The following is a 115,343-nucleotide window of genomic DNA, read 5'->3' on the forward strand; positions in this document are numbered from 1 at the left end:
CGCATGTGGGAGTGACGGAGCCCCATACTGGCCGAGTGGAGACCTATGGCTGGGTATCGGCCGTGCCGTTCGGAATCGTCGCGCTGTTCTTCCTCCGCCGCGCCACCGGCGACCGGCCTGTGCATGGCAAGCACGGGAAGATCTCCTCCGGCGCCCTCGCGCTCGTGTTCACCGGCGTGGCCCTCAACTCTCTCGTCGGGGCCATGGACGAAAAGCACGGCGCCGCGGGAGTGGCACTGACCCTGCTGGGCCTCGCCTGCCTCATGACGGCGATCGCGGTGTGGGTGTGGCAGGGCTGGCGGGAAGGCGCCCCCGGCTCTGCCCGACGCGCCCGGCTCCGCACGTCGGCGAGCCACAGCAACAGTCACAGCTCGAAGATCTGAGGATTTCGGTCGTCCAGGAGCCAGTAGCAGAATCTCGAGACGCGGCGGATCCGGGCCACCGGGACGGGCTTGGCGGAGCCATGGTGACGGAATGCGAAACCCCACCCGCATGGCCACTCATCGAGAACCCCGCACCGCCACTCGAGAACCCGCACCGCCACGCAGCACCGACAAATCACCGGAAAAGGGGTGAGTTTAGGCGCAGAGTCACCTGGCATCCCGCAAGACAGAAGGATTTTGGGCATCGAAACGACCAAAATCGTTCACTCTTGCGACTCGCCAAACCGGGCCGCCGGGTTGAGCTTGGTGCTCTCGAAGTACGGGCACCTGATGCCGGACAGCGAGGGCCGGACCCGCAAGGCCGTGGACTCCGCATGGTCTCGCGTACCGGTCGTGAAACACGATCAACCTCGCCCCGCCGCCACCTGCGGAAGCGACCCCGAATCAGACGTTGAAGCGGAAGTCGACGATGTCGCCGTCGGCCATCACGTAGTCCTTGCCCTCCATCCGGACCCGGCCGGCGGCGCGGGCCGCGGCCATGGAGCCGGCGGACATGAGGTCGTCATAGGACACGATCTCGGCCTTGATGAAACCGCGCTGGAAGTCGCTGTGGATCGCGCCGGCGGCCTCCGGAGCCGTGTCACCGGCCTTGATGGTCCAGGCCCGTGACTCCTTCGGCCCGGCCGTGAGGAAGGTCTGCAGCCCGAGAGTGTGGAAGCCGATCCGGGCGAGCTGCGCCAGCCCGCTCTCCTCCTGCCCGAGCGACGCCAGCAGCTCGGTGGCGTCCTCCTCGGGCAGCTCGATCAGCTCGGCCTCGACCTTCGCGCAGAGGATCACCGCGTCGGCCGGGGCCACCAGGTCGGCGAGCTCCTTGTGCCGGCCCGGGTCGGCCAGGACGTCCTCGTCGACGTTGAAGACGTAGAGGAACGGCTTCGCCGTCAGCAGGAACAACTCGCGCAGCTCGGCCCGGTCGATCGATGGCTCGCTCGACAGCGGGCGGCCCGCGTCGAGGACCTCCTGGGCCGCCTTCATCGCCGCCAGCAGGGGCTGCTTCGAGCGATCCAGGCGGACTTCCTTCTCCAGCTTCGGCAGCCGGGCGCCGATCGTCTGCAGGTCGGCCAGCACCAGCTCGGTGTTGATCGTCTCGATGTCGGACGCCGGGTCGACGTTCCCCTCGACATGGACCACATCGGGATCCGAGAAGACCCGGACGACCTGGCAGACAGCATCCGACTCGCGGATGTTGGCCAGAAAGCGGTTCCCCAGCCCCTGCCCCTCCGACGCGCCCCTGACCAGGCCGGCGATGTCGACGAAGCTCACCGTGGCGGGGACGACCCGCGCGCTGGAGAACATCTCGCCCAGCTTCGCGAGCCGCGAGTCCGGGACGCCGACGACACCCACATTGGGCTCGATCGTCGCGAACGGGTAGTTGGCCGCCAGGACCTCGTTACGGGTCAGGGCGTTGAACAGCGTGGACTTACCCACGTTGGGCAGCCCGACGATGCCGATCGACAGACCCATGGGCAAGGAGTCTACGGGTGATCGGGGAGCCCGGGCTCCGCAGGGCGTGCCGGTGCCGGACCGGGGGCTGGCGCACACCCGGCAACCGGCACCATCGGATCATCAGCACCAGGAGGATCCCCGCACTGTCCGCAGCCTGACAGTCATCGTTCGGTCACCTCCGCCGCAGGGCCCCCACCCGCTCGGGACAACCGCCCCGCCGGCCCGGAAACCGCCGCACTCCAGGCGAACCAAGGGCCGTGACCACGGCGGACGCGTCCACTCGACCCGGAGTCGACCATGCACCGGGGCGGCGCTGCGCCACGCATATTGGTAGCGCATCGTGCATAAAGGTATGCCCAAAGTGCGGCGACCAAGACGCGCTGGCTAGTCTGACTATCGCCCTGACGCAGCCGCAAACTTGGGGCGGTACGTTGCCCTGGTGAGTACGCCGCCCCACCGGCAGCCCGCCGGACCGCCCGGCAGGTCCGGGCGCGGCCGCGTGCCCGATGACGGCTACCCGTACAACCAACGTGAACGGGTCGGATCACCACCTCCGGCCACGGTTGTCACCGGAACCCGCCGAGGTCTGTCCGCGTTCGGCGCAGCATTGCTCGTCATCGTCGTGGGCGCTGTCGGCGCGATCATCGACTCGCTGCTCTTCGACAATCTTCGGTTTGTCTTCGGTGTCCTCTTCGTGGCCGCATGCGTCCTGGCCGTGGTGCGAGTCCACGTCGACGACCTGATCGGCGTCGTCATCATGCCGCCGCTCGCCTACGCGGTGATCACGATCATCGTCGGCTATGTCAACCCGGCCGCGGAAGGCGGGAGCAGCGGGCTGAAGGACCGGGCGATCAACGTCGGGTACGAGATGATCCTGCACGCTCCGGTCCTGCTCGCGGCAGTCATCCTTGTCGCCGTCCTCGCGGCCCTCCGCGGGCGGCGGGTGCAGGTGGCCCGGCGCGAGCGGCAGCGTTCCCTGGCCCAGTCCGCGGCGGCCCGCCGGCGCCGGCCCATCTGACACCGCCCACGGCCCACCAGGCCGTGATCCGATCACATCCGCTGACCTGATCCGGTCCGCGCCGGACGGATGAACGACGGGCGCTCGCCACGAGGTACCGCGACACGGAGCCCTGCCGCACGAGGCCCTGACCGCACGAGGCTCTGGCCGCATCCGGCCACGAGACTCTGCCGCATCCGGCGCAGCCGCTGGTCGTGCCGCAGCCGCCGGTCGTGCCGCGGCTGCGTTCCGGGACACGGCGCCCGGAAGGTCCAGGCGTGCAGGCGGCGACCCACGACACACACCAAGGCGCCAGAAGACGCATTCATCCACATTGTTCACGGGTTAGCACTCATGGGCTTTCCTCAGGCCAGCAAGGGCACCCACCACCAATAGGCACCCGAGGGTCATCAGCGCAACAGCGGAACCGGCAGGGCCGTGGGGTACTGTTACCCCGTGGCCACCTACACGCCGAATTTCCGGGATCGCGTTCCGCGCTCCTGGTGGCGGCAGTGTCGGTGCGGCCATCTGGACGATTCGCACCGGCATTACCGTCCGGGGAGTGACTGCGGCAAATGCGTATGCCCGCGGTTCACCCGCCTGCAACGCCGTGCCGCCCGGGCGGTCGCGCCACCGCCCTAGGGCGGTGGCGTTGGCGGTGTGCTGAGGGCAGCGGCGCGGCGTCCGCATCCTGCTGTCACACCGCCGGCCGCCACGCCGAGCTCTGACCACGTCGAGGTGGAGATGTCGGCCCGCCGGCCCACTCGTGGGCTTGGCGGGCTACACAGCACACGCCGGCGTCGCGACGGCGAGGCCTTTCAGCCGGCCACGCCCGCACGCCCATATCGAATCCCCAAGAACTAGATGATTGAAATTCTTTCAATGGCGACAGGCGTGCGCTTCACCTTGCCCACAAGCAACAAGGAACCGCCCATCAGCGGAGCCGCGCCGCTGACCATTCATTTTCAGCTCACCTCTTGACACAGATCTCCCTACCGTAACGGCACCGCTACTCGCGGCAATAGCCCATGCTAGATTCCGCTGGACGCCGACCGGTTACTTTCCGCGATATGGCCGACCCGTGAAGGCGGTCGGCCCGGGGACCGCTGGAGGGGCGATAGTGTCTTCCCCGCAATCCGTCACGACTACCAAGCACAAAGAATTCAAGGAAGGCCCGGAGAGAACCGAGACGGCGCGTTCCGCGCCGACGAACACCACCCGGGCACGCGGACGAGGCGGCCCACCCAACCGGCCGCGCCCCGTCCCGATCCTGCGCTACGACGTTGCCGCCGATCCGGCCGGGCACGCCCCGCGCAGATCAACCGTCACACCGGCGGTCTTCGCCCGCCACCGCCGCATGATCCAGCGAGCCCGTCGCCACTTCATGACCGTCACCGAGTACTGCTCGGCGCTGCGGTCGGCCGACGCTCCGCCGGACGCGATCGTCGTGACCTTCGACGGGGATCGGGCCGAGACGTTCGTGGCAGCCCGCGAGCTGGCCGAGCGGGGGCACGCGGCCACCGTCTTCGTGACCACGTCCCGGCTGGGGGCACCCGGCATGCTCAGCGAGGCCGACATCCGCCGTCTGCATGAACTGGGCGTCGAGATCGGTGCGAGCGGTCACAGCGGGCGGCGCCTCGACGGCCTGCACCGCTCGGACGTGACCGCGGAGATCACGTTGTCCCGGCGGCGGCTGGCCGCGATCACCGGCGAGGAACCGCGGTCCTTCGCCTATCCGCGCGGTGGGTGGGATCCCCCGGCCCGCCAGCTGGTCATCGCCGCCGGCTACAGCGCTGCCTGCGCTGTGGGCGAGGCGCTGTCCCATCCGGGCGACGATCCGTTCGCGCTCACCCGCCTGACCGTCGGCGGTGGCCTCACCGACCACCGGGTTCGTGCCTGGCTCGACGGCATCGGCCGCACGCTGCCTCGCACGTTCCTCTCCGGGTCGAGGCTGCGGCTCGTCCAGCCCGGGCTCGGGGTCCGCGTGCCGACCCGCGTCAGTGGCGTGTACCACCCCCTGTTCGCGCCACGAGCTCCCCGGGCAACGCAGCTTCCACCGGCTGACCGGCCCGGGCACCCGCAGCGGTGACGACGCCGGCGGTCGGGCGGCGCGGGTTCCGGAGCACCCGGCGGGCCCGCGGCGCTGAGCTGGTCGGGAGCACCGACTGGGCCTGGCCCGCCGCGTGGACCGGAAGCAGCGACTGGCCGGACCTGGCGGGCAACCCGTCGCGGTCCGGCCCCGGGCCGCTGGCCAGGCGAAGCGGCCTTTCACAGCGGCCCGATCGATCCCGACGGCTCAGGTGGCTCAGGGCACCGCGCCGGGTCGCGGGGGTCGCGGGGGTCGCGCGGGCAGTCGCGGCCAGCCGCCGCCTGGGCACCGCCGCCCAGTCGGCGGGCCTGCTGCTGGCCGGGGTCTTCTGGTGCTTCGCCGCCCACCGCATGCCGGCATCAGTGCTCGCCGCCGATGCCACCGTCGCCCTGTGCCTGTGGGCCATCGTCCAGGTGGCACGGGCGGCCGTGGGCGACACCGGCCCGAGCGGTCAGCTGCGGGCGGGCGGGCTGGCCATGCTGATGGCCGTCGCGCTCACCGAGGGCGGCGGCTGGTTGATCTCGGACCTCGACTTCCTCCGGACGAAGCCCGGCTTCCTCATCCTCGTGCCGCTGGCCGCGGCCAGCGGGGCGTTGTGGCCCGGTCACCTGGGCGGGCAGCGGTCCCGAAAGCTTCCCGATCCGGGCCGCCATGCACTGATGGAGCCCGGACTGCTCATGGGACCTGGTGGGATCGGCGCGGTCGCGGTCGGGCTCATCCGGACCGGCACGCTCGTCGCGCTCGTCGCGACCGCGGTCGGGCAGGTGCACCTGGCACTGCTCGCGTGGCTGGCACCGGTAGCGCTGGCCGCCGGTCCGCGGTGTGGATGGCTGCTCTGGCACGCAACCACCGGGCCAGCGGCCGCCCCGGGACCACGCCCCACCCCACGCGGCCCGGTCCCGGTCCCGGTCCCGAGCGGGCACCCGCGGATTCCCAGGCAACGGGTTCCCGAGCGACAGGCCATCAGGCACCAGGTCCGCGGGCACCAGGTCCGCGGGCAGGGGGTCCGTGGGCAGGGGGTCCGTGGGCGAGAGGTGGCCGGGCAACGGTTCACCGGCGGCCAGCCGGCGACAGGAACGACCGCAACGGGGCGGGTGCTGTGGCCCGCGGTGGCGACCGGACTGGCCGCCATTCTGTTGAGCCAGCAGGCGGACGCGGCCTGCGCCTCCTTCGCCCTGGCCGCCTTCGCCGTCGCCGCGGCGGCCGGGCCGGTCGGCGACCGCGGGCCGGCTGTCCTGCCGGCTGTGGCTGTCGCCCTGGTCGCCGCACCGGCGCTCTGGGCCTCGTTCGGCCCCGGCTATCCGACCGAGGGCACCGCCACGCTGCGGCTGCTCCTGCTCACCCTTGCGATCGACGCGCTGCCCGCGGTTCGGGCCACCGCCACCCGGCCGGTGATCCACCGGGCGGGCACGCTGACCGGCCTACTCGCGCTGGCCGCCCTGCTCCCGCTGGCGTCCCCGGGCCACGAAGCCGAGGGATACGCCCTGGCGCTCCTGGTCGGGCGCACGGTTGCCGCGCTGTCAGCTGTCGGCTGGGCCTACCTGGTCGACAGCCATCCGGTTGGTCACCAAGGAGACACGGCGAACTACCTGCCGTAGCTTCGTAAGGGTGGACAAGCAGCCGGTCACGCGGGTCCTCGTCATCGAGCAGGGGGCGGGGCTCTGGGAATCCCAGCGTTTCGTCCTTCGGATGGCGCCGTTGCTGGAGCGGCGCGGCGTCGAGCAGATCCTGGCCACTCCGCCCGGCAGCCCGGCCGCGGCCGCCTGGCAGGCCGCGGGTCGGGAACACGCCACGCTTCCGGGGCCATTGAGCCGAACTCTGCGCCATCCGGACCGACCCCGCGACCGCGCTCTGACCGCCCGGGAGACCGGGCGGACCGTGGCCACCGCTGCCCGCGCCGCACAGCTCGCGCGGCGCCTCGACGTTGACGTCCTGCAGGCCAACAGCCACTGGTCCCACCTGGCCGCCGTCCTGGCTGCGGCCGCGTGCCGACGACCGGCCCTTCTCGTCCTCCATGAGGAGAACGACCCGGATCTGGTCGGTCGGCTACGAGGGGCGGTGGTGCGCGCCGCCGCCGGGTCCGTGGCGGTCAGCGACGCGGTCGCGTCCTCCCTGCCACCCTGGGCGGCCGGGAGGACTGTGGTCGTCCGCAGCGGTGTCGACACCGACCGGCTGCGCCCCGGTCCGGTGGACCCCGCGGTGCGGGCGAGCCTGTCCACCGACCCGACGGCGCCGTTGGTCCTGGTCGTGTCCCGGCTCGACCAGCGTTCGGGAATCAACGCGGTGATCCGCGCCGTGGCCGCGCTCCCCCAGCACCTGGCGTCGACCCGGCTGGCTGTCGCGGGCGCGCCCAGCACGGATCCGAGTTCACCGACCTCGCCTCGGCGGCTGGGTGCTGAGCTGCTCGACGGCCGTGTGGTCTTTCTGGGGCCCCGGACCGACGTCGGCGACCTGCTGCGGGCCAGTGACGTCCTGGTTCTCACGTCCAGCCTCGAAGGGCTTCCGCGCTGTGTGCTGGAGGCGCAGGCCTGCGGACGGCCCGTGGTCTGCTTCCCGTCAACGGGAGTGCCGGAGATCGTGACCGACCAGGCCACCGGGCTGATCGCCCGCCCGGACGACATCGCCGACCTCAGCGACAAGATCGCCCAGGTGCTCGACAACGGCACGCTCGCCGACCTGCTACGAGCCCGGGCCCGAGCCAACGTCGTCGCCCAGCACACCCTCGCCGCCCAGGCCGACTCGCTGACCGGGATTCTCGTCGGCCTCACCAGCCAGGCCGGTTTCCGGCACCGACGCCCGCGCGGCCACAGCCGCGCCTCAGCGCCACGACGTCAAAACCGCCACCAGCCCGCGGCGGGACTGCAGTAGCAGCAGCCAGGCAATTCGTGATCGGCGGGTGAGACGAGCCGGTCGAGGAGCCAGGTCAGGCCGGCCGGGCGAGGCTGTGCAGGGGCACCGGGGCGGGCCGCGGTGCACGGCGTGCGGCGCCGCGGCTGATGGCGCCGGTCGCCGTCGGCGAGACGGGAACCTCGTCGCGCCCCGGTGCCGTCCCCAGGACCAGGTCGGCGACCGGGCTCGTCACGCCGAGCCAGTACCCCTCGTTGCGGTAGTGGTGCAGGCGATGCCCGCGCCACACCCGCCGGTAGTAGCGGCTCGACGGCCGGATCGAGGTGTGGATCAGGAAATGCGTCCAGTCGTAGGCCAACGCGCCGAGGCCCAGGCAGACCGCCACCGTCCCGGCGGTCGGCGGGGCCAGCGCCGCGACCGCCACCGCCGCTGCCGCGCCGGCCGTCACCTCCCGCGGACGCAGGAACATCGTGTCCAGGTTGGCGGGGTCACGGTGATGCTGCTCGTGGCCGTAGCCGGCCAACTGGTAGCCGATCGAACCCAGCGCCCCGCCCGGCCGGGCGTGCAGCAGGCACCGATGAACCGCCCACTCGACGAACGGCTGCGCGCCCAGGCAGGCCGCCGCGGTGACGGCATCGCGCCGGCGCAGCGGGCCGCGCACGTACCTGACCGCCGCGACGGCGCCGACGGCACCCAGCAGCACCGGTGGGCGTGGATGCGCCAGGAACCGCCGCAGCGCCTCGGGCAACGTCGTCACGTCGGCCGCGCTCCCGTGCGGGCCGGGACGGTCGAGACGGGTCACCGCGCGGCGCACCGCGGCGGCGCCGGGTACACCGGGTAGCCGCCGGCCCGCCGCCGCGGGCGGGACGAACCGGGCGAGTGCCAGCTCAGCCATGGCGACTCATCAGAACGGAACGGTCGAGTAGGCCTGCAGCTTGGTCAGCTGGTGCTGGCTGTCGACCCGCCGGATGGTGCCGGAGCGGGACCGCATGACCAGCGACGAGGTGCTCGCGCCACCCGGGCGGTAGCGCACACCCGCGAGCAGCTCGCCGTCGGTGATTCCGGTCGCCACGAAGAAGACGTTCTCGCTGCTGACCAGGTCACGGGTGTGCAGGACCCGGCCCGGGTCGTGGCCGGCGGCGACGACCTTCGCCCGTTCGGCGTCGTCCCGCGGCCACAGGCGGCCCTGGATCACGCCCCCGACACACGTCACCGCGCAGGCCGCGATGATCCCCTCCGGGGTGCCGCCGATCCCCAGCAGCAGGTCGACGCCGGTGTCCTCGGTGGCGGCCATGACCGCGCCGGCCACGTCACCATCCGAGATGAGCTTCACCCGGGCGCCCGCTGCCCGGATCTTGTCCACGAGTTCGGTGTGCCGCGGGCGGTCGAGCACCACGACCGTCACGTCGCGCGGCAGGATGCCCTTCGCCTTCGCGACCGCGCGAATGTTGTCCTCCACCGGGGCATCGATGTCGACGACGCTGGCCGCCTCCGGCCCGGTGACGAGCTTCTCCATGTAGAAGCAGGCGCTGGCGTCGTACATCGAGCCGCGCTCGCTGACCGCCATCACCGAAACCGCGTTGTTCATGCCCTTGGAGGTCAGGGTCGTGCCGTCCACCGGGTCGACGGCGACATCACATTCCGGCCCCTCGCCGGAACCCACCTCCTCGCCGTTGTACAGCATGGGGGCCTCGTCCTTCTCCCCCTCGCCGATCACGACGACGCCGCGCATCGACACCGTCCCGACGAGCCGGCGCATGGCGTCGACAGCGGCCTGGTCGGCGCCGTTCTTGTCACCGCGCCCGACCCAGCGGGCAGCGGCCAGCGCGGCGGCCTCGGTCACCCGGACCAGCTCCAGTGCCAGGTTTCGGTCTGGCGCCTGGCCTTCGACGGCGAGGGATACAGGTACGGAAGCGGTCTCGGCAGCCACGTGATGGAGCGTAGTTCGCCGCCGCCCCGCGTGCCGCCGAGAGTTGCCTGGCTCCCATCACCACCGACGGCACGTCACCGTCACGCTCCGGTGCGGCACCCTGGTCAGCCGGACGGGTCCGGCCCGCTCAGAGGCCCGACGCCAGTGGCACGGCCCATCCATGGATCTTGGTCGGCCGCCCCGGCAAGGGATCACAGAGCGGCGACGGAGCCGCCAGAAAAAATCTTCGGAGGCCGCGCAACCTTCGGTGGACGACCCGCGTCAAACAGGTTGATACGGGTGGCCGTCACGCGGAGGGGGCGTGACGGCCACCCGCGGTCGTTTCTGGTCAATCCGCGTTTCGGGGGTGCCCCCGGAGCCGCGTGGGCCGCGGGCCGCGGGGGGGCGCCGCGGCCCACGCCGGGTTGCGGCAGGCACCGGGCCACCCGCAGAGGCACAGCGCCACCGGCACGCGCCAGGCCACGTCAGTCACCGGCCACGTCAGTCACCGGCTGCGGCAGTCACCGGCTGCGGCAGACGCCCCGGTGGGTCAGGCCGCGCCCGAGACCGCGTTGACGTCGATCGGGCGCAGCGCGGCGGCGACGGTCGCCAGATCGGCCTGTTCCGCCCCACCTGGGCCGCCGCCGTCGTCGACGATCGACGTCACGCCGCCGGTGTCAACCCGGGTCAGCGCCAGGTGGCCGTCACTGTCACGCCGTTCGTCCCAGGTCTGGCCGGCGACGTCCACCGAGCCCGTGATGGGGCGGTCGCCGAGGATGGCCTGCACCGCGTCGGGGGCGTTGCTCTGCAGGAACCGAGCGAAGGTCCGGTCATCCGGCCGGTCCACGACATAGCCGATGGTGATCCGGGTGTTGTCCCCGTCACTGGTTCCGCCGGAGGGCAGCGTCACCCGGACGGTGGTGGGCTTGAAGACCTCCGGCAGACCCGCCGGCGCCGAGGCAGGGTACGGCGCCTGGCGCGCGTACGCGCTGAGCGTGGCCTCGATGTCCTCGACCACGGCGACGTCGGGTTCGTCGTCGCCGTGCGGCATCACGAAGACGAAGAAGACGGCGACCCCCGCCAGCACCACCGCGAGCGACAGCACCATGTCCCGAATTGTTTCCTGACCGCGTTGACGCGCCACGCCCTCAATCTTCCAGTTCCGACCGCCGGACCGGCGCGACCAGAGCTGACCGCGCCGGGGGCCGTCACCTGCAACCCCGCCACCTGACCCTACGGCCCGACCCGCCCCTGCCACCTCCGCCGGATCCACCCAACGTGTTACAGCCGGCACCGCCCCGGAGCCGCCACACGAGAACTCGCGCCGGCGCGCTCCGCGCGACCGCACGGAGGTCACGGTCGGAGAGGGTCACATCACCCGGAGGCACCCGACTGGCACGCTACGCTTGCACTGGGGAATCGGGTCTGGATCCAGATCAGCCGGGGTCAGATCAGCCGGGGTCAAGTCACGGAGGTGCGTCGTGACCGCAGAGAGCGTCCCGCCCGCCTGGATGCACCAGCAGATCACCGCTGAGCTGTACGACTCGCTTTCCGAGGAGCAGGCCCAGGGCATCGAGATCGTGGACGGGATGGTCGTCATGGTCCCGAGCGCGTCCCTCCAGCACAACCGGCTCGCCAAGAAGGTGGCTGTCGCGTTGGAGGCCGCCGGGGCGCCTGAGTGGTTCGCCGATCTCGACTTCGATGTTCGGCTTCACGACGTGCCGCTCACCGTCCGCCGGCCCGACATCGTCGTGTACCGAGCGAGCGCGGTCGGTGCCGCGCCGATGCGCCCGGAGCACATCCTGCTGGTGGGTGAGGTCGTGTCGCCGGGCTCGGAAACCACCGACCGCGTCTTCAAGCCGGAGCAGTACGCAGGGGCCGGCATCCCGTTCTACTGGCGGATCGAGCAGTCCGCGGCCGGTGTCCCACTCGTCCACACCTACCTGCTCGATCTGGCCGCGCGGACCTACCGGGTTGGCGATGTTCACGCGGGCGTGGTCGAAGCCGCCGCGCCCTTCCCCGTGAAGATCGACCTCACCCGGCCGTAGCAGCAGCATGGCCACCCAGTTCGAGTTCTGACGAGCGGCACCGTCTGACGAGCGGAACCGGGAGGTCAGGCGGCTCCGGCCCTCGCCGGGGCCTTCACGCCGGCCCGAGCGGGTTCGCCGCGAGTCGGGACCGGGCGCCGTCCAGCAGGCGCTGACACAGCGACGCGAGCTCCTCGCCGCGCTCCCAGAGTGTCAGCGACTCCTCCAACGAGCACCCGCCGGCCTCCAGCCTGCGGACCACTTCCTCCAGCTCCGCGCGCGCCGCCTCGTAGGTGACCTCGGAACCATCCTCGTGCGACGCACGCGCGGTGGGCCGGCCGGCGCCGGGCTGACCGGCATCGGCCGCGCCCGCTGTCGGCGTCGGTTCAAGATCAGTCATCGTGGTCTCCATGTCCCTGCCCCGTGCCGGCGGATCCCCCGCTGGTTGTCTGGGTACTCACACCGCCTACGCCGACCACGCGCGCCCGCGTGGCCTCCGCGTCATCCACAGCGGCGGCATCCGGATCGACGTCATCCACAGTGGCGGGTGCGGCGGCGACGGCCGGTGTGGCGGCCACGCTGGCGGCGAAGGTACCGCCCGCGACCCTCACCACCAGCCGCTCGCCGCCGGTCACCTCGGCCGGTGACCGGACGACGAGGCCGTCGGCCCGCTGGACCAGGGCGTAGCCGCGGTCCAGCGTCGCGGCCGGCGACAGCGCGCGCATCCGGGCCGCGGCGTGTGCCAGGTCACGCTCGGCGACCTCCACCGCGTGCAGAACGCAGCGTCGCGACCGCGAGCGCAGGGTTTCGACTGCCTGCTCCCGGTGCTCGATCTCGCGCAGCGGCGCCGCCAGCACGGGACGACCCCGCAGGTCGGCGAGGCGGCGGGCCTCGATGTCGAGCCGGTGGGTGAGAACGCGGCGGGCCCGCCCACGCAGCGCGTCCACTCCGGCGGCCTGCTCGGCGACGTCGGGGACCACCCGCTTGGCCGCGTCCGTCGGGGTGGAGGCCCGGACATCGGCCACGAAGTCGAGCAGAGGTGTGTCCTGCTCGTGTCCGATTGCCGACACCACCGGTGTCCGGGCCGCGACAACGGCACGAAGGAGGGCCTCGTCCGAGAACGGTAGAAGATCTTCCAGGGAGCCGCCGCCGCGGGCGATGACGATCACCTCGACGGCGCCGTCGGCGTCCAGTTCGGCCAGTGCGTCGATGATCTGGCTCACCGCCAGCGGCCCCTGGACGGCCACCTCGCGTAGCTCGATGCGCACGGCCGGCCACCGGCGGCGCGCGTTCTCGACGACGTCCCGCTCGGCCGCGGATGCACGGCCGGTAATCAGCCCGACGACTCCGGGCAGGAACGGCGGCCGCTTCTTGCGGCTCGCCGCGAACAGCCCCTCGGCCGCCAGCGTCGCCTTCAGCCGCTCCAGGCGGGCCAGCAGGGCGCCCGCACCGAGTGGCCGAATCTCCGTGACCGCAAGGGCCAACGTGCCCCTACCCGCATGGAAGGACGGCTTGGCCCACACCACGACCCGGGCACCGTCGACCAGCCCCGGACCGACCGCGTCGCACACCGCGCGGGGGCAGGTGACCCGCAGGGAGACGTCCGCCACGGAGTCACGCAGAGTCATGAAAACGGTCCCCATGCCGGGCCGGCGGGAGATCTCCGTGACCTGACCTTCAACCCAGACCCGCCCCAACCGGGAGATCCAGTCACCCATCGCCCGGGAGATCGTCCGCACCGGGAGCGGTTCGTCGGGCGTCGACGTCAGGGCCATCCACGCACCGTACGACCCACCGGGCCCGCAAGGTCATCATGGCTCGGACGATGTTCGCATCCGGTGATGCTCCGCTCGGCGGCCCTTGGCGCCGAGCGGCACCCGCGTAGACTGCTGCGACATGGGGCGGGTCCTGTTGGCCAAGCCGCGCGGCTACTGCGCGGGTGTCGATCGCGCGGTCCAGACCGTCGAGAAGGCACTCGATCTGTACGGGTCGCCGGTGTATGTACGCAAGCAGATCGTGCACAACGCCCACGTCGTCAAGACGCTGGAAGCTAAGGGCGCGATCTTCGTTGAAGAGACCGACGAGGTGCCGGTAGGCGCCACGGTGGTGTTCTCGGCGCACGGCGTGGCACCGACGGTCCACGAGGAGGCAGCCTCGCGTCAGCTCCGCACCATCGACGCGACGTGCCCCCTTGTCACCAAGGTGCACTCCGAGGCTCGCCGGTTCGCCAAGGAGGATCTTGACATCCTCCTGATCGGTCATGAGGGCCACGAGGAGGTGGTGGGCACCACTGGCCAGGCGCCGGACCGCATTCATCTCGTGGACGGTCCGGAGGACGCGGCTGCGGTGAAGGTCCGGGACCCGAAGCGGGTCGCGTTCCTCTCGCAGACGACACTGTCCGTCGACGAGACCATGACCACGGTGAACGCTCTGCGCGAGCGCTTCCCGCATCTGCAGGGTCCACCGAACTCCGACATCTGCTATGCCACCCAGAACCGTCAGGTGGCAGTCAAGGAGATCGCCGAGAAGGTCGACCTCCTGATCGTCGTCGGCTCGCCGAACTCGTCGAACTCGGTCCGGCTCGTCGAGGTCGCCCTGGACGCGGGGGCACCGAAGTCCTTCCTGGTGGACGACTCCACCGAGGTGGACGAGAGCTGGCTCGACGACGTCGAGACGGTCGGGGTGACGAGCGGGGCGTCGGTGCCCGAGGAGCTGGTCACGGGCGTCATGGCGTGGCTGGCGGAGCGCGGGTTCAACGACGTCGAGGAGGTCACCTCCGCCGACGAGCACCTGCTGTTCGCTCTCCCGCCGGAGCTCCGGCGGGACATCCGGGCCAAGGAGCGGGCCGCGGGCTGAGGCCCGCAGTAACCCGAAGCCCACACGGGCCGAGGGATATCCCGAACCGGCGCTCGGAGCATCGGTTCGAAACTTCGCGCCGGGTTCGGCGCGACCGCACAAGTCGTTGCGGTCGCGCCGAACCCGGCGCCTCTCTTTTGCGGGCCCGACGCCCACGAACGTGCCACCAGTCCCACCGGCGCGGCCGGCGCGGCACGCTGCACCGCCGGGCATGACCACGCTGCGCCGCCGGGTGTGGCGGGGCACCGTCCGGCCTGCCCAGCGCCCCGTACGGCGGGTGTGACGAGCATCCGCCATGACCTCGGCCCCGGCGACGGAAGCTCCTCATGTCCTAGGGTCGGCAGTGAGCCTTCTCCATCTCACGGTCCACGGCCGGGGGCTGCCGCAGGTACGGGTCGACGACGGAAAAGGCTCACTAGCTGGCCAGCGCCGCGGATGTCCTTCGCGGGTGGTCGCGCCGGCGACCGGCCAGGTCAATGTTGACGACATCTCGGGAGATCGGCGCATGAGCGAGCAGGAATACCGCATCGAGCACGACAGCATGGGTGACGTGCGGGTGCCGGCCTCGGCGAAATGGCGTGCGCAGACGCAGCGGGCAGTCGAGAACTTCCCCGTCTCCGGCCAGCGGATCTCCCGCGCCCACATCGCGGCGCTCGCCCGGATCAAGGCGGCGGCCGCGACCGTGAACGCCAAGCTCGGAGTACTCGACGGCGACGTGGCCGCGGCGATCACCGAAGCCGCCGGCGAGGTGGCCCGCGGTGACTGGGACGACCAGTTCCCGCTCGACGTCTTCCAGACCGGCAGCGGCACCTCCTCCAACATGAACACCAACGAGGTCCTGGCGTCGCTCGCCTCGGACCGGCTCGGGCGCCCCGTCCACCCGAACGACCACGTGAACGCCTCGCAGTCGTCCAACGACGTCTTCCCGTCGTCGATCCACGTGGCAGCCACGCAGGGCATCGTGCACGAGCTGGTTCCCGCGCTCGACCACCTCGCGGTCTCGCTGGAGCGCAAGGCGGAGGCGTTCGCCGGCGTGGTCAAGTCCGGGCGCACCCACCTGATGGACGCGACCCCGGTGACCCTCGGCCAGGAGTTCGGCGGCTACGCGGCGGCGGTCCGCCTCGGCATCGAGCGGCTGAACGCCGCGCTGCCCCGGGTCGGCGAGCTCCCACTGGGCGGCACCGCGGTCGGCACCGGAATCAACACGCCGCCCGGCTTCTCCGCCGCGGTCATCGCGGAGCTCGCGGCGACGACGGGGCTGCCGCTGACCGAGGCCCGTAACCACTTCGAGGCGCAGGCCTCGCGGGACGGGCTCGTCGAGGCGTCCGGTGTGCTGCGGGTGATCGCGATCTCGCTTTACAAGATCTCGAACGACCTGCGCTGGGCCTCCTCGGGCCCGCGGGCCGGGCTGGGCGAGATCCGGCTGCCCGACCTGCAGCCCGGTTCGTCGATCATGCCGGGCAAGGTCAACCCGGTCATCCCGGAGGCGGTCTGCCAGGTGGTCGCGCAGGTCGTCGGCAACGACGCCGCGGTGGCCTTCGGCGGCTCGGCAGGCAACTTCGAGCTGAACGTGATGCTGCCGGTCATCGCGCGCAACGTGCTGGAGTCGATCCACATCCTGTCGACGATCAGCCGGCTGTTCGCGGACCGGTGCATCGACGGCATCGCGGCGGACGAGGAGCGCTGCCGGCGGTACGCCGAGTCCTCGCCGTCGATCGTGACGCCGCTGAACAAGTACATCGGCTACGAGGAGGCCGCGAAGGTCGCCAAGCAGTCCCTGGCGGAGGAGAAGACCATCCGCGAGGTCGTGCTGGAGCGCGGCTACATCCAGGCGGGCAAGCTGTCCGAGGCCGAGCTCGACGCGGCCCTCGACGTGCTGTCGATGACGCACCCGTGAGGCATCTGTAGCCCGGGCTCGGGTGGACCCGGCTCCCTGGACCACCAGGCGAGCCGGGTCCCTCATGCCGTACCCGCCCCCCTGACGGTTCGGCACCCCGCCGCGGAAGCCGTGGAAGACCCCCCAGCCAGCCTCCACGACTCCCGCGACCCCCTGCGACAGGTCCAACGAGGCACCGGAACTTTCGTTACGGCCCCCGCGCCAGGAATTTTCCACGGGGCATCGCAGCCCGGTGGGCCGCCGCCGCTGCAGGTGCGCAGGCCGGCTGCCCCGCAGCCGCAGCCGCAGCCGTGGCCGTGGCAGCCGCAGCCGTAGCTGCCGCGCAGCCGGGAGCCAGCAGCCGGGGCACTCACCCGGGTGGGCACCAGCGGACCAACCGCATCCACCTTGTGGCTGTATGTGTCCATCGACACGGACGTCCGACCCGGCGTCGCAGATGTGACGATGCGAGGAAGTGACCGGGAAAAAGACGTAACAACACCGAGTAGTGGGTGTTCCCGGTCGATCTGGCGGATAGCCTCGGCGTGACACGATAAATGACAGGGGGAAACGACGTGCATGAGGTCGATGTCCTTGTCATCGGTTCCGGGCCCGGCGGGCAGAAGGCCGCCATCGCCGCGGCCAAGCTCGGGCGCAGCGTCGCGGTCGTCGACAAGCGGGACATGATCGGCGGCGTCTGCATCAACACGGGCACCATCCCGTCCAAGACCCTGCGCGAAGCGGTCATGTACCTGACCGGGCTGGCTCAGCGCGAGGTGTACGGGCAGAGCTACCGACTCAAGGACGAGATCACCGTCTCGGACCTCTCCGCGCGGACGCAGCATGTGATCGGCCGTGAGATCGATGTGATCCGCAGTCAGCTCACCCGCAACCGGGTCCAGGTCCTCTCGGGTCTCGCGACCTTCATCGACCCCCACACCGTCAGCGTCCGCAGCCCGGGCGGGGTCGAGGAGCGGCAGGTCCGCGCAACGAAGATCATCATTGCGACCGGGACGAGGCCGGCGCGGCCCGACTCGGTCGACTTCGACGGCCGCACGGTCGTCGACAGCGACCAGATCCTCGATCTCGACCGCATTCCCGGCTCGATGGTCGTGGTCGGCGCAGGTGTGATCGGCATCGAGTACGCCTCGATGTTCGCCGCCCTGGGCACCAAGGTCACGGTGGTCGAGCGGCGCGACCGGATGCTCGACTTCTGCGACCTTGAGATCATCGAGGCGCTGAAGTACCAGCTGCGTGATCTCGCGGTGACCTTTCGGTTCCGGGAATCCGTGGTGTCCGTCGAGCGCCACAACGGCGGCACGCTCACCCTGCTGGAAAGCGGCAAGAAGATCCCGGCCGACACGGTCATGTACTCCGCCGGCCGGCAGGGCCTCACCGAGGTTCTCCAGCTGCGCAACGCCGGGCTCTCCGCGGACAACCGCGGCCGCATCCTGGTCGGCCCGGACTTCCGGACCGAGGTCGACCACATCTACGCGGTCGGTGACGTCATCGGCTTCCCGGCCCTGGCGGCGACGTCCATGGAGCAGGGCCGGCTCGCCGCCTACGCGGCCTGCGGCGAGCCGACCACCGGGATGCGGGCCGAGCTGATGCCGATCGGCATCTACACGATCCCCGAGATCTCCTACGTGGGGAGCACCGAGGACGAGCTGACCGAACGTGCGGTGCCGTTCGAGGTGGGCATCGCCCGATACCGCGAGCTCGCCCGCGGCGCGATCCTCGGCGACTCCTACGGGATGCTGAAGCTCCTGGTCAGCCCGGAGGACGGCCGGCTGCTTGGGATCCACGTGTTCGGTACGCACGCCACCGAGCTGGTCCACATCGGGCAGGCCGTGATGGGGTGCGGCGGGACGGTCAACTACCTCGTCGACACCGTGTTCAACTACCCGACCCTCGCGGAGTCGTACAAGGTCGCGGCGCTCGACGCGATGAACAAGATGCGGGCGGTGGCTCGCATCTCGGGGCGGTAGCCGGCCCGTCGGCCGCCTGCCGCCGGTTCAGCGGCAGGCGGCCGGGAGCGGAAGGATGTCCGCGAGGATCTCGTGGCGGTGCTGTCTGCGGTGCGCGGCGGGGCTGTCGTAGACGACGAGCACGGCATGCCGCCCGAAGCCGGCGGGATCCGGCATCAGCGTGATGCCCTCGGCGTGGTCCACACCGTCGCCGTAGGGGACGTCGAGCACCTTCTCGATCGCCCCGTCACGCACCACGACGGACGTCTCGGCCCGCGCGGCGCCGCGCCAGGCGTGGATCCGGACGGGGCCGTCGAGGTCCATCGTCGGGCCGGCCAGGAGCAGGAGATCCTCGCCGTCCGCCATCAGGTCGCGCACACCGAGGCCGCCGAGGTCGAGGAAGTGCTTGCGATAGACGGCACCGTCGTCGAACGGGGCGAGCACCAGGTTCTGGCCGTCGGCCCCGGCGGCCCTCAGCTCCAGGACGACCGCCCAGCCGCGCAGCACCGGACCCCGCAGCCCCAGGTAGATCCGCTCGCCGACGACGGCAAGGCCTTCGATGTCCAGGCCGTTGTCCTTGCTCGGGATCCGTAGGAAGGGGCCCAGGTGCGGGTCCTCCCGCAGCTCGCGGGTGAGCCGGGTGCTCTTGCTCAGGCCCAGGGCGGCCGCGGTCAGCATCTCGCCGGGGTGGGCCGGGTCCGGCGCCGATGCGACCAGCACCGGCCCGTCCGGTGTACTCATGACCGGAATTCGTCCGACGATATGACGGTTGCCGTTGTTGCTGATCTTGGCGAGCCGGGCGAGGGCGGCTTCGGTGGCGTGGTCCGCCCGTACTCTCTTGCGGGTTCTGGCATGCGATCCGGTGAACCACAGGTACCCGCCGGCGAGATCCAGGCCCTCGATGTCGATCTCCGGCACGACACCGTCCTCGTCGGCCGGCTCGGGCAGCGGCAGGAAGTCGCCGACCGGGAAGCTCACGTGCTCCTCGAAGGCATCGCCGGCCGCGGCGAGGGTGACGCGCTCGATCGTCACGGTCTCGTCGCCGCCGAGCCACAGGTGCCGCCCGTCGGAGCGCACCGTTGACAGCGACTCCGCAATGTCGATCACCAGGTGATCGTCGACGAATCGGATCGGAATCGTGTCCACTGAGCCTCCGTCAGACGCGGGAGCGGGCCGCCTCCGACCTGAGTTTGTCACCCAGCTTGCCTCGCACGTCGGCGATGCTCACCCACCGCCGGGAGCTCTGCCGGGAGGCGGGCTGTTCCAGAGCTCCGTCGGCGGCACGCAGCAGGAATGTGGCCTCGTAGTGAACATGTTCCGGCTCGTCCCGGGTCGGCACCGCATCGACGGGGTGCGGCGTGACATCGACCGGCAGCACGCTTGCCGGGATCAGCCCGTTCGCCTCGACCTCGGCCTGGGCCGCCAGGTGGCGCAGCGCGGCGCCGAGCAGCGACTGGTCCGCCCCGTCGACGTGACCACCGGGCAGCTTCCAGGACCTCCCGCCGGCTCTGGTGTGCAGCACCCGGCCGTCGGCGGAGACGAGGGCCACACTGCAGGTCACATGGGCCGGGGTGGTGGTGGCAGTGACGATCGGCGGCCCGTGCAACGCCAGCACGATCAAGGAGCGCAGCAGGTCACGCTCCTGCGGATTCGCCTCGATGTACTTCAGAGCCATACCGATCACCGCGTTGTTCGTGACCGTCACAAAAGGAACGTACAGCCACAAGACACCCCGGATGACGGCGCATCGCCGGGGCGCACCCGCGGATCCGTCCACGCGCAGCCGCCGCCACCACGCGCCAACAATGAGCGCACATCAGGACATATCGGAGCAAAAAGCGATGACCGACCGGCCTGCCGATCAGTGACCCTTTTCCATTTCCGCGACCCACGGTCAGGGGCGCCACAGATCCAGTCGGCGACGGAAAGGGCGCGGCCCCGACCGCGCGCCCCCCGATGCCGCCGATGCCGACCGGAGGCCACTGAATGCCGTGAGTGGTCGCATTGGTGACAGGCCGGGAGAAGCCACGACGATGCCCCGTTAGGGTGTCCTTCGGCCGATCTTGTGCACAGCGGGCCGCGCCGACAGGTCGCGGCCAACACCACGTGCCGATCGTGAGAGGGGGCGACCGGGCATGCACCACTTCACCCGCACCCGGGTCCGGCGAGTCGTCGGGCCCGTGGACGGCGATGGATCGGGCGACCGGACCACGGAGCGGGGCCGCCGCGGCACCCGGCTGCTCGCCGCGGGAGCTGCCGCTGCCGCCGCCGTCGCGCTCGCCGGCTGTGGCGGCGGCGACGGCCTCGACGACCTACCCACTCCGTCGGTGCCGGCCTCGCTGCCCGACGGCGCGCCGTCCGGCCTGCCCACGGCCCTGCCGACCGGCCTGGCCTCGCTGCTGCCGTCCGGCATCCCGACGGGAGTCCCGACGTCGCTGCCCGGCGTCGGCACCGTGGACACCGCGACCGGGGCGGACGCGCTGAAGGGCACGAACGTCCCGCCGGGCTTCCCGGTCCCACCCAAGGCCACGGTCGAGGTCGGGGCCACCGCCGGCAGCCACTCCACGGTGACGATGCGGGGCGTGGACCAGGACGAGGTCCGCACGTTCTACCGCCAGGCACTGCCGGCCGCCGGTTATGAGATCACCTCGGACACCGAGGTCCGTGGCATCGCCAACACGATGGCTTTCAAGGGGCATGGGGTGACCGGCACCATCGCGGCCGCCTCTCTCGGCTCCGCGAACACGATCACTGTTCTCTTCGAGAAGCAGTAACCGAACCAGCCGCTCGGCCGCTCGGCCGACTGGCCGACTGGCCGACTGGCCGGCCGCGACCAGCCGAGCTGGCCACCGCGCGGCCGGCTGGCGGATCAGCTGGCCGATCGGTCAGCCGCGGCCGGCTGGTCACCCGGCTGGCCGTTCATCCGGTCCACGGGTGGCCCGGCGGCCCGGCCCGTGGGCCGGGTGGCGAGGGCTCGAGGTGACGGCAGGTCGAAGTGCTCACGGATCTCCGCCTGCACCTCCAGCACCGATCGCCGGGCATCCACGACGGCGACATGCTCCTTGCGCTGGAAGATGTCCATCACCGGCCGGGTCTTCGCGTGGTACTCCGAGAGCCGGACGGCCAACGCCTCCGGGTTGTCGTCGGAGCGGGTCACCAGCGCTCCCCCGCAGACGTCACAGGTGTCCTCGACCTGCGGGCGGCTCGCGATCAGGTTGTAGTCGAGCCCGCACCGTGAGCACAGCCGGCGCGCCAGCACCCGGCGAACGACCTCCTCGTCGGGGAGGTCGAGGTAGATGACCCCGTCTATGTCGTAGCTCTCCAGGAAGAACTCGGCCTGCCGGGCGTTGCGCGGAAAGCCGTCGATGATGAACCCGTAGTTCCAGTCATGCTCGGTCAGTCGCGCCCGGACCACCGACTCGACGAGGTCGTCGCCCACCAGGTGCCCGCTGGCCACGATCCGCCTGACCTGCGCACCGATCTTCGTATGGTGCTGCACGTTCCAGCGGAAGACATCGCCGACGCTGATGTGCACCAGGTCGAGCTCGTCCGCCATCAGCTTCGCCTGGGTGCCCTTGCCGCTTCCCTGGACACCCATGATCACAAACTTGCGCACGGTGCCTCCCAGCGTGCTCGACGGCGCTGTCCCCAGGCACGCACCCCTGGAGGAATGATGCCGGACGCGCTTGCGCGACCGCGTGATCGGCGGGCACGTTCGGTTGGGTATCCGGCCGCCCGGCGACGCGACGTCCGCCACCCTCCCAGCGGCTGCCGCCGGCCGCCATCGGCGCACGCCATCACCGGGGGCCGGGGGTACCCGGATGGCCGCCCCCACCCAGGTGCCCCCGGGGGTGACAGGCCGATGACATCGGCCTGACTACTGGGAGTGCGCGGGACCGTACCGCGTAACGGTGCCTACCAGGACGACAGCTCCCATCGTGGGGAGCCGGCTGCGACCGAGGGCAACGTACCCGTCAGGATGGAGGCGCGCGGGATTGCGCGACGATTCGGGACGAGTGGGACATGGCCGCGGCCGCGGTGGGGACTCCCGGATCACACGGAGGGGAATCGGGTGTCTGGGCAACTTCGCCGGCTGTTCGGTGGCGGCCTGGCCGTCGCCATGCTTGCCGTCACATTCGCGGCCTGCGGTTCCGACGACAAGGACGCCGCCCCGCCGGCCGAGGTCGTGCTTGAACGCGCAGCCGAGACGACCGTCCCGTTCAGCGTCGCGACCGCCGGCGAGGTCGTGCTGGATATCACCACCGAGGCGCCCGGGGTCTCCTGGGGAACCGTCGGCTCCGAGTCCGCGGTCGTCTCCATGTTCGTGGACGGCAACTACACGACGGACCTGGTGATCCCCGCATCGTTCGCGATCAGGCGCAGTCTGGCGCTGGGCAGTCTCACCGCCGGTGAGCACGCACTGCGCCTGCAGTTCGCCGCGGACCGCTCGCCCCAGGGCTCCACCCAGGCCAAGCTGTCCAAGTTCGCCTTCCGGACGATCACCCCCGGTGACTCCCACTACGCCGCGGCCCGCAACGCCCCGGTGCTGTACGGGCGCACGACACCGAACCCGGCGCTGCTCGCGGGCACACCCGCGACCGGCCCCTACCAGAACGCGCTGACCGACTCGCCGCTCGTCGCCTTCTACTCGGCGGCGGAGACAGCGATCTCCGGGCACCGGCTGCTGACCTACTCCATGATCTGGAGCAATGAGGACGGCGGGACGTCGACGCCCGCGCTGATGGCCCAGTGGGGACGCACCACGGACATCGAGTGGACCTACCGGGTCGAGGTCGACGCCGCGGGCAACGCCGTGCCCGGCAGTGCGACCGTGCAGGGCCCCGACCACGTGGACACGCCGTTCACGGGCAAGGTCGAGGGCACCCATCCGGTGCTGCAGACCTGCACGCTGAACAACAACATCTGCAACCAGACGGACGGGCAGATGCGGTTCTCCCTCGCCGTCGGCGACCCGCTCGACCCGGTCAACCAGGCCCGCGAACACGTCATGGACGAGAACCCGTGGACGTACTGGGTGATGGCCCAGGAGGTCAACCGCGAGGGCAAGGTCACCGAGGCGCCCGAGGCGTCGTCCACCGAGCAGATCGCCGACCCGCGCACCTACCTGTACCTGGTTCTCCGTAAGACCACCAGCAAGCCGAACACCGACAACGCCTGGATCGGGGTCTCGGTCGGGGTGCGGCTGTCCGGCAACCCGACCACCTTCCGGTCGAACCAGGTGTACCCCGCGTGGTCCCTTGAGCAGGACTCTCCCGCCCAGACCGCGATCGCGCTCCCGCCGGGAACGGTCGCCGAGGACATCGCCTCCATCCAGGCGACCCGGGTCGTCGGCAAGGGCTACGACACCGGTGCCAGCGTCCAGATCGACTCCATCGAGCAGGCGTTCTTCCTCGACCCGGACGGGCTGCCGCAGGAGTCCTTCCTGTTCACTCCGGCGAAGGCGACCCTGACCGCGGGATCCCCGACCGCCACGCTGTTCCGCCGTACGGGCGGCGCCTCCTGACGCCGGGCGTCCCTATCGCCCGCACTGCAGCGCACGCAGCAGGTCGGCCTCGCCGAAGGCGGTGAGGCCGCCGCCGCGTGGACCGGGATCGGCCGGATCGAGCCGGCCCCACAGCGCGAGCAGGACGGGCCCGGCAGGTCCGCGCAGCGCCGCGTCACCCTTCGCATGCTCGGTCGTCACCGCCGCGGCCGGGCCGGCGAACCGCACCAGCCACTCACCGGGGATGTCGGTGAGGTGGACGTGGGCCGTGCCCTCGCCAGGGGGCGAGATCCCGACCACCCGGGCCGCCGGCAACAGCAACGTCAGCACCTCGTCGACCGCGTCCGCGGCCTGCTCGGGCACGAACTCGGGAGGCTCACCGAAGGCGCTGGCCGCGTCCCAGGCGTGCACGAGGGTCTCGTTGGCCAGCCGGCGCGGCCAGAAGGAGGCGAGACCGGGGGTGATGTGGGCGGTGAACGTCCAGGCCGGCGTGGCCGGATCGACGTCCCGCATGGCGGCCAGGACGTCCGCTACGGCCTTGCGGTAGTAGGCCGTGAGCTCGGTGTCGTCTCGTGGCGGCGCCGGCACCCGCTCGGGTTCCGCGGTCGTGCCCCGTGGGAGGTGCCTCGCGGTGACGGTGTACAGCCTGCTGACATGGGAAACCAGCCGGCGGCAGTCCCAGCCGGGGCAGCCGGGGACGGCGGCGTTCAGATCACGCAGCGCCGAGTCGAGCAGGGCGTCCGCATGGGATTCCAGCCTCGCCAGGTAATCCATTGCACGGAGTCTCGCAGCATCCGCCGCCGCAGTCGCGGACTGTCACCCGCCCGAGGCCGGCTGGACAGTCTGCGCGGGCTGCCCCAGGTCGGCCGCGAGCCTGGTCCAGGTGCCGTCCGCGGTGTCGAGCGCCGCGGTCGTCCGCCCCAGCAGGGAGGTGACCGACTCCTTCGTGCCGTCGAACAGGTTGCCGCAGACCGCCGCCGCGCTGGTGTAGGCGGCGGCGCCATCCGACCAGGCCTGGTGCGCGGCCTGGGCGGGCGCGGCCGTCACCGCCGCCGCCCGCTGTGCCGCCTCCCCGAGGGTGACGCACGCCGGCTGCAACGAAAGCCCGTCGTTGGCAGTGATGAAGGCCCGGACGTCCGTGGCCGCCCTGGCGATGGCGGCACGTTCGGTGGCCGTCGACTCGTACCAGGCATCGAGCTCGGCACTGACGTCGACGGTCGGCGGTGCCGCCGCGCCGGTTTCGGCACCGACGCTGGTCTCATCGCCGACCAGGAGCCAGACCGCGACGACGGCGACGACGCCGATCGCGGCGAGCACCGTCAGGCCGGTTCTCCGCTCCTGGCGGCTGAGCTGGTCCCACGTCCGGAAATCGCTACCGCGTGTGCGGTAGCCGATACCACTTGCATGGAGGTCGTAACTACGGCGAGCCAACTTTTTCTCCCACGCGCCGAGGTGTGCAGGCACAAGACAGACGCGCAGGCAGCCGCGGACGTTGCGGACCCCTCCAAGCGCCCGACCGCGAAGCCTGTCGTACCCAACCCCTACCGTAGTCGCACACAGGAACAACGCGGGCACCAGTACACACACGGAACACCGGGCGAGAACACACCGGAAACGGGGGAAGTGAACATGCGGTTGAAGGACCTCCCCGTCCATGAAAGGCCACGTGAACGGGTGCTTGCGCGCGGCGTCGAGGCGTTGGCCGATCGTGAGCTGCTCGCGATCCTCCTGGGCTCCGGCACTCCCGGAAGCGATGCCGTGGAGCTCGCCGCCCGGCTCATCGCCCGGCACGGCGGCCTCCACGACCTGTCCCGGGCCGACCCGCAGGAGCTGACCTGCCAGCCGGGGGTCGGGCCGGCCAAGGCGGCGCGGATCTGCGCCGCCTTCCACCTCGGCCAGCGGGCCCGCGCACCGGGCGGGGCGGTGGCGGCGGTAGGCAGCACCGCCGCCCTGGCCGCCGCGGCGGCACCGCTGCTGCGCGGTCTGCGCGGCGAGCGCGTCGTCGTGGTCGTGTGCGACGGCAACGGCGCGGTGCTGCGGGCCAGCCCGCTCAGCCAGGGGACGTCCACGGCCAGTGCGCTGAGTGTCCGTGAGCTGCTCACGCAGGTGCTGCGCTGCGGCGGCTCCGCCTTCGGCCTGGCCCACAACCACCCGGGCGGCAACCCGGAGCCGAGCCTCGCCGACCGCCAGGTGACCCACCGGATCCAGGAGGCAGCCGAGGTGCTCGGCCTGCGATTCCTCGACCATGTGATCATCACGGACGAGACCTGGCGCCGGGTCGAGCCCACCGCCGGGTCATGAGGCGCATCCGGCCGCGCGCCGGAAGATCACCAGTTGGGAGGTCCGCGCGTGGCTCACGACCACTGCGTGTTCTGCGCGATCACGCGGGGCGAGGTTGAGGCAAGCCTGGTTTACGAGGACGACGACATCGTGGCCTTCACCAACCACGCGCCCGTGACTCCAGGCCACCTTCTGGTCGTACCACGCAGGCACGCCACCGGGCTGGAGGACCTGACCGATGAGGACGGCGCCCGGGTGTGGAGGGTCGCACACCTCCTAGGACGGGCATTGCGCCGTTCCCCACTGCGCTGCGAAGGCGTCAACTTCTTCCTCGCCGACGGCGAGGCCGCCTTTCAGGAGGTGTTCCACGTGCACCTCCATGTCTTTCCGCGCTTCGCCGGCGACACCTTCCGGATAAGTGCCGACTGGCGGATCCGCCCACGGGCGGAGCTCGACGACTCCGCGGCCGCCGTCCGCGCCGGCCTGGCCGCACTGGCACCCAAGCCGTACCCCTGAGTAACTGAGCGTAGGCCGGGCCGGCGCCCGGGCAGGGCCAGCCCCGGCCGGCCAGCACCTGAGGTGAGCCTGGCCTGCCCGGCAGCGGCGGCAGGCTCGATGCGGGTTACCGAACCGCCGTATCCGACCACGCGGATACGGCGGCCCCCGCGACTGCCTCGGGTCAGGACAGCTTGATCCAGTAGCTGCCACACACCCGCAGATAAGGAACGCTCTTGACGACCTGGCGGACCTTTCCGAGCCAGATCTCGGTTGTGGTCACCGTCTTGTACAGCGCCGAGATCGGCGCCGTTCCCGTGACCAGGAGCCCGTTCGCACGGAACTGACCGCGGTAGACGCCGTCGAACCAGAAGTTCACGTTGGTCACACCGCCGACGATCACTCCGCGGAACTGTGCGGAGTGCCGACGGTCGACCCCCAGGTAGCTGGCGGTCGAAGAGACGGGCAACTGGCGATCCGTGCAGGTGGTGGTGGCCGCCGCCGCGGTCCCCTGCCCGAAGCCAAGGGTCGCCACGACCGCCGCGACGACAAGCGCCATTGCCGCCACCCGCGTGGGCAGCTGTCGAACAACAAACATTGAGTTTCCCCCTGCGCACGCCGCTTTCGAGACCCATCCCCCGATGGGTCCATTCGGCCTGCTCGCGCAGAGAGTACCAATACGGACAGTCAGCCCCTCGGCGCACCAGCATGTCGACGCCGACGAAGACCATCGGCGCCGGACGCAGTCAGCGCTGGTCGGCCAGTGATTCCGTCGGGCCGGTGGACGCGACGCCTACCGGGCAGGACAGGCCGGTGCCGCCGAGGCCGCAGTAGCCGTGCGGGTTCTTGCTGCCCGAGAGGTACTGCTGGTGGTACTCCTCGGCGTAGTAGAACGGCCCGGCCGGGGCGATCTCGGTGGTGATCTGCGGGTAGCCGGCGGCGTCGAGCACACGCTGGAAGGCGTCCCTGCTGGCGAGCGCGGCGGTGGCCTGCTCGTCGCTGGTCGTGTAGATCGCCGAACGGTACTGGGTGCCCACGTCGTTGCCCTGGCGCATGCCCTGCGTCGGGTCGTGGCTCTCCCAGAACACACGCAGCAACTCGTCGTAGCCGACCTTCGCCGGGTCGTAGACGACGAGCACCGCCTCGGTGTGACCGGTGAGCCCGGAGCAGGTCTCCTCGTAGGTCGGGTTCGGCGTGTGGCCGCCCGCGTAGCCGACCGCGGTCGTGTACACACCGGGGACCTGCCAGAACTTCCGCTCGGCACCCCAGAAACAGCCGAGCCCGAACACCGCCGTCTGCAGGCCCGCGGGGAAGGGGCCGAGCAGGGACGTCCCGAGAACGGTGTGGCGGCCAGGGTTGGTGAGGATCGGTGCGGCGCGGCCGGGCAGCGCCTGCTCGGCCGTCGGGATGGTCGTCTTGTGGCGACCGAAGAACATCACGAACCACCTCCGTGCTTCCACCCACACAACCACGGCGACGCGTCAGTAGTTCCCGCCTGGAGCGCTCCCGGTGGGTGCCGAGGTCCGGCCTCGTCGCCTGCCACTACCAGCGACGAGGCCATCGCGGTGCGCCGTTCGCGCGGTTAGGCCAAACTGGGCAAGTTCGGCCGTTCTGGTCGACTCAGAGGACGAGGTCCTCAAGCATGGTCGTCACCAGCGCGGCGATCGGCGAGCGCTCGGAACGGGTGAGGGTGACGTGCGCGAACAGGGGGTGGCCCTTGAGTGTCTCGATCACCGAGGCGACTCCGTCGTGCCGACCCACCCGCAGGTTGTCACGTTGCGCGACGTCGTGGGTGAGCACGACCCGCGAGCCCTGGCCGAGCCGGGACAGCACGGTCAGCAGCACGCCGCGCTCCAGCGACTGGGCCTCGTCCACGATGACGAAGGCGTCGTGCAGCGAGCGGCCGCGGATGTGCGTGAGCGGGAGGACCTCCAGCATGCCCCGGTCGACGATCTCCTCGATGACCTCGGGCGACACGAGCGCGCCGAGGGTGTCGAAGACGGCCTGCGCCCAGGGCGCCATCTTCTCGTTCTCGCTGCCGGGCAGGTAGCCGAGATCCTGGCCGCCGACGGCGTAGAGCGGGCGGAAGACGACGACCCGGCGGTGCAGGCGGCGTTCCATGACCGCCTCCAGGCCGGCGCAAAGCGCCAGCGCGGACTTGCCCGTTCCGGCCCGGCCCCCCAGGGAGACGATGCCGACCTCGTTGTCGAGCAGGAGGTCGAGGGCGACCCGCTGCTCGGCGGAACGGCCGTGCAGGCCGAAGGCGTCCCGATCACCGCGCACGATCTGGATGGACTTGTCGGCGGTGACCCGGCCGAGCGCGGAGGCGCTCCCGCCCGTCGTGGTCAGCACCAGCCCGGTGTGGCAGGGCAGGTCGGCCGCCTCGGGGATCTCCACCAGCTCCTTGGCGTAGAGCCGGTCCAGATCGTCCTGGCTGACCATGAGCTCCGCCATCCCGCTCCAGCCACTGTCCACCGGCGACAGCGCCTGGTACTCCTCGGCGGCGAGCCCGACAACGGACGCCTTCACCCGCAGCGGGAGATCCTTCGTGACCAGCACGACGTCGGCGCCTTCGCCGGCGAGGTTGAGGGCCACGGAGAGGATCCGGGAGTCGTTGTCGTCCACGCGGAACCCCGGTGGAAGCACGGACGAGTCGGTGTGGTTAAGTTCGACCCGTAGTGTTCCCCCGGATTCCAACGGCAGCGGCTGATCCAGCCGGCCGTGCCGGATCCGGAGGTCGTCCAGGATGCGCAGGGCCTCCCGGGCGAACCAACCCAGCTCCGGGTGGTTCCGCTTGGCTTCCAGCTCCCCTATGACGACAAGGGGGAGCACGACATTGTGCTCCGCGAACCGCAGCAGCGCGCCAGGATCAGAGAGCAGCACGCTTGTGTCGACGACATGCGTTCGTGGCACACGCCCACCCGCCTACTCGGAGGTATCCGGGACCGGGCCCCCTGGCAGAGGCCGGGTACCGGCCTCCTGGCGTTGTCGCATTTGCGGCACCGAGGGGCCTCCCGAGTGGCCGACCCGATGCCGGCCACGACTTGAGACGCTAGGGCTCTCACGTTAGCCGTCACCCCGCAAGATGGCGACCAACTTCTTACAACACGCTTCGCTTGTCTTTGTGTGCCCTTCGTGGTCTATGCTCGGCGATGGCCGGGTACCAGTCACCTTCTGCGGCTAATCTCACGGTACGAAACCGACTGGTTCTTCTCAGATGCGGTAGTCGCGAGGATCCGGGCGTCACTCTCCGGTGAGATTCCTGCCACCCCGCAACCGGGAACCTCCGCGGGCACGCCTGGGCGGCCCGGGAACGAGTCGACTGGTTCGAGGGCTCCGTCGCATTCCACGGGCGCCACGGGCCAGGTCCGGCCTTGGTCCCGGCCCCTCCGACGGCACGGCGACACCATGTTCAGACCGCGGGGTCGCGGCCCGGCCGCGGACGGCCCAGGCCGGGACCGCGCCCGGACCGGCTCTCGGCGGCCGGTCATCCGCATGCGACCGGCCGGCCGCCTGGAAGCCGAGGCCACCGGCACGCACAAAGACGGACCGGCGCCCACGAAATGATCGTGGGCGCCGGTCCGTCGAATGTTTCGGTGTGATCTCCGTGTGGTGACGCGGGCGCCGGTCCGCGAGCCGGCGTCTCAGAGCCGCGTCAGCCGGCCTCGGCCCGGGCCGGCCGGCCAGCCGGGGAGCCCGGCCAGCCAGCTACCCGGCCCGCGCGGCCGTCAGCCGTTGAGACGCTTGATCAGCGCCTCGTGCTCGGCCCACAGCTCCTCCGGCAGTCGGTCACCGAAGGTGTTGTAGTGCTCGGGGATCAGCTCGGCTTCCTGCCGCCACACTTCGGTGTCGACCGTCAGCAGCGTCTCCAGGTCCTCCGCGGAGACGTCGAGGCCGTCGGTCGGCAGCTCGCCCGGCGCGGGCAGGATGCCCAGCGGCGTCTCCACACCCTTCGCGGCGCCGTCGAGACGGCTCGCGATCCAGGCCAGCACGCGGCTGTTCTCGCCGAACCCTGGCCACAGGTAGCGCCCCTCGGGGCTCTTCCGGAACCAGTTGACGTAGTAGATCCGCGGCAGCTTGTCCGCGTCGGAGCTCTTGCCGATCTTCAGCCAGTGCGCGAAGTAGTCGGCCATGTTGTAGCCGCAGAAGGGCAGCATGGCGAACGGGTCACGCCGCAGCTTCCCGATCGCGCCCGCCTGGGCCGCCGTGGTCTCCGACGCGACGATCGAGCCGAAGAAGACTCCGCGCTGCCAGTCCGGCGCCTCGGTCACCAGCGGAACCGCCGTCGCGCGGCGCCCGCCGAACAGGATCGCCGAGATCGGGACACCGGACGGGTCCTCCCACTCCGGCGCCATCGTCGGGCACTGGCTGGCCGGCACGGTGAACCGGGCGTTCGGGTGCGCCGCCGGCTCGGCCGACTCGGGGGTCCAGTCCCGGCCCTTCCAGTCGATCAGGTGCGCGGGCTTGTCCGGGGTGAGGCCCTCCCACCAGACGTCGCCGTCGTCGGTGCGGGCGACGTTCGTGAAGACCGCGTTGCCCCACAGCGTCTTGACGGCGTTGGGGTTGGTCTCCTCACCAGTACCCGGTGCGACGCCGAACAGGCCTGCCTCCGGGTTCACGGCGTAGAGGCGGCCGTCCTCGCCGAAGCGCATCCAGGCGATGTCGTCACCGACGGTCTCGGCCTTCCAGCCGGGCAGCGTCGGGATCAGCATGGCGAGGTTGGTCTTGCCGCACGCCGACGGGAAGGCGGCGGCCACGAAGTGGACCTTCCCCTCGGGCGAGGTCAGCTTGAGGATCAGCATGTGCTCGGCGAGCCACCCCTGGTCACGAGCCATGACCGAGGCGATACGCAGTGCGTAGCACTTCTTGCCGAGCAGGGCGTTGCCGCCGTACCCCGACCCGTAGGACCAGATCTCGCGGCTCTCCGGGAAGTGGGTGATGTACTTGGTCGAATTACACGGCCACGGGACGTCGGCCTGACCCGGCTCCAGCGGTGCGCCCAGTGAATGCACCGCAGGGACGAAGAAACCATCCTCGCCGAGCTGCTCCAGAGCCGGCGCACCCATACGGGTCATCGTGCGCATGGAGATGACCACATACGGCGAGTCGGTGATTTCGACACCAAGAGCGGAAATATGGGATCCGAGTGGGCCCATGCAGAAGGGGACGACATACATCGTCCGCCCGCGCATGCACCCGGCGAAAAGCTCACCCAGCTTCGTGCGCATTTCCGCCGGGTCCAACCAGTTATTGGTCGGGCCGGCGTCCTCGGCCTTTTCTGAACAGATGTAGGTCCGGTCTTCCACCCGCGCGACGTCGCTCGGATCCGACGCAGCGTAGAAGCTGTTCGGGCGTTTGTCGTCGGCAAGCCGGACCAGGGTGCCCTTCTCGATGAGGAGCGTTGTCAGTCGATCGAACTCGGACTCCGAGCCGTCGCACCATTCAATACGGTCCGGCTGGGTGAGTTCGGCGATCTCACGCACCCAGGCGATCAACCTGGCGTGCTTGGTGGGGGCGGCATCCAGCCCGGGAATCTGTGCCGCAGTCGTCACAGCTCACACCTCCGGTCGAGTTGACCTGTCGCGTTCTCGTCCCGTGTGCGAGTGCCCTCAGTCAGGTGCCTCGTTCGCACCCGAACACCACCAGACACCCAGGTACAAACATGCGGGAAACGGGGCAGTTCGAGGCCGCGTTCAGGATCATTAGACTGTACCGCGCTTTCGGTGCAGAGTCGCGCGGTAGGCAGTACGCGGAAACGTAGGATCCATCACGATCCGGAGCGAACCGACCGACGCCGAGCCACTCCGCTTCGTGACCTGGATGCGGACCGGATATCGTGCTGTGCCGTGGCCTCCCTCGCTCGGCAGACCCTGAGCATCGACGACACAGCCCGGAACGCACATCCACGTGACCTGGTGCGACCACGCATGCGGGGCTGGCTACACGCCGGAGCATTCCCCGTGAGCCTCGCACTAGGCGTCATTGCGGTGGCACTCGCGACCACGCTGAGGGCCCGCCTGGGGATGACCGTTTACGCGCTGAGCATTGCAGCGCTGTTCGGAACCAGTGCCCTCTATCACCGAAAAATGTGGTCGACCTCACGCGCTCGCGAGCTCATGAAGCGCCTCGACCACTCCATGATCTTTGTCTTCATCGCCGGCACCTACACGCCATTCGCACTCATCGCCATGCCCCCGCACACAGCCCGCATCGTGCTGGGCGTGGTGTGGGGCGGCGCGGCGCTGGGTGTCGCGCTGCGCATGCTCTGGCTGCACTCTCCGCGCTTCCTGATCGTGCCGCTCTACATCGCGCTCGGCTGGGTGGCCGTCTTCGTCATCCCCGAGCTGATGCATCAGGCCGGGGTGGCCGCGACGGTGCTGCTCCTGGTGGGCGGCGCCTGCTACAGCCTCGGCGCCCTGGTGTACGCATCGCGACGACCCAACCCCGCACCGAGCACGTTCGGCTACCACGAGGTGTTCCATGCGTTCACGCTCGTCGCCGCCTGTTGCCACTACATCGCGCTGATGATCGCAATGCTCGGCTAGCAGGGACCGGGAAGCGACGGTCACCGGCTCCGGAGTCACCCGTTCCGGAGCCGCCCGAGGCCACCGAGGCCACCGAGGCCACCCGCTTCAGGTGCCCCGCACGGCGCTGCGCCCCACGGCGGGTGACGCGAGCGTGCCGTTGCGCGACCGGGCCCGCGTCGATCCGGTTACCGGCTCGCGGCGTTCCGGTTACCGGGCCACGGCGATCCAGTGACAACACCGGGGCGATCCGATGACAGATCCGGGGCATTCCGGTGACAGCGGGGGCACATCGCCGCGCCTTTGACAAGACGTCGAAACGCACAGATCACAAGGCTCTCGCCGACCTGCCCACATCCACACGATGCCACTCTCGGTGACGACGAGCCGGTCCGGGGCGAGGCGCCAGAAGCAGGCCGGGAAACCCATTCACCGGACTTCACCCGACACCGGGTAGAGCACCCGGCGGACAGCCGGTTTCGCCTTGCCGACCGGCTCCCTGCCGGCGGGAAGAATCGGCCGCATCCGCGGGGAGCGACTAAATTCCCGGACCTTCGGCCCGGATCTGCTCGACCTTTTCCATCGCTTCTCGCAGGCGGGCCAGCCACGCATCCGCGTTCTCCCCCACCAGCCGGACGCACCAGGCAAGGGCCTCACTACGGCTGCGCGCAACACCTGAATCCACCAGCGTGTCCAGGACCTGCCGTTCCGGCTGGCGAAGCCGGGTCATCACCGGGACGGACAGGGCTGTGAACAGCTCGGTCGCGCCGCCGAACGAGACACCCCAGGCCACCTTGCGCCCGAACCGCTGCTCAGCCTCCCGTGCCAGCACGATCCGGCCGTCCCTCGTCTCCTCGCGGAAGCGCCGGATCCAGCCGGCCGCCTCGGCCGCGGCGGCGGGCCCGCTCGTGGCCGCATCAGACCCCGCGGCAGACTCCGCGGCCGACCCACCCGGGGCTGAACCGGCCGGGTCAGGCTGCACCAGCGCGCCGACAACCGTGATCTCGTCCCGGTCGATCGTCACCCGGGGCGGCCCGGTGAACCAGCCCGCGGGAACCCTGGCTGCGAACCACGCGGCGATCTCGTCCGCGGGAACGGGTTCGTCCCGTTCGGCTCCCCGCCCAGGCCCTCGCCCTCGAAGACCGGCCATGACAGTCCCCTCCACTGAGCCTTTGAGTGAGCCTTTGAGCCTTCTCCATCGTCGACCCGGGCCGGCGGCATCCCTGACCGTGCGAAGTTGAGATGGCGAAGGCTCACTGCTCCGACGACCTCACTGCTCCGACGACGCACCGGCCGGGCTGGAACGCGACCCCATCCATGATTACACGCTTACAGCATTATGCGCACGCGTGGAGTCGTCGGAAACCAGCCGGCCTCGGTGCGGCGTCCAAGCTGATCGACGAGCGGCCGGCAGGCCGGGATCAGGTGGGGAGCCGGACGCCGAGCTTGGCCCGGACCTCCTCGGCGGTGGTCACCGGCAGCTCGCAGACGAAGTCACGGCACACGTACACAGCCGGATCGGCGCGCCCGGCGGTGAGCGGACCAGCGGTGACGACGACAGCGCCGGGTGCGGTGCCGAGCCGTGCCAGCCGCTCCAGGTCCGGACGACCGACCACCGCGACCTCGGCCGGGCCGGCCAGGACCGCCTCGGCCACCGCGCCAGCCCAGCCCGCGTACCGGGCGTCCTTGGCAAGCAGTGGCATCGCCAGCCCGACCGTCGCGACCGCCGCGTCGCGGTGCTCGGCCGAGCCGGTCAGCGCGGCGAAGGTCAGCAACGCGCCGGCCACGGCGGCCTGCCCGGACGGTGTCGCCGAGTCGGACGACTCCCGCGGCCGCCGCAGCAGTGCCTCGGCGTCGTCCGCGGTGTCGAAGAAACCGCCGTCCGGGGCCGCGAACCGCGCGCGCACCACATCCAGCAGCTCACCGGCGAGCGTGAGCCACCGCGGGTCGGCGGTGACCTGGTGCAGCGCGAGGTACCCGTCGGCGACGCACCCGTAGTCCTCCAGCACGCCGGCGTTCGGCCCCCGGCGGCCGTCGCGGCTGGTCCGCCACAGCCGGCCGTCGTGCAGGTGGACGTCCCGCAGCAGCTCGGCGGCCCGGGTGGCGGCGGCGATCCAGGCCGGCTCGGCCAGCAGCGCGCCCGCCTCGGCGAGCGCCGCGATCGCCAGCCCGTTCCAGGCGGCCACGATCTTGTCGTCGCGGGCGGGCTGCGGCCGGCGCGACCGCGCCGCGGCGAGCGCCGCCCGGACCCGGGCGAACCGGGCCGGGTCGTCCGGGTCCGCGGGCAGCATCAGCACGGAGGTGCCGTGCTCGAAGGTCCCGGCCTCGGTGACACCGAGAACCCCGGCCGCCCAGGCGCCGTCCTGGGGACCGAGGACGTCGGCGAGCTGGGCGGGCGTCCAGGAATAGCTGGCGCCCTCCTCCGGGTGCGCGTTCGGCTGCCCGGCGGGCACCGCGTCGGCGTCCAGCGCGGACGCGAAGCCGCCCTCGGGCGTCCGCAGGTCGGTGAGCAGGAACTCGGCTGTCTCCCGCACCACCCGCTCGGCCAGCGGCGAGCCGGTGGCCCGCCACAGGTGCAGGTAGACGCGCAGCAACTGGGCGTTGTCGTAGAGCATCTTCTCGAAGTGCGGGACGGTCCAGGTGGCGTCGACGCTGTACCGGGCGAAGCCGCCCGCGAGCTGGTCGTAGATACCGCCGCGGGCCATCCGCTCGCAGGTCACACGCACCATCTCGAGCGCCTTGTCGTCGCCGGTGCGGGCCCAGTGCCGGAGCAGGAGCTCGGCGACCATGGACGGCGGGAACTTCGGCTTCGGGCCGAACCCGCCGTGGCGCGCGTCGAAGCGGCCGGCGAGCCCGGCGACCGCGCCGTCGAGCAGCTCGGCGCTGAGCTGGGGACCGCCGTCCCCACCGGCGGTGCCGCCGGGCAGCGCGACGACCTCCGCCAGCCGGCGGGCGATGTCCGCCCCGGCTTCCTCGATCTCCTCCCGGCGCTGGGTCCAGGCGTCCGCGACCGCCGTCATCACCTGCGGGAAGGACGTCTGGCCCTGGCGCGGGCGGGGTGGGAAGTAGGTGCCGGCGAAGAAGGGCTCGGCCGCCGGGGTGAGGAACACCGTCATCGGCCAGCCGCCGTGACCGGTGAGGGCGACCGTCACATCCATGTAGACCGAGTCGACGTCGGGACGCTCCTCCCGGTCGACCTTGATGTTGACGAAGTGCTCGTTCATGTACGCGGCGATCTGCGCGTCCTCGAACGACTCGTGGGCCATGACATGGCACCAGTGGCAGGACGCATAGCCGACCGAGAGCAGCACCGGCACGCCACGGGCCTTGGCCTCGGCGAACGCCTCGGGCCCCCACGGCCACCAGTCGACCGGGTTGTCCGCGTGCTGCAGAAGGTAGGGGGAAGTCTGCTCCGCGAGCTTGTTGGGCACCGCACCACCATGCCATCGCGGCGGCCCGATCCCCCGCCGGAGCCTGCCGAGTCCGCCTCAGCGGCCGCCTGGCGGACAGCTCCCCGGAGCTTCGCGCAGCGCGGCAGCCGCGGCCTCGACATGGTGGCGGACCGGCCCGAACGAGATCAGCCCGCTGCCGCCGCCGGCCGACTCGCCCACGGCGGCGGCGAGTTCGTCACGGGCGCGGCGCAGGACCTGATGCTCGCCGACCGCCGCCGCTGCCCGGGCCAGGACGCACCACAGCGCTTCCTGGAGGTGGTCGTGGGGTGGGCGCGGGGCCGCGGCGAGGGCGTTGCGGGCCTGGTCGTGAGCGCCCTGGGCCGCCAGCCGGAGCGGGTTCAGCCACGGTCCGTAGGGGCCGACGTCCACGGCGGCGAGCTCGCCACGCACCGGCAGGCCCTCGCCACGCAGCACGGGGACGAGCGCGACCAGGGCGTCGGCGCCTGCGGCGAGGCCGGGCATCCCGCTGGTCGCGGTGGCCGCGAGGGCGTGGTCGTAGAGCGGTCGAGCCCGGTCCCAGCCGTGTTCCTCGCAGGTTCGCAAGGCGCGGAACCAGACGGTGAAGACACCGGCCAGCGGGCGTTCGTGCCGGTGCGCGAGCCGATCCACCGCGTCGGCCTCGGCACCGGCGGCGTCCAGGTCGCCGAGCGCGGCCAGGGCCTGGAGGCGGACGAGCCGGCCGAGGATCTCGTGGCTCGCCACGCCGTGGTCGACGGCGAGACCGGTCAGTTCGACGCCGATGGCGGCACGCCGGGCGGCCCCGCCGCACGGGCCGAACGCCTGCATGAAGGCACCGTTGAGGGCGAACGCCAGCACCGACGGGTCCCCCTGGGCCCGGGCCAGGCGGACCGCTTCGTCCGCGGCGCGCTCGGCGCGCAGCCGCCACGGCTCATCCGCCGGAGCCGCCACGGCGAGCGGCAGCGGCCGGTCCGCGGCGGCATCGCCGCGGGACTCCACCGCGACGACCGAAAGCAGCCGCGCGCGGAGCACCGGCGGCCCCTCCGGGACACCGGCGGCGGCCCGGGCCGCCGCACGGACCAGCGCGCCCGACGCGGCCGGGTCATCCGCCCTGGTCCACACGGCAGGGACGTCGTAGGAGGCGATCACCTGAGCCGCCAGCACCGGATCGCCGGTCGCCTCGGCCGCCGCGACCACCTCACCGCGCTGGGCACGCGCCTCCGCCAGCCCGGCCGCGCCGGTGACGGCGAGATCACGCACCAGGCCGGCCGCGGCGTGTAGCCGGGCCCGCGAGCGTGCGGGTACCGACCGGTCCCAGGCGGCTGCCGTCCGGTCCCACACGCTGTCGGCGATGCCGGCGCCCGCGGTGGTCCGCGCCGCACCGGGGGCGGACCGGCCGGCGGCGATCCGAGCTTCGGCGCGGGCGAGGGCGGGAGACGGACCCGCCCCGGCGGGCCGAACGACGAAACCGTGGGCACGGCGCAGGGCGGCAAGGGCGTCGCCGGGGCGGCCGGCGCGGTCCAGGGCGGTGGCCAGCAGCACCCAGGCGTCCTCCCGTCCGGGATGGGCGGTGGCGTGGGCCTCCAGGTCGGGCAGTGCGTCGCGGGCGCGGCCCGTCGCCACGAGCGCGTCGGCGCGCTGCTCGACCGCTCGCAGCCGCAGCTCCGTCAGCCGGGTGCGCTCGGCAACGCACCAGGAGGCGTGCGCGAAGTCGGCGAGGGCGGGCCCTCGCCACAGGCCGAGCGCCTCGTCCCACAGCGCGACGGCGTTCAGTGGCGCCGCCGCCGCGGCGCGGGCCGCGGTGGCCTCGAAGCAGCAGACGTCGACGGCGTCGCGGTCCGCGCGCAGGACGTAGCCCGGGCCCTGCGTGGCCAGCAGCCGCGAGGCGGTGCGCGGCGGACGGTCCGGTTCGAGCGCGCGGCGCAGCGCGGCGACGAACGTGCGCACCGCGGCGACCGCGGCGGCCGGGGGCTCACCGTCCCACAGGTCGGCGACCAGCCGGTCAATCGGAACCACCCGGTTGCGGGCTACCAGCAGCCGGGCCAGCACCTCCCGATGGCGGGGCGCGCCGAGGGCGACCGGCTCGCCGGCCGGCCGCCAGGCGGCCACCGGTCCCAGCAGGCCGAACCGCAGGTCCTCCACCTCGGAATCCTCCGCCCGGCGGCCGGTCCGGCGCAGCCGTCGGGGTACCGGCTCGAAGGCCGCGCCGACACTCATCGATCGCTCATTCGGGGCTCGCAGCATGGGCCTCGCCTCGGGCACCGGGCCGTCCGGCCCCGCCCACGAGTACCAGGAGCAGCCAGTGCACCCTCTGAGCATTCCCGGATTCGACGTCCACCGTGTGCGGGTCGACGACGGGGTCACCCTGGAGGCCGAGGTCGGCGGGTCCGGCCCGCCCGTCGTGCTGCTGCACGGCTTCCCGCAGACCCGGCTCATGTGGCGGCACGTGGCCGCCGACCTTGCCGCCGACCACACCGTCATCTGCCCCGACCTGCGCGGCTACGGGGCGAGCGACAAGCCCGCCGAGACCGGGCCCGAGGTCTACTCCAAGCGGACCATGGCCCGGGACGTCGTCCGTCTGGCCACCGAGCTGGGGCATGAGCGATTCATCCTGGCCGGCCACGACCGTGGCGCGCTGGTGGCGTTCAGGGCGGCCCTGGACCACCCGGAGGCGGTGACCCGCGTGCTCCTCCTCGACATCCTCGCGACCCTCGACATGTGGGACGCGATGCACGGCGTGTCCGCCGCGGTGGGCTTCCACCTCTATCTGATGGCCCAGGCGCCGGGCCTGCCCGAGACGATGATCCGGTCAAGTGCCGACGCGTTCTTCGGCTACTTCCTCGACGTCTGGGCGAACGCCCCGGGCGCCGTCCCGGCTGCCGTCCGCCGCCACTACCTCGACTCCAGCGCTCGCGCCGTTCCGTCCATCGTCGCCGACTACCGGGCCTCGGCGCAGATCGACGTGGCCCACGACAGCGCCGACCGCGAGGCCGCGAACCGGCTCGCCATGCCCGTCACCGTGCTCCAGCAGGACTGGGGCGCGGCCCTCGGCTACCACGCCGAAGGGCTGTGGCGGGCCTGGGCACCCGACCTGCGCCACCGCACGGTCAGCTGCGGGCACTTCATGGCCGAAGAGGACCCGAAGCTCGTCGCCGCCGAGATCCGCGCCCTCGCCAGCCGCTGACCCGGCCCGCCGGGAAGTGCGGGCAGGCCCGCGGCCACGCCTGTGCATCGGGCGCCGGTGGCCGCGGGCCCGAGGTCGGGGTCGGGAGCGGGGAGCGGAGTCGGGAGCGGACCGGCTCACCCCTCGGCGGCCTGAGCTGGCGTGCTGTACCTGGCCTCCATCGTCCGGACCGCCTCGGTGACGACGCGTTCGCTGGTGGCGTCGTCGAGAGGCCAGCGGGGAAGCAGCAGCCGGGGCCAGAAGACGTAGTTGGAGATCATGCCGAGGAACTGGGCGGCGGCCAGGTCGGGGTCGGCCACAGCTATCGTCCCGGCATCCCGTTCGGCCTCCAGGTAGCCGCGGACGGACTCGAAGTAGGGCATCTTGCCCCGGTTGAACTGGGTCTCCCCGAGCTCGGGGAAACGGGGCAGCTCAGCGATGACGATGCGGAACAGGTCGGCCATGCCAGGACGGGTGAGCAGGTCCACATAGCGGCGGCCGATCGCGGTCAGACCTGCCCGCAGGTCGCCGGCCGGGGGCCGCACCTCCTCCTCGCCCGAGTCCCAGGAAGCCGTGACGATCGCGTCGAACAGGGCCGCCTTCGTGGGGAACTGCCTGAACAGGGTGGCCTTGGAGACCTCTGCCGCCGCCGCGATCTTCGCCAGCGAGGTGCGGTCATAGCCGGAGTCGAGGAACAGACGGGTGGCCGCGGCCAGAATCGCGGCCCGCTTCTGCTCGGCGACGCGCTGATGGTAGGCCGACGGCTCGCTGGTCATGGCACCAGCCTAGAGGAGAAGGTGAGCCACTTGACTCACCAGCCGTCGCATCCTAGGTTCAGATACGAGGCGAGTCGCTCGCCTCACTACCTGAGAGGGGCACCCACCATGGGACGCTTCGACAACCACACCGTTCTCGTCACCGGCGGCACCGGCGGCCAGGGCTCCAGCCATCTGCGCGCCTACCATGCCGAAGGCGCGGGCGTCGTCATCGCCGACATCAACGACGACGGCGGCCGGGCCCTCGCCGCCGAACTCGGCGACCGCGCCCTGTTCGTCCACCTCGACGTCACCGACGAAGAATCCTGGAACGCCGCCATCGTCGCCGCCGAACAGCGCTTCGGCCCGCTGTCGATCCTGGTCAACAACGCCGGCGTGCAGAATCCGGCGGCTCCCGTCGAAGCCACCGACCGCCGCGTGTGGGACCGCGTCCTCGACATCAACCTCACCGGCACGTTCCTGGGCATCAAGGCGGCCGTTCCCTCCCTGCGCCGCAACGGCGGAGGTGTCATCGTCAACATCGCCTCCACATCCGGCATCGGCGGCACCGCCCACTACGCCCCGTACGTCGCCGGCAAGTGGGCTGTCCGCGGCCTCACCAGGACCGCCGCGCTGGAGCTCGGCCGCGACAACATCCGCGTCAACGCCATCCACCCCGGCGTCATAGCCACCCCGTTCATCACCGAGCCCGCCGCGGGCGCCGACGCTGCGATCTCGGACTTCTACTCCCCCGAGCCCTTCGCCATCCCCCGGCTCGGCCAGCCCGACGACATCACCCGCGCCCTGCTGTTCATCAGCTCCGACGAGGCGTCCTTCGCCACCGGCTCGGAGTTCGTCATCGACGGCGGCCTGCTGCTCGGCCCCGCGCTCAGGTACGAGGCCGCCTGACACCGCACCCGCGATCGCCGGCGCCGGCCACCCGCATCCCGGCCATCCACAGCCCGGCCACCCACGGGCCGGCCATCCACGGCCCGGCTGCCCGCAGCCCGCCCACCCGCGGGCCGGCCGACAGCGCCGCCGCCGGCGATCGCGGCGGCCCGGATAGGCTGGACGCCAGGAGTGATCCACGCCGTTCCCGCGCCCCGGTCCACGACCACCATCGCCACCGCCACCATCCCGGCGGGCCAGCGGCCATCCGTCGTCGGCCGGGGAGCGCGAGCGGACACGGGTCAACAGTGATCGATGTCTTGGGATGCGACCTGCGATGAACGAGCCCACCGAGAGCGACACCACCGCGGACGCCGCAGTCACCGCGGGCGGCGACGCCGACCTGCCCCACCGCTACGACTCGCGGCTCGCCGCGGAGATCGAACAGCGCTGGCAGCAGCGGTGGCTCAAGGACGGCACGTTCGAGTCGCCGAACCCGACCGGGCCGCTTTCCACCGGCTTCGAGGCCGTCCAGGGCCGCGATCCGTTCTACGTGCTGGACATGTTCCCCTACCCGAGCGGGACGGGCCTGCATGTGGGCCACCCGCTCGGCTACATCGGTTCGGACGTCTTCGCCCGCTTCCTGCGGATGACCGGACGACACGTGCTGCACACCTTCGGCTATGACGCCTTCGGGCTGCCCGCCGAGCAGTACGCCATCAACACCGGCCAGCATCCGCGGGTGACGACCGAGGCGAACATCGCGAACATGCGGCGCCAGCTCTCCCGGCTGGGCCTGGGTCATGACACGCGCCGCGAGATCGCGACCACCGACACCACGTACTACCGCTGGACCCAGTGGGTCTTCCTCCAGATCTTCAACAGCTGGTACGACGACGAGGCCGGCCGGGCCCGGCCGATCAGCGAGCTGGTCGAGGAGTTCGAGAGCGGGCGCCGGTCGGCCGCCGGGGCAAGCTCCGGCGAGGCCAACCCCCGCCAGGCCGAGTGGTCCGAGCTGACGGCGAGCGAACGGCGTCGCGTCGTCGACGCCCACCGCCTCACCTACATCTCCGAGGAGCTGGTGAACTGGTGCCCGGGCCTGGGCACGGTGCTGGCCAACGAGGAGGTCACGCCCGAGGGGCGCAGCGACATCGGCAACTATCCGGTCTACCGGCGCCCGCTGCGCCAGTGGATGATGCGGATCACCGCCTATGCCGACCGGCTGATGTCGGATCTCGACCTGGTCGACTGGCCCGACTCCATCAAGCAGATGCAGCGCAACTGGATCGGGCCGAGTGACGGCGCCGCCGTCCGGTTCACCACGACGACCGGTGCCAGCGCCGGAACCGACGCCGGTGACGATGCCGGCGCGCCGGTCGACATCGAGGTCTACACGACCCGTCCCGACACGCTGCCCGGCGCGAGCTTCCTGGTGCTGGCTCCGGAACACCCGCTCGTCGACGCGCTGATCGCCACCGACTGGCCGGCCGACACCCCGGCCAGCTGGCGGTTCGCGCAGGGTCGGCCCGCCGGCCCGCTCGAGGAGGACTGGACCCCACAGGCCGCCGTCGACGCCTATCGGGCCTTCGCCGCCCGGCGCAGCGACCGCCAGCGCGGTGGCGCGGAGATCGACCGCACCGGCGTGTTCACCGGGACGTACGTGACCAACCCGGTCGGCGGCGGTGTGATCCCCGTCTTCCTGGCCGACTACGTCCTGCTCGGCTACGGCACCGGGGCGATCATGGCGGTGCCGGCGCACGACGACCGGGACTTCTCCTTCGCCCGCGAGTTCGACCTGCCGGTACAGGCCGTGCTGGAGCCGGATGAGGCCTGGCACTCCGAGCACGGCGTACCCGCGGGGGCGCCCGCGTCCGCCTGGCCCGCGCCGTTCGCCGGTGAGGGCACGTATCTGCCCGGCCCGCCGAACCGCCCGGGCCTCGTCGGCCTGTCGAAGGCCGAGGCCATCAAGACCACGGTCGGCTGGCTGGAGGGTGCCGGTCGCGGCCGGGCCACCCGCTCCTACCGGCTGCGCGACTGGCTGTTCTCCCGCCAGCGGTACTGGGGCGAGCCGTTCCCGATCGTCTTCGACGACGAGGGGCTGCCGATCGCGGTGCCCGAGGACCAGCTGCCGGTCGAGCTGCCCGAGATGACCGACTTCCGGCCGCGCGCGATGGCCGACGACGACGAGAGCGAGCCCGTCCCGCCGCTGGCAAGGGCCACGGAGTGGGCCACGGTCACCCTCGACCTCGGCGACGGCCCGCGCGAGTACCGGCGCGAGCTGAATACCATGCCGCAGTGGGCCGGCTCCTGCTGGTACTACCTGCGCTACCTCGACCCGACGAACTCCGAGCGGTTCGTGGATCCGACCGTCGAGCGCTACTGGATGCACTCCGAGCGCGGGCCCGCCGGCGACGGCGGCGTCGACCTGTACGTGGGTGGCGTCGAGCACGCCGTCCTGCACCTGCTCTACGCCCGCTTCTGGCACAAGGTGCTCTACGACCTGGGCCTGGTCTCGACCCGGGAGCCGTTCAAGCGCCTCTACAACCAGGGCTACATCCAGGCCGACGCGTTCACCGACGAGCGCGGGATGTACGTCGCCGCCGCCGAGGTCGTCCGCGGCGCGGACGGGACGTTCACCCACGACGGGGCCCCGGTGAACCGGCGCTCCGGCAAGATGGGCAAGAGCCTCAAGAACAGCGTCAGCCCCGACGAGATGTACGACAGCTACGGGGCTGACACGCTGCGCGTCTACGAGATGGCGATGGGGCCGCTGGACGCGCACCGCCCATGGCGCACCGACGACATCGTCGGCTCGTACCGGTTCCTGCAGCGGCTCTGGCGCAACATCATCGACGAGGAGTCCGGTGAGCCGCGGGTGCGTGACGCCGCGCTCGGCGACATCGAGTCGAGCGAAGAGGTCACCCGGGCGCTGCACCGGACGATCCTGGCCGTCCGGACGGACTACGCCGAGCTGCGTTTCAACACCGCGGTCGCCCGGCTGATCGAGCTGACCAACCTGGCCAGCAAGCACTTCGGCGCCGGGCTCGCCGGGCCGCCGCGGGAGCTGGCCGAGGCCATGGTGCTGATGGTGGCGCCGCTGGCACCGCACCTCGCCGAGGAGCTGTGGACGCGACTGGGGCACGCCGGCTCGGTCTCGACCGTCCCGTTCCCCGAGGGGGACGAGTCGCTGGCCGCGGCCTCGACGGTCCGCCTGCCGGTGCAGGTCAACGGCAAGGTGCGGTTCACGATCGATGTCGCGCCCGACGCGGACGAGGCCGCGGTGCGGCAGGCGCTGGAGGCACACGAGGACTACCCCCGCTACACCGCCGGCAAGACCGTCAAGCGCCTCATCGTGGTCCCCGGCCGGATCGTCAACATCGCCCTGGGCTGACGGCACAGCCAGCCTGACGGCACAGCCTGCCTGGTGGCACAGCCAGCCTGACGGCACAGCCAGGCTGCCTGCACAACAGACAAAGGCGTCGCGGGCGGATCAGGCCCGAAATGCCCGCGACGACCGAGCCGTCGCCCTGGGACGATGGCGGGGTGCTGCCGAGCGTTCTGATGATCCGGCCGGGATTCGCGATCCCGGCCGGCGAGCTCACGTGGCGCTACTCGCGATCCGCGGGGCCGGGTGGGCAGTCGGTGAACACCTCGGACAGCCGCGTGGAGCTTTCGTTCGATCTCGCCCGCGCACCGTCCGTGCCCGAGCGGATGCGAGCCAGGGCGCTGGCGCGGCTGGAGGGTCGCCTGGTCGGCGGGGTCCTGACCCTGGCCGCGTCCGAGCATCGCTCGCAGCTACGGAACCGTGAGGCCGCGGCGGCACGGCTGGCCGACGTCCTGCGGGAGGCCACGGCACCTCCACCGCGGCCACGGCGGCCGACCAGCCCCACCCGTGGTTCGGTCGAGCGGCGGCTGGCCGGCAAGAAGCGCCGCAGCGAGATCAAAAAGGATCGAGGCGGGGGCCGGCGCGGGCCGGACGAATGATCGGCCAGATTCCGAGCTCCGGGCTGTGGGCGTGCCTGCTACCGGGCAGCAGTTGATCCTCAACTCCTGCGGGTGGCCAAGCGACCCTGCGCAGGGCGCTCGGCTCAGGCCGAGCCGGATCCGGTGTCCTCCGCTGCTCCCTGCCTGCCTCGCTGGCGGGGAAGCTTCTCCTTGGCTCCCTTCGCCCCCTTGGCCGGCGCAGCCGCGCTCACACTCGCGGCCGCGGCCTCCTCGGCGCCGCGCTCGGCGGTGGCCAGAGTGCCCGCCGCCGGGTCACCGGCCGCCTCGCCGCGGTTCGTCAGATCCCCGCGCGGCCGGCCGAACTCGCCGTTCTCCACGTTCGCCCGCATCCTGCGCAGGCTCTTCGAGAGGAGCACGAAGAGCCCTGCTGACGCGAGGATCAGCACGAAGACCACGAGGGCGCCGCTGGTGCCCGTGCCTATCTCGGCGGCGAGCCGCACCCCGCCGGATGTGTCATCCACTGACCAGCACCTCCTGTAGTCAAGAGTCTTTCAGCTGACGGTCCGCGGCCAGCGATGCCGCGGTGCCGAGACAACGGCGGAAAAGGCTCTCAGCGGATTCCGTTGAACAGATCGTCTTCGGGTAGTACGCCCACCTCGATCAGGGACCGGGCGAGCTGGTAGTCCTCGGTGGGCCAGGCGTCGCGCTGCAGGGTGAGCGGCACCCGGAACCACGGCCCGTCCGGGTCGACCTGGGTCGCATGCGCGAGCAGGGCGCGGTCCCGGACCTCGAACCAGTCCTCGCAGCGAACCCGGGTGGTCAACCGGCCGGTGTCCTCCGCCCGGTCGATCCACTCGTCCAGCCGCTTCCCGTAGGGCGACTCCAGGCCCGCGGCGCGCATCCCCTCGTGCAGGGCGAGGATGCGGTCCTTGTGGAAGGTCAGGTGGTAGTAGAGCTTCAGCGGCTGCCACGGCGCAAGGCCGAGCTCGACGCCAACCTCGGGATAGCGGGAGGGGTCACCGGCGGCCTCGAACGCCTCCACGCTGATCTGGTGGGTCATGATGTGATCCGGATGCGGGTAGCCGCCGTTCTCGTCGTAGGTCGTGACGACCTGCGGGCGGAACTGGCGGATCAGGCGCACCAGCGGGCGGGCGGCGTCCGCGAGGGGCTGCGTGGCGAAGGTCCCCTCGGGCAGTGGCGGCAGCGGGTCACCTTCGGGCAGGCCCGAGTCGATGAACCCCAGCCACTCCTGCTGCACTCCGAGTATCTTCCGTGCCCGTTCCATCTCCTCGCGCCGGACCTCTGGCATCCGCGCGAGGACCTCGGGTGAATCCATTGCCGGATTGAGGATGCTGCCCGCCTCACCGCCGGTACACGTGACCACCAGCACCTCGACGCCCTCGTGGGCATAGCGGGCCATCGTCGCCGCGCCCTTGCTGGACTCGTCATCGGGATGCGCGTGGACGGCCATGAGCCGCAGACCACGCTCCTGTTCGGCCGGGAGCATGCAGCCCATTGTGGCTGACGTCCGGAGCGGGCCGGGCCGGCCGGCGCCCGCGCGGCGGCCACCTGGGCCGCCGCAGCGCAGCCCTCGGGGGCCCTCAACCGCCTGGCTCCGCACCAACCGGGGCGGTCGACCGCCCCGGGAACGAGGGACAGGCCGGCACAAACGAGACCCAGCTCACTCTTGATCTGGAAAAGTCACCGAGCGGCGTGGCACAATACACCGTCCGCACACGCTCCAAAGACGCCGGTTCACCGGTCTGCGGGCGGACGGTCTCTGGCAGGTGGCGTCGTCTGCAAACCGACATCGTCGTCGGGCCCACCTTTGAGGGATCATCGGCCCGTGACCACGGCGGGAAGTCGTCATGACGACCTCGCACTGTGGGAACCGACGTCGAGGGCGGCCCGGACCACCCGCTCGCACTGAAGCGGCAACAGCGAAGCAGCAACAGCACTGAAGCAGCGACCAGCACTGAACTGAACCAGCAACAGCCCCGTGGCGCCTGCCGTGAGCGGGCCCCACCCGGGCGCGCCGCCGGGAGCCTCGGCTCCCTCCGATAGACTCAGAACTTTGGTATTCCTCGAGGAGCGTGACGCGTGACGCAGCAGACCTGGCTCACCCAGGAGGCCTACGACCGACTTCGCTCCGAGCTCGAGTACCTCACGGGCACCTGGCGTACGGAGATCGCCACGAAGATCGAGGCCGCCCGTGAGGAAGGCGACCTGAAGGAGAACGGTGGCTATCACGCGGCCAAGGAGGAGCAGGGCAAGCAGGAGGCCCGGATCCGCCAGTTGATGGACCTGCTCCGCGACGCACGGGTCGGCGACACCTCGCGCGGCGTGTCCGGTGAGGCCGGGCCCGGGATGATCGTCGAGATCCGGTTCCCCGGTGAGAAGGAGACCGAGAAGTTCCTCATCGGCTCACGCGAGGATCACAGCACGAGCATCGAGGTGTTCTCTCCCGCGTCTCCCCTCGGCGGCGCCGTCACCGGCCACAAGGCCGGCGAGACGGTGAACTACACGTTGCCGAACGGCCGTTCGGCCGCGGTGGAGATCGTCGCGGTGTCGCCGTACGCGGGCTGAGCAGCCCAGCGGGGCCGCACCCGCGGCGCCCTGCCTGCGGTGACGCACCTGCCATGGGGTGACGCACCTGCCATGGGGTGCGGTCGACCGACGGGAACGGACCGGCGGGGCGGCGCGACTACGCCATAAGCGGACGACATCCCATGCCGCTGCGCGCGGGCCGGTGTGGACGTACCGTCAGCTGGTGGCAGATCCGCCGGCTCCGCACAGTCCGTCCACACCTCCCACGAAGCACATCGCCGCCCCCGCGGCGGCACCGACGGCGAGCGCCCCCTCGGCATCCGGGCCTCCGCCAGCCGCTATCACCCTTGCTGACCTGCGCCTTTCCGGCCATCGTCACCGGTCGGTGCGGGCCGAGCTGCGGGAGAACCTGCTTGCGCGGATGCGGTCGGACGAGCCCCGGTTCCCGGGCATCGTCGGCTTCGACGACACCGTTCTCCCGCAGGTCGAGCGGGCCCTGCTCGCCGGGCACGACATCGTGTTCCTGGGCGAGCGCGGCCAGGGCAAGACCCGTCTGATCCGGACGCTCGTCGGCCTGCTCGACGAGTGGTCGCCCGCCGTCGCCGGCTGCGAGATCAACGATCACCCCTACGCTCCGGTCTGCGGCCGGTGCCGCCTGCTGCTCGCCGAGGTCGGCGAGCAGCTGCCCGTGACCTGGCGGCACCGCTCCGAGCGGTTCGGGGAGAAGCTGGCGACCCCCGACACCAGCGTCGGTGACCTGATCGGCGACGTCGACCCGGTCAAGGTCGCCGAGGGCCGCACCCTCGGCGACCCCGAAACCGTGCACTACGGGCTGGTGCCGCGGACCAACCGCGGCATCTTCAGCGTGAACGAGCTGCCCGACCTCGCCGAGCGCATCCAGGTGGCGCTGCTCAACGTGCTGGAGGAGCGCGACATCCAGGTCCGCGGCTACATGCTGCGGCTACCGCTGGACCTGCTGCTGGTCGCCTCCGCGAACCCGGAGGACTACACCAACCGCGGCCGCATCATCACCCCGCTCAAGGACCGTTTCGGTGCCGAGGTCCGCACCCACTACCCGCTGCGGCTGGACGACGAGCTGAGCCTCATCCGCCAGGAGGCCGTGATCTCCTGGGCCGACGCGCCGCTGGGCACCCCCGAGCTTCCCGACCATCTCATCGAGGTGGTGGCCCGCTTCACCCGGCTTGTCCGCGACGCGCCGCAGGTCGACCAGCGCTCCGGTGTCTCGGCCCGGCTCGCGGTCGCGGCGGCCGAGACGGTGGCTGCCTCCGCCGTTCGGCGGGCGGCGCTGACCGGCGAGGACAGCGCGACCGCGCGGGTCGTCGACCTCGCCGCGATCGTGCCGGCGGTCCGCGGCAAGGTCGAGTTCGACCAGCTGGAGGAGGGCCGGGAGGACGAGGTCCTGGCGCTGATGTTGCGCCGGGCCATCGCGGAGACCTTCCGCGCGAAGCTCGCCGGGACCGACCTCTCCGGCCTGCAGGACCGCTTCGAGCGCGACGGTGCCGTGGAGACCGGCGATCTCGTCCCGGCCGCCGAGCTGCTGCGCCGGATCGGGCCGGTACCAGGCCTGTCAGCGATCCTCACCCGCCTGGACGTCGACGGAGCGGAGTCGCCGGGCCTGGCCGCCGCGGCGCTGGAGCTCGCGATGGAGGGCCTGCACCTCAACCGGCGCCTCGCCAAGGAGGAACTGCCCGGGCGGACGGTGTACGGCGGCTGACCGTCGGCACGGTTCGTCCGGTCGGGCGGTTCGTCCCGTCGGGCGGTTCGCCCGGCCACGCGCGACTCGCCCGACCACAAACAGAATCACGCGGCAGGCCACCAGGAGGCACCGGTGAGCTCCGGACAGTTCCGATACGGCCCCTGGGACGGCGGGCCCGACCCGCTGGCGTCCCCCTTCTCCGCAACCGACGCCGTCGACGAGATGTCCCACCAGATCCTGGAGGGACGTACGCCGCGGGAGGCCCTGGACACCCTGTTGCGCCGGGGCATGCCGGGCCGCCGCGGCCTGGACGACCTGCGCCGCGCGATCGAGCGCCGCCGCCGCGAGGCCCGTTCCCGCGGCCGGCTCGACGGCACCCTCGACGAGGTCCGCCGTCTGCTCGACACGGCCATCGGCCAGGAGCGGGCCGCGTTGTTCCCCGACCCCGGCGACGAGGCGCGGCTGCGGGAGGCGGAGCTGGACGCGCTGCCGTCCGATCCCGCCCGCGCGGTGCGGGAGCTCGCCGACTACGACTGGCGCTCGCAGCAGGCCCGCGAGACCTACGACCAGATCTCCGACCTGTTGCGCCGCGAGGTGCTCGACGCGCAGTTCCGCGGGATGAAGCAGGCGTTGCAGGGCGCCACCCCGGATGACCTGGCCCGCGTGCGCGAGATGGTCCGCGATCTCAACGACCTGTTGGAGGCGGACGCCCGGGGCGAGGAGACCGGGGCCCGCTTCGAGGAGTTCATGCGCAGGCACGGCGAGTTCTTCCCGGAGAACCCCCGCGACCTCGAGGAGCTTGTCGACTCGCTGGCCCGGCGGGCCGCCGCGGCCCAGCGGCTGCTGGCCGGCCTCACCCCGGCGCAACGCCAGGAGCTGGCCGATCTGATGGCGACCGCGATGGAGGACCTGGGCCTGTCCGGCGAGATGTCCCGGCTGTCGCGGGCGCTGCAGTCAGCCCGCCCGGACCTGGACTGGGGTGGGCGGGGACGCGGCCGCGGGCGGGCTCGTGGGCGCTTTCCGGAGGCGATGACCGGGGACGAGCCGCTCGGCTTCGGGGACGCCACGAGCGCGCTGGAGGAGCTCGCCGAACTCGACGAGCTCGCGGCGGCGCTCAGCCAGGACTACCCGGGTGCCTCCCTAGAGGACGTCGACCCGGAAGCCGTCGAGCGGGCGCTGGGCCGCACCGCCGTCGATGACCTGCGCCAGCTCCAGCAGATCGAGCGTGAGCTGGAGCGACAGGGCTTCATCACCCGCCGCGCGGGCACGCTGGAGCTCACGCCGCGGGCGGTGCGGCGCATCGGCGACGCGGCGCTGGCCCGCATCTTCCGCGACGTCGCCGCGCGCGGGCGCGGTGATCACACGAACACCGACGCCGGTTCCGCCGGTGATCTGCTCGGTACCTCCCGGCGCTGGCAGTTCGGCGACACCCAGCCGATCGACGTGGTCCGCACCGTCCGCAACGCGGTGCTGCGGGCGGGGCCGCCCGGCCCGGGCCGCCGGGTGCGGCTTTCCGTCGACGACTTCGAGGTCGCCGAGACCGAGCGGCGCACCAGCGCGGCGGTCTGCCTGCTGGTGGACCTGTCGTACTCGATGGCCCTGCGCGGCACCTGGGGGGTGGCGAAGTCGACGGCACTCGCGCTGCACTCGCTTGTCACCACCCGTTTCCCCCAGGACAAGGTGCACATCATCGGCTTCTCCGACTACGCGCGGGAGCTTCGCCCCGTAGAGCTGGCGGGGCTGGACTCGGAGATGGTGCAGGGCACCAACCTGCAGCACGCGCTGCTGATCGCGGGCCGGCTGCTGCGCCGGTATCCGGAGGCCGAGCCGGTGATCATGGTGGTCACGGACGGCGAGCCCACCGCCCACCTGCAGCGGGACGGTTCGTCCTCGTTCTCCTGGCCACCCATGCCCGAGACCCTGGAGCTGACGCTCGCCGAGGTCGAGCGGCTGACCCGCCGCGGCGTGACGATCAACGTCTTCATGCTGGACGACGAGCCCCGGCTGGTCCGGTTCGTCGAGGAGATGGCCCAGCGCAACGGCGGTCGGGTGCTCTCACCGGACCCGGCCACCCTCGGCAGTTACGTCATCCGGGACTACCTGCGTGCCCGGGGGGCCCGCCGGGTGGCTCGCTGAGAGACCGACCGCCAACTGCAGGCACTGTCAGTTAACTAGCTGCTACCGTGCGCCGTCGTGGTGACAGAGTGCGAGCGCGACGAGGACCACGACGGAGGCCGCGAACAAGGCCGCGAACAGGGCCACGGAGCCGATCGGCACCGACCGTCGACGGACCGGCCACGGCGGACGAGCCGGCTGCGGCGGACGAACCAGCCACGGTCGGCAGATCCAGCCCGGGCGACAGGCCGACCGGCGTCGCGGTGGCGTGGACGACGGCACCTCGCCGGAGCCGTGGCCGCGGCCGCCGCGCTCTGCGCCCTCATACCGGGCACTCTCCTGCCGGCGCTTCCGACGCTGGCCTCCGCGGCGACGGGTGGCGACCACAGCCCGGTGCAGTCACTGCGGTCCGCCCTCAGCCGGGAGCTGCCTGGGCCGTTCGCGGGCCCCTACTCCGAACCGCTGAGCCGCCCGTACGCGAAGCCGATGTCCGCTCCCGTCGCCCGGACCGATCTCGAGCAGGCGCGGATCTCCGCGTACTGGTCGGCGCAGCGGCGCAGCCGCGCCCAGGTCGCGGACGCGGCCGGTCGGGACGGCCGACCAGTGCCGAAGCGGCTCGACGGGCCCACCGGGACCGATCAGACCCTCGAGGCCACCAGCCCACCGCCGCCGAGCACCGGGTCTCCGTACGCCTACGGCGGACTGGTGACGAAGACCGTCGGCCGCCTGTTCACCACGATCAACGACGTCGACTACGCCTGCTCGGCCACGGTCGTGACGAGCACGGGACGCGACCTCGCGGTGACCGCCGGGCACTGCCTGCACGAGGGCAGCGGCGGTGCCTTCGCGACCAACGTGGCCTTCATGCCCGGCTACTCCGACGGCTCCCTGCCCTTCGGGCTCTGGGCCGCCCGGCTGATCACCGTGACGCCGGGCTGGGGCCTGCGGGGCGACTTCGACTACGACACCGGCTTCATCCTGTTCAACACGCGCGCCGGGCAGCACATCGAGGATGTCGTCGGCGGCGAGAAGATCGCCTTCAACCAGCCCCGGACGCTCGCCCAGTACGCCTTCGGCTACCCCCGGCTCGGGAAGTACACCGGCGAGGAGCTGATCTACTGTGCCGGGCCGTCCAGCGACGACCCCTATGGCACCACCTCGATGGGCCTGGCCTGTGACATGACCGGCGGGGCCAGCGGTGGCCCGCTGTTCACCGGGCTCGGCCGGGCCGGGCCCGGCGCCGGCTGGGTCGACAGCGTCGTCAGCTACGCCTACGCCTCGGACCCGGAGACCATCTACGGCACCTACTTCGGCCGCGCGATCGAGCTGCTCTACTACCAGTCGAACGACCTTTGACACCGGCCTTTGACACCGACCTCCGCCACCGACTGCTGTCACCAGCCGAACGGCCGGTCGGGACTACCAGTCGAGCCACCGCCGGCGCGGCGCCGCCCGGTGGACCGGCCGGCCGCGGCCGCCCGATACGGTCTGGCCATGCCGCATTCAGGCAGCTACGGACTCTTCCTGACCCTGCACGTACTCTCCGCGTTCCTCCTGGTCGGCCCGCTCTGCATGACGACCGCGACGGCGCCCTGGCTGGTCCACGCCGGCCCGGCCGGCCTGTCCAGGCTGCGGGCGGCCGCCCGCACCACCTGGTACCTCCCGCCCGCGACCATTCTGGTCGCCCTGTTCGGGCTGGTGATCATTCACCGGGGACCGTTCGGCAGCCTTCGCCGGATCAGTGATCCGTGGCTGCTGACATCCGGCCTGCTGTGGATCACAGCCGTCGTGATCAGCATGGCCGTGATCTCCAGGGGCCTGCGGCGGGCCGTCCACGACATCGAGCGTGGCGGCGACGCGCGCCGCCAGCTCCCGGCGATCACGATCGGCGCCGCCGCCACGGTCACCTGCTGGGTCGTGATCATCTGCCTCATGGTGATGAAGCCGGGTTACTGAGCCCTTTCCGCCGCTGACTCGGCGCACGGCATACCCGACCGCGGGCGGTGAGCGGGAAAGGGCTCACTGCACCGCCGCACGCAGGGACTCGCCGTGGTGGGTGACGTCGTCGACCCGGTCGAGAAGCCGCGCCCAGATCTCGCGGGGCAGATCATGTGCCATCCCGTCGATCTCCAGGAGCTCCGCGGACGGAACGGTGGCCGCCGTGAGCCGCCCGCCGCGCACCGGGATCAGCGGATCGTGCGTTCCGTGCACCACGAGCGTCGGCACCCGCAGGCCGCGCAGCGCCGCGGAGCGGTCCGCCGCGACCAGGATCGCCGCCAGCTGACGCGCCACCCCGGCGGGGTTCTGCCGACGTTCCCAGAGCTGCTTCGACCGGCTGTGCAGCCACGGGACGTCGACCGCGAACTCCGGCGAGCCGATCACCCGCGCGGACTCCTCCGCCCTGGCGATGAACTCGTCCAGGCTGGTCGGGCTTGGCCGTAGCAGCAGCTCGACGGCCTCGTCCGACGGCTTGACACTGTGATCGCCGGGGTGGGACATCACGGAGGTGAGGCTGCGCACCCGGTCCGGGCTGTTCAGCGCCAGCAGCTGCGCGACCATCCCGCCGAGCGAGACGCCGAACACGTGGGCGGACTCGACGCCGAGGGCGTCCAGCAGCCCGATGGTGTCGGCGGCCATGTCCTCGAGGCCGTAGGGCGCGAGCGCGGCCTGGCCGGACACGATCCCCAGCAGGTCGGGCGGGCCGTGCCAGTCCAGATGGGTGGAATGCCCGACATCGCGGTTGTCGAAGGTGATCACGTGGTAACCACGCCGGACCATGCTCGCCACGAGGTCGGGATGCCAGCCGACGAGATGCTGCCCGAGCCCGCCCACCAGCAGCAGCGGGAGGCCGTCCGGATCACCGTGCGTCTCGACGGCCAGCTCGATGCCGTTGGCCGGAACGATTCTCATGACCCGGGACGGTAGCGACAGTCCCACCCGTTCGTCAGTACACGGCTACGCATTCGGTTCCAGCTCACCGTCGCACCGGCGGCGGTGTGTACAGGTGGCGGTGTGTACAGGCGGCGGTGTACGTCCGCCGGTGCGGGGCCTGACCGGGTTCGTCCCGGCCATCTTGTGCGGTACCAGCCCACCCGCGTGTGTCCAGGCCCGTCGAGCGGCGCATCCGCCGCACTTCAACTACGTTCTGTAGTGAATCTTTTCCTTTCCGTAGCAGACGCCGGACGGTTACGCGTGGTATTTCCTACGATCGAGTTCGCCGCGTTCCTGGTGATCGTCATGGCCGTCTCCTGGCTGCTCATGCCGGTTCCGGCGCTGTGGAAACCGTTCATCCTGGCCGCCTCGTACTTCTTCTATTCCTATGCGGACGCCCGCTTCGTCCTGTTGATCGTTTCCTCGACGCTGATCAACCAGCTCGCCGCCGTGGCGATCGGGCGCTGGCGCGACCGACGGATCCTGATCGCCGCGATCGTCTGCGATCTCGGACTGCTGGGCTGGTTCAAGTACTACGGCTTCTTCGCGCTGTCCGTGGACCGGGCCCTGCAGGACGTCGGCCTGCCCGCGCCGCTGCCGCTGCTGCAGGTGGCGCTGCCCATCGGCATCTCCTTCTTCACGTTCCAGGCCCTCTCCTACGTGATCGACGTCTGGCGCGGCGACATCCGGCCCGTCTCGCTGATCGACTTCGCCGTGTACGAGGCCTTCTTCCCCCACCTGGTCGCCGGGCCGATCGTGCGCGCGAGCGAGTTCACCCCCCAGCTCGCCACCCCACGCGACCCGAGCCAGGTCCAGGTGACCCGGGCGATCTTCCTCATCGGCGGCGGCCTGGTGAAGAAGGTCGTCCTGGCCGACCTGCTGGCCACCCGGATCGTGGACCCGGTCTTCGACGCCCCGGGCCAGCATTCGTCCGGCGAGATCGCGGTGGCCGTCTACGGGTACGCCGTGCAGATCTACTGCGACTTCTCCGCGTACTCCGACATCGCGATCGGCGTCGCCCTGCTGCTGGGCTTCCGGTTCCCCGACAACTTCGACCGCCCCTACGCTGCCGTCAGCCTGCAGGACTTCTGGCGCCGCTGGCACATGACCCTGTCCCGCTGGCTGCGCGACTACGTCTACCTGCCACTCGGCGGCAACCGCCGCGGGCGCCGCCGGACCTACCTCAACCTGATGATCACCATGGTTCTCGGCGGTCTGTGGCACGGCGCGGCGTGGACGTTCGTCATCTGGGGCGCGCTGCACGGCGGCGTCCTCGCCGGCGAGCGCGCCTGGCGCGCGCACCGCGGAGGGCCGGGCGGACGTCCCGGGCGCGGGCCCACCGGGACCACCGGGCCCAGGCACCGCGCTGGCGGAACGGGCGGTGCCGGCGGAACGGTGGTGCTGCCGCGGCCCAAGCACCCCGAGCTGGCAGACCCCGGCTTTGCGCCGTCACACAACCCCGGCTTTGCGCCGTCACACCCCCTGCCCGCGCCGACGCCGTCGCGGGAGGAGCTACCGGGAACAGGCATGGCCCCGACCGGACCCCGCGAACCCGGGCTGGCCGCAGGGGCGGCCGTGCTCGCGACGGCGGCCCCGCCGATCGCTGCGACGACCCCGATGCGCGGCCCGACGAACCTCCCCCGGGTCTGGCTCGGACGGATCCTCGTCTTTCACTTCGTCTGCGCGGCCTGGGTCCTGTTCCGGTCCCCCGACCTCGGCACCGCGGCCGAGATCTTCGGCCGGCTGTTCACCGCCGGCGGGCCCTCTCCCCTGGTGACGACGACCGTGCTGGTCGCGATCGCGGCGGGGCTGGGCGCCGCCGCGGTGCCCGGCTGGTGGTGGGTGCGCGCCCAGGGCCTGTTCGCCGCCCGACGCCTCGGCACCCAGATCATCCTGGTGGTCACCTTCCTGCTGGTGATCTACGCCTTCGTCGGCCAGCAGGACGTCGCCCCGTTCATCTACTTCCGGTTCTGAGCAGCTCGGCGAGTGGACGGGCGAACCGGGCCATCGGCGAGGATGGCCCGGTTGCCGGCTGGCCTGGGTCAGTGGCCCAGCTGCGGGTCGCTGATCGAGGACGAGCCGTCCTCCAGGTGCCCCGCGAACCCGCGCACCCAGGTGGTGCCCGGCACGGTGACGGTCAGGTCGTACCAGCCGCCACTGCCACGGGTGTCGATCGTGATCTTCTTGTTGCCCTTCGCCTGGGAAACCCCGCCCTGGTAGGCGCTCTCCACCTCGACGTTGACGCCCTTCGGCGCGTCGATGGACAGCTGCAGCGTCTTCGAGCGTCCCGAGCGTGCCACGGTGACGGTGACGGTGTCCGACCCGGCCGTGCCGGCGTACCGCCGGAAGAATCCGTTCGGGCCATGCAGGTGGATGTCGTAGTCGCCGCTGACCGGCCACTCCGCGCGCAGACGGTCCCCGGCGCCGACGGTGTAGCTGTGCGGCGCACCGACGGGGGCGAGCAGCCGGGCCTGGAAGTGCGCACCGAGCGACCCACGGTTGTCGAGCTCGACGGAGATCACCGGCTTCTTCGCCGTGCTCTTCTCCGTGGCGTCGAGGTAGTACGGCGTCGGGCGGGCCGGCCGGGTGCCGGACTCCTGCTTCGGCATCTGGCCCACCGCCGGCACGGTCGGGCGGTAGGTGGGGTGGCGCAGCCGGTCGGCCGGCGCCCACGCGGTGGTGTCGGGCAGCCGAGGGTTACCGGCATCACGGGAGAAGTCGAATGCCGAGGTGAGGTCGCCGCACACCGCCCGCCGCCACGGCGTGATGTTGGGCTCCTTGATCCGGAAGCGCTTCTCCAGGAACTGGATGATCGAGGTGTGGTCGAACGTCTCCGAGGAGACCCAGCCACCGACGCTCCACGGCGAGACCGCGAAGAACGGCACCCGGGGCCCGAGCCCGTAATGGCCGTCACCGAGCGGTCCGGTGTAGAACTCGTTGTCCGTCCGGACTGTGCTCGCACCCGGGATCAGCGGGTTGTTGACGTGCGGCGGGACAAGGTGGTCGAAGAAGCCGTCGTTCTCGTCGTAGGTGATGAGCAGGACGGTCTTGCTCCACACCTCCGGGTTGGCGGTCAGCGCGTCGAGAACCTTGGCGATGTACCAGGCGCCGTAGTTCGTCGGCCAGTTCGAGTGCTCGCTGAACGTCTCGGGTGCGACGACCCAGCTGACACTCGGCAGCTGGTTCTTCGCGACGTCGGCGCGAAGCAGCTCGAAGTAGTCCTGGCCATCCCGGTTCTTCGTGCCCCGGCGAGCCTTCTCGTACAGCGCGTCGCCCGGCACCGCGTTGCGGTAGCTGTTGAAGTAGAGCAGCGAGTTGTCGCCGTAGTTGCCGATGTACGGGTCGCTGGTCCAGCCCCAGGAACCGGCGTCGTCAAGCCCGGTTCCCTCGTCCTGGTAGATCTTCCAGCTGACGCCCGCGGCCTCGAGCCGCTCCGGATACGTCTTCCAGTCGTAGCCGAGCTCGTCGTTGTAGAGGACGGGCCCGCCGCCCTTGCCGTCGTTGCCTGTCCAGCCCGACCACATGTAGTAGCGGTTGGGGTCGGTGTTGCCGATGAACGAGCAGTAGTAGGCGTCGCAGACCGTGAAGGCATCCGCCAGGGCGTAGTGGAAGGACGCGTCCTGCCGCTGGAGGTAGGCCATGGTGGCGGTGCCCTTGGCCGGCACCCACTGGTCGTAGACGCCCTTGTTGAGCGCCTTCTGGCCGTCGGTCCAGCTGTGCGGAAGCCCGGTGAGGAAGGCCGCGCCGAGGTCGGCGGCGTCAGGGTGGAAGGGCAGGAGCTCGCCGGTGCCGTTCGGCTGGCTCCAGACATCCTTGCCGCTGGGAAGGATGGCCGGATGCGGGTCACCGAAGCCCCGGACGCCGCGCAGCGCGCCGAAGTAGTGGTCGAAGGAGCGGTTCTCCTGCATGAGGACGACGACATGCTCGACGTCCCGGATGGTCCCGGTCCGGCGATTCGCGGGGATCGCGGCGGCGCGCGCGATGCTCTGGTCGAGCGCGGTCAGTGCGGCGGCGCCGCCGGCCAGGGTCACAAACCGGCGACGATCGAGGTCGACCATGGGGCTCCTTGCCCGAGAAAGTGTGATCCGAGGAGTGCGGGTCGGCCAAGATTTGCGCACCGTCACAACCGGCGGGCGTCTCGCATGTGACCAGCGAGCGAAGCCTTTTCGCCCACCGGATACCAGAAGGTCAGCTGGCGGACTTCCCACCCGTTTCCGCGCGCCCGAGTTCAGACCGGGGCTACCGCCAGGCCTTCGACAGCTCCTTTCCAAGCCCCCCGGACGGAGCGTGGGCCAAACGGCAGAACCAGCGATCATCACTTAAGGTAAGCATCCGAATACATATGCCGTTGATCGCGGGGAGTGCTCATGACGCAGCGCGACGAGCCGACGGCCTCGACGCCATCCGCGCCTGCCCCACGCCGCAACCCGGATCGGACGGCACCCACCCCACCCGGCCCGGGAGCGACCGCCCCTCGCGCCAACAGCGCACCGGCCACCGCGACACCTGCGGCCTCGGCTACCCAGGCGGCTTCGGCAAACCCGGAAGCGCCAGCAAACCCGGCGGCGTCAGCAAACCCAGCGGCACCCGCAGCCCCGGCACCGGCACCGGCAGCCCCGGCACCCGCAGCCCCATCGGCGTCGGCAACCCCGGCGGCACTCGGAGCCCCGGCGACCGCCAGCCGGCTTCCGGCCAGTCCGGCCACTGCGGGCCCGGCGGCGCCACGACCGCCGGCCACTGAACCGCCGGCGGCCGGGCCCGAGCCGTCGGCGCCATCGGTGCCCACCATGTCCGCGCGCCGGGCGCTGCTGCTGGTGGCAGCGTGCCTCGGGCTGCTTGCCGTGCTGCGGTCCGCGGCGATGGTGCACGCCGGCGAGGGGATGCCCCCGGGCACCACCCGAGAGCTCGTCCTCGGAGTCGCCCGCCCGCTGGACCGGATCACCGCCACGCTCAGGCTCAACCAGCCCGACCGGCTCCTGACGACCGCGTTCGGGCACCCCGACCCGACCGGCGCGAAGGCGGACAGTTCCGAGCTCGCCTCAGCCGCCGCGCTGGCCGAGCCGGGGGCGACCGGCGGCCAGGACCGGGCTCCCCGGCGCCGGGAGAACGTCGTCGCGGCGGCGCCCCTGCGGACGCCGACCGCGACCAACCCGCTGCGGGTCCTGGTCACGGGCGATTCGCTGACCGAGTCGCTGGGCCCGACCATCACCAACACCGAGCCGGCGACGATCCACGCCGAGACCGACACCCGCTTCGGCACCGGGCTGGTACGACCGGACTTCTTCGACTGGGCGACCCACGCCCGGCTCCAGATCACCGGGCGCAACCCGGAGGCGATCGTCGTGATCATGGGTGGCAACGACGGCCAGGGCATCACCCAGCCCGACGGCACGATCCTGCCTGCGGGCTCGGACGAGTGGGCGGCCGAGTACCGCCGCCGGGCGATCGTCCTGATGCGGATCTGGTCGGACGGCGGCAGCAGGCGCGTCTTCTGGCTGAGCCTGCCGCCGGCCCGGTCCGGCACCCTCAACGGATATTTCGCCCGCATGAACGAGGCGACCCAGGCCGCCGCCGAACGGGTTCCCGGTGCACGCTTCCTGGACCTTCGCCCGATGCTCTCCAACGCCGGCCAGTACACCGACTACCTGACCGACAGCAGCGGGCGTTCCGTGCTCATCCGCACCAGAGACGGGGTGCACCTGACGCTCGACGGAGCCCGCCTGGCCGCCGCTCCGGTGCTTCAGACCCTGGCCCAGGAGTGGCACCTGCACTGACTCTGCCGGCTGGTCGGATGGTCGGCCGGCAGAGTCAGCCGGTCGGCACTGCCGGTGAACCGGTCAGCTCGGGCGGAACCCGAAGCCGGGCCCGTCGAGATCGCCCCTGGCCGCGGTCACCACCGCGAGCGCCCGTGCGGTCAGCTCCAGAACACCCTGTCCGGGCCCGGCCGGGCCCGGAACCGCCGTCGGCGCCGCCGCGGCGGCCAGGAAGTCGTCCACCAGCACAATCAGCTGGTCGGGCAGCGCATGGTCAGCGACGCGGGGTGGGCGGGCCCCGGGAGGCGCACCGCTGCCCGCCTGCCGGCCGAGCAGCGCGAGCTCGTCGATCAGGGAACGGAGCCGGTCGGCTCTCGTCTCACCGCTGGTGATCCGCACATCCCAGGCGGAACCCGTCCAGCCCCGCGCCCTGGAGACCAGGAGGCTGGCCTGCCGGTTGACCTCGCGGAGCGAATCCGACATCCGAGCAGGATACCTGCCGAGGCACTCGCCACGTCTTGCCCGAGCGAACGGCGAGGCGCACGCTCGGCACATGTACCGCTGACACACCGCAAGTCCTCTGGAGGCGCGCATGTCGCTGTATCGCTCCCCGCTGTACCGCTCCCCGCAGACACACCGGGGTCTCATCGACCGCATGCCCAAGGCCACCGGCCATGATCTCCGGCACTGGCTGGCCTGCCTCAACGAAGGGCCGGGTCTGCTGCGCTTCTCGGAACGCGTGGGCTGGTTGAGGGACATCCACGGCGTGCCGCACCGGTACGCGGCCGCCGTGGTGCACGAGGCAGATCTGCGTAGGCACGCGATCCAGGTCTGAAGCGAGAATGATCCGGTGGACCTTGACGCCGCCCGTGCCTTCATCCGCGATCATCACCGTGCCGTACTGGCCACGACCCGCCGCGACGGCACTCCCCAGCTGTCCCCGGTCCTCGTCGGTGTCGACACCGACGGGGCCCTGGTGATCAGCACCCGGACAACGGCGCTGAAGACGGCGAACATCGAACGCGATCCCCGGGTGTACCTCTGCGTCCTGGCCGATGGTTTCTTCGGGCCATGGGTGCAGATCGGCGGCACCGCGCAGATCATCCGGCTGCCCGAGGCCCACGACGCTCTGGTCTCCTACTACCGACAGATCTCCGGTGAGCACCCGGACTGGGCGGACTACCGCGCCGCGATGGAGCGGGAGCAGCGCTGCGTGATCAAGGTGACGCCCGCTGCGGCCGGCCCGCAACGCTCCGGGTGACAGCCGAGACGCCCGCGGCCCGCCCTGCCGTCAGCCGCGGACGTCTCCCCGCCGGTCCGTCCCGCACCTGCACGCTGCTCCCCCGCCGGTGTCGACCCGCGTCGGTGTCGCTACTGGCGGAGCTTGGAGAGCAGCCGCAGCAGCTCCAGGTACACCCACACGAAGCCGACGAGCAGGCCGAAGGCTGCACGCCAGGCCTCCTCGCGCGGCGCACCGCTGGCGACAGCCCGCTCGATGTAGTCGAAGTCCAGGATGAACTGCAGGCTGGCCACCGCCAGCACCACGATGCTGAACAGGATGCCCAGCGGCGACGGGTCGTTGATCACGGGAAGGTGGCTGCCGGTGAAGAGCCGGATGCCGAGGTCGACAAGCCCCAGCAGCACGACGGCGAGCAGCGTGCCCGTGACGATCCTGGCCATCCTCGGGGTGGCCCGCAGACGGCGGCTGCGGTAGGCGACCAGCATGACGACGAACACCAACGCCGTGCCGAGCAGAGCCTGCAGGACGATTCCGGAGAAGGCCGTCTCGTAGTACCGCGAGACGATGCCGACGGCCAGACCCTCCAGCCCGGCGAACACGACCACCAGCGGCGGGCTGATCCGCTCCCGCATGGAGATCACGAAGCTCAGGGCGAGGGCGGCGACGAAGGCACCGATCGCGAGGCCCGGCGAGTCGGGTGCGACGTACCAGCCGAGGCCCGCGAGGACCAACATGACCGCGAACACGCCGAGCGTGTGCATGATCACGTCGTCGTAGGTCAGCCTCTCCCGCACGGGAGCCGGCGGTGGGTAGCCGGGCTGGCCGGGGGCCGGTGGCCACCCGCCAGGCTGCCAGGAGCCCTCCGGAGGCGCCGGTGGGCGGCCCTGCCCGAACCCTGTTCGGGTGAACGCCGGGTTGGACGAACGTAGCTCTGCCATCGGCTTGGACCTCCCCAGCCTGCCCGCGCGGACAGGTCGCCACACGACGATCACACAGTACAACGCCCACGGGGGCCGGCCGGGTTCCGCGCTTGCGGCAATGAGTGACATCCGTGCTGCGGCGAGCAATCCAGGAGAGGTGCCGCCGGGCAGCGGGGCCGGACTAGACATTTGGGGCAGAAGAGGACGCGGCCAAGCCGGCCGAGAGATCAGCTCGGCGAGATCAGCTCGACCGCAATCCAGATCCAGAGCTTCGCTGTTCAGACAAAGGTCTCTCGGGCACTGCCCGTACCCGTTCGACCGCCGACCTCAGGGGCAATACGAGGCGGCCGGTCGACATTGAAAGGTGCCGGTGGTCGGAGTCGAACCGACACTCGAGCTGTTTTTAGGACAGCCTCCTCTACCTGTTGGGATACACCGGCTCGTGCACATCGCTGATGTTTCTACCACGCTACGTAGGGTCTGGGAATAACGCATCGCAGGAAAAGTCGCCCGGACCGGCCGACCCGGACGAATTCGTGACTCCTGGTGACGACCAAGGCACGCGTACCGCCATCCCACGGCAAGGGGTCACATCTCGGTTCGGATCCGGAATGATCCGCTACCAGGACGCGTCAGGAGGACCGGCCTTGATCACCTATAGCCGATCACCAGCGAAGACAAGATCAAGAATACCGAAGAGTCCGAAGCGCCCGACGTCCGCCTCGCGCAATGTCGCCAGCGCAACATCACGGGTGCCGCGGCCTGCCTGCCGGCCCGGATCCGTCGACGCCGCACCGGCGGCGGCCGCCCACGGGCAGCACCCGTCGGCCCTGGGCCGCCCTCGGCAGCAGCCCCGGCAACCGTCGGGCCAGCCAGGCGGTCGACCTGCCGAAGCGGGGCGGCGGTGCCGCGCAGCAGCGGCGGCCCGGCCGGAGGCGGCGGCGCCTCGCTGACCGGGCAGCGGCGGCGGCAGACACGGAACGTCACGAGCCATGCCGCGGCAGCCATGCGGCCTGACGGGTCGCAACGGCGCAGTGTCCGCCACTGCGTCCCGGCGATCGCGCGGAAAGCGCACCCGACCCCGACCAGAAATCGGCAGGCTGCCCACCATGGCCGTCCAACACCCGCCGCAACCCACATTGCGCACGTTCTCGGCCAGCGATCCGCAGCACACTGAAACCCCGATTTCCACGGCGGCGGCGCGGCCAGAACGAAGACGGCGGTCAGCTCACATTGCATTTGTTCCGCCAGGCCTTCCGGCACCGACCGGAACTCCTGACGGACGCCTCCGGCGGGACTGCGGAATCGGGCTGGAAATTCGGCCCGAAAGCCCCGCGCCGACACGCCGCACCGTTCCCCGCGGGCGCGGCCCCGAAGAACCGCCGCGACACCGCGACCCGCCTGCCGCCCGCTCGACGCCGTCCGCTCGGCGGCATGGCCCCCCGCCACAACCGACTGAAACCCGCCGGCTGTGAACGAACGAGCAACGGAGCAGCAACGCCTTCCGCCCGGACTGCCGGCCGGAAGGCCGCACGGCCCGGCGCCCGAGAGCATCCGGCCGCACGGGCGACCCCCGCGAGTTCACCTGCTGTTATCTGTCACAACAATCGGATCGATCGTGGCTCGATCTCCCCACGGAGAGAATTCCGCTCCGCGGTAGGAGAAGCGTCGTTGCGAAACTGCAGCCGTGACCGCGGGCACCCCGGGGCCCCGCGAGGCGAGGTCGCCGTCGTTTCGCGCCGCGCGACACCGCGAAAAGTGATCTGCCCCACTGTTTCGCATGGCAGGAAGGTACCGGCAACCGACAAATGATCGGACGATTCCCGTGACACCGGGAAGCCCACAGCGAGGTCCCCGATGGCCGGACACAGCACAGCGCGGCACGAAACCATACCCGCCGCTGTGATTTCAGGGGGCGTCGCGAACACCGGCGATGTGCTCCACCGCCTGCGAGAAGACCACGTCGAGCATCGGAGCCGTCACTCTGCCGGTGAAGGTGTTCTGCTGGCTGGGGTGGTAGCACCCGAAGATCCGCAACTCGGCCAGGTTCACGGTCACACCGTGGCCGAAGGGCGTCCGGCGAGGTGGAAGGGGGTAGCCGGCCGCGCGCAGCGCCGGCCACAGCGCGGTCCAGGCGAATCCGCCGAGCACCACGATCGACCGCAGCGTCGGTCGCAGGAGTTGCAGGTCCCGGACCAGCCAGGGGCGACAGGTGTTCCGTTCGTCCGGGGTCGGCTTGTTCGCCGGCGGCGCGCAGCGGACCGCGGCCACCACCCTGCTGTCGATCATCTCCTGGCCGTCTCCCACCGCGACCGAGGTCGGCTGCCGAGCCAGGCCCGCCCGGTGCAGCGCGGCGAACAGCCAGTCCCCACTGCGGTCACCGGTGAAGATCCGACCGGTGCGGTTCCCGCCGTGCGCGGCCGGCGCCAGCCCCACGATCAGCAGCCGCGCGTCGGGCGGACCGAACGAGGGCACCGGCCGGCCCCAGTACTGCTGGTCCGCGAACGCCGCCCGCCTGACGGTCGCGACCTCCTCCCGCCACTGCACCAGTCGGGGACAGGCGCGGCAGACCGAGACCCGGGCGTCAAGCTCGGCGCAGTCCGCCGCCGTCGTCGCGAGCTCGACGACGCCGGTCGCCGTGGCGGCCACCGGTGTGGCCGCCGTGGCGGGGTCGTTCGGCCACCCCGCCCCCGGGGCGGCCGGTTCGGCACCCGTACCAGCCGCCCGGTCGTCCGGTCCGGCGTCGACGGCCATGGTCCCAGCCTGCCGGCTGGGACCGGTCACCGTGCGCCCGACTCGACCACGCCACCGAGAGAAAGCGCGATGCCGTCCAGAATGTCCCGCTCGCTCGCGATCACGGCGGAGGTACCGGACCGCTCGAGGAGCGTCCGCAGCACCAGCGCACCTGCCGCGATGACGTCGACCCGACCCGGGTGCATCACGGGCAGCACCGCCCGTTCGGCATGGGTCATCGCGACAAGGCGTTCCGTCACGGCCGCCACGTCGGCCGCCGAGGTGACCATCAGGTGGATGCGATCGGCGTCGTAGGCCGGCAGGTCGGCCGCGAGCGCCGCGACCGTGGTCACCGTGCCCGCCACACCGACGAGGGTCGCCGCGCTGGTGATCGGCACCACCCGCTCGGCGACGTCGAAAGCCGCGTTCACGTCCGCGACGATCGCGGCGACCTGTGCGGGGGTCGGTGGGTCGTCGTGCAGGTGGCGCTCGGCCATCCGGACGCAGCCCACGTTCACCGAGATGGACTCGCGTGCCCCGCTCGCGTCACCCAGCACCAGCTCGGTGGAACCACCGCCGATGTCGGCGAGCAGGATCGGTGTGTCGACAGCGTCGAGGTCCCCGATCGCGCCGGTGAAGGAAAGCGCCGCCTCCTCGCCACCGGTGATCACCTCCGGATCGACCCCGAGGATCGAACGGACGCCGGTTACCAGCTCAGCACGGTTGCGGGCATCCCGGGTGGCACTGGTCGCGACCATGCGGACCCGCGTCGCGCCCAGCCGGTCGATCTCGTCCGCGTAGTCGCGCAGCGCGGCGAAGGTCCTGGCCAGCGCGTCCGGTGCCAGTTCACCGGTGCGGTCGACGCCGGCTCCGAGACGGACGATCTCCATCCTGCGGGTGAGCTCACGCAGCCGCGCTCCGGAACCCCCGGACTGTTCGTCGACCTCCGCCACCAGCAGGCGGATGGAGTTGGTGCCACAGTCGATCGCTGCGACGCGACTCATCCGGCGGTCCCCTTTCGTCCCTGGCCACCGCCCGCCGCACCACCGGGCGAGCTCGCAGGTTCCTCCGCACAGGATGCGCGCTCGAGGTCCACACAGGGCCCGCGGGCCCCCCAGTCAGCCAGTGCGGCGAGAGCCTCGTCACCGAACGGATTGACGCCGGGACCGACGGCCAGGCTGTGCGCGACCAGCACATGCAGGCATTTGACCCGGTCCGGCATCCCACCGGCGCTCGGGTTCCCCACGAGCACGCCGTGGGCATCGCGGCGGGCCAGGTAGTCGCGGTGCGCGGCACTGTAGGCGCGCGCGAGGTCCGGGTCGGTGGCCAGCCGGGCGGTCATCTCCCGCATGACACCGGAGCCTTCCAGGCGGGAGATCGCCGCCGCGGCCCGCGGACAGGTCAGGTAGAACAGGGTCGGGAAGGGCGTTCCATCCTCGAGGCGCGGCGCCGTCTCGAGGACGTCTGGCAGCCCGCACGTGCAGCGGTGGGCCACACCGAGCACCGCACGTGGCACCCGCCCGAGCTGACGGTGCACGATCTCGGTCTCGGCCCCGAGCCCCGCGGCCGGAGCGGACCCCGACGCCGCCCCGTTCCCCGACGCGCCGCTTCCCGCCGTGTCACTTCCCGCCGTGTCACTTCCCACTGAGCCGCTCACCGCTGCGCCGCCGGGGTCGGCGTAGCCGGCTCGGCAAGCTGCGACCAGAGCTGGTTGTACCAGGACTGGCCGCCCCCGCCGCCATCGGCGCCCGCGTCGGGCTCCGGTGTCGGCTGGGGGCTCGTCTGCATCAGGTACGTCTTCTCTCCGGGCAGGACGTAGTGCAACCGGCGGCGCGCCTCGTCCTTCACCCATTCCGGATCGTTGTAGCGCGCGACCTCCTCACGCAGGTCGTCGACCCTCGTCTGGCGCTGTGCGTTCGTGCGCGTCAGCTCGGAGATCTTCGCCTGCTGCTGCAGGTACAGCCGCAGTGGGTAGGCCAGGGTCAGGACCAGGACGCAGATGACGATGGCCAGCAGGGTGGCCCTTGTCGTCAGCGCCCTCCGCCGGAAGGGCATTCGGCTCAGCGGGCGGTCGTCGCCCGCCGCGGGAACGCGCCGGCGCCCGCGTACCGTGCCGCGTCGTCGAGCTCCTCCTCGATCCGCAGCAGCTGGTTGTACTTCGCCACCCGCTCGCTGCGTGCGGGGGCACCCGTCTTGATCTGGCCGCAGTCGACCGCGACCGCGAGGTCGGCGATCGTGGTGTCCTCGGTCTCGCCGGAGCGGTGCGACATCATGCAGCGGTAGCCGTTGCGGTGGGCCAGGCTGACGGCGTCCAACGTCTCCGTCAGGGTGCCGATCTGGTTCACCTTCACCAGCAGCGCGTTGGCCGCGCCCTCGGCGATGCCGCGGGCAAGCCGCTCCGGGTTGGTGACGAACAGGTCGTCGCCGACGAGCTGCACCCGCGAGCCCAGCCGGGTGGTGATGCTCGCCCAGCCGGCCCAGTCGTCCTCGGCGAGCGGGTCCTCGATGGACACGATCGGGTACGAGTCGACCAGATCCGCGTAGTAGTCGATCATCTGGTCGGCCGACCGGCCGGTGCCTTCGAAGGTGTAGGAGCCCTTCTCGAAGAACTCCGTCGACGCGACGTCGAGCGCCAGCGCGATGTCGTCACCCAGGCTGAAGCCCGCCTTGTCGACGGCCTCGGCGATCAGGTCGAGCGCCTCCCGGTTCGTCGGCAGGCTCGGCGCGAAACCGCCCTCGTCGCCGACGCCGGTCGCCAGGCCCCGGACCTTCAGCACGCTCTTCAGCGCCTGGTAGATCTCCGCGCCCCAGCGCAGCGACTCCGCGAAGGTGCCGGCGCCGATCGGCGCGATCATGAATTCCTGGATGTCGACGTTGGTGTCGGCATGCGCGCCACCATTGAGGATGTTCATCATCGGCACAGGCAGCAGATGGGCGTTGGGCCCGCCGATGTAGCGGAAGAGCGGCAGCCCGCTCGCGGCCGCGGCGGCCCTGGCGACGGCCAGGCTCACACCGAGGATCGCGTTCGCGCCCAGCTGCGACTTGTCGGGCGTCCCGTCCAGCTCGATGAGGCGCGCGTCGAGCAGCCGCTGCTCGGTGGCCTCCATCTCGATGATCGCCGGACCGATCCGGGAGATGACGGCGTCGACCGCCTTCGTGACGCCCTTGCCGCCGTACCGGTCGCCCCCGTCGCGCAGCTCGACGGCCTCGAAGGCGCCGGTGCTGGCTCCGCTGGGGACAGCGGCCCGGCCGGGCGTGCCGTCTTCCAGAACGACCTCGACCTCGACGGTGGGATTGCCTCGCGAGTCGAGAATCTCGCGAGCTCCGACAGCCTCGATGGACGGCACGAGCACACCTTTCGATGGGACGCTACCGGGGCACCGGCGCGGGACGGATCCTGCTTGCGGCACTGAATCTTTACTGAGACTGCTGGTTGCGATCTTTACGGAGACTGCTGGTTGCGAAGACTGCTGGTTGCGGAGCACCCGGGGACGAGCGACGCCGTCCGGACGAACCGGTCGGTGCGAGACTACCGCCGCGGCGCGTCGGCGCGTCGCCTCCCGGTCGCGCCACGCTGACGCGGACGCCGTGTCCGTCGCCGGTCGGCCGCGTCAGGAATCCGCCCGGCGTCGCACACATCACCTCGGTGGGCAGCCCCGATGGGGGGTGGCCCAGGCCTGACCGGAGCTCGACCTGTGCGGAGAATTCGGCGGCGGTCCCGAAGCCGCGGCTTGAGGATCTGCGGATCTTCGTCGTTCCAGAGGCTCTCCCGGATTGGCGCCGGTCGAGATCTCTGGTCGGTGGACGGGACGGTTCGCACTCCACGAACGCGCCCGGACCTCCGCGTGCCCGAGAGGCCAGCGACCCGGCGGCCCGGCGGCCCGGCGGCCCGGTTTGACGAGTCGCAAGAGTGAACGATTCTGGTCGTTCCGACGACCGAAATCCTTCTTTCTTGCGGGCCGCCAGGCGACTATGAACCCTTTTTGCCCCGCTTAAGAGCGAATTTGCCGGCGCTGCGCGGGAGGTGCGGGATCCTCGATGAGTGCCGTGCGGGTGGGTGGGTGGGTGGGGTTCGCCCTCCGCCAGCGCGGCTCCGCCAAGCCCATGCCGGTGCCCCGGATCCGCCGCGTCTCGGGATTCCGCCGCGGTCCCTGGAAGGACCAGAAATCCCCAGGCCTTGCCTGGCAGCAGCGGCAACTCGGAGCCCCGGCCTGGTCACACGCGCCGGGTCGACGAAGATCCCCGGATCTTCCTGCTCGTCCCATCGGAGCTAGCGGACGAGCCCCACGGGAGGCATCAGCAGCGGCCCGTGGACGGGCAGCCCCGCCCGCGCGGCGAGCGGCGCGAGCGCGCCCCAGCCGCCGGCGAACCCGTCGGAGCCCACTGACAGACCACCATGGGCGCCACCGACCGCGCCGAGCCCTGCAAGCGCGCCGAGCCCTCCGAACACGTCGAACGCGGTGAGAACACCGAGAACTCCCCGGATGCCGGGGACCCCGAAGCTCGCCGCGGTGCGGGCGGCCGCCGCGCCCGGCTCCTCGCTGGACTTCGGGGTGCGCAGCCGGTCCAGCACCGACGGTTTCGGGGTGAGCCGCACCCGTGGGGTCTCCTCGGCCGGCAGGCCGGCCCGGGCCCAGGCCAGGTCGATCGCGTGGGCCAGCCCGCCCAGCTCGTCGACGAGGCCGTGGCGATGGGCGTCGGCGCCCGTCCAGACCCGCCCGCGGGCCAGCTCGTGCGCCTCGGCGGGCGACATCCGCCGGGCCTGCGCGACCTTGGCCACAAAGTCGGCGTACACCCGGTCGAGGAACTCCTCCAGCTTCGCCCGCTCGGCCTCGGTGAACGACTGCCGCGGGGACATCATGAGCGCGTTCTCGCCGGCGGCGACCGCACCGAAGCCGATCCCGACCTTGCCGAGCAGGTCGCGGACGACCTGCTTGCCGCCGAAAACTCCGATGGAGCCGGTCAGCGTCCCCGGGTTGGCAACGATCAGATCACCGCCGAGCGCGACGAAGTAGCCACCGGAAGCCGCGACGGCACCCATCGAGACGATCACTGGACGCCCGGTGGCACGAAACCGTTCGATCTCTCGACGGACCACATCCGAGGCCACATACGAACCGCCGGGGCTGTCGACGCGGAAGACCGCGGCGGCCACGGAGGAGTCCCGGGCCGCCGCCCGGAAGGCCGCCGTGACCGCGTCCGCCGCGAGGACCGGCCCCCCGAACGGCAGCGCCGCGGACCCCAGCACCACCGGGCCGGTGCCGTGCACGAGTGCGACCACCGACGTCCGCGGATCGATCTCCGGTGGGACCACATTCGGATCACCGCCGGCCGCCGCCCCCGCCCCGCCGTCCGCCGCCGCGGCGGCTGCTGCCTTTTCCGTCGCCGCCACCGCCACCGCCTCCGGCGTCGCTGCGGCCGGCGTCGCGGCCGGACCGGTACCCGACCGCCACCGCGGCCGATCGCTACCGGACTGCCCCGGCAGCACCGGCAACGGAAGAGCCGCGGCAAGGCCCCGGGCCCTGCGTACCGGGGAGGCCTCCCGGCGCACCTCGGCACGCCGGTACGCCCAGACGTACATCAACGTCGGTTCGACGCCGCCGTCACCGTCGGCATCGGATCCGACGCCGGACGTCCCGGCGAGCTCACGCGCCCGCGTGCGCACCTGGTCATAGGCCTCGTCCCGGTAGCCGATCCGGTCGACCAGGCCCGCCTCCAAGGCGGCCCGCCCGGACATCGGGGCGTCATCGATCATTCTTCTGACCTGGTCAGGCGACAGCCCTCGACGTGCCGAGACCTCCGCCACCACCTGTTCCGCGCACGAGTCGACGATCCGCCCGAGTGCCTCGCGGTGCGCCGGGGTGAAGTCCCGCTCCACCAGCGTGTTGACCGCGTTCTTGTACTCGTGGCGCTGGCCGATCTCGACACTCACCCCGAGCCGGTCCAGCGCCTCCCGCAGGAAGGGCGTCTCCATCGCGACGCCGGTCAGGCCCAGGTCTCCGGGTGGCGCGAGCCAGATCTCGTCGAACGCGCACGCCAGGTAGTAGGCCACCGTGCCGCCACCGAACTCGCCGAAGGTGTCGGCGTAGGCGAAGGTGACCCCGCCGGAGGCGCGGAACTCGGCGACCGCGTCGCGGACCTCCTGCACCCGGGCCAGCGGCATCCCGCCAGCTGCGATGTGTGCGACGAGCACCTTCGCCCGGTCGTCCCGCGCGGCGCGACGCAGCCCGTCGACCACCTCGCGCAGGGACGGCCGCCGGTGGGCGACCGCGGCGGTCAGCGGGTCCGCGGGCACGCCTTCCACCAGGTCGGAGGTCAGGTCGAGCTCAAGAATGATCGGGGCGGCGCGCCGCCGCGCGAAGCGCTGGATATCGGCCACTGCCTGCCTGGGCGTTCCAACCATGGTTCGAGGCTAGTGCGATGCCTGCGAACCGGGGATCTCCCGCGGCCGGAGCGTTCAGGATCCCTCGTACGAAAGGCCGTTCAGGATCCGGCGGCGGAAGGCTCCGTGGTCGCCGACGGCGCGGAGGCCGCTGTCGGCGCGGAGGCCGTCGTCGGCGCGGTGGCCGCCGATCGCCACAGCGCACTCCAGCCAGCCGCGTCCAGCCCACGCGGCTCGACACCGCGTTCCAGCGCCGCGTGTTCCGCCCGGGCCAGGTTGTCCCGAAACGACCGGGCACGCCCGCGCAGCGCGGATTCGGCGTCGACGTCGAGAGCGGCCGCCAACGCCACGGCGGCGAACAGGAGGTCGCCGATCGACCGCTCGGCGACGGCAGGTCCCGCGCCCGGATCGGCGTCGAGGCCCCGCGCCAGCTCGGCGACGACCGCGGTGAGCCCCGCCGAACCGGGTGCGGCCACCGGGGCCACCGGAGCAGCCGGAGCAGCCGGAGCAGCCGATGCTCCCGGAGCTGGCGAAACAGCGGGAAGGGCCAGGTCGAGCGGGAGACCCAGCTTGCCCGCACGCCGCAGCAGCTTGGCCGTCAGGGACAGCGCGGGCGCGGACAGGGGCACCCCCTCCGTCACCGACTTCCGGTTCTTCTCCGTCGCCTTGATCGCGTCCCAGTTGGTGACGACCTCGTCCGCGCCGGAGACGGCGACGTCGGCGAAGACATGGGGATGGCGCCGGATCAGCTTGGCGGACAGCCCGGCCGCGACATCGTCGACGTCCCAGCCGCCCGGATCGGCCTCGGCCGCCACCCGCGCGTGGAAGAGCACCTGCATCAGGACGTCCCCCAGCTCCTCGCGGAGCTCGGTGAGATCGCCGTCCTCGATGGCCTGGTACGCCTCGTACGCCTCCTCCAGCAGGTAGGGCGCCAGCGAGGTGTGGGTCTGTTCGGCGTCCCAGGGACATCCGCCGGGCGAGCGCAGCCGGTCCATGACGGCGACCGCGTCCAGCAGCGCCGATCCGGGCAGCTCACGGGTCGCGACGAGCTCGTCGACCCGGGCGGGCTGGTCAACCCGGGCGCCGACGACGACCTCGGTGCCGCCGACGGCCTCGGTGCCGCCGACGGCCTCGGTGCCGCCGACGGCCTCGGTGCCGCCGACCGCCGCGAGCAGGGCCCGGTCGACGGCGTTCGGCGACACCGGATCCAGCAGCCACGCGACCCGGCCGGACGTCCCGGCAGCGGCCAGCAGCCCGGCAAGGGGGCCGGCGCCGCCGGCCGGGGCCTCGGCCTGGCCGGCGGCGCAGCTCTCGATCTCGCCCTCCACCAGCACCGACACCTCGACACCGGCCTCGCGCAGCGCCGGAGCCTGCGGGTGGTCGGGGCAGGCCGTCCAGACCGCGGCCGAGCGGAGCAGATCCCAGGCCGCGGCCGTGAGCAGGCCCGGCGCGACCCGGGCGCTGGTCGAGACCAGCGTGATGTGTGCGGTCATGTCGGACGCCTGCGCCCTACAGCGTCAGCTCGGCCGTCGAGGCGACCGGCTCCTCCGTGGTGGCGATGGTGCCCGGCGCCTCGTCCACGACCGATTCCTTGGCGTTCCATTCCCCGAAGCGGGGGTTCACCGAGACGCCCAGCCGGTTCGCGGTGTCGGTCAGCACCGGCTGGATCTTCGCGTTGCGCTCGTCGGAGGCCAGGAACCGCTGCAGGTACGGCCGGGCCGCCTCATAGGTCAGCGGCAGCTTGCCGTACTGCTGGACGAGGCCGTCGTACTGCGCGCGGGCGTAGTCCGGCGAGGCGAGGGTGGTCGGCGCGACCTTGTCGGCGATGGCGAACTCCAGCGCACCGACCCGCATCGCCGTCAGGAGATCCTCCTTGGCGTAGCCGAGCGCGGCGGCGTTGGTCTCGAACTCCTTGACACCGCCGTAGCCCAGCACCGCGCTCGCCTGGTAGAAGGCGTTGAGGTCCTGGTCGCTCACCGTGACCCCGAGGCTCTTCGCCGCCGACTCACGCACCTTGAGGTCCACCAGCATGGTGATCGTGCGGCGCTGGAGCGCCGTACGGGTGAGGGTCTGCGCGGTCTGGGCGGTCTCGGCCGCGGCCAGGCCGCGGTCGACGATGCCGCGCACGGTCGAGGTCTCGATCGTGCTCGACCCGACCTGGGCGGCCGCACCGGCGTGGGACGTGCATGCGGTACCTGCGAGGCCGGTGAGCACGGCGAGCCCGAGCCCGGCCAGAAGACGCGGAAACTTCACAGCAGTGACCGTATCCGCTCCTCGGCCCAGAAGTGTATGTGGCTGCCTTCGGCCGCCCCGGACGTCCGCCCGGGACCGCCTCGGACGACCTACCGGCTGGCCGCCGCGGCGATCGAGTCCCCGGCGACGGCGTCGAGCAGCTGGCCGACCCAGGCCAGCAGGGCCCGGTCGCGCAGCGGGCGGGACCCGATCCGGCCGGTCTCGGTCGGTGCCGGGACCAGCACCGTCTTCACCGCCGGCTTGACGACGGAGCCCTTGTAGAGCCGGTTCAGGCGCAGCGTCTGGCTCTCCCGCAGCTCCAGCGGGGCGATCCGGATCTGGCGCCCCGCGACGGTGATCTCGTTGACGCCGTACCGGCGGGCGAGCACCCGCAGGGAGGCGACCGCCAGCAGGTTCTCCACCGGTTCGGGCAGCGGACCGAACCGGTCCGTCAGCTCGCCGCGGACCTCGTCGATGTCCGCGGCGGTGACGGCCGCGGCGAGCCGGCGGTAGGCGTCGAGCCGCAGCCGCTCGCTGGGCACGTAGTCGTGCGGCAGGTTCGCGTCGACGGGCAGCTCGACCTTGACCTCGATCGGCTCCTCGACCTCGCCCTTGTACTCGGCGACGGCCTCCCCGACCATCCGGACGTACAGGTCGAAGCCGACCGAGGCGATGTGCCCCGACTGCTCGCCGCCGAGCAGGTTGCCCGCGCCGCGGATCTCCAGGTCCTTCATCGCCACCGCCATGCCGGCGCCGAGGTCGTTGTGCTGCGCGATGGTCGCGAGCCGGTCGTGCGCGGTCTCCGACAGCGGCCGGTCCGGCGGGTAGAGGAAGTAGGCGTAGGCGCGCTCGCGGCCACGGCCGACCCGGCCGCGCAGCTGGTGCAGCTGGGAGAGCCCGAAGTTGTCGGCCCGCTCGACGATCAGCGTGTTCGCGTTCGAGATGTCCAGGCCCGACTCGACGATCGTGGTGCAGACCAGGACGTCGAACTTCTTCTCCCAGAAGGAGACCATCACGCCTTCGAGGGTGTCCTCGTTCATCTGGCCGTGGGCGGTGGCGATGCGGGCCTCGGGGATCAGCTCACGCAGCCGCGCGGCCGCCCGGTCGATGCTCTCGACCCGGTTGTGGATGTAGAAGACCTGCCCCTCGCGCAGCAGCTCCCGGCGGATCGCCGCCCCCACCTGGCTCGGGTCGTAGGCGGCGACCGAGGTGAGCACCGGATGGCGCTCCTCCGGCGGGGTGTCGATGGTCGAGAGCTCCCGGATGCCGGTGATCGACATCTCCAGGGTTCGCGGGATCGGGGTCGCGCTCATGGTGAGCACGTCGACCGCGGTCCGCATCTTCTTCAGGTGTTCCTTGTGCTCGACCCCGAACCGCTGCTCCTCGTCGACGATCACCAGGCCGAGGTCGGAGAACTTCGTCTCACTGGAGAACAGGCGATGGGTGCCGATGACGACGTCCACCGTGCCGTTCGCGAGGCCGTCGAGCACCGCCCGCTGCTCGGCGGCGGAGTTGAACCGGCTCATCGCCTTGACCACGACCGGGAACGGGGCGTACCGCTCGGCGAAGGTCTGGTAGTGCTGCTGGACGAGCAGCGTGGTCGGGACGAGGACGGCGACCTGCTTGCCGTCCCCCACCGCCTTGAAGGCCGCCCGCACCGCGATCTCGGTCTTGCCGTAGCCGACGTCGCCGCAGATCACCCGGTCCATCGGGACGGGCTTCTCCATGTCGGCCTTGACCTCGTCGATGGCCGAGAGCTGGTCGGGGGTCTCCCGGAACGGGAAGGCGTCCTCCAGCTCACGCTGCCAGGGCGTGTCGGGGCCGAAGGCATGGCCGGGCGCCGCCATCCGCGCGCTGTAGAGACGGATCAGCTCCCCGGCGATCTCCTTGACCGCCTTGCGGGCCCGGGTCTTGCGCTTGGCCCAGTCCGCGCCGCCGATGCGGTCCAGGCTCGGGCCCTCACCGCCGACGTAGCGGCTGACCTGCTCAAGCTGGTCGGTGGGGACGTAGAGCCGGTCGCCGCGGGCGTACTCCAGCAGCAGGTACTCGCGCTTCGCCCCGGCCACCGTGCGGGTGACCATCTCGACGTAGCGGCCGACCCCGTGGGCGTCGTGCACGACCAGGTCGCCGGCGGTCAGCGCGAGCGGGTCGATGCCCTTGCGGCGGCGGCTCGGCATCCGCCGCATGTCCTTGGTGGTGACTCCGCGGGCGCCGGCCAGGTCGGTCTCGGTGAGCACGGCGAGGCGCAGCGTCGGGCTGATGAAGCCCTGGCCGAGCTGGGCCTGCGTCACGATGGCCACACCGGGCACGACCTCGCCGTCGGCGGCGAGGCGGGCACCGAGATCGGCTTCCCGCATCATCTCGACGAGCCGCTGGGCCGGCCCGTGCCCCTCGGTGACGAGCAGCACCCGCCACGAGTCGGCCAGCCAGCCCTTGATGTCCGCGGTGGCCCGGGCGGTGTCCCCGAGGTAGGTCGGCGCGGGACGCAGGCTGGCGACGACCGTGTCGTCGCCGTAGATGTCGTCGTCGCCGGCCGCCTCCGAGGCGAACGGGCTGACCGACCACCAGGGAATGCCCAGCTCGCCCGCGCGCTCGCGGGCCTCGGCGACCGACCGGTAGGTGGCCGCGCCGAGGTCGATCGGCGCCCCGCCGCCCAGCGCCGCGACGCTCCAGGAGGCGTCCAGGAACTCCTGGCTGGTACGCACCAGCTCGGTGGCTCTGCTCCGCACCCGCTCCGGGTCGCAGACGAGGACCCGGGAGCCCTGCGGGAGCTCGTCCAGCAGCAGGGTCATCTCGTCGACCAGGACCGGGGAGAGTGCCTCCATGCCCTCGACCGGGATGCCCTGCGCGATCTTGTCGAGCATGTCGACGAGCTGGGGATGCTCCTGTGCGAGCGCGGCGGCCCGGGCCCGGACGTCGTCGGTGAGGAGCAGCTCCCGGCACGGCGGGGCGAACAGCAGCGGCGCCGGCCTCGGCCCGGCACCGCCCTGCTCGGAGGCACTGCCCTGCCCGGTGGAACTGCCCTGCCCGGTGGAACCGCCCTGCCCGGGGGCACTGCCCTGCTCTGGCAGCGCGCGCTGGTCGGCGACGGAGAAGTGGCGGATGTCCTCCACCTCGTCCCCGAAGAACTCGATTCGCAGCGGATGTTCCTCGGTGGGCGGGAAGACGTCGAGGATGCCACCGCGGACGGCGATCTCACCGCGCCGTTCCACGAGGTCGACCCGGTGGTAGGCGATGCCCACGAGACGGGCGGTCACCTCTTCCAGGTCGGCGCTGTCCCCCTTCGCCAACGCCACCGGTGCGAGGTCACCGAGCCGGGCGACCTGCGGCTGCAGCACTGAGCGGATCGGTGCGACCACAACTGCCAGCGGCTCGGCCCCGTCCACCCCCGGATGCGCGAGCCGCCGCAGCACGGCCAGTCGGCGCCCGACGGTGTCGGCACGGGGGGAGAGCCGCTCGTGTGGCAGCGTCTCCCAGCTCGGATACACGGCCACCCGCCCCGCGCCGAGCAGGCTCCCCAACGCCTCGGTCAGGTCGTCGGCCTCCCGCTCGGTGGCGGTCACCACCAGCACGGTGCGGCCGGCGCCGGCGAGCGCCGCGGCGGCGAACGGCCGCAGCGCGGCGGGACCCGCCAGGTCCAGCACGGGCTCGTCCAGCGAGGCCAGCGCGCGGGTCAGCGCCGGGTCGCCACCTGGGCGGGCTACCAGCGCGTCAAGCAGCGGCGCGAGGGTCATGTGATCCGTCCCGTGCCTCTCGGAGTGAGTCGATTTCCAGTCTCAACGAATCCGGCGCCAGCGGACCGGGTCGCCGAGCGACAATCCGTGCGACCGCGGCTCAGTGCGGCCTGGCACACGCTGACTGCTACAACAGCCCCCCGCCGGGCGATATTGCCGCCGCGGGCGACAACCGCCTCTCCGGGCGGGAGACGGGACATGGGCCACCGTCACGGGGTGCGACCGGCAGCCACCGACAATCCGGCCGGTGTGACAACCCGGCCGGTGTGACCGCGGCCGATGAGACCTGGCCACCCCACGTACCGGGCCCCCGTACTGTTACCCAGACACCTGTACCCAGATCTGAGGCGCCCTCCGGACGACACCGACACCGACCTGCATCCCGGGCAGCGGGATCGTTACGACCAGCTTACGGCAGGGTGCTCGGGCGAGTTGCGGGCGCCGAACCACGGATGGACGTACAGTCATCTGACGCCCGGTTTGCCACCGGCGGCAAATACTGACGTAAGGGTCGACTTGTCCACCACGCGGCGTCGCGACGTCCACCAGATCGGGGATGTCGCCGAGCGAGTCGGGCTGTCGCTGCGCACCGTGCGGTACTACGAGGAAGCCGGCCTCCTCCTCCCGGTCGGCCGCACCGTGGGGGGTTTCCGCCTCTACGACAAGGATGCCGTCGACCGCCTCCTCCTGATCAAGAAGATGAAGCCGCTCGGCTTCACCCTGGAGGAGATGCGCTCACTGCTGGTCCTGCGGGACGAGCTCGCGCAGCCGGACCTGCCGGCCCAGCAGCGGGCCGAGCTGCAGGCGAGGCTCGCGACCTGGGTGGCGCTCGCCGAGGAGAAGCTGATCACACTGCGCCAGCAGGTGCAGGTGGCGGAGGCCTTCGTGGGCGGGCTGCACGACGACGCGGAGCGTTCCTCCGGCGCGACCTGAGTCGCCCGGAGCCCCGGCTCCAGCGGCCGGCGAGCTGGACGCCGCCGGCCGCATTGGCATTGCCAGCGGCCGCCGGTGCTACCAGAGGCTGTTGTACATGGACGCCGAGGCCGGATGCATGTTGGGGTTGACCAGCGACGAGTGGACATCCCCGCTGTCGCCTTCGTTGAAGTAGGCCTCATACGCGAGCGAACCGGCGTACTGCTGGAAAACGGAGTACATCTGCTGGATATAAAGCGGGTTGTCACCACCCGCGGCTCCGCGCCCGCCGGCAACGGTGTTCAGGGCCACGACACCCCACTCGGGCACCGAGAAGAGCTTGCCGTGCTGCTGCGCGAAGCGGATGACGTCGCACAGGCCCTGGGGAGCGTTGCACTGGTCGGTGAAGTCCTTGACCGTGTGGCTGGGAGGGTACTGGTCGTAGCTGTCGATGCCGATCACGTCGACGTAGCTGTTACCCGGGTAGACGCTGTAGGCGTCGTAGTCCGGGCCGTGCGCGTTGAGGTTCCAGTCGATGCGCGCCGCCGGGGCCGCCGATTTGATCGACGACGAGGCGTTCTGGAAGCACTTCACGTAGGCCGTGGGATTCGCGCCGGCGTACCAGCCGAACCATTTGCCGTTGAACTCCCACCCGAGCCGGACGAACGAGTCACCTCGGCCCTGGTTGACCAGCCACCGGCCGAACTGGCGCCATTTGGCGTTGTAGTCGCCGGCGGCGCAGGAGGTCATGTTGCCCACATCCGGAAAGAGCGGAACGCTAACCACGAGTGTGCCGGGATATGAGGCGAACACGCGCCCCATCCAGGGGTTCACAACATCGTCCCAGTCGGCGCGGTCGGTGTAGGTGACAACGACGTCCACCGGGCGATCCCGGAACTGCGCCCAGGCGTTGACCTCGGCCATCGTGTGCGCGGCCAGACCGCTCGGGAAGAGCCCGTCCGTCGCCGCCCGCGCCACCGGCCCGGTGGCGGGCGCCGCGACAGCGGTTCCGGTCGGGGCCGTGCCCGGAGCGGCACCTGGCGCCGAGGCAGCCACCGACCCCGCCGTGGGTGCCGGTGTCTGCGTTTGTGTCTGCGCCGTCAGATTGGTGGCCGAGACGTTTTCCTGCTTGTGCTGGGCGGGGCCCAGAATCCAGGCGACGAGGGCGAGTACCACCGCGACGACGACCAGAACCACGGGAATGTAGGGATGATTTCCCGACCTCGCACCCCAGTGTTCGATGATCCAGTCGGTGATCCGGTTCGGCAGGGCCTGGTCGGCAGCCGGCTCGGCGAACGCTCCGGCGCGAGCCTCCCGGCCCCGGTCACCGCCACGCTCGGCGGAAGAGGCCACGGGAAGGATCCCGTCCAGCGAATCGTCGGCCGTCCTTCCACCCCGGGCCGAATCTGTGCCGCGCCGGCGTCCGGTCGCCTTCGACGTGTCGGCGGCGGGCCTGGCTTCCGGCGTGGGATTCGACCGCACCGGCGGCATGATCATGGTCGCTCGGCCGGACTCCTCGCGGCCCGGATCCGGCTGGGAGACCGAGCCCTGCTCACCGCGGAACGGCCGCGGCAGCTCACCACGAACAAGGCGCTGGGTGCCCGTGTCGGGGCCGACGGCGTGGTCCGCGCCGCGGGCCGGCAGGCGGTCCACCGGCCGTGTCCCGCGGTCCACCGGCCGCGGACGGGCTGCCCGCCCTTCGGCGCCCGCAGACCGCTCGTCCCCGGTCCGCCGGTCGGCACTGAGACGCCGGTCGGAGGCGCCACGTCGCCGGTCGGACCGGTCAGGTCCGTCCGCGGCGACCTCGCCAGACCGGAACCCGTCTGCCTGGCCACGTAGGCCACCGGCACGACGCCTGTCATTCCCGTTCCGGCGATCGCCTGCCCGCCGGCGGTCGTCGGAGTCCTGTCGATCGGCTTCGGTGCCAGCCCGGCCCGCGGTGCCGTCGCCGCCGGGGGCATCGGGGTAGGGGGCGACCGGCGACGTCCGTGGCCGTCGCCGTGCCGAACCACCCCGGGCGGCCAGCAGATCCGGGTCGAACCCGGCATCCGAGCGCTTGTTCTCACGGGCCGAGGCCCGGCGCGGCGACTCGTTGCCGCGACGCGACCCGTTGGATGACCGGTCCACCGAGGGCCGCCCAGCGGCGGAACCACCGCCGCGTGGCACCCGACCCGCGGACGCACTGTCGTCGGCGGCAACGGGCAGGTCCCGGGCCGACGCGGGACGCGGGCCACCGACCGGTCGCGCCCCGTGGTCGTACCGCTCGTCAGACGGCACGGAATCCACCCCCACGAGCAGCAGCGCACCGGACCCGCAGCCACAGCAGGTCAGTCCGTTTACCGAACGTAAATAGTTCGACCGGAAGCACGGATCTTACCTCCCGGCCGACGTAAGAAGATGAAGGTATAGCCCCGGGCACTCTCCGCAGCAGGGTGCCCGCAACACGACGGCAGGGGGCGCGGTGCGGCCTTCCTCCCGGGACATCCGACAAACCGTAACAAGTCCTCAGGCGCCCCGGGGCAAAGGGATCCTGGAACCGGCCTTACAACAAGGTCCACAACAACGCTGACGTGAAGGTCGACAACGCCGGCGTCACCCGGCCGACGCACCGGCCGGCACCCGCTGGCCGCGCTTCGCCGTTCTTGTCCAGGGTCCACGGACCCGCGGACCAGTACTGAAGGCCCGTGGACCAGCACTGAAGGGGCGGTACGGTACCGTTGCCGCGTCGCGCCCGCATGTTGACGATCGAGGACCGCTCCCAACCAGGCGACGACACGATCACACGCGCGACCGAACACGCGAACTGAACACGTGAAAGACAGTGGGCCAGGAAACACCGCGGACCAAATGGAAGCCGCCGCATCCCGACCCGCCGAGTGACGGGCCACCGAGTGACGGGCCACCGCCATCCGCGCTCCTCACACCTCCGGTGGGCTACGTGAGCGCGACGACCTTCCCAGCGGCACAGGACAGTCCTTCCCTGCACCGGGTGGGGCTGGTCGGGGGCAGCGGACCTCCTCGCGCAGGGACGTCACGCCAGGCGCAGGGGGCTCGCCGGGCCCGGCCGCGGACTGGTGAGCCATCCATCCCCGTGCCCGCCGGGGCACTGACACGGGAGACGCGACAGCCTTGACGACCGACACGACCCGACCCGCCGCCGCGGCCGACTCCGCGGGCCTCGACCCACGTGACATTCCTGTCGTCATCCTCTGTGGCGGCATGGGCACCCGGCTGCGCGAAGCCAGCGAGAAGCTTCCCAAGCCCCTCGTCGACATCGGCGGGAAGCCCGTGCTGTGGCACATCATGAAGACGTACGAACACTACGGATTCCGCAAGTTCGTTCTGTGCCTCGGCTACAAGAGCGACCTGATCAAGAACTACTTCCTGGCCTATCGCCAGCAGGTCGCGGACTTCACGCTGAAGCTCTCCGACGATCACACACCGCAGTTCCACAACACCGCCGGCGACGAGGACTGGGAGGTCACCTTCGCCGAGACCGGGCTGCTGACCGGGACGGGTGCCCGGCTGCGGCGGGTGGCCCAGTACCTGACCGCCCCCCGCTTCATGATCACCTATGGTGACGGGGTCGGCGCCATCAACGTGGCCGACGTCCTCGCCGACCACGTCCGCTCCGGCCGGATCGGCACCGTGACCGGCGTGCGGCCCTCCAGCCGTTACGGCGAGCTCGTCACCGAGGGCAACGCGGTGACCCAGTTCGCCGAGAAGCCCCCGGCGACCGGGTGGGTGAGCGGTGGTTACTTCGTCTTCGAGCGCGAGTTCGTCGACAAGTACCTCGACGACGACCCGTCCACCATGCTCGAGCGCCACCCGCTGCAGCAGCTCGCCCGCGACAACCAGCTCACCCTGCACACCCACGAGGGGTTCTGGATGGGCATGGACACCTTCCGCGACTGGACCGAGCTCAACCAGCTGTGGGACGCGGGTGCCGCGCCGTGGCGGGTCTGGGCCGACTGAGCAGGCCGAGCCGACTGGGCCGGCCGAGCCCACCGATCGATCAGAAGCCGGACGCCGAAGGAACCGGACACCGAAGGAAGCGGGCAGCGAAGCCATGAGCACCACCGAGAGCGACGTGGTGGGCCACCGCCTGTACGACCTCGTCGCAGCCCTGATGCCACCGATGCGCTCGATCACCGGCAACGGGGTCCGGGCGACGCTGGACCTGGTGCGGGCGGCGCTGCCGGCCCAGGTCCCGCTCACCGTGCACGAGGTACCGACAGGCACGCCCGTCCTCGACTGGACGATCCCGCGGGAGTGGAACGTCGCGGGTGCCCGGCTCATCGGGCCGGACGGCCGGGTCGTCCTGGACGCCGCCGACAACCCCCTGCACCTGCTCGGCTACAGCATCCCGATGCGGGCCAGGATGCCCCTGGACGAGCTGCGCCACCACCTCTACTCGATGCCGGACCGGCCGGACTGGGTCCCCTACCGGACCTCGTACTACAACGACGCCTGGGGGTTCTGCCTCACCGACCGCCAGCTCGCGGCGCTGCCCGACGGCGAGTACCAGGTGGAGATCGACACCTCGCTCACCGAGGGCTCGCTGACCTACGGCGAGATCGTCCTGCCGGGCACCAGTGACGAGGAGTTCCTCGTCACCACGCACCTGTGCCACCCCGCGATGGCCAACGACAACTCGTCCGGCATCGCGGTGGCGATCGAGCTGGCCGCCGCGCTGGCCGCCCGGACACGCCGGTACACCTACCGGCTGCTGTTCATCCCCGGGACGATCGGTTCCATCACCTGGCTGGCCCGCAACCCGGGCGTGATCGGGCGGATCCGGCACGGCCTGGTGCTCACCGGCCTGGGCGACCGCGGTGCTCCGACTTACAAGCGCAGCCGGCGCGGCAACGCGATCATCGACCGGGCCACGGCACGCGCGCTCGCCGAGACGGGACGTCCGCACCGGGTCGTGGACTTCTCGCCGTACGGGTACGACGAGCGCCAGTTCTGCTCGCCGGGCTTCGACCTGCCGGTCGGCCGGTTCGGTCGCAGCCAGCACGGCGAGTACCCGGAGTACCACACCTCGGCCGACAACCTCGAGTTCGTGACGCCGGAGTCGCTGGCCGACTCGTTCTCGATCCTGCGGCGCACGATCGAGATCTGCGAGGCCGACCGGGTCTGGCGCAACACCTCCCCCTACGGCGAGCCGCAGCTCGGCCGGCGTGGGCTCTACCGCTCGATCGGCGCGACGATGAACCGCGCGTCGATCGAGATGGGGTTGCTGTGGGTGCTCAACCTGGCCGACGGCACCCGCGGCCTGCTCGACATCGCCGAGCGCGCCGACCTTCCCTTCGACGCGGTCGCGAACGCGGCGGACGCACTGGCCGGCGTGGGCCTGCTGGTCGAGGAGCCGTCGGTGGCAGGGGCGTCCGCGTCCCTGGCAGCGGCATCCCTGGCGGGCGCGTCCGCGGCCTCGGTCGTGATCGGTTGAGCATGGACGTCGTCAGCCCGACCACGGGACGGGCCGGGTCAGCGGATCCGTCCGGGTCAGCCTGGGCGATCGTGCTGGCGGCCGGCGGCGGCACCCGGTTCGGTGGCCCGAAGCAGTTCGCCGACCTCGGTGGCCGGCCACTCGTCGCCCACCCGGTGCGCGCCGCCGGCCTCGCCTGTGACGGAGTCGTCGTCGTGCTTCCCCAGCATCTGCTGGAGCGGTGGACACCGCCGGCCGGTGTCCTGGCGGTGCCCGGCGGCGCGATGCGCGCCGACTCGGTGCGGGCGGGGCTGGCGGCCGTCCCCGCCGACGCCGAGGTCATCGTGGTGACGGACGCCGCGCACCCGCTCGCCACCCCGGCGCTGTACCGCGCGGTGGTCGCGGCGGTGCGCGCCGGCGCCGACGGCGCCGTCCCCGGGCTGCCGCTGACGGAGGTCGTCAAGGAGGTCGTCCCGCAGGCCCGGGCGGACGGCGGGACCGATCTGGTCACGGGTGCCTCGCTGCCGCGGGAGACCCACCGGCTGGTGCAGACGCCGCACGCGTTCCGGGCGTCGGCGCTGCGGGCGGTGCACGCCGACGCGGCCGAGGCCGTCGAGGACTCGGCGATGGTCGCCGACGCCGGCGGCCGGATCGTCGTCCTCGACGGCGAGCCGGCCAACATCCACGTCACCACGCCGGAAGAGCTCGACCTCGCCCGGCTCCTTCTCAAACACGTCCAGGACGAGGGAGAACCAGATGAGCACAGTGCTGCTCGACTCAGCGCTGTCTGACGACGACCGGCGGGCCAAGCTCTACGAGGGCGAGCTCTTCGTCTACTCGCCGCGGCCCAGCACCACCGCGTTCGTCGAGTTCACCAGGGAGCTCATCCGGGACGCGTTCGGCGACCTGGATCCCGAGACCGCGCAGTACCACATGCCGGTCGAGGACTACGCGGCCCTGCTCGCCGAGCTGAAGCCGCGGTTCATCCACCACCCGACCTGCAAGGAGCTCATCCCGGCGATGCTCGCCGAGCTGGGCTGCGACATCTCCAAGACCTACTTCGACGTCCCGCGGCTGCGGACGTCGACGAGCGACGACTACCTCACCTCGGGTATCGCCTACGCGTTCCACCCGCACCGCGACACCTGGTACTCGGCGCCGTTCTGCCAGCTCAACTGGTGGATGCCGATCTTCGACATCGTGCCCGAGAACGGACTTGCCTTCCACCCCCGCTACTTCGGCCAGGGCGTGAAGAACGGCTCGCGCACCTACAACTACTACGAGTGGAACAAGACGAACCGCGCGTCGGCCGCCAAGCACATCAAGTCCGACACCCGGGTGCAGCCCAAGCCCGAGGAGGAGGTCGAGATCTTCCCGCAGACGCGGGTGATCGCGCCCCCCGGCGGCATGCTCGTCTTCTCCGGCAACCAGCTGCACTCCTCGGTGCCGAACAACTCCGGCCGCACCCGCTTCAGCATCGATTTCCGCACGGTCCATTTCGACGATGTGGTGAACCACGTGGGCGCGCCCAACGTCGACTCGGAATGCACCGGCACGACGATGCGTGACTACCTGCGCGGCACCGACCTGAGCCGCATCCCCGAGGACCTCTGCCTCAGCTACGACGAGGCTCCCCCGCTGCCGGACGCCATCCTCGTCTACGACCACCAGACGGCCTCGTGAGCGGCGACGCAGCACCGAACCCGTCGCCGGGCCCGTCGCCGTCACCGGAGTCCGGGCCGGCCGCGACGCTCACGGCCGTCGCCACCGGCCCGCTGGCCGGCCGGGTGGCGGTGGTCACCGGTGCGTCGAGCGGCATCGGCCGCGCGGTCGCCGCCCGGCTGGCCGGTGACGGCGCGACCGTGCTGGCGCTGGGCCGGGACCAGGCCCGCCTGGACGCCCTCGGCAAGGAGGCCGCGGCGCTTCCCTCCAGCGGATCGCTGGTGCCCATCCGGCTCGACCTGACCGACACCGCCGCGGTGGAGCGGTTCGCCGCGGACACCGTCGTCCGGTACGGCCACGTTCACCTGCTCGTCCACAGCGCCGGCGGCTACCTCAACTCCCGGGTCGAGGACGCCTCCGTCGACGACTTCGACGCGCAGTACGCCGCGAACGTCCGCGGGCCGTTCGTCCTGACGCAGCGGCTGCTTCCCGCGCTGCGCGCCGCGGCCACCATCGACGGCGACGGCACCGTCGACAGCGACGGTGCCGCACCCGCTGGTGCGGACGTGGTGGTCATGAACTCGTCGCAGGGTGTCCGCGCGGGTGCCGGGACCAGCCAGTTCGCGGCGACGCAGCACGCGATGCGCGCCGTCGCGGACAGCCTGCGCCAGGAGATCAACTCCGACGGCATCCGGGTCGTGACCATCCACCTGGGCCGGACGGCGACCCCCCGCCAGGAGGCGATCTTCGAGCGGGAGGGGCGCAGCTACCGCCCCGAGCTGCTGATCCAGGCGGAGGACGTCGCCGACCTCGTCACCTACCTGGTGCAGCTCCCCCGCACCGCCGAGGTCACCGAGCTGCATCTGCGGCCGGCGCTGAAGAGCTACTAGGGCCGGCGCCCGGCGCTGCTGGCAGCACCCACCGGTACCGGCTCACGATCCGGTACCGGTGGCAGCCACCTTCGGGCCACCGAAGAGCTCGAGATAGCGCTTTGCGCTGTTCGGGTTCGTCGCCGGGTTGTGCAGGGACGAGGCGACGTTCTCCTCCTCGGCCGGTGAGGCACTGTAGTAGGCCTCATAGGCGAGGATGTCCTTGTTGGCGACGAAGAACTCGTACATCTTCTCGATGTAGAACGGGTTGTCGGCACCGCCGCCGGCGCTGGCGCGGCGGTCCAGGCCCCACTCCGGAACGGCGAGGCGCTTGCCGTGCTCGCGCGCGAACTTCGCCACGGTGCACACGCCCGACGCCCGGTTGCACTGCTCGTTGAAGATCTTCTGGCTGAGCGAGGCCGGCGAGCTGTCGTAGGCGTCGATGCCGATGATGTCGACGACATCGTCTCCGGGGTAGGCCTCCCACACGTTGTCGCCGTTCTCCATCGTGTCGCGATGCGCGGTCATGTCCCATTCGATCTGCACCTGCGGGGCGATCGACCGGATCGCGGCGGCGGCGCGGGTGAAGCAGACCTTCCAGGTGCCGGTGTCCTTGGGAAGCCAGGGGTCGAACCAGTCGCCGTTGAACTCCCAGCCGAGCCGGACGATCGCGTCCGGCCGGCCGTTGCGGACCAGGGTGGTGCCGAAGTCGCGCCAGTGGCTGTCGTAGGCGCCCGCCGCGCAGGCCGCCTCACTGCTCCCCTTCGCCAGCAGCGGCTGGGCGATCGAGAGCTGCCCCGGATAGGTCTCGGGGCGGAAGTCGGACATCGGCCAGTCCGCCTGGGTGATCGTCTGCCAGTTCGTCCGAGCGGTGAAGACGACGGCGACGTCGGTGGCCCGACCGATCCAGGCCTCCCAGGACGCGAGGTCGTTCGGCGGGTTGGCGTTGGCGCCCGATACCCAGCTCACGCCGGTGGTGGTGGGGTGGGTCGCGGGAACATCCTCGTCGCCACCGGTGAAGACGATGACAGCCACGGCCAGCAGGACCACGGCAAGGGCCGCGCTGGCCGCGCCGAGCAGGAGCAGCCTGCGTTGCCGGCGTTGCCGCTGCGGGGTCGCACCGGTGTCCGGCGGCACGACCGACCACGCGGACCGCTCCGCGCCAGGCCGTCTGGAACCCCCGCCTTCCATGCCCCCACCTCCATCGCCGGCGCACGATGACGCCCGAAGATCATTTGATGTGCACGCCGGCACCAACGCGACCGCCTAAACGGAGCACCGGGGACGGACGGTTCCCGCGAGCGGCGGCAGTCAGCTGCGCGACACATCTGGGGACAAGATCCCCCGCCTTCTCACCTCTCCCGATCATCACGACACGTACTACTGGTATTACCTGTCGCAACAATGACGCCACGTGAGGTTTGCTAACCATACCTGGTCGCGCGGGGACCGCGGCGGCCGCCACGAGGCCGCATTTCGCCCACCGCTAGACTGTCGCTCCGGGCCGACGCCGGTCACCCGCAGCGGCGATGCGGCCGTCAACCCACTGCCCCGACGGGTCGATCGGGCGGGTCGCCAGCCAGCCGAAGCGATGCGAGCGATACGCGGCACGGCGCAGGCCAGACATGCCGACGCGGCAGAAACGGGGGCGGAAACAGGTGGTCACCACCACCCTCACCACGAGGATTCCACGCTCCTGGGTGATCCCCACCGCCGAGGTGACCGCCGAGGACCCACGCAACGCACGGATCCTCAAGACACTGACGATCCTGCTCTGCGCGAATATCTTCCTGCAGCGGATCGCCATCCCGGTCGCCGGCGCCCAGCTGCAGCTCATCCTGCCGATCACCATCGTCGGCGTCATCGTGATGATGAGCCACGGCGACATCCAGGTGAATGTCGGCCGGGTGCGCGCCTATCTGCTGGCGATGACCGCCTGCTGCGCGGCCGCGCTGGTCTCGTTCCTGCGCGAGCTGGACGACAGCGCGATCACCTCGCTCATCCTCCTGTTCGCCACGTATGTGCCACTGTGCTTCGGCCTCGCTCCGAGCGACGCCAAGTCGATCTTTCCCCGGGTGCTCGACCGGTTCGTGACGCTGACGACGATCCTGGCCGGGATCGCGATCTTCCAGTTCGCCATCCAGCTCGTCGGCTGGCAGTACACGGACGTCCTCAAGCAGGTCGTGCCCGACAACTTCCGGATGCACGGGTTCAACACCAGCTACCCGGTGCAGTACGGATCGAGCCTCTACAAGTCGAACGCCTTCATCTGCCTGGAGCCGTCGTTCTGCTCGCAGTTCCTGGCGTTCGGCCTGGTCGTCTGCGTGCTCCGCTCCGGCAGCTGGTGGCGCTACGTCCTTTACGTGCTCGCCCTGCTCTCAACGGTCTCCGGAACCGGCGTCGTGCTGCTGGCCGTCGCCCTGGTGCTGCTCTCGGTGCACAAGGGTGCCCGGTTCGCGACCACGGCCTTCGTCGGCGTCGCCATCGTTGTGACGATCCTCAGCTTCACCCCGGCGGCGAGCATCTTCGCCGAGCGAGCGACCGAGACCTCCTCGAACAACTCCAGCGGAAGCCTGCGGTTCGTCCAGCCCTACACCAGGACCTGGGATGCGCTGGACAAGGATCCCGTCACTGTCCTCTTCGGTTCCGGCCCCGGATTCGCCGACCGCGACGCGATCGAGTTCTTCCTCCGGACCAGCCTGCCGCTGAACTACGCGCTGCTACCCAAGCTCGTCCTGGAGTACGGCGTGATCGGGACCGTCGCCTTCCTGGCCTTCGTCCTGTCCATGTTCGTGCGTGGCTCGCCGTCGTTCGTCCTCTCCGGATCGGTCATCGTCTTCTACAGCGTGCTGTCGGGTGGTCTCCTCAGCCCCGTTGTGACCACGCTGGGCATGCTCCTCGTGTCCTGGTTCACCACGACGCCCGAGGACGAACGCTGGAACCGTCCACGAGTCACGGCCCAGATCGATCCCGCCTTCGCCGCCCCACTCGCTCCGGCCCAGCACAGCGTCTAGAGACGGGCGCCAAGCCGCCACGCGGGGCTGGGGGTCGCCCTGCTGTCCGCCGGCAGAGCCCCTGTTCTTCACAGCCGCCCCTGGGCGTGACTGTGGCTCCTGCTGGGCGTGACTATGGCTCCCGCCGGTCCGCGTCCGTCTGCCGCCCGGGTCCCTGCCGCCCGCCAGGGATCCGCACCGCCAACCGGCACCAGCAATCCACATCAAAAGGCGCAAAAGGGGTGCCGAGCGCCCTGACAATCCGCAAGAGTGCAGGATTCTGGTCGTCGGAACGACCAGAATCCTGCACTCTTGTCCGCTAGCAGGCCGCGTTTAGCAGGCCACGTTCCGGAGCCGCGGCTCGAACTCGAAGCGGAATCACTCTGTCGCAGGCGCCAGCAGCCAGCGGGCCTGCGGCCAGCTGCGGCCAGCTGCGGCCAGCTGCAAGATCAGCCAACAGCACAGAACTGACCAGTCCAGGGCTACACCAATGCGACAGGCGCGCCCGCCTGCCACCGCTCGCCCTTACCCGGACGGCCCAGGAGCACGGCTCCCCATTCCGTTCACGTGGCGGCCAGGGGGCTTTCCGCGCCCCCCGCCAGGCCCCACCACCCCGGCCTTGCGTCCGACAAACAGCGAGGGGCGGGTCGGTTCGGGGCTCTGCCATGCCCCGAGCGACCCGCCCCTCATTCGGTGCGGCCCTGCTCCCCTCCCCCGCCGGCCCGGTGATCCCGCTACCGGCGGAGGTACTGCCTTGCCTCTTCCGTGCCGTGCCTGTCGTGCTGCGGCGGCCTCACTCGGCCGCCTGTACTCAGGCCCTTGCGCCCGCTCAGCGATTCGGCCGCGCGTAGCGGTCGGTCGCCTCGGTGTCGCGTGAGCCCCGGCCATGTGGCTCGGCACCCACCGGCGAAGCGGACGTGATCGACTCTACCGAAGCCGACGTCGAAGAACGACCACCACCGGCGTTGCGCCGCACCGCGGTACGGCCGTCGTGCACCACACCCACGACCCGCTCGGCCAGCGCCGGCCAGTCGCGCGGCACCTGCTCAAGCTCCTTGAGGTTGGTGTCGGACGAGGTGATGACGACGACGGCGTCCGCCTGGATCGCCGAGGCGGCGGTCATCGGCAGGTCCGCGAGCGCGGCGGTGACCAGGATGACGAGGTCCACGACGGGCGCGCGGTCGGCCAGGATCGGCGCGAGGCCGCCGGGACGCGCCGCCCGGGCCGGCGAGACCCGGTTGTACAGGATGTGGCCGCGACCGGTGCCGGAGGAGCGAGCCAGGCAGGTCGGCTCGTGCGCCCAGTGGGGCAGCTCGGCCGAGGTGGGCCGGGGCAGCCCTTCCAGCGAGGCCCGCACCTCGGACTGGGCCGAGGTGTCGAGGATCAGGACCACGCCCTGGTCGTCCGACCAGGCCGCGGCGACCGCGGCGACCAGCTCGGAGCTGAGGTCCGTCCGCGAGGCGGGGGTGAAGGCCACCACCTTGCTGGTCGGCGACATCACCGCCGACATCGCGGAGACCAGGGTCTCCGCCGCGTTGGCGCTGGTGCGGTTCGGCGGCAGGTCCGCGATCAGCGGCACACCCAGCAGGTCGGCCGAGTTGTGCGGGTCGAGGATGGTCGGGCGCCGCTGGTACATGATCCACAGCCCGGCGATGGAGCCGAACAGGCCGAGCAGCGCGGCCACCAGAACGTTGCGGAACAGGTTGGGTGCGACCTGCCCGTTCGACTGGGGCGCCTCAGCGAGGCGGACCGAGGCGTTCGCGGCGTAACCCGCCACGCCCGCTTCCTTGAGCTTGGTCTCGATCTCCGTCAGCTCGCCGCTGAGAACGCGCCCCCTGCTCAGGCTGAGTGCATCGTTCGCCTGGCCGAGCCCTGCCAACTCCTGGAGCTTTGCCTGCCGCGCCGCATTGAGCGCCTCGACGCTCGACGTGTCGCCGTTGCCGGACTTGCCGAGCTGGGCGATGTAGGCGTTCTTCGCCTTGTTCACGAAGTCGATCGCGGCCTGCTGCGTCGGACCCTTGCCGATGATCGTGAAGAAGTAGCCCTCGTCCGACGGCGTGGTCTTCAGCCGGTCGGTGACGTCATCACGGGAGATCTTCAGATCCGAAGCGATCGTGTCCAGCGTCGCTGTCGACGTCGCGAGCTGGGCCTGGGTCTGGGTGTAGCGGCCAGGGTCGACCGAATCCGGGATGCCGTCCGTGCTCAGGAAGATCCGCGAACTGGCCTCGTAGGTGGCCGCCTGCTGCTTGGAAACGATCATCGCGAGCGCGGCCAGAATGACCGTGGCGATGACGATGACCATCCAGCGCGGCTTGATGATGCGGATCAGCGACGGCGCGGAGGGAGCACGGCCGCCCTCGGCCGGCTGCCCGGAGCGGCTCATCGCGCGCCCGCCTCAGCGCCGCGCGGACGCCGCGAGGCGCCAGCCCGCCGCGTGCAGAGCAGCGCTGGCGCGGGCCCTCCCGGTCGCGAATGAAGCGGAGTCAATTGGGCCCCCCACAGGAGCGTCAAGCCGGTCATTTAGACCACGGCCAAGATCTGACGGAACCGATTTGTGAGCATAGCCGATAGCGCAAAGTAAGCGGTCTACGCCATCGACGCAACCTACCGTTCCGTTAAATTTCCACCGTCGGACAGGCCACCACGGCTACCGTGCGGTCCCGACCCGGCCACCGACGACGATCCGGACGCGGACGGCGATGACGTAGCGTGCCTGCCCGTCGACGCCCTGCCCGTCGACGCACTGCCCGTCGACGCACTGCCGGTCGCCGCGTCGGGCAGATCGAGGGCTCCGCTTTCACCGACGCCCGGCAGGGCGATGCCCCGGCCGGGCGTGCCACCGCCCGCCTCGGCCGCGGCACTCTGCCGCGCCGCCACCGCCGCGAGGCGCTCCGCCTCGTGATCGCGGATCACTCGGCGCAGCTGGATCCACCAGACCGGCGCGATACCCCAGAACACGACGTTGAAGCCGATGACAGCGCCCCGCGCGTCTCCCAGCAACAGGCCGATGATCGGAAACGCGAACAACATCGGCGCCATCACCAGATTGATCCGGAACGTCTTTCTGGTGTGACCGAGCGCGTACATGATGCAGGCCGGCCCGGTCGGCACGGCGGTCCCGGCGTAATGCAGCGCGGAAATCAACAGGATGGCGTGCGCCCCCGGCCAGCTCGCCCTGAACAGAAACTCCCCGAGCGCCGGGAACAGGATGAAGATGAGGCTCCAGAGGAATCCGAGCCCGACAACCACCGAGGTGAGGACCACCGCGGCCTGTTGGCGGGCCCGGGCTGACATGTCCATCCGGCGGGACAGCTCCGGGACCGCGAAGCTGACGATTCCGACACCGATCACGGTCGTCGGGCCGAGGACGGTACGCACGGCGCTCAGGTCACCGACGATCTCCGCGGAACGCAGCGCGCCCATGAGCAGGATCGACGCCTGCAACGCGCCCTGGACGGTGATGAACTCCGCCGTCAGGTTGGACGCGTTGGCCCGGTTCTCCCTGACCCAGGCCAACGCACGGGACGGCGCCGGCCACAGGCCCGCCTGGGCCACTCCGAGCAGCGCCGCGACCAGTGCGGCGACGCCCCAGGCCAGCAGCATCGGCGGGGATTCCGCCACCCCGCGCCGGATGAGCACCGCCAGCCCGACAACCTGGACCAGGGCCCAGGCGACGTCGTTGACGAAGGCCTTGACCGGCACGCCCTGCGCGAAGAACACATAGCGCCAGGCATCCTGCAGCAGCAGCCCCGGCAGGACGAAGCCCATGATGACCAGCCCGCTGCCTACCCGCCCACCGATGAGCAGTCCCACCAGGATGGAGGGAAGGCTCAGCACCGCGCCGAACGCCAGGCAGGCCCCGGTGGTCGAGGCGGCCGCGTGCCGGAACGCGGCGGCCGACCGCCCGGCATATGCGATTCCCAGCGGCACACAGCAGCTCGACCGCGAAATGCCGATGATGACCGAGAAGATCAGATACGGGACGGCGAACCCGGCGGCGTACTCCGTCTTGCCCACGTAGTGGGCGACCAGGATCGAGACGGCGGCGTTGGTGGCGCTGGAGACGCCCTGGTCGGCGAGCGTCCAGATCGCCTTCGTCTTCGTCGAACCGCCGCCGGTCCGCTTCTCCTCCGCCGCCCGCGCGCCGGGCCGCTCGGCACCGGACGGTGTGGCGGCGGCTCCGACCAGGTCCGGATCATCGGCTCCGTCGAACCGGCCGCGCCGGGAGTCGGACAGCCGGTCCGGATCCGAGGTCCCCGCGGGCGCGCCGGCACCGGCCCGGGAACGGGGCACCGGCGTGTTCCCGGGCACGCCGGATCGACGGACCACCTGGGTGCTGGCGGCATCGCCGTCGCCCCGGTTGCGCCCGTACAGGCGCGGGATGTACTCCGTCTGGTCCGGTACGCGCGCGTCTTCCAGCTCCAGCCGCCGCCGTAGCGCCGACAGGTCGATGGTGTCGGTGAACGCGCTGATGAAGTGCAGGTCCGGGCCGCGCGTCTCGGGCGGCGGGTCATGGCGTTCCCCGCGACCTCCCCGTCCACGGCCGGCGGCCTGGGAGCGTCGGGTGGCCGGGTCGGATCCCCCGCCGGGGCTCGGAGCAGCCGACTTCCCCGCATCTGATCGTGACTGACCCCGACGCCCGGTCGCGGACCAGCCGCGTCCCGCCCTTACTCCGTGCTCGGCGCTACCCCCGGGCTCGGCGCTGCCTCCAGGCCCGGCGCCGCCGGGGCGGCCGGTGCCGGTGGGTGGCGCGGCGTCCTGGGCCGCCGGCCGGGGAGTTCCCCCCCGTGACCGCTCCTGCGCCTGCCAGTTCCGCGCGGGAGGGGGCGTCGGCGAGTCCACCCGGATGCCGGGCACAGGATCCGGTGCCCTCGGCGGCCGTTCCCCGGGCACCGGTGTCGGCTGCCGGGCTGGCGGCGGTGTCGGTTGGCGGACCGCCGGTGGTGTCGGCTGCCGGGCTGGCAGCGGTGTCGGTTGGCGGCCGGCGCCTCGCTCCGGCGGTACACCGGGCCCTCCGACCATCCGCACCGTCGTCTCGGGCAGGACCCAGGCATCGGAAGGAGTGGCCGGTGACGGCGCCGCCGGTGCGGAACCCCGGGCCGGCTCCCCTGGAACCGGCGTCACTCCCGGCGGCGTCACAGCGCCGGCCGGTGATGCGCCGTCAGCCGGTGGTACGACGCCGGCCGGTGGTACGACGCCGGGTTGGGAGACCGATCCTGGCGGTGGCGTGTTCCCGACCGGGCTGCGCGGCATCGCGGTCCAGCCCGGAGGCGGTGTCAGCGCGCGCGACGCACTCCGCCTGCCGGGAACCTCGCCGTCGGACGCCGGCCCCGCTCCGGGAGGTCCGGAGGGCGGCGGGGTGCTGAACCATCCGGGCTGCTGGCGGTTGTCCCCGGTCTGGCGGTGCCTCCCCGGCTGCCGTCGCTGGCCGGGCTGCCGCTGCCCGTCAGGCTGCGCCTGATGCTGGCCGGGCTGCTGGTGCTGGTGCTGGTCGTGCTGGCCGGCGGTCGGGTACCCGCCTCCCGGCGGAGGCGTCGCCTGCCGGGCGGACAGACCCTCCACCTGAATCGGGCCGGACGTCGGCCGGCCCGGGCCGGGACCTCCTCGTGGATCGGGCGGCTCCGGGGAGCTGTTCCTGGGCACCGGAGGACCACCCACCTGGACACCCGGAGACACCTGCACCGGCCCGACCGGCGAGCCCGAACCCGAACCCGGCAGATGAGGCGAGCCCGGTGGCGAGTCCGCGGGCGGAGGCGATGACCCCGCGCCGGTCAGGTTCGGCCCATTACCCGAATCGCGGCCCGAATCACGGCCCGAATCGCGCCGGCCCCAGCGGGTTCGCCGGGCGCGGGGCACGTACTGGGTGCTTCCGGCATCGCCGGACGGCAACTCGGGCGGGAGGTCGGCGTCCTCCCCGCCCGCGGCCCTCGGTTCCGTGCCGAGATCGGTCATGCCGGACGCCCCGCTCCGCCGGGCAGGCTCAGGGCGCCCGGAGCACGGGGTGCACGGCACAGCCGGACGGCTGCCGACACAGGTGTCATTGCTTCGGTGGGTACCGCTTCCCTAGAGAACGACCGGACGGGGAACGGGGACGATGAAGCGCCCGCCCCGGGCGGCGTACTCCTCCTGCTGCGCCATGATCTCCTTCTTCACGTTCCAGGCCAGGAGCAGCAGGTAGTCGGGCTGACGCTCCAGCAGGACGGCCGGGTCGAGGATCGGGATCCGCGCACCGGGGATGTACTTGCCCTGCTTGTGGACGTTGCGGTCGACGACGAAGTCGATCAGCGAGTGGTCGATGCCGGTCGAGTTCAGCAGGGTGGCACCCTTCGCGGCGGCACCGTAGGCGGCGACGGACTTCCCGTCCGCCCGCAACGAGCGCAGCAGCTCGGTCAGCTCGGTCTGCAGCACACGGACGTCGTCACCGAAGCTCGCGTAGCGCTCGAACGAGCCCAGCCCGGCGGCCCGCTCGGCGTCCAGCACCTCGGCCACCGAGGCCGTCGGCGCGGCCGCCGCCTGCTGCTGCATCCGCCAGCGCAGCGTGCCGCCGTGCAGCTCGGTGAACTCCTCGACCCCGACCAGCGCCAGGCCGTGGCGGCGCATGAGGGCGTCCACGGCGATGGTGGAGAAGTAGCAGAAGTGCTCGTGGTAGACGGTGTCGAACTCGTTGTGCGCCAGCAGCGCGCCGACCCCGGGGTTCTCGACGTCGATGATGCCGTCGTCCTTCAGCAGGATCGAGAAGCCCTCGACGAAGCTGTTCAGGTCCGGGACGTGGGCCATCACGTTGTTCGCGATGATGACGTCCGCCTTGAGGCCCTCGGCGACGAGCGCGCGGGCGAGGTCGGCGCCGAAGAACTCCTCACGGGTGGGCACACCCGCCTTACGCGCCGCGGCCGCCGGCCCCGGCGTCGGCTCGATGCCGAGCACCGGGATGCCCCGCTCGACGAACGCCTTGAGCAGGTAGCCGTCGTTGCTGGCGACCTCGACGACCAGGCTGTCCGGCCCGAGGTCGCGGCTCGCGATCAGGTCGATCACATGCTTCTCGGAATGCCGCACGAGCATGTCGGAGAACGAGGAGAAGTACGGGTAGTCGGCGTCGAAGATCTCGTCTGCGGGCAGCGCGTGGGTGAGCTGGACGAGCGCGCACTGCTCGCAGAATCCGACCTCCAGCGGGAAGACCGGGTCGACCGCACCAAGCGCGTCCGCCTTCACCAGCCGGTTCGCGACCGGAGTGGAGCCCAGCGACAGGAAGAGCCGCGGAGCGGGCCCGTCGCATGATCTGCAGGCGGTGACCGGGGCGGCGACGCCCCCCGCGGCCGTGCTTCCTTCTGCTGCGCTACCGGATGACATTCGTTCCCCTGTTCGAGGTCACTGCGGCGCGGTGACCAGTGAGCGGCCTGCGTTGGGCTGCGGCCGGTCCGTAGCCGGCCTCGTTCGAGATGATGACGACCGCGATCCTGACGGCAATCGTGGTGCTGGCCCGACGCCCGCTGGCCGCCTTCGGTCAGCGGCCACGAGCTGGACCACCAGCAGTCGCATCCGACCAGATCACCATGACAGGCATGCAAACAACCTGATCACTGGTCCTCCCGCGTTCCCGGTCCGAGCCGCCACCGGGCACTTCCACGCTACTGAAGTGCCCTGTGCAGCCAGCCCGGGGCCGACTTCGCCCGCTTCGTCCGACCTCCTGCCCGTGCTCGGCCACGGCAGGCCGACCATCCCGTGACGTGAGTGTCACACACGTACGGAGTTGACCTGACGCAAGCACGCCGGGCATCTCGACGAGCGCCACAGAAGCAGCCACGGGCACGGGCACGGGCACGGGCACGGGCACGGGCACGGGCACGGGCACGGGCACGGGCACGGCGGTCTATCGGGTGGCGGCCCCGCTCGGCACGGCGGCGGGCAGCAACGTCCAGGCGCGGTCCTTGTCCGAGATCACGGAGACAGGCAGCGGCCAGGCGATGCCGAGGCGCGGGTCGTCGAAGCGGAGCCCGCGATCGTGCCCCGGGGTGAACGGCACGTTCATCTGGTAGGTGGCCTCTGTGTCGTCCACCAGGGTCTGGTAGCCGTGGGCCAGGCCGGCCGAGATGAACAGTGCCCGGTGGTTGTCCGCGGTCAGCTCCACCGCCACGTGCTCCAGGTAGGTCGGCGAACCCGGCCTGGTGTCGACGACGACGTCCAGCAGCGCCCCGCGGGTGCACCGGACCAGCTTGGTCTCGCGCACCGGCTCACCGGCCCAGTGCATGCCGCGGACCGTCCCGGCGAGCCGGTTGTAGGCCACGCTGCACTGGGCGACGGAGACCTCCAGCCCGGCGGCGGCGAACTCCTCGGCGCAGAAGGTGCGCGCGAACAGCCCGCGGGCGTCGGTGAAGGCCTCGACGTCGACGACCGTGACGCCGTCGACGGCGGTGGGCGTGAGGATCATCAGGCGGTCCAGAACAGCTCGGCGTCGACCTGCCCGGTGCCGATCAGGTACTGGAGCTGCTTGAGCCGGGTGTGCCCGCGGCCGGTGAACGTCTCGGCGTCGAGCTGGATGCGGCTGAAGACCTCGTGCAGCTGCTTGGCGCCGCTGTGGGCGTCCCAGTCGCAGGCGAAGCCGGGGAGCTGGGTGGCGATCTTCTCGAAGGACACCCGGTAGCTGCGGTTGTCCCCGCCGTTGTCGCCGAAGCTCAGCCGGCAGCCGGTGAAGACGGTGGCGACCGCGTCCGCGATCTCCTTCACCTGGTAGTTCTGCGCGCTGTCACCCACGTTGAAGATCTGGTTGTGGACGGCGTCGCGCGGCGCGGCGAGCACGCAGCGGATCGCCTTGGCGATGTCCAGGCCGTGCACCAGCGGGCGCCAGGGCGTGCCGTCCGAGGTCATCGCGATCTCACCGGTGGTCCAGGCGACCCCGGCCAGGTTGTTCAGCACGATGTCGAAGCGCATCCGCGGCGAGGCACCGTAGGCCGTCGCGTTGCGCATGAAGGTCGGCGAGAAGGTGTCGTCGGCCAGCGGCGCGACGTCCCGCTCGACGAGCACCTTGCACTCCGCGTACGGGGTCTGCGGGTTGACCGGGGACGTCTCCGTGACGTCCGAGCCGGTCGCGACCCCGTAGACGCTGCAGGACGACATGTAGACGAAGCGCTCGACGCCCGCCTGCTTGGCGAGCTTCGCCAGCTGCACCGACCCCTGGTGGTTCACCTTGTAGGTGACGTCCGGCGCGAGCGCGCCGAGGGGGTCGTTGGACAGCTCAGCCATGTGCACGACGGCGTCGACGCCTTCGAAGTCCTCGACGGTGAGGTTCCGGAGGTCCTTGTCGATCGTGTACGGAACGCGATCCATGCCGCGGTAGAGCCAGCCGAACTTGTAGTAGCCGGTGTCGACACCGACCACGTCGTGACCATCGCGCAGCAGCTCCGGGGCCAGCAGGCACCCCAGGTAGCCTTCCGTGCCGGTGACGAGCACCTTCATTCGCGAGTCCTCCCGATCTCGACAACGGCACGCCAGATCCACACGCGACCCAACGTTCCGACCCCAGAAGGTACCGAGGTGGTCGGAGGGGTCGTTGTCGACGCCCCGCCAGATTCCTGTCCGTCTGGCGACGACCACTCTGCGCATACCCTGCGGGGCCCGGTCACCGGCACAAAAATGTGATTCCCGCCACCTCGAGTCCCCGACATGCGTCGGGCCCAGACGTGGGGTCTGTCGACTCAAAGACAAACGCCCACACAACGCCCGGGATGTGTCAGGCTCGGCGACGGACATCAAGTGAGCCTTTTCCGTCTCACGGCCCGTGGTCAGGATGCCGGTGGGTCCACGTCGGCGACGGAAAAGCTCACGTCCCATGTGAAGGCGTGATGCGCCACCCCTGGTCCCGCGTTGGCGGAACGTCCGAAGGCAGGTCGGTTGGTGATGGGTGGCCGACGCGGAAGCCGCACGGCGTTGTCGGCCGTGGTCCTCACCTTGTCGTTCGCTGTGCCCGCAACGGCGGCCGTCGCGGCCGGGCCCACCTCCGCGGCGGGGCCCACCTCAACCCCCGGCCTCTTCTCGTCCAGGGAGGAGCAGTGGTACCAGCAGAGCCTCCGGCTGGCTGACGCGCACCAGGTGAGCCTCGGCGCCGGAGTCGTCGTGGCCGTCATCGACGGCGGCGTGGACGCCACCCATCCCAAGCTGCGCGGCCAGCTGCTGCCCGGCGCCGGCATCGGTACGGACGCCGCGGCCGACGGGCTGCGGGACGACGACCCCGACGGCCACGGCACCGCGATGGCCGGGATCATCGCCGGCCGTGCCGACGTCGGGGATCCGGCCGTCTGGGGGGTGGCACCGGCGGCGAAGGTCCTGCCGATCTCCACGGGCGTGCGGGCGGACTCCGACGAGGTCGCCCGCGGGATCCGGATCGCCGTGGACCGCGGCGCCGACGTGATCAGCATGTCGCTGGGCTCGGTGGGGCATGCCACCGACGCCGAGGAGCGTGCCGTCCGGTACGCGCTGGAGCACGACGTGGTCGTGGTGGCCTCGGCCGGCAACACCGAGCCCGGCGACACCGCCGTGAACTCGCCGGCGAACATCCCCGGGGTCATCGCCGTCACCGGCACGGACTACCGCGGGCGCTTCTGGGGTGGCTCGGTGCAGGGGCCACAGTCCGTCCTGGCCGCGCCGGGGCCGGCGATCCGGGTTCCGGTACCGACGCGGGTCTCCGAGGACGGGCTCGACACCGGCGGCGGCACCAGCAACTCCGCCGCGATCGTCGCGGGTGTCGCGGCGCTCGTCCGGGCCGAGCTGCCCACCCTCGACGCGGCCAACGTCGTCAACCGGCTGATTCGCACCGCAACCGACATGGGCCCGCTGGGACGTGACGACCAGTACGGCTTCGGGCTCGTGGACCCGGTCGCGGCACTGACGACCGAGATCCCACTCGTCACCACGAACCCGTTGCTCGCCGCGCGCAGCCCCGGTGCCGCCGCGGCGGGCGATGCCACGGCGGCCAGTTCAGCGGGCGGCAGCGCGGCGGCGGGCAGCCTCACGGCGGCCCCGGACGACTCCGCCGGCCTCGCCCCCTCGAAGCGCTCGGCCGGGCCCTCCGCGGCGCTGTGGATTCTCATGCTGGGCCTGGCCACGGTCGAGGGTGCGCTGCTCGGAGCACTCGCGCACCTTCTGTTCGGCGCCCGGTACGCGGCGATGCGCGAACGCCGCAGGCAGCGAAGGGCCACACCGGTGGATCCGAGCTGGCCGTCGCCAGGGCACGCACCCGCGCCAACGCCGGCCTGGCCCGCGGCGACACCGGCGTGGTCCGCACCTGCGGCAGCCCGACCCGCGCCGACAGCGGTTCGGCCGGCACCGGCGACCGCCCCGCCCGAGCCCGCCGCGCACATCGTCCGGCCACAGGCACCGCCGGGACGGCCCACGATGCCGGTACGTCCGGTGCGTCAGTACCCGCCGGCCAGCCGGCCTCGGGCCGCCGCGCCACCACCACCGTCGACATCGACCGGCCGACCGGTCGACACCCGGGCCTGGACGACCCCCCGCTGACCAGCCGAGGCGTTCCGGGGGCCTCCAGCAAGTAGCTCCGCGCCGCTGGCGGCGGCCGTCAGCGGTCGGCCGTCAGCGCGGCGGCGGGCCGACCAGCAGGCCCTTGATGTACGCCGCGTGCTCGTCCGCCGTGGCCTTGTGGCCGCGGGCCCGGGAAAGCGCGGTACGCCCGGCATAACCCGCGACGAGCATGGAGCGCATGACGTTCACCCGTGCCGGCGCGTTGTGCTTGCGCAGATAGCGGACCATCGAGGCGCCGCGCATCTGGAGCATCCAGGTCTTGCCGGCGCCGGAGCCGCCCGCGCCGTGCGGAACGAACAGGTCGGTGCGCAGCTGCTGACGCAGCCCCGCCTCCCGAATCGCCCGGCCGAGCGCCATGTCCTCGTTGTAGACGTAGAACGTCTCGTCGAAGCCGCCCAGCTCCAGGAAGGCCTTGCGGCGCACGGCCATGCAGGCCCCTGTCAGCCACTCGGGGCTCATCGGGCGGTTGGGCTTCGGGCGGGCGAACAGCGCCGACGACGGCGCGATCTTGTGTGCGCCGAGCACATGCATGAGGACCCGGCGCGGAGTCGGCTCCCAGCCGCCGTTCCCGAGCTCGGGCCGGCCGTCGGTGCCCTGCATCGTGGCCGCGCTGACGACCAGCTCGGGGTCACGCTCAAGGTCGTCCACGAGCGCCTGCATGATCTCGACGGTCGGCCGGCTGTCGGGGTTGCCCAGCACCACGTACTCGTAGGCGGACGAGCGCATGCCCATGTTCGAGGCCTTCGCGAAGCCCTTGCCGCCGCCCGAGTCGATGTACCGGCCGTTCGGCCGCTGCGCGACGAGCTCGTCGACCTTGTCCACGCCCTTGGCGTTGTCGGTGACCACCACCGGCAGGTCGGGCGGCAGCGTCTCGAACATCTGCTCAAGCTGACCACGGCTGTGGAAACTCACCAGGGACAGCTCGAACGACCAGCCGGGCGCGACGGGCCGGGCGCTCGGTGCGGCCGCGGATGTGGCTGCGTCCGCCGCCATGTCCGTCGCGCCCGGCGCGTCCGCGGACGTGCTGGGCGCTGTCGGCTCCACGGGCTCGGTTTCGGCAGCCGGGACGGCATCGTTGTCCGACACGTGAACTCCTCTCAGCTCGCCCTGGAGGCCGGCGTGCCCGCGGGGCCGGAGGCGGCCTCGGGAGCGGACGGAAGCTGGGTCGGGGACTGCGCGGCGACCGGGGCCTGCCGTTCCGGCTTCGGCCAGACCGCGGGACGGTCGTGGGCGAGGAAGCGGCGTACCCCGCCGAGCGCCACGGCCTGCAGGAAGAACACCTGGGCCACCAGCCGGCTCGGGCCGGGCGGCGTGCCGCCCCTCATCAGCACGCCGGCGCTGGCCGCACCGGCCGCGTTGCCGACCAGGAAGACCCTGGCCCCCCAGCTGTGCCGCGCCGCCGGCACAGCCAGCGCCACCAACGCCACATGTGCCATCGGCCCGAACGAGGATCGGACGAGCCGGTGCCCCCAGAGCTGGGCGGTCACGGGCAGCGCGCCGGGGACGAGCGCCTCACGGCGCCGCCAGAGCATGTCCAGGTTCCCGGCGACGATTCGGGTACGACGTTCCCATTCGGCGTCATAGTCCGGTGCGGACGTCTCTATCGAATACGCCTCGGGCTCGTAGACCACCCGCAGACCACTTTCGAGAATGTCCAACGCGAGCCAGGCATCATCGACCGCGGTGTCGCCCGGCAACGGGCGGAACGCCTTACGCCGGAAAGCGAGCATCTCGCCGACCACGCCGATGGTGGCACCCGTCGCCGACTCACACTGCTTGAGCCAGGACTCGAACTTCCAGTAGAAGCCCTGGGCACCCGCCGGGTCGTCGACCTGTTTCTCACCGGCCACCGCTCCGACGGTCTCGTCGGTGAAGTGGCGGGCCGCCGCGCGCAGCGCGTGCGGCGCCAGCACCGCGTTGGCATCGGTGAGCACAACCACGTCATGGCTCGCCGCCGCGACCCCGCGGTTGACCGCGCGGGCCTTGCCCAGCCGCTCCCCGGAGGAGAGGACGCGGACGCCGGGGCGGCGGGCGGCCGCGGCCGTCTCCGCGTCGTCCGCGACGACCACGATCTCCATCTGCCCGGGGTAGTCCGTACCGGTCAGCTCGTCGAGCTTCGTACCGATGACGGCGGCCTCACGGTAGGCGGAGACCACCACGCTCAGCCCCGGCCAGACCTCCGGGTCCTCCGGCTGTGACGGTGTGAGCCCACGACTCCGGTACCCGATATAGGCGGGATACAGAACGTGACCGTACACGGCGGTCGCACCGAGTGCCGCGATCGCGACGCCCTTACCGAACGCACGAGCTCCTGTCATGGCATTACCGTAGCGGTGGCCTTGCGCGTCCGCAGAGAGGCCCCCGGGCATCGTTCCCGTCAGATCGGCGACGCCCGCCGAGCCGCGATCACCAGCCGCTCAACGGATCGGCTTCGCCGTGGTCTGATCGGTGATCTGGTTCGCGCAGACAGACGGGCATGTCACCTCGCAGCCGGTCCGTGTTTATTGCGCTCGCAATGAAGCCGAAACAGCCGTGTTCCCCCGCCGCATTCCGCCACGGGCCGCACCGGACTTGTCCCACGGGCCCTGGCGCGCGGGACTTTCGGCGCGGGCATCTGCCAATCCGGCCGGCGTCCGGTGGTACCAAAGTGCCAGTCGGCCGCGAGCCGGTCCCGCCAGCAGGTCCCACCAGCCGGCCCCGCACGGGCCGGTCCCCCACGACGGCGCGGGCGCGGGCGGCGACGCCCCGGCCCGCCGTTCGTGGACCGGTCGGCGGCGGCGCGGGACCAACGGGCTACAGTTGCTGGGATGAGCGACTCCGAACGCTGGATCGTCGTGGTCGAGGAGCCCTTCCTGCCCGCGGATGCCGGTGGGCGTGTGGAGACATTCAGCTTCCTCACCGCAGCCTCGGCGGCCGGTATCCGGATGCAGGTCCTGGTGCCGTCCCGTACCGACCTCGATATCGCCGCCTATGAGGAGGCCGTCCCCGGCGCGGCCGTCATCCGGCTTCCCCGGGACGACAGTCCCCTCGCGCACCTGTCCCCGCGGCCCTTCATCCACGCGTCGCGCCCCGTCGGGCCGTTGCGCAAGGCCCTGCAGCAGACGCCGCCCCGAGCGGACTTCGTCATCAGCTACAGCTGCCGGACGTCGCATCTGGGCGAGGAGATCGCACGCATCTGGCGTCTTCCGCACCTGGTGCGCGCGCACAACATCGACTCGGAGTTCTTCCACGTCCTCGCCCGGAGCTCCAGCGGGCCCCGCGCGGTCGCCTACGAGCTGGAGTACCACCGCCTCCGGCTGGCCGAGCAGGAGATGCACCACTCGCCGCTCATCAACGCCATCGCCGACATCTCGGTCGAGGACCACGAATGGCGCCGGCCACGGGCGAGCGTCCCGACGTACCATCTGCCACCGTTCCTGCCGGCCAGCACGGTCGCGGGTGTGCGGGCGGCGGGCGGGCTCGCGGGCATCGAGCGGGCGGGGACCACCGCGGTGTTCGTCGGCTCGCTGGACACGCCCACGAACATCGAGGCGCTGCGGTGGTTCCTCGGGGGCTGCTGGCCGACGATCCGCCAGCGCCACCCCGAGGCGATCCTGCAGGTCGTCGGGCGGCGCCCCGAAGAGGGCCTGGCACAGTGGCTCGGCGGTTTCGACGGTGTCGAGCTGCACACCGACGTGCCGAGCGTCCTCGGCTATGTCGCCGGCGCCACGGTGTCGGTGAACCCGATGCAGTCCGGGTCCGGTGTCAACATCAAGGCGATCGAGGCGATGTCGGTCGGCACACCGGTCGTGAGCACGCCGACGGGCAGCCGTGGCCTCGGCTGGCGCGCGGGTGAGCACCTGCTCGTCGCGGACGACCCGGCCGCGTTCGCCGACGCGGTCTGCGGCCTGTTGGAGAACCCGTGGCTGGCCGCCGAGGTCGGCACCGCGGGCCGCGACTTCGTCCTGCGAGAGCTTGATCATGCGACGCTCATCGGCCGCCTCCGGAGCATGCTGGCCGATCAGCATCACGCGGCCTCAGCCACGGCGCCGGGCCAGCCGGCCGCGACACCCCGGTAGCCCCGCGACACCCCGGCAGCCCCAGCGGATCCCGAGCTCCGGGCGACCGTTGCCACTTTTTCCACAGTTGCCAGCAGCGAGATCTGAGGATTCTGGTCGGTGGGACGACGCAGATCCTCAGATCTTCGAACCGTGACCTCGGGCCGCCGTTGCCACCTGGCAGGACTCGAGGATTCTGGTCGTTGGAACGACCGAAATCCCCCACACCTCGCAGGTGCCGGGTGGCCAGCTTTCGTGCTTGCCGGGTGGCTAGCCGCCGGTCATCACCGGCCGGTCATCACCACAGGAGCGTCAGCTTGCGCGCGTCGAAGGCCTCGGCGTAGCGGCTGCCGCACTCCACGCCCCGCAGCCGCATGGTGGCGCGAAAGGTCTCCTCGTCGAACCAGACCCGGTCGTGCTGGCTGCGGAAATGCCGCTGCAGGTGCTCGACCTTGGCCGCGACCACCGACTCGGACACCGGCACGTAGAGAGTGGGCGTGCCCCGGTCGCCCTCCCACTTCGGGATCTCATAGCCGAGGATCAGCGCGCCCCGGAAAGCCTGCCAGGCCAGTTCGGCCAGCATGCGATGGTCCTGATGGGCATCGCTCAGTGAGGGCGCGAAAACGACGTCCGGCGTGATCTGGCGGGCGATCTGGAGCAGCATCTCCTTCACCCCGCTCCACTCGCGGGGCAGGAACCCGTCTCGAACCTCGTGCAGGTGCAGCGAGCCCAGCGACGAGCCGAGCAGCTCACGGGCACTGGCCTCGGCCTCGGAGCCCCGCTCGCCGCCGCCGGAGAAGACCACCCAGTGGACCATGGTCCCCGGGCGAGAGGCGATCATCTGGGCGATCGTGCCACCGGCGCCGATCTCCACGTCATCGGCGTGCGCGCCGAGCGCGACGACGGTGTAGGAGTCGCCCGAGAGCGGGCGCCCGGGCGTCAGTGCGAGCATCGAGGGCTCTGGTCACGCAGCACCCCGCCAACTTACCCGGATGCCCAGCGGGCGAACATGGTTGGCGCACGGCGCATTCGCCCTGCCTGCGCCGTACCGGTCAGCTGGCGTGGAAACGGTTCTGGACCGCGGAGAGCTCCTCGGAGAGCAGTGACTCGACAGCATCCGCCGCGCTGTCGACGAGCAGCGGAAGTTCCTTGCGCTCGACCGTGCTGAAGTCACGGAGCACGAAGTCCGCCGGGTCCATCCGGCCAGGCGGACGGCCGATACCGACCCGCACCCGGAGATAGTCACGCGAGCCCAGCGCCGAGGTGATCGACCGGAGACCGTTGTGGCCGTTGTCCCCGCCTCCGCGCTTGAGTCGGATGGCGCCGAACGGGATGTCCAGCTCGTCGTGCACGACGATCACGTGCGCGACGTCCACCTTGTAGAAGGCCCGCAGGGCAGCCGCCGGAGGCCCCGAGACGTTCATGAACGTCCGGGGCCTGGCGAGCACCGCCGGACGACCGGCGAGGCGCACCTGGTCCACATCGGCGCGGGAGCGGTGGGATCGCAGCCGAGCGCCGGTGCGCTCGGCCAGCAGGTCCACCACCATGAACCCGACGTTGTGCCGGTTCCCGGCATAACCGGGCCCAGGATTGCCGAGGCCGACGACGAGCCAGGGCCCGTCGTCGGCGGAAACGTCCACGTGGTTCGCCGAACGGCTCAGGCTCAGGCCGACGCGGCGGCTTCGGCGGTCTCGGCACCCTCGGCGGTCTCGGCGGTCTCACCGAGGTCGGCCTCGACCTGGGCCGCCGTCTTCTTGGCCAGCCCCTGAACGATGACCAGCTCGGCGTCAGCTTCGAGCTCGACGCCGCGCGGCAGCTCGAGCTGGGAGGCGGCGATGCCGTGCCCCGGCTCGAGACCGGTGATGTCGACCTCGATCGGGCCGGGCAGCGCAGTCGCGTCCGCCTTGACGGCGAGCGCGGTGACCTGCTGGTCGACCAGGGTGTCGGGGTGGGCGTCACCGACGAGGGTGACCGCGACCTCGACCGTGACCCGCTCACCGCGGTTCACCAGGACGAGATCGACGTGCTCGTAGCTGCCGCGGATCGGGTGGCGCTGCACCTCCTTGGGGAGGGCGAGCTCGGTGCTACCCGAGATCTCCAGCGTCAGCAGGACGTTGGTACCGGCGTCGGTCTTGAACGCGTGCAGCAGATCGTGGGCGGGCAGCGCGATGTGGCGCGGCGGCTGGCCGTGACCGTAGAGAACAGCCGGGACCTTGCCGGCCCGGCGGGTGCGACGAGCCCCGCCCTTCCCGAACTCGGTGCGCGGCTCCGCGGCGATGCGGACCTCGGACATGGGGGCGCTCATCCTTTCAACAACTGATAACTCGGCGCCGTCGGGACAATCCCGCACAGTGCCAGCTCACACTGTGCTCTTCACACAGCGCCAGCTCGCACAGTGATGGATCAGTGCCGGACGGCGAGACCGCGAAGGACGCGGTTCTCAACAGTACCGGACGCACTGCCGTCAACTCCTGACGGGTGTCGTGTCGCCCAGGACAGTCTCACCTATTGAACGGTCCACCCGACGGACAGTGTGACCGACCCGCCGCAGTGTGACCGACCCGCCCGAGAAGCAGGCATCAGAGCACCCGGGCCGGCGGTGCAGCGTACACCCCGAGCTCGACCTCGGCCGCCAGGTCCGGACGCCCCAGCGCGCGCTGTGCGTGCGGCAGGACGCGACCCTCGACGTCGGAACGCACCGCACGGGCGTCCGCGCCGGCCTCCGCCTCGACGGCCATCTGCAGCACCGGCCGCCGCGGACCCCCCCGAAGGTCCACCCGGGCAGCTCGCACCACCGGGTTCTGCAGCAGATCGTCCGCGACGGCGTCGGTCAGCGCGGCGCTGCCCACATGGACACCACCGACCACGTCATCGGTGATCTGGAGCCCACGCGGCCGGCCGGTTCTGAGCTGAACGCACAGCCAGCCGAGCGCGCCCAGTGCGAGAAGCCCGGCCGCCGTGCCCACAGCTGGCCAGAACCAGCCATGCCGGGCCGCGAAGGATCTGGTGTCAGGACTGAGCACAGCCTGGTCGGCGAAGGCCGTGCCGAACACACCGAATCCGGCCAGGAGGACGACCACACCGGCACCGAGCAGAAGCAGGCCGAGCAGCCCCAGCAGGACACTGTTCCAGCGCTCCACCGCCGGCCGGTACCGGCGTCGCCGCAGCCCGGCGACGCCTGCGTGGCGCCCAGCGCCGACGCCTCCGCCGCCACTGGCGCCAGCTCCACGCCCACCGGGCCTCACCGCTGTCGCTCCCGCGCCCCCAGGGCGTCCTGTGCGGCGGCCGCACCACCCACGCCCTCGCCACCCGCAGCCCCGTCACCCGCCACGTGGGCGTCCTGTGCGTGGACGTCCTGTGCGTGGACGCCGCCGGCGACCCGGCGCCTGGCCGCGGACGTCCCCCAGCCGGTCGGGGCCCCCGCGGCACCGTCGGGCAGGATCCCCCGGCCGCCCCGCCGAAGTCGTCGCGGCCGCCCGCCGACGGCCGGCTCCACCACGAGCCGCGGCGGACGTCGCAGCTCGAAGGACTCGATCGTGCGCGCGAGCCGTGCCCGGACCTCCGTCACCGCGCCGACGGACGTCCGCCCCCGCAGCCGTGGACGGACCACCGCGCGGCGGCGCCTCACCCGCACCGACACGGAGGTGATCCCGTCGGTCGCCAGCGCCGTGGCGCGAAGTGCTCGGGCGAGGGCACTGCGAGGCACATACACGGCCACCTCCGCCGCCGCACCGGATGCGCACGCACCGGACACGGACGCACCGGGGGACGACGCGCGGGACGACGACGCGCCGGACGCACCGGAGGTGGTCGGACGGGCCTGGAACCGGGGCCTCCCGCCAGCCCGGGAGCCGAGCAGGAGCAGGCCGAGGCCGACGAGCGCGAGCAGCACGCCCCAGAAGCGGGCCGCACCGGACGACCACGCCCAGGCGGTGAGGTGGGCCGACCAGGCGGGCCAGTCGACGATCACCGGCCCGCGCCCGCCGGACGCGGCGACGATCTCCACGACCGCGATCACGCCGGCGGCCGCGAGCAGCGCCGCGACGAGTGCGGCAAGAACCCGGTTACCGGGCCGCATGGCGCCTCCCTCAGCCGCTGGGATCCCCGTCCAGCTGCTGGGCCTCCGCCGACGCCGGCTCCGCGATCACGAAACCGAGGTCCGAGCGAACGACCAGCACACTTCGATCTGCCCGGCGGTAGCCGTCCCGACACGTCGCCACCGCGGGCGGGCGGACGACCCGGGCGGGCGGAGGCACTCAGTGCGCCCGCACCCCGGCGCCGGCCGGCCCGCACAGCATCGGCACCTCGATGTCGATGTGCGCGACGGGGAGACCAGCCAGTGCGGCGACCCGCTCACGTACCCGGTTGCGTACCGCCTCGGCCGTCGCCGCGACCGGAGCCGGGTACACGACCGACAAGGTCAGCGACACCCGGACCGCTCCGTTGACGACCTTCACCGACGCCGCGGGCCAGCGCCTGAGACGGCCCCTCCTCCCCAGGCGGGGCGGCGGGGCCGCGACGTCCTCGACCTCGGCCGCGGCGATCGCGGCGATCTTCGCCACCACCCGTTCCGCCACCCGCACCGAGCCTGGGCGGGCCCCGGCCGGGGTCCTGATGTTCACGACCGCCCCCGACGGCGCTCGCCGCGGACGAACCCGTCGCGTGGCGAGCGGGCCGAGCGTTCCGAACCCGACCGGGCGCGGACCCACTCAAGGCGACTCAGATCGATGTCACCATCAACGATCTTCCCGACGAACAGGCCGATCGCACCGAAGAGCAGAACGATGAGGAACTCACCGAAGCCCCCGAACGCCAGCGCGAGACCAGCGACGAGCCCGGCGACAAGCCCGAGCGCACCCGATCGCATCCAGGCACCTCCCCATAGACGTCACCGACCGTCACCGACTCGACCCTCGGCTCTCGGCACTGGCAGGACTTCACGGCCACGGCTCGCCGCTCACTTTCACGGCTACGGCTCGCCGCTCACTTTCACGGCTACGGCTCGCCGCTCACTGGCCACCGTTCCCCGAGGCCGCTCACCTCAGCGAGACCGCTCGCCGAGTGCCGGACTCGGCACGTTGGGTCGGCACCAAGTCTCACCCGGGCGCTCATGACCTTCCAGTTCACGAGCGGCCACCCGTCCGCGCCAGCATGCGGGCGAGCGCCGCGAGGCTGCGGCGGAGCACGCCCCGCCGGCGGTAGAAGGTGATGGTCTGCGACGGCCGAGCGTCGTCGAACGCACGCAGCCCCTGGGCGAACGCCACCGGGTCACCGCCGCGGTCCGGGTGGTTCGCGAGAACGAAGCGCCGCCGAGCGGCCTGTAGCCGCGCCCGCTCCGCCGCCGCGTCAGACGCCCCGGGCCCGCGACGGTCAACTGCCCGAACCGGCATGGGCGAAACCCTCAGCTCTCCGAACTCCGGGTCTGCGGCCTACAGGTCTCCGAGCTCCGGGCCGCGATCCCCGACCGGCGGGCTCCGAGCACGCCGGCGCACCAGGGGCCGGGGACGGCCACCCCGGCAGGTCGACGTCGAGATCGGTGATCATCACGTCCACCCGTGGGGTTTCCGGAGCCGCGATGAGAACCGCCGACCGGACCTGGTTCGCGAGCTCGGTCATGGTGGGGCCGTAGCGGCAGACCACCGCGACGACGACCGCGTCCGGTAGCACCCGCACCGCCTCGGCCGGGCTGCCGGCCAGCCGGATCACGTCCGGACACGCCCGCACCTGTCGCTCGACCGCGCGCGGGTCGGTGCTCCATCCGCGACCCGCACCCGTGGTGGGCCGGGCCCGCGCGCCCGCGGCCGCACCGGGGGCGGCGATGGCGCTGGTGGCGCTGGCGCTGGTGGCGCTGGTGATGGCGGTGGCGGTGGCGGTCACTGCACTCGGGGGCCCTGTTCCGGCTCCTCATCGCCGATATAGACGTCATCGACGGCGATGTTGACCTCGGTGACCTCCAGGCCGGTCATCTGCTCGATCGAGTCGACGACGTTGCGCCGGACGGCCTGGGAGAGATCGACGATCGAGACCCCGTACTCGCAGACCACATCGAGGTCGACGGCCGCCTGCCGCTCACCGACCTCGACCGCGACCCCCTGCGACACGCTGGGAGTGGTGCCCGGCAGCCGGGATCTGAACGTGCCCATCGCACGGGTTCCGCCGGTTCCGAGGTCGTGCACGCCCGAGACCTCCCGGGTCGCCACCCCGGCGATCTTGCGGACGACCGAGTCCGAGATCGACGTCCGGCCCTGGGCCGTCACCAGTTCGGTGGACGTGCGCCTGGCCATCGCTCCCGAGCGCTCGGAGGTGCCGTTACCGCGGCCTTCGTAGCGGTCCCCGCTACCGGCCGGGGCCCCCTGGGACGCCGACTGCCCGGAATGCCCCGACCAGGTCTGCCCGGGTCCCCCACGCGCCGCCGCTGCGTCCTGGCCCGAGTCCGCTGTGGCCTCGGTCCGAGTGGTGGTCGTCATCGCTGCCCCTCCCGCGTCACGGTTCCTCTCGTCCGGCCGACCGGAACACCCGGGCCGACCGCACCTCGCCGGGAACCAGGCCGGGCCATCGGGCCGGACCATCGGGTGCACACCCGTCGTGGTCCGCGATCACCGGCCATGGCCTGCCATGTCCCGCGTGCTGTGCACCCGACGGGTACCCGCCCGGACCGGACTAATACGTCCGCCCGGCGCGCGGAGCCGATCGGACGCCGCGACCGATAGGTTGAGCGCAAGCCCTGGTGACCACCACCGGCCACGCCGAGCGCGCTCGCCGCGAGCGACGCCTGAGCCAAGGAGCGTCCGCTGCCTCGATCGAATCCGGGTCGACGCACCGCCGAACCCGGTCACGCCCAACCCACCGTCACCGTTCGCGCTCCCGCCAAGGTCAACCTGCACCTCGGAGTGGGCCCACTGCGCGCCGACGGCTACCACGAAGTAACGACGATCCTGCAGGCCGTCTCGCTCTACGACGAGCTCACCGCGACGTCGATCCCGCCGGAGTCGCTGGCCGGGCCGGATGGCTCCGGCCCCGCCTTCACCGACGAGGACCCGATCATCGTCACGGTCGGTGTCGCGGGCGAGGGCGCCCGGCCGTCGAGCCCGGCGGGCGCCGACGGCGACGACACGCCGACGGGCGGCGACACGCCAGCCGAGTCCTCGATCTCGGTGGTGCCCACCGGCCGGGACAACCTGGCCGTCCGCGCCGCGTACCTCGTCGCCGAGGCGGCCGGCATCCACGGGGAAGCGGCCCATCTGACCCTGTCGAAGGGCATCCCCGTGGCGGCCGGCATGGCCGGCGGCAGCGCGGACGCGGCCGCGGCCCTGGTCGCCTTCGACGCCCTGTGGGGAGCCGGCCTGGACCGTGCGACCCTGGTGGAGCTGGCCTCCCGGCTGGGCAGCGACGTCCCGTTCCCGCTCGCCGGCGGGACCGCGCTCGGCACCGGCCGCGGTGAGCAGCTGACCGACGTCCTCGGGCGTGGCGAGTACCACTGGGTGTTCGCCCTCGCCGACGGCGGGCTGTCCACCCCCGCTGTCTACGCCGAGTTCGACCGGCTGGCCGAGGGCCGGCTGCAGACCGGCCCGACGCCCGCCGACGCGGTGCTCAGCGCCCTGCGCAGCGGTTCTCCCGAGGAGCTCGGCGCCGCGCTCGTCAACGACCTGCAGCCGGCCGCGCTGCGGCTGCGTCCGTCACTGCGGCGGGTCCTGGAGAGCGGCCTCGAGCTCGGGGCGATCGGCGCGATCGTGAGTGGCTCCGGGCCGACCTGCGCCTTCCTCGCGCGGGACGCCGCCGCCAGCGTGTCGCTCGCGGCGAGCCTCGCCGGCATGGGGGTCGCCCGGGCGGTCCGGCGGGCGCAGGGGCCGGTGGCGGGCGCCCAGCTGCTTCCCCCGTCGTCCGCCTCGGCGTGACGGTGACCCGCGTGCCGGTGACAGGTGTGCCAGTGACCGGCGTGACTGTGACAGGCGTGACTGTGACAGGCGTGGCGATGGCGCGGAGGCCGGCGTGAGCGCTGTCGTCGTCTCGCTGGAGACGGTTTCCGCCGCGCACGGCACGCGGGTCCTGCTCGACGGGGTGAGCCTCGGGCTCGGTACCGGGGAGCGGATCGGTGTGGTCGGCCGCAACGGGGCCGGGAAGTCCACCCTGCTGCGCATCCTCTCCGGCGAGGCACAGCCGGACTCCGGCCGGGTCGTGCACGCCGGTGGCACCCGGATCGGCGCACTGTCCCAGACCGACGCGCTGCCCGCCGGCACCGTCCGTTCGGCGGTCGTCGGCGACGTGGCCGACCACGTGTGGGCGGCCGACCCCCGGCAGCGGGCGGTGCTCACCGGCCTCGGGCTGCTCGACCGGCTCGATGAGGGCACCGCCACGATGTCCGGCGGTGAACGGCGGCGGGTCGCGCTGGCCCGCCTGCTCGTCCAGGAGCTCGACCTGCTCATCCTGGACGAGCCGACCAACCATCTCGACGTCGAGGGCGTCGCCTGGCTCGCGCGTCACCTCGCCTCCCGGCGGTGCGCCCTGCTCGTCGCCACCCACGACCGCTGGTTCCTCGACGAGGTCTGCGACCGCGTCTGGGAGGTCGTGGACGGGCGGGTCGACGCCTACGAAGGCGGCTACTCGGCCTACGTGCTGGCCCGGGCGGAACGCGCCCGGCGGGCCGACGCGACCGAGGCCCGGCGGCAGAACCTGCTCCGCAAGGAGCTGGCCTGGCTGCGCCGTGGCCCGCCGGCCCGGACCAGCAAGCCGCGGTTCCGCATCGAGGCCGCCAACGCGCTGATCGCCGACGAGCCACCAGCCCGCGACAGCCTCGCGCTGCGCACGTTCGCCGCTGCACGCCTGGGCAAGGACGTCTTCGACGTCGAGGACGCCACGTTGTCCGTCGGTGGCCGTGAGCTGCTGCACGACGTGACCTGGCGGCTGGGGCCCGGCGACCGGATCGGGCTGGTCGGTGTCAACGGTGCCGGCAAGACCTCGCTGCTGCGCCTGCTCACCGGCGCGTTGCGGCCGGACTCCGGGCAGGTCCGGCAGGGTGCCAGTGCGCGCGTCGCGACCCTGTCCCAGGAGGTGGCCGAGCTGCCGGGCGAGCTGCGGGCGCTGGAGGCCGTCGAGCAGGTCGCTCGGGTCCTCACGTTGGAACGCGGCCGGGAGCGGACGGCCGGGCAGATGCTCGAGCAGTTCGGCCTTCCGTCGGGCCGGCAGTGGACCCGGGTGCGTGATCTCTCCGGTGGCGAGCGGCGCCGCCTCCAGCTGCTGCGGCTGCTGATGGAGCGGCCGAACGTGCTGCTCCTGGACGAGCCCACGAACGATCTCGACACCGACACGCTGACCGCGCTCGAGGACCTGCTGGACTCCTGGTCCGGGACCCTCGTGGTCGTCAGCCACGACCGGTACTTCCTGGAGCGCACCTGCGACGTCGTGATGGCGCTGCTGGGCGACAGCCGGATCACCATGCTGCCGGGCGGGATCGAGGAGTACCTGGCCAGGCGCGCGGCGGCCGAGGCCTCGGCCGGATCCCCGGGCCAGCCGCCGAGCGCGGCCGGGGCTGGCGGCGGGAGCGCCACCGGACGGTCCACCGCCACCGACCGGTCCGCCGGGAACGGCTCCGGGGCCGCGACCGGCGCGCGGACCGGGCCCGCGGCGAGCACGCCAGCGGCTCCGGCCATGACCTCCGGCGAGCTGCGGGCGGCCCGCAAGGAGCTGTCCCGGTTGGAGCGGGCCCTGGAGAAGCTCGAGCGCCAGGAGTCGGAGCTGCACACCGCGCTGGCCGAGGCCGCCACCGATCACCGGCGCATCCTCGCCCTGAACACCGAGCTGCAGGCCGTCACAGCGCAGAAGGACTCCACCGAGGAGCAGTGGCTGACCCTGGCCTCGCGGATCGAGGGCTCCTGACCCGGCTCCTGACCCGCGAGGCGGCTGCGCCGCGCCGCCCGGCCGGCGCGGTCAGACCCGCTTGCCGGCCAGGCGCTCCGGATCAGGCCAGCGGACGTCCCAGACCAGCCGCAGGGTCTCGAGCAGCTTGATGCCGTAGAAGCTGGTGTCGACCTGCCAGGGCCGGACGCCGTGCCGGGCCGAGGTCGGCTCGGCGTGGTGCAGGTTGTGCCAGGACTCCCCCATGGACAGCAGCGCCAGCGGCCACACATTGCCGGAACGGTCCCGCGAGCGGTAGGGCCGCGAGCCCAGGACATGGCAGATGCTGTTCACCGAC

The 115,343-nt window shown here is 71.6% G+C and carries 93 protein-coding genes and 1 tRNA gene (1 of these 94 running past the window's edge); 39 read left to right on the forward strand and 55 right to left on the reverse strand.

Features of this window, described 5'->3' with window-relative positions; translation table 11 throughout:
- Positions 1-62 precede the first annotated feature (62 nt).
- Positions 63-383, forward strand: a complete 321-nt coding sequence (locus ACG83_RS07045) for a hypothetical protein (protein WP_152991264.1) — start codon at positions 63-65, stop codon at positions 381-383.
- Positions 384-827: 444 nt separating this feature from the next.
- On the opposite strand, the gene ychF is transcribed toward ACG83_RS07045, so the two are convergent.
- A complete protein-coding gene (gene ychF / locus ACG83_RS07050; protein ID WP_054565202.1) occupies positions 828-1,904 on the reverse strand; it encodes a redox-regulated ATPase YchF in 1,077 nt (358 codons plus the stop codon).
- Between the two features lie 481 nt (positions 1,905-2,385).
- On the opposite strand from ychF, the gene ACG83_RS07055 reads away from it, so the two are divergent.
- From ACG83_RS07055 to ACG83_RS07070, 4 genes are all read left to right on the forward strand, one after another.
- Positions 2,386-2,904 carry a DUF6542 domain-containing protein gene (locus ACG83_RS07055; RefSeq protein WP_054565203.1) on the forward strand — a complete coding sequence of 173 codons (519 nt, stop codon included), beginning with the start codon at positions 2,386-2,388 and terminating at the stop codon, positions 2,902-2,904.
- Between the two features lie 1,099 nt (positions 2,905-4,003).
- The gene (locus tag ACG83_RS07060; RefSeq protein WP_054565204.1) at positions 4,004-4,972 is read left to right on the forward strand and encodes a polysaccharide deacetylase family protein; all 969 of its coding nucleotides are present in this window, start codon (positions 4,004-4,006) and stop codon (positions 4,970-4,972) included.
- The gene (locus ACG83_RS07065; protein ID WP_054565205.1) at positions 4,969-6,570 is read left to right on the forward strand and encodes a hypothetical protein; all 1,602 of its coding nucleotides are present in this window, start codon (positions 4,969-4,971) and stop codon (positions 6,568-6,570) included. The genes ACG83_RS07060 and ACG83_RS07065 overlap by 4 nt, the downstream gene beginning before the upstream one ends.
- 10 nt (positions 6,571-6,580) lie before the next feature.
- The gene (locus tag ACG83_RS07070) at positions 6,581-7,840 is read left to right on the forward strand and encodes a glycosyltransferase family 4 protein (protein WP_054565206.1); all 1,260 of its coding nucleotides are present in this window, start codon (positions 6,581-6,583) and stop codon (positions 7,838-7,840) included.
- Positions 7,841-7,895: 55 nt separating this feature from the next.
- Here the strand turns inward: ACG83_RS07070 and ACG83_RS07075 are convergent, their stop codons facing one another.
- The 3 genes from ACG83_RS07075 to ACG83_RS07085 form a co-directional block, all read right to left on the reverse strand.
- Positions 7,896-8,714 (reverse strand): sterol desaturase family protein, encoded by an 819-nt coding sequence (locus tag ACG83_RS07075; protein ID WP_235497708.1) that lies wholly within the window; start codon positions 8,712-8,714, stop codon positions 7,896-7,898.
- A gap of 9 nt (positions 8,715-8,723) precedes the next feature.
- A complete protein-coding gene (gene glpX / locus ACG83_RS07080; protein ID WP_198955614.1) occupies positions 8,724-9,749 on the reverse strand; it encodes a class II fructose-bisphosphatase in 1,026 nt (341 codons plus the stop codon).
- A gap of 529 nt (positions 9,750-10,278) precedes the next feature.
- Positions 10,279-10,872 carry a DUF4245 domain-containing protein gene (locus ACG83_RS07085; protein ID WP_076829482.1) on the reverse strand — a complete coding sequence of 198 codons (594 nt, stop codon included), beginning with the start codon at positions 10,870-10,872 and terminating at the stop codon, positions 10,279-10,281.
- Positions 10,873-11,209: 337 nt separating this feature from the next.
- Between ACG83_RS07085 and ACG83_RS07090 the strand changes: the two genes are divergently transcribed.
- Positions 11,210-11,776 (forward strand): Uma2 family endonuclease, encoded by a 567-nt coding sequence (locus ACG83_RS07090; RefSeq protein WP_054565207.1) that lies wholly within the window; start codon positions 11,210-11,212, stop codon positions 11,774-11,776.
- A 94-nt stretch (positions 11,777-11,870) separates the two neighbouring features.
- On the opposite strand, the gene ACG83_RS42095 is transcribed toward ACG83_RS07090, so the two are convergent.
- Positions 11,871-12,155: an exodeoxyribonuclease VII small subunit gene (locus ACG83_RS42095; RefSeq protein WP_054565208.1), complete on the reverse strand. Its 285-nt coding sequence runs from the start codon at positions 12,153-12,155 to the stop codon at positions 11,871-11,873.
- Complete coding sequence (xseA, locus tag ACG83_RS07100; protein WP_054565209.1) at positions 12,148-13,530, reverse strand: exodeoxyribonuclease VII large subunit; 1,383 nt, start codon at positions 13,528-13,530, stop codon at positions 12,148-12,150. The genes ACG83_RS42095 and xseA overlap by 8 nt, the downstream gene beginning before the upstream one ends.
- A 121-nt stretch (positions 13,531-13,651) precedes the next feature.
- Between xseA and ACG83_RS07105 the strand changes: the two genes are divergently transcribed.
- From ACG83_RS07105 to sthA, 3 genes are all read left to right on the forward strand, one after another.
- Complete coding sequence (locus ACG83_RS07105; protein WP_054565210.1) at positions 13,652-14,611, forward strand: 4-hydroxy-3-methylbut-2-enyl diphosphate reductase; 960 nt, start codon at positions 13,652-13,654, stop codon at positions 14,609-14,611.
- A gap of 505 nt (positions 14,612-15,116) precedes the next feature.
- Complete coding sequence (locus ACG83_RS07110) at positions 15,117-16,508, forward strand: aspartate ammonia-lyase (RefSeq protein WP_054565495.1); 1,392 nt, start codon at positions 15,117-15,119, stop codon at positions 16,506-16,508.
- 554 nt (positions 16,509-17,062) lie between these two features.
- Positions 17,063-18,475 carry a Si-specific NAD(P)(+) transhydrogenase gene (sthA, locus tag ACG83_RS07115; RefSeq protein WP_054565496.1) on the forward strand — a complete coding sequence of 471 codons (1,413 nt, stop codon included), beginning with the start codon at positions 17,063-17,065 and terminating at the stop codon, positions 18,473-18,475.
- A gap of 27 nt (positions 18,476-18,502) precedes the next feature.
- On the opposite strand, the gene ACG83_RS07120 is transcribed toward sthA, so the two are convergent.
- Positions 18,503-19,600 carry a DUF3616 domain-containing protein gene (locus ACG83_RS07120; protein ID WP_054565211.1) on the reverse strand — a complete coding sequence of 366 codons (1,098 nt, stop codon included), beginning with the start codon at positions 19,598-19,600 and terminating at the stop codon, positions 18,503-18,505.
- A gap of 10 nt (positions 19,601-19,610) precedes the next feature.
- Entirely contained in the window at positions 19,611-20,159 is a 549-nt protein-coding gene (locus tag ACG83_RS07125) for an NUDIX domain-containing protein (protein WP_235497709.1), read from the reverse strand.
- Between the two features lie 430 nt (positions 20,160-20,589).
- Between ACG83_RS07125 and ACG83_RS07130 the strand changes: the two genes are divergently transcribed.
- Positions 20,590-21,228: a hypothetical protein gene (locus tag ACG83_RS07130; RefSeq protein ID WP_054565213.1), complete on the forward strand. Its 639-nt coding sequence runs from the start codon at positions 20,590-20,592 to the stop codon at positions 21,226-21,228.
- A gap of 95 nt (positions 21,229-21,323) precedes the next feature.
- On the opposite strand, the gene ACG83_RS07135 is transcribed toward ACG83_RS07130, so the two are convergent.
- The gene (locus ACG83_RS07135) at positions 21,324-22,070 is read right to left on the reverse strand and encodes a nucleoside monophosphate kinase (protein ID WP_054565214.1); all 747 of its coding nucleotides are present in this window, start codon (positions 22,068-22,070) and stop codon (positions 21,324-21,326) included.
- Between the two features lie 456 nt (positions 22,071-22,526).
- On the opposite strand from ACG83_RS07135, the gene ACG83_RS07140 reads away from it, so the two are divergent.
- Positions 22,527-23,978, forward strand: a complete 1,452-nt coding sequence (locus tag ACG83_RS07140) for a hypothetical protein (protein WP_054565215.1) — start codon at positions 22,527-22,529, stop codon at positions 23,976-23,978.
- A gap of 12 nt (positions 23,979-23,990) precedes the next feature.
- Here ACG83_RS07140 and ACG83_RS07145 read toward each other — a convergent pair whose 3' ends face one another.
- Both ACG83_RS07145 and ACG83_RS07150 read right to left on the reverse strand, forming a co-directional pair.
- Positions 23,991-24,731 (reverse strand): maleylpyruvate isomerase N-terminal domain-containing protein, encoded by a 741-nt coding sequence (locus ACG83_RS07145; RefSeq protein WP_054565216.1) that lies wholly within the window; start codon positions 24,729-24,731, stop codon positions 23,991-23,993.
- A 42-nt stretch (positions 24,732-24,773) separates the two neighbouring features.
- On the reverse strand, positions 24,774-25,388 hold the full coding sequence (locus ACG83_RS07150; protein WP_054565217.1) for a hypothetical protein: 615 nt from the start codon (positions 25,386-25,388) through the stop codon (positions 24,774-24,776).
- A gap of 198 nt (positions 25,389-25,586) precedes the next feature.
- On the opposite strand from ACG83_RS07150, the gene ACG83_RS07155 reads away from it, so the two are divergent.
- Together ACG83_RS07155 and ACG83_RS07160 are read left to right on the forward strand one after the other, a co-directional pair.
- Entirely contained in the window at positions 25,587-26,258 is a 672-nt protein-coding gene (locus ACG83_RS07155) for a RadC family protein (RefSeq protein ID WP_054565497.1), read from the forward strand.
- Positions 26,259-26,306: 48 nt separating this feature from the next.
- Entirely contained in the window at positions 26,307-26,753 is a 447-nt protein-coding gene (locus ACG83_RS07160) for an HIT family protein (protein ID WP_054565218.1), read from the forward strand.
- 163 nt (positions 26,754-26,916) lie between these two features.
- On the opposite strand, the gene ACG83_RS07165 is transcribed toward ACG83_RS07160, so the two are convergent.
- The 4 genes from ACG83_RS07165 to ACG83_RS07180 form a co-directional block, all read right to left on the reverse strand.
- Positions 26,917-27,330, reverse strand: a complete 414-nt coding sequence (locus ACG83_RS07165) for a hypothetical protein (RefSeq protein WP_054565219.1) — start codon at positions 27,328-27,330, stop codon at positions 26,917-26,919.
- Between the two features lie 148 nt (positions 27,331-27,478).
- Complete coding sequence (gene msrA, locus ACG83_RS07170) at positions 27,479-28,168, reverse strand: peptide-methionine (S)-S-oxide reductase MsrA (RefSeq protein WP_054565220.1); 690 nt, start codon at positions 28,166-28,168, stop codon at positions 27,479-27,481.
- A 184-nt stretch (positions 28,169-28,352) separates the two neighbouring features.
- On the reverse strand, positions 28,353-29,645 hold the full coding sequence (locus ACG83_RS07175) for a PhoH family protein (protein WP_006539887.1): 1,293 nt from the start codon (positions 29,643-29,645) through the stop codon (positions 28,353-28,355).
- An 815-nt stretch (positions 29,646-30,460) separates the two neighbouring features.
- Positions 30,461-32,284, reverse strand: a complete 1,824-nt coding sequence (locus ACG83_RS07180) for a phosphoenolpyruvate carboxykinase (GTP) (RefSeq protein WP_054565221.1) — start codon at positions 32,282-32,284, stop codon at positions 30,461-30,463.
- A gap of 375 nt (positions 32,285-32,659) precedes the next feature.
- Here ACG83_RS07180 and ACG83_RS07185 point away from each other — a divergent pair, with 375 nt between their 5' ends.
- On the forward strand, positions 32,660-33,277 hold the full coding sequence (locus ACG83_RS07185) for a hemolysin III family protein (protein WP_054565498.1): 618 nt from the start codon (positions 32,660-32,662) through the stop codon (positions 33,275-33,277).
- A 517-nt stretch (positions 33,278-33,794) separates the two neighbouring features.
- Here the strand turns inward: ACG83_RS07185 and ACG83_RS07190 are convergent.
- The 3 genes from ACG83_RS07190 to ACG83_RS07200 all read right to left on the reverse strand — a co-directional run bounded on the left by ACG83_RS07190 (position 33,795) and on the right by ACG83_RS07200 (position 38,787).
- On the reverse strand, positions 33,795-34,406 hold the full coding sequence (locus tag ACG83_RS07190) for a hypothetical protein (RefSeq protein WP_054565222.1): 612 nt from the start codon (positions 34,404-34,406) through the stop codon (positions 33,795-33,797).
- Between the two features lie 271 nt (positions 34,407-34,677).
- Positions 34,678-36,687, reverse strand: a complete 2,010-nt coding sequence (locus tag ACG83_RS07195; RefSeq protein WP_054565223.1) for a thioredoxin domain-containing protein — start codon at positions 36,685-36,687, stop codon at positions 34,678-34,680.
- Positions 36,688-36,744: 57 nt separating this feature from the next.
- Positions 36,745-38,787: a BTAD domain-containing putative transcriptional regulator gene (locus ACG83_RS07200; protein ID WP_054565499.1), complete on the reverse strand. Its 2,043-nt coding sequence runs from the start codon at positions 38,785-38,787 to the stop codon at positions 36,745-36,747.
- Positions 38,788-38,968: 181 nt separating this feature from the next.
- On the opposite strand from ACG83_RS07200, the gene ACG83_RS07205 reads away from it, so the two are divergent.
- Complete coding sequence (locus ACG83_RS07205; RefSeq protein WP_054565224.1) at positions 38,969-39,850, forward strand: alpha/beta fold hydrolase; 882 nt, start codon at positions 38,969-38,971, stop codon at positions 39,848-39,850.
- 116 nt (positions 39,851-39,966) lie between these two features.
- Here the strand turns inward: ACG83_RS07205 and ACG83_RS07210 are convergent, their stop codons facing one another.
- Complete coding sequence (locus ACG83_RS07210; RefSeq protein ID WP_054565225.1) at positions 39,967-40,605, reverse strand: TetR/AcrR family transcriptional regulator; 639 nt, start codon at positions 40,603-40,605, stop codon at positions 39,967-39,969.
- A 108-nt stretch (positions 40,606-40,713) separates the two neighbouring features.
- Between ACG83_RS07210 and ACG83_RS07215 the strand changes: the two genes are divergently transcribed.
- The 3 genes from ACG83_RS07215 (at position 40,714) to arfB (ending at position 45,456) form a co-directional block, all read left to right on the forward strand.
- Positions 40,714-41,493, forward strand: coding sequence for a glucose 1-dehydrogenase (locus ACG83_RS07215; RefSeq protein ID WP_054565226.1), 780 nt, complete (start codon positions 40,714-40,716; stop codon positions 41,491-41,493).
- Positions 41,494-41,809: 316 nt separating this feature from the next.
- The gene (locus ACG83_RS07220) at positions 41,810-44,863 is read left to right on the forward strand and encodes a leucine--tRNA ligase (protein ID WP_054565227.1); all 3,054 of its coding nucleotides are present in this window, start codon (positions 41,810-41,812) and stop codon (positions 44,861-44,863) included.
- 170 nt (positions 44,864-45,033) lie between these two features.
- Complete coding sequence (arfB, locus tag ACG83_RS07225; protein WP_054565500.1) at positions 45,034-45,456, forward strand: alternative ribosome rescue aminoacyl-tRNA hydrolase ArfB; 423 nt, start codon at positions 45,034-45,036, stop codon at positions 45,454-45,456.
- A 104-nt stretch (positions 45,457-45,560) separates the two neighbouring features.
- Here the strand turns inward: arfB and ACG83_RS07230 are convergent, their stop codons facing one another.
- Positions 45,561-45,938 (reverse strand): hypothetical protein, encoded by a 378-nt coding sequence (locus ACG83_RS07230; protein WP_054565228.1) that lies wholly within the window; start codon positions 45,936-45,938, stop codon positions 45,561-45,563.
- Between the two features lie 89 nt (positions 45,939-46,027).
- Positions 46,028-46,933 (reverse strand): mycothiol conjugate amidase Mca, encoded by a 906-nt coding sequence (gene mca, locus ACG83_RS07235; RefSeq protein WP_054565229.1) that lies wholly within the window; start codon positions 46,931-46,933, stop codon positions 46,028-46,030.
- 584 nt (positions 46,934-47,517) lie between these two features.
- On the opposite strand from mca, the gene greA reads away from it, so the two are divergent.
- The 5 genes from greA (at position 47,518) to ACG83_RS07260 (ending at position 53,752) form a co-directional block, all read left to right on the forward strand.
- Complete coding sequence (gene greA / locus ACG83_RS07240) at positions 47,518-48,003, forward strand: transcription elongation factor GreA (RefSeq protein WP_054565230.1); 486 nt, start codon at positions 47,518-47,520, stop codon at positions 48,001-48,003.
- 184 nt (positions 48,004-48,187) lie between these two features.
- Entirely contained in the window at positions 48,188-49,699 is a 1,512-nt protein-coding gene (locus ACG83_RS07245; RefSeq protein WP_054565501.1) for a hypothetical protein, read from the forward strand.
- A gap of 114 nt (positions 49,700-49,813) precedes the next feature.
- Positions 49,814-51,817 carry a VWA domain-containing protein gene (locus ACG83_RS07250; RefSeq protein ID WP_054565231.1) on the forward strand — a complete coding sequence of 668 codons (2,004 nt, stop codon included), beginning with the start codon at positions 49,814-49,816 and terminating at the stop codon, positions 51,815-51,817.
- 273 nt (positions 51,818-52,090) lie between these two features.
- Complete coding sequence (locus tag ACG83_RS07255) at positions 52,091-53,152, forward strand: serine protease (protein ID WP_235497716.1); 1,062 nt, start codon at positions 52,091-52,093, stop codon at positions 53,150-53,152.
- A 138-nt stretch (positions 53,153-53,290) separates the two neighbouring features.
- Complete coding sequence (locus ACG83_RS07260; protein ID WP_054565502.1) at positions 53,291-53,752, forward strand: hypothetical protein; 462 nt, start codon at positions 53,291-53,293, stop codon at positions 53,750-53,752.
- 63 nt (positions 53,753-53,815) lie between these two features.
- On the opposite strand, the gene ACG83_RS07265 is transcribed toward ACG83_RS07260, so the two are convergent.
- On the reverse strand, positions 53,816-54,706 hold the full coding sequence (locus ACG83_RS07265) for an alpha/beta fold hydrolase (protein ID WP_054565233.1): 891 nt from the start codon (positions 54,704-54,706) through the stop codon (positions 53,816-53,818).
- 282 nt (positions 54,707-54,988) lie between these two features.
- Between ACG83_RS07265 and ACG83_RS07270 the strand changes: the two genes are divergently transcribed.
- Positions 54,989-56,701: an MBOAT family protein gene (locus ACG83_RS07270; protein WP_054565234.1), complete on the forward strand. Its 1,713-nt coding sequence runs from the start codon at positions 54,989-54,991 to the stop codon at positions 56,699-56,701.
- A 68-nt stretch (positions 56,702-56,769) separates the two neighbouring features.
- Here the strand turns inward: ACG83_RS07270 and ACG83_RS07275 are convergent, their stop codons facing one another.
- On the reverse strand, positions 56,770-58,785 hold the full coding sequence (locus ACG83_RS07275; protein WP_054565235.1) for a phosphocholine-specific phospholipase C: 2,016 nt from the start codon (positions 58,783-58,785) through the stop codon (positions 56,770-56,772).
- A 284-nt stretch (positions 58,786-59,069) separates the two neighbouring features.
- On the opposite strand from ACG83_RS07275, the gene ACG83_RS07280 reads away from it, so the two are divergent.
- A complete protein-coding gene (locus ACG83_RS07280; protein WP_054565236.1) occupies positions 59,070-59,468 on the forward strand; it encodes a hypothetical protein in 399 nt (132 codons plus the stop codon).
- A gap of 46 nt (positions 59,469-59,514) precedes the next feature.
- The gene (locus ACG83_RS07285) at positions 59,515-60,501 is read left to right on the forward strand and encodes a DUF459 domain-containing protein (protein ID WP_054565237.1); all 987 of its coding nucleotides are present in this window, start codon (positions 59,515-59,517) and stop codon (positions 60,499-60,501) included.
- Between the two features lie 63 nt (positions 60,502-60,564).
- On the opposite strand, the gene ACG83_RS07290 is transcribed toward ACG83_RS07285, so the two are convergent.
- Positions 60,565-60,963, reverse strand: a complete 399-nt coding sequence (locus ACG83_RS07290; RefSeq protein ID WP_054565238.1) for a hypothetical protein — start codon at positions 60,961-60,963, stop codon at positions 60,565-60,567.
- Between the two features lie 109 nt (positions 60,964-61,072).
- Between ACG83_RS07290 and ACG83_RS07295 the strand changes: the two genes are divergently transcribed.
- Both ACG83_RS07295 and ACG83_RS07300 read left to right on the forward strand, forming a co-directional pair.
- Positions 61,073-61,315 (forward strand): DUF4287 domain-containing protein, encoded by a 243-nt coding sequence (locus ACG83_RS07295; protein ID WP_054565239.1) that lies wholly within the window; start codon positions 61,073-61,075, stop codon positions 61,313-61,315.
- A gap of 15 nt (positions 61,316-61,330) precedes the next feature.
- Positions 61,331-61,741, forward strand: coding sequence for a PPOX class F420-dependent oxidoreductase (locus tag ACG83_RS07300; RefSeq protein WP_054565240.1), 411 nt, complete (start codon positions 61,331-61,333; stop codon positions 61,739-61,741).
- A 110-nt stretch (positions 61,742-61,851) separates the two neighbouring features.
- Here the strand turns inward: ACG83_RS07300 and ACG83_RS07305 are convergent, their stop codons facing one another.
- The 11 genes from ACG83_RS07305 to mfd form a co-directional block, all read right to left on the reverse strand.
- A complete protein-coding gene (locus ACG83_RS07305; protein WP_054565241.1) occupies positions 61,852-62,658 on the reverse strand; it encodes a Bax inhibitor-1/YccA family protein in 807 nt (268 codons plus the stop codon).
- A gap of 347 nt (positions 62,659-63,005) precedes the next feature.
- Positions 63,006-63,080: transfer RNA gene (locus tag ACG83_RS07310), tRNA-Leu, on the reverse strand.
- Positions 63,081-64,548: 1,468 nt separating this feature from the next.
- Positions 64,549-65,394: a uracil-DNA glycosylase gene (locus ACG83_RS07315; protein ID WP_054565242.1), complete on the reverse strand. Its 846-nt coding sequence runs from the start codon at positions 65,392-65,394 to the stop codon at positions 64,549-64,551.
- 26 nt (positions 65,395-65,420) lie between these two features.
- Positions 65,421-66,377 carry a Ppx/GppA phosphatase family protein gene (locus tag ACG83_RS07320; RefSeq protein ID WP_054565243.1) on the reverse strand — a complete coding sequence of 319 codons (957 nt, stop codon included), beginning with the start codon at positions 66,375-66,377 and terminating at the stop codon, positions 65,421-65,423.
- A complete protein-coding gene (locus ACG83_RS07325) occupies positions 66,374-67,018 on the reverse strand; it encodes a DUF501 domain-containing protein (RefSeq protein WP_369812857.1) in 645 nt (214 codons plus the stop codon). The genes ACG83_RS07320 and ACG83_RS07325 overlap by 4 nt, the downstream gene beginning before the upstream one ends.
- An 8-nt stretch (positions 67,019-67,026) precedes the next feature.
- Entirely contained in the window at positions 67,027-67,428 is a 402-nt protein-coding gene (locus tag ACG83_RS07330; RefSeq protein ID WP_054565244.1) for a septum formation initiator family protein, read from the reverse strand.
- 5 nt (positions 67,429-67,433) lie between these two features.
- A complete protein-coding gene (eno, locus tag ACG83_RS07335; protein ID WP_054565504.1) occupies positions 67,434-68,720 on the reverse strand; it encodes a phosphopyruvate hydratase in 1,287 nt (428 codons plus the stop codon).
- Positions 68,721-69,643: 923 nt separating this feature from the next.
- Entirely contained in the window at positions 69,644-71,776 is a 2,133-nt protein-coding gene (gene sppA, locus ACG83_RS07340) for a signal peptide peptidase SppA (protein WP_054565245.1), read from the reverse strand.
- Positions 71,777-71,856: 80 nt separating this feature from the next.
- Positions 71,857-73,248 carry a MazG family protein gene (locus ACG83_RS07345; protein WP_054565246.1) on the reverse strand — a complete coding sequence of 464 codons (1,392 nt, stop codon included), beginning with the start codon at positions 73,246-73,248 and terminating at the stop codon, positions 71,857-71,859.
- A gap of 16 nt (positions 73,249-73,264) precedes the next feature.
- The gene (locus tag ACG83_RS07350) at positions 73,265-74,008 is read right to left on the reverse strand and encodes a hypothetical protein (RefSeq protein ID WP_054565247.1); all 744 of its coding nucleotides are present in this window, start codon (positions 74,006-74,008) and stop codon (positions 73,265-73,267) included.
- Between the two features lie 89 nt (positions 74,009-74,097).
- On the reverse strand, positions 74,098-77,721 hold the full coding sequence (gene mfd / locus ACG83_RS07355) for a transcription-repair coupling factor (protein WP_054565248.1): 3,624 nt from the start codon (positions 77,719-77,721) through the stop codon (positions 74,098-74,100).
- Positions 77,722-78,237: 516 nt separating this feature from the next.
- Here mfd and ACG83_RS07360 point away from each other — a divergent pair.
- Positions 78,238-78,654 (forward strand): MerR family transcriptional regulator, encoded by a 417-nt coding sequence (locus ACG83_RS07360; protein ID WP_054565249.1) that lies wholly within the window; start codon positions 78,238-78,240, stop codon positions 78,652-78,654.
- Positions 78,655-78,732: 78 nt separating this feature from the next.
- Here ACG83_RS07360 and ACG83_RS46515 read toward each other — a convergent pair whose 3' ends face one another.
- Complete coding sequence (locus ACG83_RS46515) at positions 78,733-80,910, reverse strand: glycosyl hydrolase (protein WP_054565250.1); 2,178 nt, start codon at positions 80,908-80,910, stop codon at positions 78,733-78,735.
- Between the two features lie 852 nt (positions 80,911-81,762).
- Here ACG83_RS46515 and ACG83_RS07370 point away from each other — a divergent pair.
- The 5 genes from ACG83_RS07370 (at position 81,763) to ACG83_RS07390 (ending at position 86,616) form a co-directional block, all read left to right on the forward strand.
- Positions 81,763-82,608 (forward strand): sugar phosphate nucleotidyltransferase, encoded by an 846-nt coding sequence (locus ACG83_RS07370; protein ID WP_054565251.1) that lies wholly within the window; start codon positions 81,763-81,765, stop codon positions 82,606-82,608.
- A 94-nt stretch (positions 82,609-82,702) separates the two neighbouring features.
- Positions 82,703-84,085, forward strand: coding sequence for a DUF4910 domain-containing protein (locus tag ACG83_RS07375; RefSeq protein ID WP_054565252.1), 1,383 nt, complete (start codon positions 82,703-82,705; stop codon positions 84,083-84,085).
- 2 nt (positions 84,086-84,087) lie between these two features.
- The gene (locus ACG83_RS07380) at positions 84,088-84,855 is read left to right on the forward strand and encodes a 2-C-methyl-D-erythritol 4-phosphate cytidylyltransferase (RefSeq protein WP_054565253.1); all 768 of its coding nucleotides are present in this window, start codon (positions 84,088-84,090) and stop codon (positions 84,853-84,855) included.
- Positions 84,821-85,747 (forward strand): hypothetical protein, encoded by a 927-nt coding sequence (locus ACG83_RS07385; protein WP_054565254.1) that lies wholly within the window; start codon positions 84,821-84,823, stop codon positions 85,745-85,747. Before ACG83_RS07380 ends, ACG83_RS07385 begins: the two co-directional genes overlap by 35 nt.
- Positions 85,744-86,616, forward strand: a complete 873-nt coding sequence (locus ACG83_RS07390) for an SDR family oxidoreductase (protein ID WP_369812858.1) — start codon at positions 85,744-85,746, stop codon at positions 86,614-86,616. The genes ACG83_RS07385 and ACG83_RS07390 overlap by 4 nt, the downstream gene beginning before the upstream one ends.
- Positions 86,617-86,658: 42 nt before the next feature.
- On the opposite strand, the gene ACG83_RS07395 is transcribed toward ACG83_RS07390, so the two are convergent.
- Entirely contained in the window at positions 86,659-87,786 is a 1,128-nt protein-coding gene (locus tag ACG83_RS07395) for a glycosyl hydrolase (RefSeq protein WP_054565255.1), read from the reverse strand.
- A 467-nt stretch (positions 87,787-88,253) separates the two neighbouring features.
- Here ACG83_RS07395 and ACG83_RS07400 point away from each other — a divergent pair, with 467 nt between their 5' ends.
- Positions 88,254-89,609 (forward strand): hypothetical protein, encoded by a 1,356-nt coding sequence (locus tag ACG83_RS07400; protein WP_235497718.1) that lies wholly within the window; start codon positions 88,254-88,256, stop codon positions 89,607-89,609.
- Between the two features lie 808 nt (positions 89,610-90,417).
- Here ACG83_RS07400 and ACG83_RS07405 read toward each other — a convergent pair.
- From ACG83_RS07405 to ACG83_RS07430, 5 genes are all read right to left on the reverse strand, one after another.
- Positions 90,418-91,971: a hypothetical protein gene (locus ACG83_RS07405; RefSeq protein WP_054565257.1), complete on the reverse strand. Its 1,554-nt coding sequence runs from the start codon at positions 91,969-91,971 to the stop codon at positions 90,418-90,420.
- Positions 91,972-92,192: 221 nt separating this feature from the next.
- The gene (locus tag ACG83_RS07410; RefSeq protein ID WP_235497720.1) at positions 92,193-94,445 is read right to left on the reverse strand and encodes a teichoic acid transporter; all 2,253 of its coding nucleotides are present in this window, start codon (positions 94,443-94,445) and stop codon (positions 92,193-92,195) included.
- 1,206 nt (positions 94,446-95,651) lie between these two features.
- Positions 95,652-96,935, reverse strand: coding sequence for a class I SAM-dependent methyltransferase (locus tag ACG83_RS07420; RefSeq protein ID WP_054565259.1), 1,284 nt, complete (start codon positions 96,933-96,935; stop codon positions 95,652-95,654).
- Between the two features lie 520 nt (positions 96,936-97,455).
- The gene (locus tag ACG83_RS07425; RefSeq protein WP_054565260.1) at positions 97,456-98,013 is read right to left on the reverse strand and encodes a dTDP-4-dehydrorhamnose 3,5-epimerase family protein; all 558 of its coding nucleotides are present in this window, start codon (positions 98,011-98,013) and stop codon (positions 97,456-97,458) included.
- Positions 98,013-99,038: an NAD(P)-dependent oxidoreductase gene (locus tag ACG83_RS07430; protein ID WP_006543172.1), complete on the reverse strand. Its 1,026-nt coding sequence runs from the start codon at positions 99,036-99,038 to the stop codon at positions 98,013-98,015. The genes ACG83_RS07425 and ACG83_RS07430 overlap by 1 nt, the downstream gene beginning before the upstream one ends.
- A gap of 441 nt (positions 99,039-99,479) precedes the next feature.
- Between ACG83_RS07430 and ACG83_RS07435 the strand changes: the two genes are divergently transcribed.
- Entirely contained in the window at positions 99,480-101,096 is a 1,617-nt protein-coding gene (locus tag ACG83_RS07435) for a S8 family serine peptidase (RefSeq protein ID WP_054565261.1), read from the forward strand.
- Positions 101,097-101,168: 72 nt separating this feature from the next.
- Here ACG83_RS07435 and ACG83_RS07440 read toward each other — a convergent pair whose 3' ends face one another.
- A complete protein-coding gene (locus ACG83_RS07440; RefSeq protein WP_054565506.1) occupies positions 101,169-102,110 on the reverse strand; it encodes a glycosyltransferase in 942 nt (313 codons plus the stop codon).
- Positions 102,111-102,214: 104 nt separating this feature from the next.
- Positions 102,215-103,435 (reverse strand): glycosyltransferase family 2 protein, encoded by a 1,221-nt coding sequence (locus ACG83_RS07445; protein ID WP_054565262.1) that lies wholly within the window; start codon positions 103,433-103,435, stop codon positions 102,215-102,217.
- A 489-nt stretch (positions 103,436-103,924) separates the two neighbouring features.
- On the opposite strand from ACG83_RS07445, the gene ACG83_RS07450 reads away from it, so the two are divergent.
- On the forward strand, positions 103,925-105,175 hold the full coding sequence (locus ACG83_RS07450) for a glycosyltransferase (protein WP_054565263.1): 1,251 nt from the start codon (positions 103,925-103,927) through the stop codon (positions 105,173-105,175).
- A gap of 277 nt (positions 105,176-105,452) precedes the next feature.
- Here the strand turns inward: ACG83_RS07450 and ACG83_RS07455 are convergent, their stop codons facing one another.
- The 10 genes from ACG83_RS07455 to ACG83_RS07500 form a co-directional block, all read right to left on the reverse strand.
- Positions 105,453-106,106, reverse strand: coding sequence for a PIG-L deacetylase family protein (locus ACG83_RS07455; protein ID WP_054565264.1), 654 nt, complete (start codon positions 106,104-106,106; stop codon positions 105,453-105,455).
- A 100-nt stretch (positions 106,107-106,206) separates the two neighbouring features.
- The gene (gene pth / locus ACG83_RS07460) at positions 106,207-106,794 is read right to left on the reverse strand and encodes an aminoacyl-tRNA hydrolase (protein WP_054565265.1); all 588 of its coding nucleotides are present in this window, start codon (positions 106,792-106,794) and stop codon (positions 106,207-106,209) included.
- 23 nt (positions 106,795-106,817) lie between these two features.
- Positions 106,818-107,447 (reverse strand): 50S ribosomal protein L25/general stress protein Ctc, encoded by a 630-nt coding sequence (locus tag ACG83_RS07465; protein ID WP_054565266.1) that lies wholly within the window; start codon positions 107,445-107,447, stop codon positions 106,818-106,820.
- A 286-nt stretch (positions 107,448-107,733) separates the two neighbouring features.
- Positions 107,734-108,294 carry a hypothetical protein gene (locus ACG83_RS07470; RefSeq protein WP_054565267.1) on the reverse strand — a complete coding sequence of 187 codons (561 nt, stop codon included), beginning with the start codon at positions 108,292-108,294 and terminating at the stop codon, positions 107,734-107,736.
- A 101-nt stretch (positions 108,295-108,395) separates the two neighbouring features.
- Complete coding sequence (locus tag ACG83_RS07475) at positions 108,396-109,232, reverse strand: DUF6286 domain-containing protein (RefSeq protein ID WP_054565268.1); 837 nt, start codon at positions 109,230-109,232, stop codon at positions 108,396-108,398.
- Between the two features lie 178 nt (positions 109,233-109,410).
- On the reverse strand, positions 109,411-109,776 hold the full coding sequence (locus ACG83_RS07480; protein WP_054565269.1) for an Asp23/Gls24 family envelope stress response protein: 366 nt from the start codon (positions 109,774-109,776) through the stop codon (positions 109,411-109,413).
- Positions 109,773-110,021 carry a DUF2273 domain-containing protein gene (locus ACG83_RS07485; RefSeq protein ID WP_054565270.1) on the reverse strand — a complete coding sequence of 83 codons (249 nt, stop codon included), beginning with the start codon at positions 110,019-110,021 and terminating at the stop codon, positions 109,773-109,775. Before ACG83_RS07485 ends, ACG83_RS07480 begins: the two co-directional genes overlap by 4 nt.
- 256 nt (positions 110,022-110,277) lie before the next feature.
- Positions 110,278-110,544 carry a hypothetical protein gene (locus ACG83_RS07490; RefSeq protein ID WP_054565271.1) on the reverse strand — a complete coding sequence of 89 codons (267 nt, stop codon included), beginning with the start codon at positions 110,542-110,544 and terminating at the stop codon, positions 110,278-110,280.
- Positions 110,525-111,031 carry a hypothetical protein gene (locus ACG83_RS07495; RefSeq protein ID WP_054565272.1) on the reverse strand — a complete coding sequence of 169 codons (507 nt, stop codon included), beginning with the start codon at positions 111,029-111,031 and terminating at the stop codon, positions 110,525-110,527. The genes ACG83_RS07490 and ACG83_RS07495 overlap by 20 nt, the downstream gene beginning before the upstream one ends.
- Positions 111,028-111,621: an Asp23/Gls24 family envelope stress response protein gene (locus tag ACG83_RS07500; protein WP_054565273.1), complete on the reverse strand. Its 594-nt coding sequence runs from the start codon at positions 111,619-111,621 to the stop codon at positions 111,028-111,030. The genes ACG83_RS07495 and ACG83_RS07500 overlap by 4 nt, the downstream gene beginning before the upstream one ends.
- 423 nt (positions 111,622-112,044) lie before the next feature.
- Here ACG83_RS07500 and ACG83_RS07505 point away from each other — a divergent pair, with 423 nt between their 5' ends.
- Positions 112,045-113,049, forward strand: coding sequence for a 4-(cytidine 5'-diphospho)-2-C-methyl-D-erythritol kinase (locus ACG83_RS07505; RefSeq protein WP_054565274.1), 1,005 nt, complete (start codon positions 112,045-112,047; stop codon positions 113,047-113,049).
- 94 nt (positions 113,050-113,143) lie between these two features.
- On the forward strand, positions 113,144-115,027 hold the full coding sequence (locus ACG83_RS07510) for an ABC-F family ATP-binding cassette domain-containing protein (RefSeq protein WP_054565275.1): 1,884 nt from the start codon (positions 113,144-113,146) through the stop codon (positions 115,025-115,027).
- A gap of 51 nt (positions 115,028-115,078) precedes the next feature.
- Here ACG83_RS07510 and ACG83_RS07515 read toward each other — a convergent pair whose 3' ends face one another.
- Positions 115,079-115,343 carry the 3' end of a fatty acid desaturase gene (locus tag ACG83_RS07515; protein ID WP_054565507.1) on the reverse strand. 758 nt of this gene lie beyond the right edge of the window, so the window shows 265 of its 1,023 coding nt (coding positions 759-1,023); its start codon lies off the right edge, out of view; the stop codon is at positions 115,079-115,081.

This window comes from Frankia sp. R43, assembly GCF_001306465.1.
In the GTDB taxonomy this organism is placed as follows: domain Bacteria; phylum Actinomycetota; class Actinomycetes; order Frankiales; family Frankiaceae; genus Parafrankia; species Parafrankia irregularis.

Excerpts from the sequence above, each read along its gene's own strand:
- ychF (WP_054565202.1), bottom strand. The coding sequence starts at position 1,904 with ATGGGTCTGTCGATCGGCATCGTCGGGCTGCCCAACGTGGGTAAGTCC.
- ACG83_RS07075 (WP_235497708.1), bottom strand. The coding sequence starts at position 8,714 with ATGGCTGAGCTGGCACTCGCCCGGTTCGTCCCGCCCGCGGCGGCGGGC.
- ACG83_RS42095 (WP_054565208.1), bottom strand. The coding sequence starts at position 12,155 with ATGACTGATCTTGAACCGACGCCGACAGCGGGCGCGGCCGATGCCGGT.
- xseA (WP_054565209.1), bottom strand. The coding sequence starts at position 13,530 with ATGGCCCTGACGTCGACGCCCGACGAACCGCTCCCGGTGCGGACGATC.
- ACG83_RS07105 (WP_054565210.1), top strand. The coding sequence starts at position 13,652 with ATGGGGCGGGTCCTGTTGGCCAAGCCGCGCGGCTACTGCGCGGGTGTC.
- ACG83_RS07110 (WP_054565495.1), top strand. The coding sequence starts at position 15,117 with ATGAGCGAGCAGGAATACCGCATCGAGCACGACAGCATGGGTGACGTG.
- ACG83_RS07130 (WP_054565213.1), top strand. The coding sequence starts at position 20,590 with ATGCACCACTTCACCCGCACCCGGGTCCGGCGAGTCGTCGGGCCCGTG.
- ACG83_RS07145 (WP_054565216.1), bottom strand. The coding sequence starts at position 24,731 with ATGGATTACCTGGCGAGGCTGGAATCCCATGCGGACGCCCTGCTCGAC.
- ACG83_RS07155 (WP_054565497.1), top strand. The coding sequence starts at position 25,587 with ATGCGGTTGAAGGACCTCCCCGTCCATGAAAGGCCACGTGAACGGGTG.
- ACG83_RS07165 (WP_054565219.1), bottom strand. The coding sequence starts at position 27,330 with ATGTTTGTTGTTCGACAGCTGCCCACGCGGGTGGCGGCAATGGCGCTT.
- msrA (WP_054565220.1), bottom strand. The coding sequence starts at position 28,168 with ATGTTCTTCGGTCGCCACAAGACGACCATCCCGACGGCCGAGCAGGCG.
- ACG83_RS07185 (WP_054565498.1), top strand. The coding sequence starts at position 32,660 with ATGCGGGGCTGGCTACACGCCGGAGCATTCCCCGTGAGCCTCGCACTA.
- ACG83_RS07190 (WP_054565222.1), bottom strand. The coding sequence starts at position 34,406 with ATGGCCGGTCTTCGAGGGCGAGGGCCTGGGCGGGGAGCCGAACGGGAC.
- ACG83_RS07210 (WP_054565225.1), bottom strand. The coding sequence starts at position 40,605 with ATGACCAGCGAGCCGTCGGCCTACCATCAGCGCGTCGCCGAGCAGAAG.
- ACG83_RS07215 (WP_054565226.1), top strand. The coding sequence starts at position 40,714 with ATGGGACGCTTCGACAACCACACCGTTCTCGTCACCGGCGGCACCGGC.
- ACG83_RS07220 (WP_054565227.1), top strand. The coding sequence starts at position 41,810 with ATGAACGAGCCCACCGAGAGCGACACCACCGCGGACGCCGCAGTCACC.
- arfB (WP_054565500.1), top strand. The coding sequence starts at position 45,034 with ATGATCCGGCCGGGATTCGCGATCCCGGCCGGCGAGCTCACGTGGCGC.
- mca (WP_054565229.1), bottom strand. The coding sequence starts at position 46,933 with ATGGGCTGCATGCTCCCGGCCGAACAGGAGCGTGGTCTGCGGCTCATG.
- ACG83_RS07260 (WP_054565502.1), top strand. The coding sequence starts at position 53,291 with ATGCCGCATTCAGGCAGCTACGGACTCTTCCTGACCCTGCACGTACTC.
- ACG83_RS07265 (WP_054565233.1), bottom strand. The coding sequence starts at position 54,706 with ATGAGAATCGTTCCGGCCAACGGCATCGAGCTGGCCGTCGAGACGCAC.
- ACG83_RS07275 (WP_054565235.1), bottom strand. The coding sequence starts at position 58,785 with ATGGTCGACCTCGATCGTCGCCGGTTTGTGACCCTGGCCGGCGGCGCC.
- ACG83_RS07280 (WP_054565236.1), top strand. The coding sequence starts at position 59,070 with ATGCCGTTGATCGCGGGGAGTGCTCATGACGCAGCGCGACGAGCCGAC.
- ACG83_RS07285 (WP_054565237.1), top strand. The coding sequence starts at position 59,515 with ATGTCCGCGCGCCGGGCGCTGCTGCTGGTGGCAGCGTGCCTCGGGCTG.
- ACG83_RS07290 (WP_054565238.1), bottom strand. The coding sequence starts at position 60,963 with ATGTCGGATTCGCTCCGCGAGGTCAACCGGCAGGCCAGCCTCCTGGTC.
- ACG83_RS07295 (WP_054565239.1), top strand. The coding sequence starts at position 61,073 with ATGTCGCTGTATCGCTCCCCGCTGTACCGCTCCCCGCAGACACACCGG.
- ACG83_RS07305 (WP_054565241.1), bottom strand. The coding sequence starts at position 62,658 with ATGGCAGAGCTACGTTCGTCCAACCCGGCGTTCACCCGAACAGGGTTC.
- ACG83_RS07315 (WP_054565242.1), bottom strand. The coding sequence starts at position 65,394 with ATGGCCGTCGACGCCGGACCGGACGACCGGGCGGCTGGTACGGGTGCC.
- ACG83_RS07320 (WP_054565243.1), bottom strand. The coding sequence starts at position 66,377 with ATGAGTCGCGTCGCAGCGATCGACTGTGGCACCAACTCCATCCGCCTG.
- ACG83_RS07330 (WP_054565244.1), bottom strand. The coding sequence starts at position 67,428 with ATGCCCTTCCGGCGGAGGGCGCTGACGACAAGGGCCACCCTGCTGGCC.
- sppA (WP_054565245.1), bottom strand. The coding sequence starts at position 71,776 with ATGGTTGGAACGCCCAGGCAGGCAGTGGCCGATATCCAGCGCTTCGCG.
- ACG83_RS07345 (WP_054565246.1), bottom strand. The coding sequence starts at position 73,248 with ATGACCGCACACATCACGCTGGTCTCGACCAGCGCCCGGGTCGCGCCG.
- mfd (WP_054565248.1), bottom strand. The coding sequence starts at position 77,721 with ATGACCCTCGCGCCGCTGCTTGACGCGCTGGTAGCCCGCCCAGGTGGC.
- ACG83_RS07375 (WP_054565252.1), top strand. The coding sequence starts at position 82,703 with ATGAGCACCACCGAGAGCGACGTGGTGGGCCACCGCCTGTACGACCTC.
- ACG83_RS07380 (WP_054565253.1), top strand. The coding sequence starts at position 84,088 with ATGGACGTCGTCAGCCCGACCACGGGACGGGCCGGGTCAGCGGATCCG.
- ACG83_RS07385 (WP_054565254.1), top strand. The coding sequence starts at position 84,821 with ATGAGCACAGTGCTGCTCGACTCAGCGCTGTCTGACGACGACCGGCGG.
- ACG83_RS07395 (WP_054565255.1), bottom strand. The coding sequence starts at position 87,786 with ATGGAAGGCGGGGGTTCCAGACGGCCTGGCGCGGAGCGGTCCGCGTGG.
- ACG83_RS07405 (WP_054565257.1), bottom strand. The coding sequence starts at position 91,971 with ATGAGCCGCTCCGGGCAGCCGGCCGAGGGCGGCCGTGCTCCCTCCGCG.
- ACG83_RS07420 (WP_054565259.1), bottom strand. The coding sequence starts at position 96,935 with ATGTCATCCGGTAGCGCAGCAGAAGGAAGCACGGCCGCGGGGGGCGTC.
- ACG83_RS07425 (WP_054565260.1), bottom strand. The coding sequence starts at position 98,013 with ATGATCCTCACGCCCACCGCCGTCGACGGCGTCACGGTCGTCGACGTC.
- ACG83_RS07430 (WP_006543172.1), bottom strand. The coding sequence starts at position 99,038 with ATGAAGGTGCTCGTCACCGGCACGGAAGGCTACCTGGGGTGCCTGCTG.
- ACG83_RS07435 (WP_054565261.1), top strand. The coding sequence starts at position 99,480 with ATGGGTGGCCGACGCGGAAGCCGCACGGCGTTGTCGGCCGTGGTCCTC.
- ACG83_RS07440 (WP_054565506.1), bottom strand. The coding sequence starts at position 102,110 with ATGGCGGCGGACGCAGCCACATCCGCGGCCGCACCGAGCGCCCGGCCC.
- ACG83_RS07445 (WP_054565262.1), bottom strand. The coding sequence starts at position 103,435 with ATGACAGGAGCTCGTGCGTTCGGTAAGGGCGTCGCGATCGCGGCACTC.
- ACG83_RS07450 (WP_054565263.1), top strand. The coding sequence starts at position 103,925 with ATGAGCGACTCCGAACGCTGGATCGTCGTGGTCGAGGAGCCCTTCCTG.
- ACG83_RS07455 (WP_054565264.1), bottom strand. The coding sequence starts at position 106,106 with ATGCTCGCACTGACGCCCGGGCGCCCGCTCTCGGGCGACTCCTACACC.
- ACG83_RS07465 (WP_054565266.1), bottom strand. The coding sequence starts at position 107,447 with ATGTCCGAGGTCCGCATCGCCGCGGAGCCGCGCACCGAGTTCGGGAAG.
- ACG83_RS07475 (WP_054565268.1), bottom strand. The coding sequence starts at position 109,232 with ATGCGGCCCGGTAACCGGGTTCTTGCCGCACTCGTCGCGGCGCTGCTC.
- ACG83_RS07485 (WP_054565270.1), bottom strand. The coding sequence starts at position 110,021 with ATGCGATCGGGTGCGCTCGGGCTTGTCGCCGGGCTCGTCGCTGGTCTC.
- ACG83_RS07490 (WP_054565271.1), bottom strand. The coding sequence starts at position 110,544 with ATGCCGGTTCGGGCAGTTGACCGTCGCGGGCCCGGGGCGTCTGACGCG.
- ACG83_RS07500 (WP_054565273.1), bottom strand. The coding sequence starts at position 111,621 with ATGACGACCACCACTCGGACCGAGGCCACAGCGGACTCGGGCCAGGAC.